The organism is Prevotella jejuni, assembly GCF_900187995.1.
Classification (GTDB): Bacteria; Bacteroidota; Bacteroidia; order Bacteroidales; family Bacteroidaceae; genus Prevotella; species Prevotella jejuni.
Map to the genome: position 1 here is coordinate 1 of NZ_FZNZ01000006.1, position 115343 is coordinate 115343.

A 115343-nucleotide genomic window follows, 5' to 3' on the forward strand; every position below is an offset into this window, starting at 1 on the left:
TTACTGTCTCCATTCAAAGAGCATATCAAGTCTATTACAACTGACAATGGTACAGAATTCGCTTGTCATGAAATGATAGCCAAAAGCCTTGGTGTTACCATATATTTTGCTGACCCATACGCTTCATGGCAGAAAGGCGCTATAGAAAATGCTAACGGACTAATTAGGCAATACGTGCCAAAAAAAGAAACCTTTGAGCATATCAGCCAGCAACAAATAACTAAGTATTCAAAGAAAATTAACATGAGACCAAGAAAGAAATTAGATTTTAAAACACCACAGGACTGCTTTTACGAACTAATTAAGTAAATTTGCACTTGCTTGTTGAATTCACGAATCAACTGGTTATCAAGTCATTCTTAAAAGGTGCTTAATTGGACTTCAAAAGGGCGTTAGTAACACGCTAAAAGAGCATCTATTGCACGGTAATCAGGCGTCTTTTAGAAGCCAGAAGAGTATGTGTCAGTTTTGAACTGCGTAAAAATATTTACAGACACCGATGTTATGGTAATAATTTGTATGTATAGGCAGAAAGACATGCTAATGAACAGACACAGTATCAATTTGCCTTTTCAGCATCTTATCTTGTAGTTTATCTTCCGATGTAAGACCATGTGATTTTGGACAGGCATACCTTGCAAGTGCATTAGCCTTTATTCTATTTCCAATCTACGCATTTAACGGAAGTACCATAGAATTGACAAACAATCTCCATTGCTCCACACACTGATGGTGCCTCCTTGCCTACCAGTGCTTTGTTTTGATATCCCTCCGTACTCTCCATTTCTCTGTGTGACATTTCGTCAGAGACCTAAAGTTTAGGCTGATCATTATCACTCCAAAAGTCTGAAGCCCTTAATTTTGTCTCTATAATAATAAGGTATAGCAGTTTATAAAACTAATTCAACTATAATCTGAGGCATAAATAAAGTTTAGAATAATACTATATAATTGTTTGATTTACCGCATTATAATGTGATAAAACGTATAAAAACATGCACAAAGATATATGATTTGTGCAATAGAGAGTGCTTTTTTAATCAAAAAACTTGCATACATGGAAAAAAAACAGTTCCTTTGCAAGCGCATTTTGAATTTGGAAATCAATATTAAACAATTTAAAACTTACAATTATGTCAGAAATTGAATCAAAAGTAAAGGCTATTATCGTAGAGAAACTTGGTGTTGACGAGGCTGAGGTAAAACCAGAGGCAAGCTTCACAAACGACCTCGGTGCTGATTCTTTGGATACAGTAGAGCTCATCATGGAGTTCGAGAAGGAGTTCGGTATTTCTATTCCAGACGATAAGGCTGAGAAGATCTCTACAGTAGGCGACGCTATCTCTTACATCGAGGAGAACGCTAAGTAAGGTTTACTCAAGATAAAAGAACCAAGCAAAGCGTCTATTCCTTTGCTTGGCTTTTTTTTACTTTACTTTTTTATTTTATATTTCACACATGGAATTAAAAAGAGTAGTTGTAACAGGTCTTGGTGCTGTTACTCCATTGGGTAACACTCCTGAGGAGACTTGGAAGAATATGCTTGCAGGCAAGAGTGGTGCTGCTCCTATTACATATTTCGATACAAGCTTATTCAAGACAAAGTTTGCTTGCGAGGTAAAAGACCTTAACATCAATGATTATATTGATTGTAAGGAGGCTCGTAAGCTTGATCGTTACACTCAGTTAGCAATGGTTAGTGCCATTCAGGGTGTTAAGGATGCCAACTTTGACATGGAGAAGATTGATAAGAACCGTGTAGGTGTTATCTATGGTGTAGGTATTGGTGGTATCAAGACCTTCGAAGATGAGGTGACTTATTATGCACAGCATCCTGAGAATGGTCCTAAGTTCAATCCATTCTTCATCCCTAAGATGATTGCTGACATTGCTTCAGGCCAGATTAGTATTCAGTTTGGCTTCCACGGTCCAAACTACACTACAACCTCAGCTTGTGCTTCTTCAACCAACGCTTTGGCTGCAGCATTCAACCAGATTCGTCTTGGTAAGGCTGACATCATTGTTAGTGGTGGTGCCGAGGCAGCTATATGCGCTTGCGGTGTAGGTGGTTTCAATGCTATGCACGCCCTTTCAACACGCAATGATGATCCACAGCACGCATCACGTCCATTCTCAGCAAGCCGCGACGGTTTCGTAATGGGTGAGGGTGCTGGCTGTCTTATCCTTGAAGAGTTAGAGCATGCAAAGGCTCGTGGAGCTAAGATTTACGCAGAGATGGTTGGTGAAGGCGAGTCAGCTGACGCCCATCATATCACAGCTTCTCACCCAGAGGGTCTTGGTGCTAAGCTCGTTATGAAGGCAGCACTTGCAGATGCTGGTATGAAGCCAGAGGACATTGACTATATCAACGTTCACGGTACATCAACTCCTGTAGGTGATATTTCAGAGGCAAAGGCCATCAAGGATTTGTTTGGTGAGGCTGCTTACAAGTTGAATATCTCTTCTACAAAGAGTATGACAGGTCACCTTCTTGGTGCAGCTGGTGCTGTAGAGGCTTTAGCTTGCGTAATGGCTGTTAAGGATGACATCATTCCTCCTACCATCAACCATGAAGATGATGACAAGGATCCAGAATTGGATTATAACTTGAACTTTACGTTCAACAAGGCTCAGAAGCGTGAGGTACGTGCTGCGCTCAGCAACACCTTCGGTTTTGGTGGCCACAATGCTTGTGTCATATTCAAGAAGTATGCTGAATAAGATTATCGATAGAATAAAGCTCCCTTTCCGTAAGGAGAAGGAGCTTTATTTGTCTTTGTACCACATCATCGGCATTATCCCCCACGATATCAGTTATTATAAGACAGCTCTCTTACACAAGAGCGTAGCGCGTCGTAACGAGAAGGGCAAGCCAGTAAACAATGAACGGCTTGAGTTCCTTGGTGATGCAATATTGGACGCCATTGTTGGTGACATTGTTTACGAGCATTTCCCTGGGAAGCGCGAAGGTTTCTTAACGAACACCCGTTCTAAATTAGTACAACGCGATACGCTGAATCGTCTGGCAAAGGAGATGGGAATCGGTCAGTTGATACTCTCTAACGGCCACACATCTTCGCATAACAGTTATCTTGGTGGTAATGCTTTCGAAGCACTTGTTGGTGCACTCTATCTTGACCATGGCTATAATGCTTGCATGAAGTTTATGAAACAGCAAGTTCTTGGTAAGCTTATCAATATTGATAAGGTAGCTTATAAGGAGGTAAACTTCAAGTCTAAGCTCATCGAATGGAGCCAGAAGAACAAGGTTAAGATGGAGTTCAAGCTGATTGAAAACCAGAAAGACAAACAGGGCAGTCCTACTTTCCATTTTCAAGTGGTTATGGAGGGCATCCCATGTGGGGAAGGTCATGGTTATTCTAAGAAGGAGAGTCAGCAAGAGGCGTCCAAGCTCACCCTACAACGACTTCGTCGGGAACCTCAGTTCATAGACGAGATATTTGTAGCAAAGGCCAACCGTACAAAGATGGAAGAGGAACCTGTCCTCAATGTTCCAGAGACTTCTCAGGACATGAACTTTATCGTAGGTTCTGAAGTGGATGTCAAGAAACACGAGAATCCTTTCCATACAGAGGTGTTTGATGAGAAGTCATCGGCTGCTGATGAGAAGAAGGTAGAGCAGACGGAGGCTTCGGAGAAGACGAAAGAAGGGGATAACACCGATACTTTCGACCTCTCAGACATTTCTCATTCAAAGGATATTGACCGCGAGGCTATCATTGCTGCGGCTGAAAAAGAGGCCTTTGATGCCTAAAATACTGTTTTAACACAATTAAGAACAAGCGTTTATAGCTGGTTATAAGTAGACTACTATTATTCCGTGGTCATTTACTTATCATCACCTATAAACGCTTGTTTGTTTTCTTTCCCTTGATGGCCTTCATTCGATGGCATACAAGCCTATACAACATCTTACTTCCAATACGTTTACCACAAAGCCTTAACACAATTGATGAGAAGCCTTAACTTGCTTAAAGAAGAGCCTTAACACGATTGTTGAAAAGCCTTAGCTCAATTAATGAAAAGCCTTAGCACGATTGGAGTTTACGAACACTAACGCACATTCGGGGCCTCATCACACATAAAGAGTACCCCTAATTAATCTCCATTATATAACGTTCAAACTTATCATTATCAACGTTTGAGCGGTTCTTAACACGTGTCTTATAAGTGTTAATGGTATGTACAGAATAGTTTAAGAACGATGCAATACGTTCAGAATCAGTAATACCTAATCGGATAAGGGCAAAGATACGCATCTCTGTCGTGAGCTGTCTCTTCTCAACAGGTCTTTGGTCGGGTTCGTCAAAGAGTTTGTTGTAGTTCTCTATGAATTGTGGGAAGAGTTTTAAGAAAGTCTCATCAAAATCAATAAACATTGATTTCCTCTCTTCTCCTAATTCACTTTCTTTCAACGAGGAACGTAGGTCATCAAATCGTTTCATCGATATCTTACGATCGATAGAACGGTAGAGCTTCTCCACTTTATTGATGTATTCCGAATTAATATAGAACGACCTACCAATGTATTCATCTTTGATTTTATTCACCTCCTCCAACTGTTCGTTCTTAGCCTCTAACTGTTGGTTACGCCGTGCGATAATTGCTTGCGCCTTCTTCAGCTTTATCATCTGTTTACGGATGAACCATCCTGCCATCAACAGACCAATAAGAAAGAGGATGAAGACGACTGCTGCGATGGCTATAGCATTGCGTTGCGCCTGCATTATCTTGTATCTATCTTGTTCGATGATGGGCAACACACTACTAACCTCTATCACTCGTTGTCGTGCTCCATAGAAGTTTGCATTCGAAAGCGACTCTCTGACATACTCGGTTGCATGTTGTATGTCACCTTCCCTATAAAGTAGTTTAGCCAAGGTACATAGCGCTGTGGTCTCTCTTACAACCCCTTCGTTATCATAGATAGCAGCCTGTGCAAGATAGTCCATGGCTTGGTCGTCCTCTTTTAGGAAGAGATAAATCCATCCAATACAAGAGGTAACAATCGCCTTATGGTGCAGGTCTACTCTTCTTCCTTGTAGGAACTGCTTGAAAGTATCGAGTGATGCCTCATACTTCCGTTCCTTCATCTGTCTCATTCCTATGGCATAGAGTCGCTCAGCCGACCCCTTAGGGAGATAATGAAGCAAAGAGTCCGTATAAACACCAGCCTGCTTCACATACTGACTCTGGTAAGGTTCGGTGCGGGTATAGTCTGACACGTCATAATAGAGGCGTGATGCCATTGTGAAATAAAGCTTTCTTACGTTGGCGCTTGTCCCGTCGATGTGGATAGAATGTAGTTCGTTAAAGGCCTCAGAATACAGTCCTGCAGACAACAGACAGAAGACTAAGTCGCAGCGTGCCTCTACTTCATAGTTAGGGTTTTGCAGTCTGTGAGCCTCAGCGAGCAGGTGATTGGCATAGACGTAGGCCGAGTCATATTGATAGGATGAATATTCGTTGAAGAGTTGTCGGTTAATATCAAATCTGTCAGCCCTTGGAGTCGTTTTCAAACGTTGTTTCAATCGTTTGATATTCTCAAGTTTTTCATGCTCATATACCTTCTTTTTCTCTAAACTTTGGTCGAGTTGGTATAGTCGCTTCTCCCATTCTCCATTGTTTGCAACGCAAAGCAAGGGAATAAGCAGGAATAGAAATGACAGGTATAACTTCATAAGCGTATTCATCCGAGGTATTGTTTATTGACAATCAGAAGATTTCCTTCCTTCTAATCTACCTGCAAAAATAAAACAATTATTAATAACTACAAAAAAATATCGACCGTAACTTTCTTACGGCCGATACTTTTATCTTTTATAGGAAAGTGTGTTTCCTACTCTTTCCCATGATTAGTTCTGCTATTACCTTACGATGATCTTCTTTCCATTGTGGATATAAAGCCCAGGCTTAAGGTTCTCTTTTGTTGTGGCCACCTTGTTTCCTTGGAGGTCATAGTAGGCACCTTCCGCCTCTGTCCTACCCTTCACACTGTCAATAGCATTGGCTTGGTTAAGGTTATTCAAGTCGTCTGGCGAACTGACCTCACTTGCTGAGAAGAATCTGACAGCCCCCAATGGGATCTTCAACTCAATACTCTTCTTATTTGCATCATCGCTGCCATTCACCTCGTCTCTATAGTCGTGCGTGTCATTTACCCATGCTGTGAGGGTATGAACACCGTTTGTAGCTGTCCAAGTGCTCTTTCCGTTCGTACCACCAGTTGCTGAAAGCGTTATCTTCTGATGTGATTTCAGACCGCCATAGTGCTTATCGTTCCATGTGATAACACTCGTGTTACCATCAATCTGGAACTGTACACCGAGCTTTGTACCTGCTGGTACGTCTCTGTCACCAGCGTTGACAATCGTCGCAGTGAAGCGTACTTCATCACCAGGGTTAATGGTTTTCTTGTCGAAGGCAACCTTTGTTACAACGAGGTCATAGCCTCCTGTCACAGGAGTATAGTCGCCATCGTCCTCATTCTCAGCTACATTAAATTTCTTCTCACGATTGTTGTTGTCTCTTGTTAACTCATCTGTCAGTCGGTTACGATAGTCGGCTTCTGCCTTTACCACGTGTCCACCGGCTACTGCCTTCCATGCTGTCTGTGTCGTAAGGATAATAGTCTGCTTTGCCTTCAACCCTTTTTTATAACTTGTTGTGACGAAGCTCTCCTGTCCATCGACAGTCACCTTCACGCCAAGATTGACCCCTGTAGGAATGTCAACATTACTTACGTTCGTAAGAGCAAACTTAAAGGTAACAGCATCTCCCTCCTTCAGTGAGGTGCTACCATCGGTATTCTCCCATCGTAAACCCTGTAGATCGACGTCATACCCTTTGATTCCTTCTAACGGATTGACGATTCCTCCCTGCTGACTGGTGTCTGCCTCTGGGAAATCAGGAACTTTATACGTAGCGTCACTTAGGTATTCATAACCGATAGCTGCCGCACGTGCCTTGTTATTATCTGTCCATACAGGCCATGTCTGGTTGTTCTTAATCTTGTCTTCGCCGACGTTTGCAATCTTAATACCATTGCTAAACTTCACACCATCAACGTCCAAACGGATAGCACCAGTAGAGTGTTCCCATGTAGAATACTTTGTTGTCTGTCCTGCAAGGGATGCACCAAGAATCTCTGTGTTCTTAAATTCAATGCCTGATGGGCCTGACATGACACGGATAGCATCGAAAGGTGAATCATAGATCTTGGTGTTGTTGAAGACTACATTGCGTACACCACCTTTGATATCAATGGCAGCTAAGTCTTCATGCCAGCTGTCATCGTTGGTACCACAACGCACGAGTATGTTGTTGTCAAAGCTAATCTTCTGTGTGTTCGTGTACTTTGGACCAGAGAATACATCATTCAGATGAATACCTGAAGCCATGAACATGTCAGCAAGATAGTTGTTATAGATTTTATGACCATCACCGCCATAGAGGGCAATACCGCCTGCACGCCAGATAAGTTCAATGGTATTGTAAGCGAAGATGTTGTTCTTTTCGTCTACCGCCCCCATCGTATGATCGTTCCACATTGCCAAACCGTCATCGCCATTGTTGCGAACACTACAGTTATAAACCGTTGCATTAGATGTTCCTTGGCAGAAGTTCACTCCGTCAGCAAAGTTATTACGGATACGACAGTCTACTATCTTCAGTCCATTGCTATAGTCCACAGCACCATTATAGTCGCCTATCCAGAAGCCACACTCAAAGTGGTCTTCCCATACATGATGGATAACACTACCGTCTTTGAAGACATCCATGAAGCATTTATACACTGCTTGCTGGTTGTGTCGACTCCTTAGATTGGAGTTAAGGTATAGGTTACAGATTTCAACATTACTACAATAGCCATCTCTACCATGTGAGCCATTACCGCCCGAAATACCTCCTCCGAATGGATTAGGGTTCGTAAACTTAAGGTTAGTGTACCACATACCAGCGCCAGTAATTGTTACGTCGGAGGCAAAGATATACCAGATGCTACTCAATTCGAAGGTTCCTGCAGGGATATAAAGTATCTTTGACCCTGCATCTGCATCTTTCAATGCTTCTTCAAAAGCCTTGAGATAATCATTCCCTTTGACATACTTGCGGTATTTGGCGTCTGTTACGTTCACCGCACCAGCAGGACATTCTATCTCTTCAGGTACAACCTCGGTCTCAATGAAGTCTACTCCATAGTCATAACCATTGGCACCAGAACTCTGGATACGGATTCTATCACCTGCTCGGAGTGCCTTATTCAGAAGGAAGTGGGTCTCATCAAAGGCAAAACAAGCTGTTCCACCGTCACTTTTATCAGCTGGATTACCACCAGCAAAGTACTGATACATATAATAAGACGTCAGATTGACTGTCTGCACCTTCTTATCATTTACATAGACATCCAACGAACCATTCAGTCCCATCCCGTCAGGAGAATCAGGCATAGTAAAGCGTAATGTGACGCCATTAGCGTCTCCTCTCATTGTCCATTCGGCGTAAGCACCATTCGTTGGGAGGTCAACATACGACTGACGGGAAGCCTGCGAAGCAATGTTCTTACGGTCCCATGTAGGCGAGGTCTTCAATGTTGCGCCTCCTCCCAGTGCTGCAGTCTCTGAGTCGTAACGTGTGTAAGGCATCAAAGCACCCACTCGTCCTTTGGCATCAGCCGATGGTATCTTCCACTCGTCGGCCTTTGATGCCTTTGACACCATTGTATAAGACAATAGAAGTGTCAGTGCGATTAATAACTTTTTCTTCATCATATCACTTAATTTAGTTCTTGTTTAATAAGGTCTTAAGGTTAGACTTTACAATCACAAAAATAGAGTTTTCATACTATAATATGAAGTTAAAAAAGCCAATTCTAAGTGTTTACGCATCACGAAGAGTCTATACTACTGATAATCAACGTATTAAACGAATATTAATTGAACTTAATACAAAGATTATCTTACGTAAGAAAGACACTTAACAAGGATTTTTACCTTCATTCTCATCAAATAACAAGCTTATATTATAGGGTGTACACACTTTTCAAAACATCTCTGTAAATCAGCACCTTATAATGTTAAGCAACATTATCTACCCTTCGTTTTCTTTATATTTGTCATTGACAATCATCTAAACCGCTTGCCATCCATGTATTTTTTAGTAATTTCGCTAACCGAAAACAAGTCTATCAGCTTCGTTTTCGACTATAGAAACAGATTGTTTGGTTTCTTATTCAGTGGAATGAAGAGCTTCATATAATAATAATACGGATTAGGTTTAGTTTATTTAGGAGTGTGAACTTCGTTATAATATTTGGTATATATATTTGTTATTTGGGTAATTTAAGTAATATAGAATTAATTAAACTCATTTTATAAGTTAATTCAAGAGTGTGGAGTCTGTCGTGAGATAGGCTCTATATTTTTTATCCTCTCCACTACTGTTCGGCTTTCTCTTCACTCCTAACAAGCCTCATCTGATACGTCATTCGACCTTCTTTTTATTCTTATTCATTGCTCAACACGATAGTCATAGACACTTGATAAGCTATTCAAAAATGTGCACAAACGATTTCTTTTCATGAAGAGAAATATTTTTTTTCACGAGTGGAAATATTTTTTTTCATGAAAATAATTATTTTTTTTCATGAAAATAATTCCGTAGTAGACCGCTGTGGGATGAATATCAACGTCAACAGAAAGACGTAAAATCGACTGTTTTTTTGATTGAAAAGGCTCAATTACATGCTAAACAGGGCTGAAAACTGTAATATTAGAGTTATATCATTATAATTAAAGGGCAACAGATAAGAACTGATTTTCAGTCATTTGCATTTTCACATCACCCTTTTATGTTTATACAATTGGTAGTTTTCTTTACTTATTGGAATTTGATAGCTAACTTTGCCAATAGAGAATGAAATTATAAAACAACTATTCAATAACTAAAAACAAGATTCACTATGAGAACAATCACAGGTAATTTGTTCGCTATTGGACTACTCTTTTCTACGGCAATGGCGTTCACGGGATGTTCTACAGTTGATGACGGAAGTTACACAGCACCGATAACACTGAGCGAGAAGATTAGTGGTAAGTGGGTGGTTAACTCTGTTATGCAGACTGATGAAGCGAATGCTCGCACAAAGACATTGACTGATTTGCTCGACTTTGACACGTTTGTCATCAATCTAAACCAAGATGAAGCTGGCAACCCATCGACCTTCACGGTGGAAGGAAGTGCACCGATGCTGTTGCCAACAAGTGGTACATGGAAGATGGACTATAACTTCACTAAGAGCGACAACACGCCAAGTCGACTCCTTCTCAACGATGGAAAGGCTGAGACAGCACTCACTGTAACGGCCGTACCGGGTAATACGAAGACGTTGGAATACCGTTTGACACGTAAGACAAATGGGCAGCCTTTTGTCTCCTACACTTACAATCTGACTCAGGCAGTAAAGTAAATACGGAGATTGGAGGTTATCTGTTCTTGTGCTTTTGAGCTGACAGCTATTACAAAAGATAGACTTTTGTAGGCCCAAGCACTAAGTTACATCGACTCGACATAACTTCCTGTCTCACCTAAAATAACAGAATCAATATGAAGAAGATATTATTTGCATTGATGTGCTTGTTCCCCTTGGCATTGTTTGCTGATGGTGTAGAACTACCGAAGGCACCAAAGTGCTGGACAGTTCCGGCTGTCTTCACGGCTGATGAAGAGGTTACTTTCTACTACGATATGACCGATGTAGGATTTCAAGAGGGTGTCGACCTCTATCTATGGGCATGGCAACCGACTGAACCAGACGCTGGTCATGGTGGTAATTCATCTGACTTTGCGAAGCTGGAGTACCTCGGTAATAACATTTACAAGAAGACTATGGTACCGACACAATACTTCAACAGTGATGTGTCTAAGTTTGAAGATGATGCATGGCCAGGCTTTTGGCAGCGTCTGAAGACGAAGGATGGTAGTATGTGGTCGGGTGTTTTCGCAGCTCCTGACAGCCGTTCTGAATTCAAGGAGTTTAAGAAATCGGGTGATGGAATCCGTTTCTTCAGTGGCAAGAAAGATAAGGGTTTCACCGATAAGTTCACCTTAGACGAGCCTTTGACGGTAGTCTTCAATCCTGATGTCTATAAGTTAGGTGAGAAGACATTGACAGAATTGGCAAAAGATGCCGACTTCGTTGAGTTTGCTGCACACTCAGGTTTGAACGATTGGACCGTACAACAGACTTTGGATGTATGGCGTCCTGCAGTGTTGGCAAAGACAGGTTTGAAGAAACTTTCTAATGGTTTGTACGTTTGGAATGTAGGTGTTCCAAGTGAATACTATGCTTATAACCCACAAGATGCAGGTCAGGCAGACAAGCCAACCATCCTTGCTGACCCCGATGAAAAGGCAGCTTTTCAGCTTGAAAATATGACTTATCTTATCATAAAGGTCATTAAGGATGCTGCAGGAGCTAATCAGTGGGGTGTGAATAGTGGTGACCAAAAGCAGAAGGCTGGTACGGCTACTCCTTATCCAGACCCTGTTTTCTCTTATTTCCCAACACGTCTAAGCAGTAAGGATATCCTTACGTTGACGCGTGAATACAATGAGCGTACGGCTGGTGACTTGAAATATACTATCGTGGCAGGTACAAAGACGATTACTGGTACTATGCCTGGCGTGCGTGATAAGCGTGAGGTAACACTCGACTTGAACAAGGAGTTGCAGGGTGTGGAAGCTTCTGAGCTGAAGGTAACAGTAAAGGATCAGCACGATAAGACGGTTGTCACATCAACAATACCGCTCGTTGTGGCTGATTAATAACGGAAGAGGAGAGAATGATTCCTCGTCTTATTCAATCCATAAAAGCATTAAAATCTATGAAACTAACAATAAAAAATAAACTATCGGGACTCATCCTCTTTGCGTTGATGATGTTCTGTAGTCAGGTATCAGCACAGGACTTCACTGCTACTGGTACGGTATCTGATAGCGGTCATGAGCCACTTATTGGCGCTTCGGTAAGTGTTGTAGGCGGTAAGGTGGGTGCTATCACTGATATTGATGGTAATTTCACTATTCAGTGTAGGCCAGGTGATATGCTTGAAGTTACTTATGTGGGCTATACAAGTCGTAAAGTGCAAGCAGGAAAAGGCCTGAAAATCGTGATGGAAGAGGATGCCAAGACACTTGATGAGGTGACTATCGTGGGCGTTGGATATGGTAAGATGCGCAAGAGCGACCTTACGGGTGCCATAGCCTCAGTCAATTCAAAGGATATGAAACAGGGTGTTATCACCTCTACTGAGCAGTTGTTGCAGGGTAAGGTGGCTGGTCTTTCTATCGTACAAAGCTCTGGAGCTGTTGAGTCAGGTGCTTCTATCCGTCTTCGTGGTGGTACGTCTTTGTCGGCAAGTAATGGTCCGTTGGTTGTTGTAGATGGTATTCCAGGTGTTGATATCAACTCTGTTCAACCTTCAGAGATTGTCAGTATGGATATTCTCAAGGATGCCTCTGCTGCGGCTATCTATGGTTCTCGTGGTGCAAATGGTGTTATCATCATCACTACCAATCGTCAAGGTTCAGACACAGAAGTAAATACTATTCAGTATAATGGCTATGTTGCCTTAGCTTCTGCAGCCAAAACACTCGACTTACTATCGGAAAATCAGTGGCGTAGTTATGTTCGTTCAACAGGTAATATGAGTGCTTTAGACTTCGGAGCAAGCACCGACTGGCAGAAAGAACTTATGCGTACGGCTATCTCTCATGGGCATAATATCAACTTCTCATCGTCAAAGAAGAACCATGGATACCGTGCCAGCTTCACTTATAACAACAATCAAGGAGTCATAAAGAACAATACTATGAACCGACTTGCTGGTTCTCTCTCTGCTTATCAGACTGGAATGAATGGTCGTTTACGTTTGGATGAGGGCATCAACACCAACTTTGACAGTTGGCATCCAGTCGATAACCGTATCTTTGAACGTATGACTAACCTTCAACCAACCTTCCCTGTCTATAATCAAGACGGCAGCTATGCTCAATTTAATGGTACAAACACAGAGAATCCAGTTGAGTTAAACAACAACAGAACCGAAGACCGCAAGCGTCATCGCTTCTTAGGCTACTTGAAGGCAGAGCTTTCTCTCCTCGAAGGATTGGTTGCTACGGTGAATACATCATACGAATTTAACTCTGTTAAGTCGGGCTTATACAAGCCTACTTACGCTCGAATGGAAGGACAGAGTGAGCATGGATGGGGTCAAAGAATCTATGATGACTATACAAATAAGCAGTTAGAACTTTACTTAACATACGATAAAAAGTTCGTAGACATCCACCATTTGAATCTTATGGGTGGTTATTCTTACCTCGATAACACCTATGAAGGCTTCAGTTCAACACGCTCAGGCTTCGATTCTGATGCTTTCGGATATAACAACTTAGGTGCAGGAACAGACCACAGACAGGGAGATGTGGGTTCTTATAAGGGTGAATCAAAGCTCATTTCGTTCTTTGGTCGTGTGAACTATAGCCTGATGGACCGCTATATGCTTACTGCTACGCTGCGTAATGATGGTTCTTCTCGCTTCGGTCAGCACCATAAGTGGGGCGTATTCCCTTCTCTTTCTTTGGCTTGGCGTATCTCTGAAGAGCCTTTCATGGCTTCAACACGAGAGTGGCTCGACAACTTAAAGCTTCGTGCAGGCTTCGGTGTGACTGGTAATCAGAATGGTATTGGCGAATATAAGTCGCTCTCTATCCTCTCTGCAGCAGGTTCTGCCTACTACGATGGGACTACGGGAACATGGAAGAACTCCTACACACAGATTCAAAACCCTAATCCTAACCTTAAATGGGAGTCAACAGCACAGTGGAACCTTGGTGTTGATTTCTCTCTATACAATAGATTGAATGGTACGTTAGAACTTTACTATAAGAAGACTTCCGACCTCCTTTGGACTTATCCAGTGCCACAACCTCCATACCTTGTGGGTACGATGTTGGCGAATGTTGGTGACTTAGTAAACAAGGGATTTGAGCTTACTTTGGGTTATAAAGCAGTCCGTACGAAGGATTGGACACTTGATGCTAACCTCTCTCTTGCCTACAACCATCAGGAGATTACGAAGCTTTCTAACGACCAATATCAGGCAGTAGGACTTCAAGCAGGTCCATTGCACAGTGTTCGTGGTATGTCAAACACGTACGCACAGGTCATCAAAGAGGGCTTTCCAGCAGGTGCCTTCTGGGGTCCTCATTGCACAGGAATCTCAGACGACGGCAAGTATATGCTTGAGAAAGACGAGAATGGAAAGGTTAAGGAAGGCTATTTAGGCTCCGCAATGCCTAAGTGGAACCTTGGTCTTTCACTCAATGCAACATGGCGTGACTTCGATGCAAGCGTAGCTGCTTATGGTATGTTCGGACAGAAAGTACTGAATGTTAGCCGCATGGTGATGTATGATCCAACACGCTTCCCATCACAGAACACCCTCGACGACTTCATGAAGAGTGGTATTACAGATAATCCAACTTTCTCTGATTACTTCATAGAGAATGGTGATTTCTTCCGTCTTCAGTCTATCACTTTGGGTTATTCTGTTCCGATGAATGCAGTGAAGAAGATGGGTCTTAGTCGTCTACGTTTCTATGTGACAGGCGAGAACCTCTTCTGTATTACAGGTTATAAGGGTATCGATCCAGAAGTAAGTGTACCAGACAACGTACTGAACTCACCTGGTATTGACTTCTTCAACAGTTATCCACGACCACGCACTTTCTCATTGGGAGTGAACATTGGCTTCTAATCTTACCGTAATCTTCAACATTAATAAGAACATAATTATTATGAAACGATTGAATATTAGCATATCAAATATCCTACCTGGACGGAAGACTTGGTTAGGAGTAGGACTGCTCTTAGCAATGGCTTCCTGTACAGACCTTAACGAACAACTCTACGATAAGGTGTCGCAGGATGACTATGGCAAGACTTCTTCTGAGGTAGCAACCATCGTTGGAGGTGCTTACGCTACTCTCCGAGGCTATGGTTCTGGTACTCCTGAGGGCGCAGGTATCATCTGTTATCCTACTTGTGAGTATGTATTTTTCACACAGGAGTGCTCAAGTGATGAGGCATGTATCCCAACCCGTGGTACAGACTGGTATGATGGCGGTCGCTATCAGCAGTTCCAACGCCACAACTGGGATGCTAAGAACTCTGGTATCCTCTCTGTTTGGCGATATAACTTCACTGGTGTTTCTAAGGTGAATGCCATTATCTATCAGGTAGAACAGAGTGGACTGACCACAGAGGATAAGCAGAAAGTGGAGGCAGAGTTGCGTGGCTTGCGTGCTTACTACTATTACAACCTGCTCGACTGCTTTGGGAATGTACCAGTAGTGACCGACTTCACACAGAAAGAACTCCCAACGAATACTCCGCGTAAGGATGTCTTTGCCTTCATTGAGAAGGAACTCAAGGAGATTATCCCACTCTTGCCTTCTGGCATTACCTACGGTCGTTTTACCCAGAACGTAGCCAATACGCTCTTGGCACGACTCTATCTTAATGCCGAGGTGTTTACTGGTACGGCTCGTTGGCAGGATTGTCTTGATGCTTGTAATAAGGTTCAAGGCTATTCGCTGACGCCTAATTATAAGGCAAGTTTCGCTATTCAGAACGAAAAGTCGCCTGAAATCATCTTCTCTATACCGTATGATCATAAGCAGGGAACAGTGGGTAACTACCTTGCAAGTATGACCTACCACTATAATCAGAAGTTGGCTTTCGACCCAGCTGGCGTTTATCAGTGGTGTGGTAACGGTATCTGTGCTCAACCGGGGCTCTATTCTTCGTTCGACGCAAGGGATGTACGCCGCCAGAGTCTGCTCATCGGTCAGCAATACAGTGCTAAGGATGGTTCTGAAGTACTGATGGATGATGGCTCACCGTTGAACTACACAGAGGAAATAGACAACTTTACCGATGCTGCTAAGAATGCTGGTGCACGTCTGAACAAGTATGAATGGAGTGCTAATGACTCTTGGGAGCGTGACAACGACTGGGTACTAATGCGCTATGCGGAGATTTTGATGATGCAAGCAGAGTGTAACTTCCGTTTAGGTTACACCCCTACAGCACTCACTTATATCAATCAGATCCGTAAGCGAGCAGGCCTTGACGACCTCACAACGCTCACCCTCGACGACCTTGACAACGAATGGAAGCATGAGTTTGTATTTGAGAATCTACGTCGAACAACCAACATCCGCTTCGGAACTTACTTCAAACCGTGGTGGGAAAAGCCTGCCGATCCTGCCGACAAGCACACGGGTATCTATCCAATTCCACAAGAGGAGTTGAGTAAAAATCCTAACTTAAAGCAGAATCCAGGCTATGAGAATTAATCTTTGATGGGTTTTGTGTTATGAAGATGCCCAATGGTACGGTAGGGACTGATGGTCCATACAGTTGCCATTGGGTATTGAGGGCTTTAATCAGTAGGACTTTGACGGATTGAAAAAGACCGCTAAGTGACACAAGAACAGCCTCCTCCATGATGGAACAACCCACGTAATATCACATTAATAACATGACTTTCCTCTATAGGGTAGCTGTCTGACGCGAATTATTTTCATGAAAAAAAATATTTCTCATCGTGAAAAAAAATATTTCCTTTCATGAAAAAAAATATTTTTCTTCATGAAAATAATTCAAGCGAGATGACGTTTTACACTGTCGAAGTGCTTTTTTACGGTATTTAAAGTTTATCTTTGTACTTACGAAAGGGCATCTTTTGCACAGCGGTAGCACGTAGCGTGGCAGCATCAATAGGACAGATAAGACTCAGTCAGTACCTACTTCGAGAACGAGAAAGCCAGCTAAGAGAATAAAAGACATGATGAAGTTGAAATCAGTATTTACTTTTGCAGCTGTCTCAGGATTGCTTTTTGCGTCTTGTGCAGACAGCTATGAGGGTGCACCTAAGAAGACTGAAGGCAGTCAACAGGCTACGCAAATCGTGCCTGTTGCCGTTACGAAGTCAAACACCATGCAGGTGTATGCACATTATATGCCTTGGTTTGAGACGACCACATCCAACCCTAAGAACGAAGGAAAGTGGGGTTACCACTGGGCAATGAAGAACTGTGACCCGAACAAGACCGATGCTAACGGCAAAAGACAGATAGCTTCACACTATTATCCACAGACGGGTCCTTACGCAAGTGGCGATGAGGCTGTGTTGGATTATCAGTGTTTACTGATGAAATATGCCGGCTTAGACGGTGTAATGGTCGATTGGTATGGCATTAATAGTGATAATTCTATCGCCTTACATAAGTCGAATACTGAAGCACTCTTCCGTGCTTTGAAACGTGCAGGGCTCAAGATGAGTGTCGTTTATGAGGACAGAACACTCGAAGGGGTGACGGATAAGGTTGGAACAGTACGTCAGGACCTCCGCTATTTAGCTGAGAACTTCTTTAAGGACGATAGTTATGTGAAGGTTGAGAGTCGTCCATTGTTATTAGACTTCGGTCCTATTCAGATGGAATCGCCAAAAGACTGGTATCGTAGTTTCTCTATCCTCACCACAAAACCAATGTTCCTTGTACTGGAAGGAAAGATGGGCAGCGTTAATAATGCTACCTATTCTGACAATGCACAAGGTGTTTATACGTGGGTAAATCCTAATCCTAACTATGCTATAGCAAAGGATTATAAGTGCTTTGTAGGCGGTGCTATGCCCGGTTTCTGGGACTATTACAAAGAAGGTGAGGGCGGTACAGGTTATCAAACATACAGTGCTGAGAACGGAGCGTTGTTCCAGCGACAGCTTGATGCAGCCCGACAGGCAGGTTTGAAGTATCTGCAAATAAGCACATGGAACGACTATGGCGAGGGAACAACTATCGAACCAACATTAGAGTATGGGTATAAATACCTCCTTATGTTGCAGAAGTTCACTGGCGTAAGCTATCAGCAAGCCGACTTAGAACTTATCTATCGCTGGTATCAAGCACGTGTTGCACAACCTAATAATGCGAAGGTAAAGGAGGCTTATAATGCCCTTGTACAGTTGAAGACGGCTGAGGCAAAGGCATTGTTAGATGCTGTTAATGGTAAGAATTAATATTATTAAAATCTCAATAAATGAAAACAGAACGTTTTAAAAATCTCTTTTTAATGCTGTGCTTTGCACTCCTTCCAATGGCAATGATGGCAAAGCAGGAAGCTACGGTAAGTTCACCTTCGGGCAATCTGACACTGACTGCAGGTGTTGACAATGCTGGACGACCTTATTATTCTTTGCGTCGTGGTGGGGAGGTAATCCTTCTCCCTTCAGCTTTGGGCATGAAACTGAAAGATGGAAGTCTTGATAGTGACTTTCGTGTTGTGGCTTTTGCAAGAGCTACAAAGGACGAAACGTGGCGCCAGCCATGGGGAGAAGAAGTCGATGTGCGCAATCATTATAACGAACTTACTATGAAGTTGGCACAGAAGAAAGGGCTGCAGCGACAACTGAATATCGTCTTCCGTGTCTTTGACGATGGTATGGGCTTCCGTTATGTATTCCCTGAACAAAAGCAGTTGAAGGACTTTGTCATCACAGATGAGGCTACAGAATTCTGCTTTAAGGGCGATCCAGAGGCATGGACATTGCCTTATGATGCTGGTTACTATGAGGGACTGTGGACAAAGGACCACTTAAGTAAGAAGGGAAAGGTATGCACTCCTGTTACTATCGAGGCGAAACCAGACCTTTATATGATGCTTCATGAGGCAAATTTGACAGACTATTCTTCGCTGAATGTTAAGCCTGTAGAGACAAAAGATGGTAGCGTAAGATTGAAGGCTGAGTTAGTTCCATGGTCAAATGGCGACTTGGTGCGTGCAAAAGCTCCTTTCGTCAGTCCTTGGCGTATGTTGTCAGTGGAGAATAAGGTAGGTGGTTTGATTACAAACCGTGTCATGTTGAACCTCAACGACCCTTGTAAGATTAAGGATACATCATGGATTACAACAGGAAAGTATGTTGGTGTATGGTGGTGTTACCACATGCAGACAGCCACTTGGGCTCCGGGTCCTAAGCATGGTGCCACAACCGAGAATACAAAACGCTACATCGACTTTGCTGCACAGCATGGTTTCAAGGGCGTATTGGTTGAAGGTTGGAACTATGGATGGGAAAACGACTGGGGTAAGGAAGGTGATAAATTCAACTTCACAAAGGCTTATCCTGATTATGACTTTGAGGGATTGCAGAAGTATGCACTGTCAAAAGGTGTCTCACTCATCGCTCACAACGAGACAGGTGGTGCTGCAAAGAACTATGAGAACCAGTTGGAAGAAGCCTTCTCTCTCTATGAGAAGATGGGCATCAAGGCTGTTAAGACGGGTTATGTCAATAATCTAATGGACGATAAGGAGCACCAGCACTCTCAATATGGTGTGCGTCACTATCGCAAGGTGATAGAGGCTGCAGCCCGCCACCACATTATGGTGGTTAATCATGAGCCTGCTATGCCAACCGGTTTACAGCGCACTTATCCAAACCTTATCGCCAGTGAGGGTGTAAGAGGACAAGAGTGGAATGCTTGGGATGGCAATGGTGGCAACCCACCTTACCACCTCTGTGTGCTTCCCTTTACTCGTCAATTAGCTGGACCGATAGACTTTACACCAGGTATCTTTAACCTTGAAGGTAGGGTTTATCCTAATACGCATCCGCACACAACACTTGCTAAGCAGTTAGCTGAGTATGTTGTTATTTATACTCCATGGCAGATGGCAGCCGACGAAATCGAAAACTACAAGGATCAGCCAGCCTTTGCTTTCATCGAGGCAATGCCTTCTAACTGGCAAAAGACTGTGATTCCTATGGCGGAGATAGGTAAGTATATCGTTACTGCACGTAAGGATCGCGATAGTGAGAACTGGTTTGTTGGAGGTATGAGTGACGAGAATGCACGTGATATCAAGTTGAAACTCGACTTCCTTTCACCGGGTACAAGCTACAAGGCTATCATCTATAAGGATGGTCCTGATGCTGAATACGATAAGAATCCTTACTCTATGACGATCGAACAGCAGGTGGTTAATAGCGAAACTGTACTCAACTTGCACTTAGCTAAGAGTGGTGGTTTTGCTATCCAGTTGGTTTGTTTGAAGTAAGAAAATACTTTCCAAGATGATTATCAAGCCTTGATGACAAGATTGTTTAGGCTTGGTAATCATCTTTTTTTGTACTATTGGACAAATGCCTACCCTTATGAAGTGGGTCATTAACGCCTTACGATATCTCTTATCATGCCAATAATGATTCTTCATAACCCTTTTCTATTACTTTGTTGATATCCCGCACATATGGTGCGGATGGTTAGCACGGGTGGTGCGGGGCGTTAGCACCAATGGTGCGGAGGGTTAATCAGGATGCAATATGTTGTTAGTATAGTTATTGTATAGCATAGAAAGAGTAGGAAAGAATCCTATTTTAAGTTGTTCTTTTTTACTTTCAAAACTTGTGTTATCAGATTTTTTTTGTTAGTTTTGCACTGTATAATGCGCACATAGATTAGATAGTAAAACACTACTGGTTAGGTGATTGATAATGATTTTATTGATGTTGTTTGTTGTAATGGGAAACAACTTTGTATTACATCTATATCATCTTTGCAGCCGTAAAAACATAGAAACATGAAAATTAATAAGTTAATCTTTACTTTAGGTATGATGACTATTGCCATAACTGCACATAGTCAGACCTCAACGATATCGGGTGTATTACTCGATTCTTTGACCCACGAGGGCGAACCATACGCCACTATCAGAGTCTACAAAGGTAAGAAAAGCGAGACACCGGTGGCTATGTCGGTGACAGCAGAGGACGGAAAGTTCTCTCAAAAGGTAACAGGACAGGGCAGCTATATTGTTTCCTTTATTTCAATGGGTCGTAAAGAGATTGTGCGTAGGGTACAACTCACGGAAGCTGGAGGTATTATCGACCTCGGAAACCTCCTTGTACAAGACGATACAAAGCAGTTGAAGGGTGTCGAGGTTGTAGCACAGAAGCCGCTTGTAAAGATGGAAACCGACAAGATGACCTATGATGTTCAGAGCGACAATGATGTCAAGACGAACACCGTACTTGATATGTTGCGTAAGGTTCCGATGGTAACAGTAGACGGACAGGACAACATCACCGTCAATGGACAAGGTTCCTTCAAGGTCTATGTGGACGGAAAACCTAACGTAATGTTCTCTTCTAATCCCTCACAGATATTCAAGGCGATGCCTGCTTCGGCTGTGAAGTCAATCGAGGTAGTCACAAACCCTGGTGCAAAATATGATGCAGAGGGTGTCGGTGGTGTGCTGAATATCGTTATGAATAATGCTGACGGAAAGGCTAAAACGAAGTTGAACGGATACAACGGTAGTATTGCTGCCACCATAAGCAACAAGGGATATCGTGGTTCAACCTTCTTGAGTGGACAGCAAGGAAAGCTCACTTACAGTGCTAACCTGATGGTTTCAAAGGGTAAGGCAGACGGAACAGAAACAGAGATGCGCCGTACTTCATCTGATGGGTCACGTATGGACTATTGGCAGAGGGGTAATACGAATTTTAACTTTACGATGAGTAATGTTAGCTTAGGCTATGAACTCGACTCTATGAGTAATATTGGTGCTACCTTCGGGTTGACTGGTAACACGATAAAAAACGATGGTCACCCTACGACAACCTTCTCTGGTGGAAGCTACGGAACTGGTTTCACGTATGGCAATCAGATGATGATGGAGAATAAGAGTACGTCGTTTAACGGAAGTGTTGACTATCAGCGCTTCTTCAATAAGGAACATACAAGTAGCTTGACATTGAGTTACCTCTTCACTACTTCCCCTGCTGAGAGTAATAACCGACGCACTTATGACGCGCTTCCAGCAGGTGTTACGATTCCTTTATCCGACCTTTATTCAACAGCAAAGACACGTGGAACGGAGCATACTGTGCAGGTTGACTTTACGACTCCATTAGGAAAAGGACAGACATTGAGTACTGGTTTGAAGTTTATCTCTCATCGCAACTCGTCTGATTCTAAGTTCTATGACATCACAGGAGGCACTGAAGTCTATAATGCAGCTAACAGTGTGAACTACAAGAATACACAGAGTATCTTGGCTGAGTATGCTGAGTATAGTGCAACGATGGGTAAGTTGGGTGCAAAGGCAGGCTTACGTTATGAACATACGTGGGAGAAGGTGAACTTTATTGTTGGTTCTGGTGCCGACTTTAAGAAGAATTATGGAAGTCTTGTTCCCTCTGCCAGCCTCAGTTATAATATCTCTGGAGGAGTTAATTTAGGCTTGAATTATAACATGCGCATCAGCCGTCCGGGTATTAGTTACCTCAACCCATACATCGATCGGTCTAATCCTACGGTCTTGAGTTATGGTAATCCGAACCTATCGGTTGAGAAGAGCCACAACGTTAGCTTAGTATTCAATTACTTCACACCAAAGTTTATGATGAATATGACGCTTGGTGAGGCTTTTGCCAACAACCAGATTGAGCAATATTCATTTATGAATGGAACAGTGCTGAATACAACTTATGGTAATATCGTGCGTAGTCGTTGGACCAACTTCAGTATGTTTATGAACTATGCAGTCACCCCTAAGACACGTATCATGCTCAATGGAGGAGTTGACTATGGAGATATTCGTTCAGAGCAGTTGGGCGAACACAACTTTGGATGGCAAGCAAGCGCATTCTTGGGCGTACAGCAAACCTTCCCATGGAAGCTGAATTGGAGTATATTTATGGGTGGACTGACAAAGAAACGTTCATTGCAGGGATATAGTGGGGGCTTTAATATGTTCACGTCAACCCTTTCAAAGAGTTTTATCAAGGACAAACTCAATCTTAGTTTGATGTATTTCGTACCGCTGACAGGAAAGATGCACATCAAACAATACAGCCATGGTGCTAATTTCGAGAACCACATGAATATCACGATACCAGCGCAACACGTGGCATTAACCATCACTTGGAACTTTGGAAACACTAAAAAGCAGTTCCAAACACATGAGAGTAAGATTTCAAATGACTTCCAAGAGAAGAAGAATGACCAACAAATGAATGGTGTTGGAATGGGTGCTGGCACTGGTATGTAGTCCTATTTCCGAATTATTTTCATGAAAATAAATATTTCTTATCATGAAGAAAAATATTTCTTGTCGTGAAAATAATTATTTTCGTTCATGAAAAGAATTCGTAGTTGTGGTCTTTCTGTAGGATAAACATCCGTAGAATGTTGTTTTCCCACATGTTTATCCTACGTAAAAAGAGCATAAAAAAGAAGCGATATCAAGGTGTTTTTGATATCGCTTTTTCCTTTCCTTGTGTCTTATAAATAGTTGTAAATAAGTATGTTGGTTGTCACACAAGTTTGTGTCACACAAGTTTGTGTGACACAAACTTGTGTGATTGCTATTTTATTACTATATTTGCAGTTGTAAGACAAGCTAAAACTGTAATCGTTATGTGCAAGAAATTTGTTTATGGAGTAGCTGTTTCCGATTATAACTTCATAGGAAGAGAAGTGGAAACAAAGCGATTGATGAATAATTTCAGAGGTGGTATCAATACCATTCTGATGTCTCCTCGTCGACTGGGAAAGACTTCCTTGGTGATGCGTGTGTGTGAAAAGCTGAAGTCAGAAGCTATTATAACGATTTATTTAGACATCTTTGGATGTAAGAGCGAGTATGACTTTTACAACCGTTTGGCATCAGAAATACTGAAGCAGACGGCATCAAAGCAGAGTATGTGGCTCGAGGAGGCAAAGGAGTTCTTGTATAGACTAACGCCAAAGATATCATTTAGTCCCGAACCGAACAGTGATTTTGCTATTTCTTTGGGTATAACTCCGAAGACACATACGCCAGAAGAAGTGCTTGAGATGGCTGAAAAGATTGCTATAAAGAAAGGAAAGCAGATTGTTGTCTGTATTGATGAGTTTCAACAGATAGGTGAGATGACCGATAGCAAGCATGTACAGGCACGATTAAGGAGCGTATGGCAACATCAGAAGCACGTATCTTACTGTCTTTTCGGTAGTAAGCATCACTTAATGAGTAGCATCTTTCTACACCGCAGTATGCCTTTCTATCAATTTGGTGACTTGATAGTACTCGACAAGATACCATCGGCTGAGTGGGTGGAGTATATTGTCAGTCATTTTGCAGATGGTAAGAGGACTATCAGTTCAGCCCTTGCGGAGGAGATATGCAGCTTCACCGACAACTATTCAGCCTATGTTCAGCAGTTATCTTGGCTCGTTTATACACAGAAGGAAGAAGGAGAGACAGTGGATGAGAGCGATATCAAACAGGCAACAGACGACCTCTTAGCGACAAATGAGGTACTCTTTATGCAGATGGTTGAACCCCTCTCGGAGTATCAACTTAACTTTCTGCGTGCCTTATGCTCTGGTGTAACGAAAGACTTTGGACTTGCAAAGATACGAGAGAAATATCAGTTGGGTAGTTACTCGAATATCAACCGATTGCAGAAAGCACTCCTTGAGCGTGATTTGATAGAAAAGCGTGGGACGGAGTTGGCTATTACTGACCCTGTTTTTGCCAAGTGGTTTCAACGGAAAATGATGTTTTAAGAATCAGAAAAGGCATAAAATAAAAGGCGTCAAGTCAATAGTTTTTATCGTATTACATACTTTTCTTATACGAAGAAACTATTGACTTGACGCCTTTAATCGACTTTATTATAGTCTTATTTCTTATCCATAGTGTAGCATTATTCTGTTATCATTTTACGTGATATGCGTAGGAGGATGGCGAAGAGGATAACTGCAGTGATGAAACCAGCGATGGCATCAATGAGATAATGCGCTTGAATATAAACAGTGGCACAGCAAAGCAGAAGATAGAAAGGTGCAAGGATCGCTAAAAGTTTATAGTTGCGGTCGTGCCAAAGGAGCAACATACAGATGGTGCTGACACCAACGTGTGAGCTTGGGAAGGCTGCAGTAGGACGCTCACCAGCTGCCTTAGCATCCTCAACGAGGTGATAGAAGATGCCATCAGTATATCCGGGACTTGGTAAACACTCCTGATGATGGTTGAAGTAGTCGTGAACATTAGGGAAGATACCCGCTGTCACGTTCTGTAAACCTATCGCCTTATAGTAGAAGGTAGGACCCGTTACAGGCACGAAGATGAAGATGACGTAATAAATAAAGAAGGAAGAGAGGATGATAAAGGTAGCTCTGTTAAACTCCTTATAGTACCAGCCGAAGTAATAAACAGCCGTTGCGGCTATCATTGGATAGTAGGCAGCATAGCCCATGTCGAACAACTCGCTAAAGATAGGACCCGGCAAAGCCTTTGAGAAGAGCAGAGCTGGCTGACAACCAAAGAGGTCTTGCTCCCATTGCGCAAAGAGATGGTCGAGGTTGGGCAGGTGTCTATTGATTTCAAAGGTGTCAGGATACCACCAAGCAAGTAGTCCTAACTGTACGCCAACACGTAGGAAACGAGTCGCCCTACAGGGAGCTAAGCGATAAACCACCCACATAGCAGCTGTCAAAGCGACGATGCGTAGACGCCCGAAGATCATTGCCTGCGGGTTGTTTATGGTGGTGTACATAAAGAATATGACGATGAGTGTCAACACCAAGTAAGCCATTACCACCCATTCGTATGCCATAAGACCCTTTACGGGCTTCTTTTCTAATTTAAATAAGTCTATGATAAATTGTTTCATTGTTTGTTGTTATTGGGCTTATTAGGCCTATTAGCCTTATTAGCCTAATTGGGCCAATAAGGCTAATAATAATTAGCTATCCTATAGCCAGCCTTCTTTTTTATACCATTCAATAGTCTCTTTCACACCTCGTTTGAGGTCATATTCAGGCTTATAGCCTAACTCTTCAATCGCAGGGCGGATGTTACAACGCCAGTTACGCTGCTTTAGAATCTGGTATTTGTCGTTGTTTAAAGCCGAAATCTTACCTGTCGCATGTCCGATAAGGTCGCCAAAGAATGTGACAACACGTAATACCCATATCGGAGCTGTGATGCGAATCCACCAAGGACGACCTAACTCCTCGTGGATAAGGTCGCTGAAAGTAGTACTCTGGTAGACCTTTCCATCGCTTAGGAAGTAGGCACTGCCTATCTTTCCGTGGTCAAGTGCAAGAAAGGTAGCCTGCACCACGTCCTTAACATATACGAAGGTGATATCCTGCTGCTTATAACCAACAGCAAAGTCGCTATGCCCCTTGATGCTCTTTGCCATTAGGAAGTAATCCTTCTCACGTGGTCCATACACGCCAGTTGGGCGCAAGATGATATAAGGGAAGGACGAAGGCAACAGCTGTTCAGCCTCTAACTTACTCTTACCGTAAGCCGTGTTAGGCTGTGGAGTGTCTGTTGGCTCAATCTCCTTATAAGGTTGTTGCTCTCTGATAGCACCGAAGATGCTAAGGCTTGAGAGGAAAACGAAACGCTCCAAGGGCTGATTAAGTTCCTGCAGCGCCTGTACGAAGTTGCGCGTACCATCACGATTGACGCGGAAGAAATCCTCCTTATTCAGGCATTTTGTTACACCAGCGGCATGAACAACATAGTCGAACTGATGTCCAGAGAGCTGTTCTTTTAGTTTATCGACAGATGAGAAGTCTAATTCTATGAAATGAATCCGCTCATCCTGGAGGTATTCTCGTGAGGAAGTACGGCGTACTACCGCCCAAGTTTCCATACCCCTGCGCAGTGCTTCCTCCACGATAAAGGAGCCAATGAAGCCCGATGCGCCTGTTATAAGTATCTTTTTCATTAAAAATTTCGTTGCAAACGTTTGCAAAGATACAAACTTTTTCGTTACTTTGTGGAAAATAACAAAACTCAAGTTTCGGTTTTTAGATGTTTTGTATGTAATGAACAGCATTGCAACTAAGTATCAAACCGTTTTGTCTCGGTCTACCGGACATATGCTACGGCTATTTCGGACGACTTGTCCGAAGCCTCCGGACAATAATGTTCGATGGCTTTTAGGATTGCTTAGGATAACCTTTACTTGAGTTCAAAACAACTAATTCCACTATGAGGAAAGAAAAGAAAAGCAGCAAGCGATTGACTAAGAAGCAGCTTGCAGAGAAACTCATGAGTTTCTTTCAGACACAACCCGACGAGACATTTAGCTTTAAACAGATATTTCATGCACTCAAGCTGACCACTCATCCAGCCAAAATGTTGGCGATAGATGTGATGGAGGAATTGGCGTGGGACGACTTTCTTTCAAAGGTTGGAGAGAGTGCTTACACGTTGAATACCAAGGGACAGGTGCAAGAGGGTACCTTTATCCGTAAGGCGAATGGTAAGAATACATTCCTTCCAGAGGATGGCGGTACACCAGTCTTTGTCTCTGAGCGTAATTCTATGGCGGCTTTGAATGGCGACCAAGTGAGAGTTCAGTTCATGGCACGCCGTCAGAATCATATAAAAGAGGCAATGGTCATCGCGATACTGCAACGGAAGAAAGACACCTTCGTTGGAAGGTTGCGGGTCGAGAAGGACATTGCCTTTCTTGTAACTCAGGAGAATCTCTTTATTCATGACATTCTTATCCCTAAGAAGAAACTCAAAGGTGGGAAGACAGATGACCGTGCTTTGGTGAAGATTACCAAGTGGCCTGATGCTGACCATAAGAACCTTGTGGGCGAAGTGGTGGACGTCTTGGGTGAAGCTGGTGACAATGATGTAGAAATGAACACCATCCTTGCACAGTATGGATTGCCTTATAAGTATCCGAAACGTGTCGAGGACGCTGCCGAGAAGATAAGTGCTGAGATTACAGCACAGGACTATGCGGAGCGTGAAGACTTCCGTGACGTATGGACTTGTACGATAGATCCACGCGACGCAAAGGACTTTGACGATGCACTTTCTATCCGAAAGTTAGAGAGTGGACTGTGGGAAGTGGGCGTACATATCGCTGACGTGTCGCATTATGTTAAGGAAGGAGATATTATTGATCGTGAAGCGCAACAGCGTGCGACGTCAGTTTATCTTGTAGACCGCACTATCCCGATGCTTCCAGAGCGACTTTGTAACTTTATCTGTTCGCTCCGTCCAGACGAAGAGAAGCTTGCTTTCAGTTGTATATTCAACCTTGACGATGAAGCAAATGTAAAGGCTTACCGCATTGTGCACACGGTTATCAAGTCAAATCGTCGTTATGCCTACGAAGAGGCACAGCAGATATTGGAAGACAATGGTGTTGTTGACGGTACGGGTGAGCCTGCACCAGACCCAGGAAAGGCAGGATATAAAGGCGAGAATGCCGAACAAATCATTACACTCGACCGTCTTGCAAAGTTGATTCGTGGTCGTCGTATGAAGGCAGGAAGCGTTAAGTTCGATTCAGAAGAACTCCACTTCGACATTGATGAGAAGGGTAAGCCAATCCGTTGTTACTTTAAGCGTTCAAAGGATGCCAACAAGTTGATTGAAGAGTTTATGCTCTTGGCTAATAAGACAGTAGCAGAAAGCGTCGGAATCGTGAAGAAAGGCAAGAAAGCAAAGACCCTTCCTTATCGTGTTCATGACAATCCTGACCCGCAGAAGTTCGAGAACTTGCGCGAGTTTACAGCCAAGTTCGGTTATAAACTCAAGTCTGCAAGCACCAAGGGTGCCACTGCTCGGGCATTGAACAAGCTGATGGACGAGGTACAAGGCAAACGTGAAGAGAAGGTGATACAGACGATTGCACTCCGTTCAATGATGAAGGCGAAGTATACTACGCATAACATTGGTCACTTCGGACTTGCTTTTGATTATTACACCCACTTTACCTCGCCTATTCGTCGATATCCCGACACGATGGTTCATCGCTTGATAACACGCTACCAGAACGGTGGTCGCTCGGCTAATAAGGAACATTACGAGGAGCTTTGTGAGCATTGTTCAGACATGGAGCTCGTTGCGCAGAATGCAGAACGCGACTCTATCAAGTATAAGATGGTTGAGTTTATGAGCGAGCATATCGGTGAATGCTATGATGCACACATATCTGGTATTCAGAGTTTCGGTATCTATGCGGAGATAGATGAGAACCATTGCGAGGGTATGATACCAATGCGTGACCTCGACGATGACTACTACGATTTCGATGAGAAGAACTATTGTCTTGTTGGTCGTCGTCGTCACCATGTCTACCAGCTTGGTGATCCTATCCGCATACAGGTGGCTAAGGCCGATTTAGAGCGTAGACAACTCGACTTCGCACTTGATGATGGTCGCCCATTAAAGGCAAAGCAGACTGCTGCTGAGTATGCTGTAAATAGGAAGAACGACCGAAAGAGCAGCAAGCGAGGTAGCAAGAGCCGCAGAAGAAAGTAGTTATCAAGGTGAGACGAAAGATATTCTTTTCACACAAAGAGGAACTATGGAACTCATGGAGTCATAGTGGAGGAATCGTACTGGGCGTAGTGTTCGGTACGATTTTCCTTGTTTGGTGCTCTAAGGAGCGGTCTGGTTGGGCAACAGCGGGTGTGATATTATATCTTGTCGGGATGCTTTTCAGTTATATCACGTCGACTGTCTATCATGCCCTCTCTGCCCATTCTGTATGGAAAGAACGGTTGCGAAAGTGGGACCATGCAGCCATCTATTGGCACATAGCAGGTTCTTATTCTCCCATAACACTGATAGCCTTGCGCAATCAAGGTGCTTGGGGCTGGGGTTTATTTGTCTTTGTATGGCTCTGTGCAATACTTGGCACCATCTCATCCTTCCGTAAACTGCGTGACCATAGTAACTTAGAAACGTTGACATTCATCGGTATGGGACTATCAGTATTGGTTGCTTTCAAGCCATTAGTAACCTCTTTAGCAACACAGTCGCTTGTCTGGATTATAGCAGAAGGAGTCATGTACATTACCGGTGCACTGTTTTATTCGCTCAACAAGCGTAAGTATATGCACACAGTATTCCACTTCTTTGTCCTTGCAGGTAGTCTCTGTCACATCATTGCCGTATGGGGCATCCTAATGGAATACATATAATTTGCACTCATACAAACACTAAAAGAAATGTTCAAACGTAGTTTTTTGCTCTCTATAATACTCATTCTTGCAGTCGTGAATACGCAGGCGCAGGAACGACAATACACTCGTCTGAAAGGTTATTATCGTGTCTATCAGACCACAAACTCCATGCTTAGCTATTTTATTGACGGTATGATGGAGTTTTATATACCGCTTTCTGACAATGCTACTGAGGCTTCAGAAGGGAAGAAAGGATCGCCTTTTGTTGAACGAAAGTTTCTTGGTGAACGTCGTCGTAAGGCTCCGAAAGCCAATGGTGACGATACCTTTGTACAGATATCACTCCCCAATCTGGAACGGCAGACGCTCCTTAAGAGTATTGACAGTGAAGAGTATTCCACTCGTAACAATGGGGATGTATACCGATGGGCTGATAAATGCGGTAAGATAAGTAAGGAAAAGCGGAAGATTAATGGGAAGACAGAGGTTGTGACAACCCTTGAGATGGACGAGCTTGTCGGACAACCAAAGCACGAAATAGATATGAGTCAGCTGCGTATGTATGGTATCGTGGCTCGTATGACACAGTATGATGAAAGCGAGAGTTACCTCTCTAACAATCTTCTCCTTGCCTCCCAGAAGCATCAAACCTTCTTTGCTCACTACCGTGGAGAGGACGATGACGAGCGAATTGACGTATGGAGTGAGTTCTATGTGTCGGACCGTATAACCATTACAGAAAGCGAACTCAAACGTATTAAGAAGGAGAAGAACAGTGTTTGGACCTTCTCTATCCCTGCTGTTGTCCCACCATTAGACAAGGAAGTGGCTGAGGCTTGGACCAAGATGGTGGAGTATTGAGCAAGAGAGGATGTTAAGGAGTTAAGGAGTGAAAGGGAGTGAGAGGAGTTAAGACAAATGTTCTATAGTTAACTTAGCGATTGTTTTTAGTGCTGGTTATGGGATAATGCACAATTATCTACAACCAAGTGCAAAGCAGAAACGGTAATATTGGATTGAAGAATGAAGAAAGGTATCTTTATATTCTTGGCATGTTTAGTGTTAGTAAGCTGTGGACAGCAACGGAGCAACATCTCTTTTCCAGAGGAGAAGTTCACTGTCGACTTGCGACTCCCTACTACTCCCGTGAAGGATCAAGGGTCGAGTTCGCTCTGCTGGGTCTATGGCATGCTTGCAACCCTTGAGACAGAGCATATCATGCGGGGTGATTCTATAAACCTAAGTCCCGACTTTGTGGCACGTATGTACCTTAGTGAACAGGTTGCTCGACGTCGGTTTCTGCCCCACAAGATGCTTCAGAAGGAGCAAGACATTACAACTCGTGGTATGAGCACCATGGCACTCGACCTCATACAGACATACGGTTTGCAACATTATGATGCCTATCATCATAGGCCTGATATGGACTATAACGTTCTCTGTCGTAAGTTGGATTATGGCAAGAACACGGAAGATTTGTTAGATAAATATATCGGACCGCTACCGAAGCAGGTCTTTATGTTAGGCGCACTATACACTCCCTTGGAGTTTGCCCATAGTGTATGCACAGATGATGAATACTTAGCTATGACGAGCTTCACGCATCATCCATACGGACAACGCTTCCCTTTGGAAGTACCAGACAACTATTTCCATAACAGCTTCCTAAATGTTCCACTCGACACGATGATGAATCGCATCGTACAAAGCCTACGTTCTGGACACCCAGTGTGCTGGGAAGGCGACATTTCAGAGCCTGGTTTCTTATTTGGAAATGGCTTTGCTGTGTTGAAACATGAAGACAAAAAGGTGACTGCTGAGCGTCGACAAGCTTCTTTTGAGGCACATCGTACGACGGATGATCACGTTATGGAAATCGTTGGATTGGCCCACGACCAGCACGGCCGTCGCTTCTTCCTCTGCAAGAATAGCTGGGGAACAGCCAATCGCTACCATGGTTTTATGTTCTTAAGTGAGAACTATGTGCGCATGAAGACCATTGCCGTGGTGCTTCGAGCTATTTAATACAAAAACAATACAAGGTGATAGGGACTGAACATTCAGCCCCTATTTTTGTTTCTATACCCACGAGAGCAGCCCTACTAAGCCTTAACAGCCACAGAATAAGCCTAATGCGTCCTAAGTATCAACTCACCTCCTGTCTGCATCACAGGGACCTCAACCTCCGAAGAATACTCCTTATAATTATACTCTCCATATGGTAGACGATACAAGCTAAGCTTACTGTTCTGCTCAACTGCACATGAGATCTGCACTGTCTGACTATGTGTATTCTTCAGTTTCACGGGTTGGTAAAAGCTTAAATAGCCTCTTGCTTGATTAAAATCCTCCGGTATTTGATTCTCCATACCATACCAGACTTTATTACAAATGGCAAAGCTATCCTTCTCGTTAATAGTCCCATTCGTTTCTATCCTTACCTTCACAAGCTGCTTGCGAGGGATGAATATGTTCTGCTCATACACCTGTCCTTTCTGTAAACGACCTGGCACTATATAATACGAATAGAAGATCTCTTTCTTACTCAACGGATGTACTGCTGTGATATCAGTAGGTAATAGATACACTTTATCATCCAACTTACTCAAATCCAACGTCATCTGTAGAGAGTACAAGGTGCCTACATCAGCTGAATCAGTGGTCAAAGACTTTATTTCTTTGTCGTTTAAGTTGAAAAACATTATGTAGTCACCATCCTTATCCGTCGTTGCCTTGGCCTTATGATATACCTTAGTAGAAAAAATACCAGACATAATCATATAATCCAACTTTATTTCTATGTTAGGAATTGGCTGTCCGTCTGGTGTTTTAGCAACCCCTTTAATAATCAAACTCTTAGGATCTGGCCTATCAATAAAGTCGTCCTCTTCACAATGACAGCTTGCCAATAGCAACATAACTACTGGTAAAGCGAGTAGATACAATAATCGTTTCTTCATAAGCATACCATTAATAGTTTTAAGTTAAGTAATATTCAGATATCAACCCTTCGGTTCACACCCTCCTTCTACATAGATTTTAGTCTTTTACAAAAGTATGAATTATTTTGAAATAAACAACTAAATCGACCCTAAAAAATTGTTTTTAAGGCTCTTATATACCCTAAAGCACACTGAAAACAAGCATCTAAACGAGCCATCCCCACAACGTTAAGCAAGCGAACAATGCGATGCCTCTAAATTCTTTTCATGAAGAGAAAGATTTATTTTCACGACAAGAAATATTTTTTTTCATGAAGAAAAAGATTTTTTTTCATGAAAATAATTCGAAGAGGGGAACTATTATCTGCTACAAACAGGAGCCGATTGTTTTACAAAACACCTACTCCATATACTAAAAAGAGCCGTTAGATGAAACAAAGAGTTGCCGTGTTAGAAGGGTAATCGCTTCCTTCTTATTTTATAAATATCATCCGTCTAAACTCCAAAGAAGCCTATTTGAGAGGTAGGATATCCTTTATACTTACAATAATAACATATAGAACAAGCATTAACCATTTCTCGCCAATACGACTGATAACCCACCATATAGGACAAGTTAAATAGGAAAGATTGATGTTCTTACCAGTCATTACAATAAAACTTTGGGTTATAAAAAATAAGAAAAGAACATCAGTTATGACATTACTGATACTCTCTATTTGTTAAACTCAATTCTAAGAGCCCCTGTAACTATCTGTTTCTTATTATTTGGAAAGTATGAAACATAAAGCTACTTTCTTGTAGTAATGGAAAACTTAATATACCTTTGTAATCGAAAACAAGGCTTAATTACTATGACCTACACCCTACTCTACCTATTTACCGACATTTCAATCTCATAGAGCATACGGAAAGTAAAGGCTTTATAGGTGAACGGTTCATAAAGAAAGGATAAATGATGGACAGACTAAAAAACATTGACAATGCTATTAACATCATGCTTTCAGAAATGGAAACAGGATGGACTAACCCAGACACCTTGCCCCTCAAACAACGCCTCATGCGTTCGTTGATAAATGTTCGACAGCCCGACAAACCTTCACAAGACCTTATCGACGCACAAGACAAGGAGCTGGCAGCACAAAGAGAAGAGAAAGGTGTCGTGGAGATAAGGCAGGAAGGGATACATCTATGGCAAGGGGATATAACCAGACTAAAGGTAGATGCTATCGTGAATGCGGCTAACAGTAGGCTACTTGGCTGTTTTAAGCCTTTACATGCTTGTATTGATAACGTCATACACTCGGCTGCTGGCATCCAACTTCGGTGTTACTGCAACGATATAATGCAAGCACAAGGACACAAAGAGGCCACGGGACAAGCAAAGATAACACCTGGCTTCAACCTTCCGGCACGTTATGTCATCCATACTGTAGGTCCTATCATCCCCAACGGAAAACCAACTAAGGAACAGGAAGAGCTCCTTGCCTCTTGCTATCGCTCATCGCTCAAGCTCGCAGAAGACTACTCCTTGGAAAGTATTGCCTTCTGTTGTATCTCTACAGGAGCATTTCGATTTCCACAAGAGTTAGCTGCCAAGATAGCTGTAAAGACTGTTAAGGAATACCCAAGGCGGCATGTGAAGACCATCATCTTCAATGTATTCAAAGATACTGATTATGCCCTATACCAACAGCTTATCTGAATGTATTGTCGAACTACAGCTCCTTATTGACAAGGCTGACTATTAACTGGTTGGTGAAGGAGCTGGCCATTCAACCGATACAGGGCTGGCGTATGCCGGAAAATAGTTTTAGAAGGAGTGACAACCATGGATAGAACGCTATGTCTTCAGGGGCCTCTACACCTCTTCTTTCTATCTCTTTAAGGCGGAAGAGGAACGCTGACCGTATTAGGTAGAGCATATTTAGTACTTATGTTTCAGACCGATAGCAACAGAATTAACCCACATTTTGCAAGAAACAGTTGGGCAGAAAGACTACTTTGTAGTGTCCTAATGCCTCTCTCATACGCTTCGACCGTGTTTAGTCTCAACTTTCTTTACACAAGGTAGGGCATTCCTTCGCTTTTAAAGAATACCTACAAACCGTTTTGAAAACCCTCTTAACATCATAAAAACACTCTATAGAAAAGACCTTACAGGCGCTTATAGATTACATAAATACAGTCAACTACGAATTATTTTCATGAAAAGAAATTGTAGAGAAACAAGCTTTACGATGGATGGAGGACAACTTTAATAGCTGTACAGCGCATGAGTTGTAAAAGAAAAGGGGGCTAAAAGCCCCCAAAATATGCTGATGTAGGTTGTTAGATACTTACTTTAAGAGTAATTGACGGGCAAACTCCCAAATAACAATACCGGTTGTCACACTAACATTCAGTGAGTGTTTGGTACCGAATTGAGGTATTTCAAGGCAACCGTCGCTCATGTCTACGACACTTTGTTTTACACCTTTTACCTCGTTGCCCATGATGATGGCGTAGTGGGTGTTGGGTGTTGAGTGTTGGGTGTTGATGGTATGTTGAGTGTTAGATGATGAAGTGTTGGGTGATGAATGATAATAATTAGAGGGCTGGGGAATGGGTGATGGGGGTTGAGTGATGGGTGTTGATGAGGTGTTGAGTGATGCGTTGTTAGATGATGAGTGATGAAGATTAGAATGTTGGGTGTTAAGCTCCTGCAGCTTTGTTGAGCCTTCTACCTGTTCGACACTATATACAAACACGCCTTTACGATGGAGTTCTTCGACAGCATCTTCAGTACGTTCAAAGTAACGCCAGTCTACTGAGTCCTCTCCACCAAGTGCTGTTTTATGAATCTCAGCATTAGGAGGTGTGGCCGTGATACCGCATAGATAGACAGCCTCAACACGGAAAGCATCGGCCGAACGGAAGACACTTCCCACATTATATAACGACCGCACATCGTCTAAGACAACGATGAGTGGTAACTTATCAGCCTCCTTAAACTCCTCAACAGAGAGCCGATTCATTTCGATTGTACGTAGTTTTCTCATAATCAATATGAAAGATGCCCACACTGCAGAACCCACTAATAGGCCCTCCCCCTACCCTTCTCCCATACAGAAGAGCGTGGATAGCGAGATAGTCCGATATAGTGGAGCGTTCTTTTAAGCGCCTTATAAATTAGAATATTAGCCTGTATATGTTTTTTATCAGCCCTCCCTTCCCGTCAGAGGGGTTGGAGATGACTTCTTTTACTGCAAGCTAAAGCCTACTGCATACGCCTTAATCTTTGTCACCATAGAGAGTAGTCCATTGCTGCGGGTTGGTGATAGATGTTGGCGAAGGCCTATCTTATCAATGAAATAGAGGTCGGCATCAATAATCTCTTGTGGTGTATGATTGCTCAATACACGTATGAGAAGAGCGATGATACCCTTTGTGATGAGTGCATCGGAGTCGGCTGTAAAGACGAGTTTACCCTCTACATTATCACACTGTAGCCATACTCTACTCTGGCAACCATCTATGAGGTTCTGTTCATTCTTGTATTTTTCGTCTAATGGTTCAAGCTCATTACCCAAATCAATGAGCATTTGGTATTTGTCCATCCAGTCGGTAAAGTCCTCGAACTCACCAATTACTGCATCTTGCGCTTCGTTTATTGTCATTGTACTATCAGTTTATCTAATTCAGAGAACATTGTTATCACCTCTGAAATACGTATTCTACATTAATTTACTACCAGCTTAAATAGTTTGTCATTCGGGCGCACCTTGTCGGGAACAGGGATAGAAACACGCCAGCCTTGTTCGGCTTTATCAACAGGATTAAGCTCGTATCGAATCTCTTCAGCATTGAGGAACATAGCGCCAGTACTGTTACCTGTGATAAGCAACTTCTCCCCCTTTACGAAAGTATTAGCCTCAACGGCCACCTCAGCCACGCCGAGACGTGAGAAATACTTTATCACCTTGCCAATAAGAACCTTCTTCTCAGTAGCCTTGTTACCATAGTCTTTGGTCCATTCGCCCATCTTCTGTCCTTGATAATAGCCATCCCAGAAGCCACGATTGAAGACTGTTGAGAGCCGTTCGTCCCACTTGTCCTTCTTTTCTTCGGTAAAGCTACCATCAAGAACACTCTCAATAGCCTCTTTATAACAGCTAACAACGGTGTGGACGTACTCTGGTCCGCGTGCACGTCCCTCTATTTTAAACACACGAACACCTGCGTCCATCATCTTGTCAATGAAGCGTACGCTCTTTAAGTCCTTTGGACTCATTATATACTTATTGTCAATCTCTAACTGATTGCCCGTCTCGTTGTCTGTAACCGTGTAACTTCGGCGGCATATCTGGGTGCAGGCACCACGATTGGCAGAGCGGTTAGAGTCGTGAAGACTCATATAACACTTACCCGAAATGGCCATACAAAAAGCACCATGACAGAACATCTCAATACGAACAGGCTGTCCCTTTGGTCCGCAGATATTCTGTTTGATAATCTGTTCGTGTATCTCCTTCACTTGATCCATATTCAGTTCGCGAGCCAATACAGCAACATCAGCAAACTGAGCGTAGAACTTCAGGGCGTCAATATTAGAGATATTCAGCTGTGTTGAGAGGTGAACCTCAACCCCCACTTGACGGCAATACATCATTACAGCAACGTCACTGGCGATGACAGCGGTGATATTTGCAGCCTTAGCAGCATCGATAATCTCATGCATTGTCTCAATATCCTCGCCATAGATGACAGTGTTTACAGTCAGATAAGTCTGTATTCCCTTTTCATTACAGGTCTCGGCAATTTCCTTGAGGTCGTCGATAGTGAAGTGATTAGCCGAATGTGAACGCATATTCAGCTTCCCTATACCGAAGTAAACAGAGTTAGCTCCAGCGTTGATGGCAGCTGCAAGCGACTCACGAGAGCCCACAGGTGCCATTATCTCATAATCATTTGTATTTTTGTTCATTGTTTTATTGTCATTACCAGGCAGTTATCAAGCAGTCAGGCTATCTGTAACCTTTCGTAGACTAAACCCTATGCTTTAGCTGACCTGTAGCTATCCTTTATTTGTTAAGACAGTGTCTATTCAGTTTGCAAAGGTACGGAAAATATCCGATAAAGGCCGTAAAGGACTTTGTAAGTTTTGCAAAAAAGAACGTGTCAGGCGTTGTTAAGCATCAAATAGTCAGATGGTTCTTCGGTTGTATGCGATAAATTTAGTAACTTTGCATGCTAAATTTTTCGAGATAACAGCATAATGAAGAAACTATATATTGAGACATACGGGTGCCAAATGAACGTGGCAGACTCAGAGGTGGTGGCTTCTGTCATGAAAATGGCAGGCTATGACGTATGCGAAAAAGAGGAGGAAGCAGACGCAATCTTCCTTAACACCTGTTCTGTACGTGAGAACGCAGAGAACAAGATATACAACCGTTTGGAGGCATTGCACGCTGAGCAAAAGAAAGGTCGTGACCTTATCTTAGGCGTGTTGGGCTGTATGGCAGAGCGAGTAAGGAACGATTTGATCCAAAACCACCATGCCAACCTTGTTTGTGGGCCTGATTCGTACCTTAACCTACCTGATATGATAGCGCAGTGTGAGAACGGCACGAATGCTATGGATATCGAACTCTCTACTACGGAGACCTATCGTGATGTTATCCCACAGCGTATTGGTGGCAATAGGGTGTCGGGCTTCGTTAGTATCATGCGTGGTTGCAATAACTTCTGTCACTATTGTATCGTGCCTTTTACCCGTGGTCGGGAGCGTTCAAGAGATGTGGAAAGCATCTTGAAGGAGGTTAAAGATTTACATGATAAAGGCTTTAAGGAGGTAACACTATTAGGTCAGAATGTCAACTCATACGGCTTGTTGCCTAATGGTAAGCGTCCTGAGAATGGCGTTTCATTTGCAGAACTGTTGCATAAGGTGGCACAAAGCGTTCCAGACATGCGTGTACGCTTCACGACCTCCAACCCAGAAGATATGACAGAGGACATTATTGAGGCGGTAGCTACCGAACCTAACCTCTGTAACCATATCCATTTCCCTGCCCAAAGTGGTAGTAATAGTGTGTTGAAGGTGATGAATCGCAAATATACTCGTGAGGATTACCTTGAGAAAGTGGCTGCTATTCGTAGGCTTATACCAGACTGTGGCCTGACAACTGACATCTTCATTGGATATCACAACGAGTCAGAAGAAGACTTCCAGCAAACGCTTTCATTAATGCGAGAGGTAGGCTTCGATTCAGCCTTTATGTTTAAGTACTCTGAACGACCAGGTACTTACGCAGCAAAGCACCTCCCCGACAATGTTCCTGAGGAAGAGAAGATACGCCGTTTGAATGAGTTAATTCGCCTTCAGACCGAGATCTCTGCCGAACAGAACAAGAAAGACGAGGGCAAAGAGTTTGATATTCTTATCGAGCGCTTTGGTAAACGAAGTCGTGAACAGCTAATGGGACGTACGCCACAGAACAAGGCTGTAGTCATGCCAAAGGGCAATCACCATATTGGTGAGACCGTCCGTGTACGCATAACAGGCTCAACAAGTGCCACACTCTTTGGAGAAGAAGTGTAAATATACTATATGTATGGATATAAAACCGCAAATCTTTTTTGCGGTTTTACTATTTATAGCTATATTTGCAGAACTGATAAACAGATAAGAAGATTAGTTGATGAAGGAATTTATACACGTTTTACGCAGGTTCGTACCGCCCTATAAGAAGTATCTTGTGCTGTCAATCATTTTCAATATATTGTCAGCTTTTCTCAACATATTCTCCTTTGCAACCCTTATCCCACTCCTTCAAATACTCTTTAAGGTAGATGCAGGAACGGGTGCGATGCGTGCAATGTCATGGAGTGAAGGCTCTTTTAAGGAGGTGTTATCGAACAATGCGGATTATTACACGCAGATATACATCACCAGTTGGGGCCCAACAACGGTCTTATTGGCCATTGGTTTAATTCTTGCCTTTATGACTTTCCTAAAGACAGGAGCCTATTTCCTTTCTTCTGCCTCAATCATTCCTATAAGAACAGGCGTAGTACGTGACATACGTAACCAACTCTATGAGAAGATAACATCCCTTTCTTTAGGCTTCTTCAGCGAGGAAAGAAAGGGAGACATCATCGCCCGTATGAGTGGTGATGTCCAAGAGGTTGACAACTCCATCATGTCATCTATCGACATGCTCTTTAAGAACCCTGTTCTTATTATCATTTATTTCATCACACTACTTGTTATTTCTTGGCAGTTGACGCTCTTCACGCTCATCTTCGTACCTATCTTCGGTTGGTTCATGGGCTTTGTTGGTAGAAAGCTAAAGCAGAACAGTATGACAGCCCAGAAGCTATGGAGTGACACAATGAGCCAAGTAGAAGAGACCTTAGGCGGATTAAGAGTCATCAAAGCCTTTTGTGCTGAGGGAATGATGAATGAACGCTTCGATAAGATAAACTCAGAATACCGCAACGACATCATGCGCGTGAACATTCGTCAGCAATTAGCCCACCCGATGAGTGAGTTCCTTGGAACAGTCATGATTGTTGTTGTACTATGGTTTGGCGGTACTCTCGTATTAGGACAATATCCGATTATCAGCGGACCAACCTTCATCTATTATCTTGTTATCCTCTACAGCATTCTCAATCCATTAAAGGAATTCTCCCGTGCAGGCTATAACATCCCTAAAGGACTTGCCTCTATGGAGCGTATTGATAAGATTCTAAAGGCAGAAGTAAAGATAAATGACCCTGAAAAACCAGTCCATATCGATAATTTCGAACATGAGATTGAATTCCGTCATGTCAGCTTTGCCTATACTGATGGTAAAGATGACGAGGAAAACCCAGAGCTCCATTGGGTGTTAAAGGATATCAACCTCGTTATTCCAAAGGGTAAGACCGTAGCCTTAGTAGGCCAGAGTGGTAGCGGAAAGTCTACCTTACTCGACCTTATCCCACGTTACTACGATGTACAAGAAGGTGAAATTCTCATTGACGGAATAAACATCAAGGATTTAGGAGTGCATGATCTCCGCCAACTTATAGGTAATGTAAACCAAGAGGCAATCCTCTTCAACGATAGTTTCAAGAACAACATCTCTTTTGGAGTCAGCTCAACTGACGAGGCGATAGCCGAAGCGGCGAAGATAGCCAACGCCCATGAGTTTATCATGCATAGTGAGAGAGGATACGACACAAACATCGGCGACCGTGGAGGACGCCTTTCTGGTGGACAGCGTCAGCGTGTGAGTATTGCGCGTGCTATCCTTAAGAACCCACCTATCCTTATCCTTGACGAAGCGACATCAGCCCTCGATACAGAGAGCGAACGCCTTGTACAGGATGCTCTCTATAAGCTTATGAAGACGCGAACGACCATAGCTGTGGCCCACCGCCTATCTACCATTAAGAATAGCGACGAGATTTGCGTGCTGCATGAAGGTGAGATTGTAGAGCGGGGAACGCACGATGAGCTTATGGACATCGAAGGTTACTATAAGAAACTACATGACATGCAAGAGATATAAAGGTCCAAAAGGATTGAAAGATATGAAGAGATTATTAACAACAACATTTGGTTCGCCAATAGCATTAGTGCTCAACTTGCTATTGGCGTATGCCATTTTCTTTGTAGCACGATTGACATACTTTTTTGTCAATTACAGTTATTTCATAGACGGACTTAGTGCTTCTTCACTCTGGATGTGGGTGAGAGGAAGTCTTCTCTTTGATACAACAGCCATTCTTTATACGCATATTCTCTACATCGTAATGATGCTCTTGCCACTATGGAGGAAGGAGAACCAAGCCTATCACAGGCTTTGTAAGTGGGTATTCATGGTTGTTAATGCGCTTTCACTTGCCATTAACCTTGCCGACTCGGTGTATTTCCCTTTCACATTGCGCCGCACAACAACCAGTGTGTTCCGTGAGTTCGATAATGAAAACAACATTGCTGGCATCTTGTTACACAATGCTATCACACACTGGTACCTTATCATTATCTTTATTCTTATTCTTTGGCTTGCCAATAAGCTGTATGTTATGCCACATACCGACCACAGTCACTATAAAAGTCTGCGTCAACGCTTAGTCTATGGAGCACAACTTTTCGTATGTCTTGCCGTAGCTGCCGTCCTTACCGTGGCTGGTTGTCGAGGTGGACTACAGTCAGGTGTGCGTCCGATAACCATCAGTAACGCCAACCAGTACGTAGAACGTCCTACTGACTGTGCCTTGGTGCTTAATACCCCCTTTGCGTTAATCCGCACGATAGGCAAGTCCGACTTTGTTGTCCCAGATTATTTCCCATCCTTGGCAGCTGCCACAGAGGTCTACAACCCTATTATGTGGATGGCTTATAAGGCTCCAAGACCAGGCTCAAACGAACGTCTTCCTAACAAGAAGAACATCGTCATCCTCATTGTCGAGAGTTTCGGACGTGAATATATAGGAGGGTTTAATCGTGATTTCTTCGGTGGTAAATACAAGGGTTACACCCCGAATGTAGACAAACTCATCGATAAGAGCCTCGTCTACCGCTTCTCTTACTGTAATGGACGTAAAAGTATTGACGGCATGCCATCCATCCTCTGCAGTATTCCTCGCTTCGGAGAACCCTTCATCCTGACCCCAGCTTCAATGAACAACTACACTGGTATGCCTGGACTCCTTAGTAAGTGGGGCTATCAAACGGCCTTCTTTCATGGTGCTAATCGTGGTTCTATGGGGTTCCTTGCATTTGCTAATAAGATTGGATTTCAGCACTACTATGGTCGACAAGACTATGACGAAGATCCTCGCTTTGGTGGGGATAAGGACTTCGATGGCAACTGGGGCATCTGGGACGAACCTTTCCTGCAGTATTACTGTGCGAAGATGGGCGAAATGAAGCAGCCTTTCATGACGGCTCTCTTTACTGTCTCAAGTCACGACCCATTTGTTGTTCCAGAGAAATATAAGAACATCTATAAGGAGGAACATCTCCCTATCCAAAAGTGTATCCGCTATACCGACATGGCGATAGGCAAGTTCTTCGAGTCTGCCAGCAAGCAACCTTGGTTTAAGAATACTATCTTTGTCCTCACAAGCGACCATACTAACCAGAGCGACCATGAGCAGTATAAGACCGACATAGGCGGCTTCTGTTCACCTATTATTATATATGACCCATCCGGAGAGATAAAGCCAGGACGTGTAGATGGCGTGGCGCAGCAGATTGATATTATGCCAACACTACTCTGCCACATTGGCTATAACGCAACACCATACCTCGCTTTCGGTAAAGACCTACTACATACACCGGCGAAGGATACTTGGGCTGTCAACTATCTGAACGGTATCTATCAATACGTTAAGTATGGTTATGTACTCCAATGGGACGGTAAACAGACTAAAGCTATCTATCGAGTAACCGACGCACTGATGAAGCACAATCTTCTCGGACACGTGCCTGAGCAAGCAAAGATGGAACGAGAACTGAAAGCTATCATCTATCAGTATATGTATCGTATGGTACACGATAAGATGTACCCAACGATTAATAACCCTGAAGATCAATGAAAAGAGCCCTCAACAAGACCCTTTACATCATCGCCTACGGCTTCTGGTATCTGGTAGCCCTGCTGCCTTTTCCTGTGCTGTATCTACTCTCCGATGGCCTTTATTTACTAATATCACGAGTGGTGAGGTATCGCCACAAGGTGATATGGAAGAACCTTAAGAACAGCTTCCCAGAGAAGACTGACAACGAGTTACGCCTGATAGAACGAGGATTCTACCATTGGTTCTGTGATTACATTGTTGAGACACTGAAGCTGATAACAATGAGCAAGGAACAGCTAATGAAGCGCATGACCTTTACAGGGACTGAAGAGTTAAACAGAATTCTGTCTGAAGGAAAGTCGGCAGGCGTCTATTTAGGCCATTTAGGCAACTGGGAATGGATTACCTCCCTCCCCTATTGGGTGGACAATGCCCTCTGCTGTCAGCTTTACCACCCATTAGAAAACGAATACTTCGACCGCCTCTTCAAGTATGTTCGCGAACGACAAGGTGCGCTTTGTATCCCTATGCAGGAGTCACTACGTAAGATTATACAATTTGGACGCAATGGTAAGCCCCTTGTTGTGGGTTATATCTCTGACCAAACACCCTTCTGGTGGAGCATACATCACTGGATTCAGTTCATGAATCAGGAGACTCCTGTGCTCACAGGGGCTGAACGTATCGTGAAGCACACACGCCAGGTCTTTGTTTATGGCGACATGACACGCACGAGCCGTGGGCATTATAACTGTGAGTTCCGCATCATCCGAGAAGAAACAAAGGGACTGCCCGACTACGAGATAACCGATCTTTACTTCCAAGAGTTGGAGAAGTCGATCCGTCGTCAGCCTGAAATCTATCTTTGGAGTCATAACAGATGGAAGCGTACACGGGCTTACTTTGAAGAAAACTTTGAAGAGGTGGATGGCAAAGTACGATTGAAAGAAGGTAAGAAATGATTTACATAACTTCGTAGAACATAACAGAACCACATCTCTCCACAATCGACTAAAGGGGCGGGAGGGCTCGGAACCATAGAAAACCATAACGGAAAGAATGCAATTCTACTGGTCGTCTCACATCATAAACATAAAAGATAAACCATCCACATGACACAAGCTGTATTGAAAGACACAATGGTTAATACACATAAAACAGTGGGTGATGGGTGTTGGATATTAGGTGTTGAATTGAAAAACACCGTATTTAATCCCCCTAAAACGGCTCTTTTACAGCTGTTTAGACCGCCTTCCCTCTTCCACTCTTACGTGTCTGAATATTCTAACAGCGTGTCAAGTGCGAATTATTTTCATGAAAAAAAATATTTTTCTTCATGAAAATAATTATTTCTTTTCATGAAAATAAATATTTCTTATCGTGAAGAAAAATGATTATAAACTATAAGGAAGCCTATTCGTGAGGCTTTTTACAAGTAGAGATGACGGCGAAAACGATGCCTGTCGATGCTCCACTCTTATCGAAAGAACCCTATCTTAAACCCGAAATAAGTCAAAAGAAATAATGTATAAGAACTTATCATATCTCATAAAGCATTCCGCTATAATCCTTGTCATCCTATTCTTCGTGCGCATTTGCTTTGCCATTGCGTTCGTCCCGATGAGTATTATCAGTAGTAACCTAACTGTTCTACCTCGCTTACTATTTAATAGCTTGCGTTTTGATGTGCAAGTAGTATGCTACGTGTTGATACTCCCAACGGTTCTAACTTTCGTCTTTGCAGCCCTTAGAAAACCATGGACAGAACGTGTGTTAAGTCGTTTTCGTAGACTTTATTTCTCTATTGTCTGCGCACTTCTGTTGGCTATTAGCGGTATTGATATGGGCTTTTACGCCAATTTCAATAGCCATATCAACCTCACATTCTTCGATTTCTTCAACGAAGGACCAATGAGTTTGATTCAAACAATATGGGAAGAATATCACTGTGTCTACGAGGCTATCGCCTTTCTTCTTATCCTTCTACCAATCCTTCTACTTATCCGTAGAATAGAGTTGGACAAGTCGTCCGCTCGTAACGCTCTCCATTCGGCAAGCAGGCAGCAACCTTCACGCCTCAAAGTCATTAAACTGTCGGCTACCATCCTATTGTATATAGTCTTTTTAGTCATCGGTCTGCGTGGGTCGGTATGGCGCTTCCCTCTACAGATAGAAGACACGTTTGTGTCAAATCAGAAACCTCTGAACGACCTTGTTCCGAACGCTATTTACATGTTGAAAAAGGCTTATAAGGAGAAAAACAACGCTTTCAAGATAGCAAAGACAGACGACTTACTGCATGAATATAAGTTCAAGAGTCTGCAGGAAGCCCTGGATGTCTATACAGATGGGAAGGTGAAGATGGCGAAAAACGACACGCTAACAGCGCTGCAGCATGCTCTCTTCGAAGAAGTAGGCGACAGTCTGAAACAGCCTCAACCAAATATTGTAATCATATATAGCGAGAGTTGGAGCAATTATCTGTTCAATCTCCAACAGAAGGATGCGGAGATGTACTTCGGATTAGAGCGTCATTTCAAGGACGACCTACTCTTCCGTAACTTCCAATCAGTACAGAATGGTACGGTAGCATCGCTTGAGAACCTCTATGTCTCTACCCCTTTCCCACGCTTCTTTGCCTCGGCTTATCGATTTAAGACTCTCCCTACGTCGATAGCCCTACCTTTCAAAGCCAGCAATTACACAACAACATTCATGTCGGGAATGGACGCTGCATGGGAAAACTGTGCCGAAGCGTTGGTTCATCAACAGTTTGATGCTATCTATGATAAGTTCTCTCTCTTAAAAGACTATCCTCATGCGACTTATAATAGCATAGGTGTTTACGACGAATACCTCTTCCAAGCGTTGTTAGACAGACTGCAGAAACCATCAAAGAAACGGCAGATGATTGCAGTGATGACAACAACCAATCATCCACCCTTTGAGTTCCCAAAAGACTTAAAACTCCCCCCTCTACCAGAGTCATTCTATGCTAAGAAGTGCTTTGCAGAGCATAATCGTAAGGTATTGGATAAGTATCTCACAGGATTTCGCTATTATAATAAGGTGTTAAACGAGTTTCTCAACCGCTTCAAGGCCTCTGCTGCGGCAAAGAATACGATACTCATTATCACAGGCGACCATAACGTGCGTTCTATCCTTGATTATGATGCTGTTGACAAACGGTATGAACACTCCGTACCGCTCTATATCTATCTGCCAACCTACCTACGGAAGGAGGCTTACAACAAGCTAACTAATCGTTGGGGAAGCCATGACGATATCTTAGCGACGCTGGCTCCCTTTGCTTTCCATGATACTAAGTATTTCAAGATGGGCCATAATCTCTTAGATACCACCGTGCCAGACAGTACTTATTACAGTGCTAACGTTGACCAGATAGAGTCTGTTCCTACCTATAGAAAGGAAGCTGAGCGACTTACAGCAGCCCGCAACCTACTGCGTCAAGTGTATTTTGGCTTGTATTGGAGGACTGAACAGTAACTAAACAATAGTGGATATAAGCATAGAAACGTACAACTAATATCTCTTTTTCAGCTTCTCATGGGCAGAGATACGATTTTTTTCTGTACTTTTGCACCATGTTAACTGAAAGAGAGAACATTATATTCTTTATTATAAAACAGATAACATAAGCGAAGATATAGCACTATTTCCTTTGTAATAGCTAAGTGTTATGTACATCGGGTGGTATTGTTAGATATTTTTAATAGCCTCGTCTTTGGATGAGGAATAGTCTGGTTAACACTACAATAATAAGTATGGACAATACAGTTAAGCCTCTTTTCTCGATTTTAATACCTACTTGGAATAATCTGTCATTCCTTAAATTGTGCATTGAAAGTATAAGAAAGAACTCTTGTTATGAGCATGAAATACTCGTTCATATCAATGATGGAAGTGACGGAACACGTGAGTGGGTAGAGCAACAAGGACTGAAGTACACGGCTTCCGATGAGAATGTAGGTGTTTGCTTTGCCTTGAATAGGTTGCGCCCATTGGTATCAACAGACTATATCCTATATATGAACGATGACATGTATGTGTGTCCTGAGTGGGATAAAGCCTTATTTGAGGAGATACAGCAGCTGCCTGATAATATATTCTTCTTCTCTTCAACACTCATTCAGCCACGTCCTTTCTATGATAAGAGCGTGATTGCACCTGCTAACTATGGTGAGAGTGTTGACGACTTTGATGAGTCTCGATTGCTGAAGGAGTATGCTACGTTGCCACACGGGGATTGGAAAGGTTCGACATGGCCACCAAATATCGTCCATCGTGACGTGTGGGACCTTGTAGGAGGCTATAGTATTGAGTTCAGCCCAGGTATGTATTCTGACCCAGACTTCTCTGCTAAGCTATGGAAAGCAGGTGTTCGTCTGTTCAAAGGAATAGACCGTAGCCGCGTTTATCACTTCGAAGCACGTTCTACTCATCGCATAGTAAAGAACGATGGAAGCACACAGTTCCTTCGTAAATGGGGTATAACCTCATCTTCCTTCTTACGTGATATCCTTCAGAGAGGCGAACCTTATAATGAAGTTAAGGATATGTCGGCTCGCTTAAAGGCCGACCTTTTCCGCAGTAAGATAAAGAAAGTGCTTACTGTTCTGCGTGATGTTCGTATTAAGAACATCTGGGAAGATTGATAACTTACGCTTAACAAGAAATCTTAGAATCAGTTGGTTAAATAGCCAAACAGTATCTGTATGCTATTTATAAAACCTATTCATCTTCTGAATAACAGCTTGTAAGTCCTTTGGTTTGAGCGGATAATTCGGTATGACGTGCATCTTTGGGTCCATTATCTTTAGGTTTCCTGCTCCTTGCTTCTCAATGATTGTACCGTCAGAACGGATAAAAGCATAATAGAGTTCATGCCCTACAAGATGCCAGTCACGTGGGGAAGAGTCATCAAGATATGTCCCCATTGAATAATCTGAAGGCGGATTAGTCACACCTAACACACTGTGCATCAATGTTGGGGAAATATCATAATGAGTTGTTCGATAGTTTCTTTTACCTGGTTTACAGCCGGGATAATAATAAATGAGCGGCGTTCCAACTTGAAATAACGAATAATTAGAGGCATGACCCCAGTAGTTATTATGGTTCTCATTGAACTCCTGCCCGTGATCACCAGTTATGATGACCACTGTATTGCGTAGTAAGTCTTTCTCTCGGAGCTTGTTTAGGGTCAAACCGATGAGCGAGTCAGCTTCAGCAACGGAATTCTTATAGAGATTAAAGAATGGTGTTGGGTCGGTATCATTGTTAAGTTTCATGTAGTCCACGTACTCCCAGCATGGTTTGAACCGATATTGCTTACTCTTAGGGAGGTCCATATTGTGGGCAATATCGTAGAACACAAAGGCAAAGAAAGGTTTCTTACCATCGTATTTATCAATATCAGCAATGAAGTTATGCGTGATGCGGTTGTCACGCTCAATCGTTGTCTTACCCGGAGTACTTACGTTTAGACCCTTCACATCATGGAACAGCATCTTAGCAAAGGGTGGATACTCTAATGTAGCACTTGGATAAGTTTGCACATGATACCCTTCTTTAAGCAACTGCTTAATGAGTAAGGGCTGCATACAGCTTGATTCGAAGCTTTTCCAGTAGTATGCAGATATCCCAGTGAACATTCCAAAGATGCCACCACTGGTTGCGTTGCTCGAACTAAGGTGCTTAGTGAATGTCTCTGCATGGTCAGCAAACGCACAGATATTTGGTGTACACTCACGTGTAAGAGTACGTGGATTCCAAGAGTCAATACATAGGATGACGATATTATACTTCTCATTAGGTTTACCAAGATGGTCAATACGACTCGTCTTAAGCGGTTCTAATGGATAACGCAATTTGTTCACGCCTCCTTTCAGTTGTATTTGATTAATCTTCTCAATGCTTATGAGTCCTAATTTCTCCAGTAGTTTGTTAGCGCGAAGTGGGAAATAATAAGGTAAAACGTCAGTCGACTCAATGATAGAACTCCGCATCGTTGCCCCTCCATAGATATGTATTCCTTGTGAGAGAAGTACAAAACTAAGTAGTGTTAACAATATGTTTCGATTGAGATGCCTAATTATAAGGCGCTTAGAAATAAACTTTGCAATGAAAGCCAGTCCTATACTAAGTAATACAAAGCTTAAGGCAAGACCAATGGCCTTCATATATGCCCACACACTAAACACAAAGATCTCTGATGCACCAGGCCCTGTTAGCATTTCCAACACAAGCCCATTGATATGAAAATGGTAGATTCCATAAACATAACTATTCACTACAGCAATGATAAACAGTAAGGCATAGACTATTGAAAGAATAGTTCTTGTAATCCATTGACGGCAACCAACAGCAGCCAAGGGCACTTGCAGGATAAGAAAAGGAACAAGCGTAAACAATGCAGCATGCGTAATACATGACGAAACAAAGTAGATCCAACCCACACAATCCATCACTTCCGTACTCTGCCCATTAAAGATATAGGAGAAGAAAATGATGGCCAATGTAAGAGTCGACAGGACATAATAAACGAATCCTTGCTTGATATTATCTTTTCTCTCGGTTGTCATAAATTCTTTTTATCAGTTGTATCACAGCTCAAAGCCGTATAAAGGGTAATAAATGATGATACCTACAAAGATATATAATAATTTTCTAAATAAGAGTATAGCTTTCTCTTTTCTTATGAAAAAAGCCTTTACAGCCCGAAATAACTATGAGAGAACACTATTGAGTCGGTAGGCTTTTCATAAATAATAGGTTATTAATGGCATATATATCATTCTTTATTGTTACTTTTGTGCTGTTATTCGCATATAAAGCAAGCTAACGAATTTGATATGAAAGAAAGAATAAAACAATTCCTTACCCTCCCCTTTCTCTCCGACCGCCGTGTTCTCTTAGGTATATGGACCCTACTATCATTAGTAGGTATGCTGAAATTGCATCGTAGTCACAATAACTTCCTTATATTTAAGGGTGTTTACTGGCACACAGTGAACGGAACATCACTTTATGCAGCCTATCCGTCAGAGTATAGCGACGTCAATCATTACGGTCCTCTATTCTCTTTAATCATAGCCCCCTTTGCCCTTTTACCCGAATGGGCTGGTATGCTATTGTGGTTACTATTCTTATCTGGTTGGTTGTTTGCGGCCATCTATTGGTCAGGACTGCGTAAATCACAGCAAGTCTACATCTATTGGTTCTGCGGATTCACATTGTTAACAGCCCTATTCATGCAGCAGTTCAACATAGCAATTGCTGCTATTATCCTCTCATCATTCTTTCTTATTGAGAAGGAGCACGAAGGATGGGCAGCTTTCTTCATCGTCTTAGGTACGTTGGTGAAGCTTTATGGCATTGTAGGATTAGCCTTCTTTTTCTTTTCACGGCATAAGCTACGACTGATACTATGGTTAACAGTGTGGTCGGTAATACTTTTCTTAGCACCAATGGCCATCAGTTCGCCTGATTATATCATCGGACAATACCACGAGTGGTTCACTTGTCTTGTGGAGAAGAACACACATAACCTCAATTCCTTTGCTCAAAACATCTCATTATTAGGCTTGGTTCGTCGTACAACAGGGCATGCGGACTATTCAGACCTGTGGCTTATCATCCCTGGAATGGTACTCTTTGCCCTTCCTTACCTACGTTTCTCACAGTATAAGAACCTTGCCTTCCGTGAGACCATACTTGCCTCTGTACTCTTGTTTGTTATCCTCTTTAGTACAGGTAGCGAAGCCAGCGGCTACGTGATAGCCTTGTTAGGCGTTTGTATATGGTACACCGCAGCTCCATGGAAGCGTGGTAAGTGGGCGATAGCACTAATGGTATTTGTCTTCATCCTATCTGGTATGGGTAATTGCGACCTCATTCCAAAGACGATAAGACATGATTATATACAGACCTACGCGCTCCGTGCACTTCCTATCAGCATTGTTTGGCTGTGGCTTTGTTACGAGTTATGCACAAAGGACTATACCCCAATAGAAAAGGTTAACGCTCATGAATAAGAAGATAATAGGTTATGATGCCAAACGAATAGTAAGGAATGGCACTGGATTAGGCAGCTATGGGCGTACACTCATCAACGACCTTGCTCCGTTAATGCCTGACACAAACTTACGACTCTATGCTCCTGATGCTGGACGTGACGACCTTCGTAATCAGGTGGAACTGCGAGATAACGTGCAGTTCTGCTACCCCAACCACCTTCGCTTCCGTCTGCAGCGTGACTGGTGGCGTGTGAAAGGGGTAGTAAAGGACCTAAAAGCAGATGGAGTAGAACTTTATCACGGTCTTTCAGGCGAACTCCCTTCTGGCTTGGCAGCAGCCGGCATCCCCAGTGTAGTTACTGTTCACGACCTTATCTTCCTACGTCATCCAGAGTTCTACCCCCCTATTGACGTTTTCTTCTACAAGCGTAAGTTCTATCAAACACTACGCGAGGCAAGCCGTATCATTGCGATTAGCGAATGTACGAAGCGTGACATCTTATATTATGGTGACTTCCCAGAAGACAAGATAGACCTTGTCTATCAAAGCTGTAGCACCCGTTTCAGTCAGTCGGTCAGTCCTTCACTGATTGAAGAGGCCCGTCGTAAATATCAACTCCCACAACGTTATATATTAAATGTAGGGACGGTAGAAGTGCGAAAGAATATCCTCTTGGGTATTCAAACTATGGAAAAACTACCTTCCGACCTCCATCTTGTCATCGTAGGCAGGCTGACGAAATATCAGAAGAAGCTCGATGCAGAAATCAGACGATTAGGGATTGGCAACCGAATCCATTTCTTACAGGGTGTTCCCAACGACCTTCTTGCAGCTATCTACAATCAGGCTGAAGCCTTCATCTATCCTTCTCGCTATGAAGGATTTGGTATTCCTATCATCGAAGCCATACAGAGTGGACTCCCAGTAGTGGCTGCCACGGGTAGTTGCTTAGAGGAAGCAGGTGGTCCAGACTGCCTTTATGTGGGTCCAGACGACGTCGACGGCAATGCAGCTGCAATCCTTTCAGCGATAGAGCATCGCCAGGAAATGGTCGTTAAGAGCCAACACTACGTAAAACGATTTGAGAATCAAGATGTAGCCTCACAGATTCTTGAGGTATATAATAAGGTGTAAAGTATTATCCCCAAGCACCTTCCTTTCCAGAAAGTGCTTGGGGATAACTCTTTTCTTATTCTTTTCTATTAATGTCCTACCGCTCATCTAATACCGTGGTATAAGTCAACACCTATCCTGTGAATACTCAACAACCACCTTACTAACCATCATCACCCAACACTTAACACCCATCACCCATCTACCTCTTTCTTTTCACGAACACAAGACGTAATAAAACAAAGTTGATAGGCACGACTATCACCATCACAAGGACAGGCGACAGCCATTTGCTAACACCTAACCAAAGGAAGAGTTGGAGCAGTCCTATCTCCAAAAGGTAGTTGAGAACATGACTGCCTACAAAGCCTGCTACATTACGCTTTGACGGCTTTCCCTTAAAAGTAAAGTAGGTTGTCAGTCCGTAGTTACAAAGAAGTCCTACACCATAGCCAGCTGTATAGGCTATAGTAGTGTTCGTAAAGAGCAAACAAAGACAATAGACTCCATAGTGAATAAGCGAACACACCGTTCCTGTTATACCAAAACGGAACAGTCGCCAGAAGTCTTTTTGCCATCGCTGCCAAAGCTCTTTGATGCGTGTCGACATATAGAATGAACCTTAATCGAGTATCTGACTGATGTTATAAAGCGGACGCTGCTTCACTTCTTCATATATCTTCGCAATATAAACACCTACTACACCAATTGAAATCATCAGTATAGCACCCACGAGCCAGATGCTCAGAATGAGCGAAGCCCAGCCTGCCACCTCCGTATGGTTTATGAAAGCATGGATGACATAGATACCTATACACAGGCTGATAAGCAAGAAAGCGATACCAAGATAGATGACATAGTAGACTGGTTTGACGGAGAATGACGTGATGCCGTCTAATGCCAAGCCAAGCATCTTACGTAGTGTGTACTTCGAAGTACCAGCTGTACGCTCGCTGATGCGGTCGTCGACAGTCGTTGACTTGAGTCCGATAGATGGGATGAGACCCCGCAGATAGAGGTTGCGCTCCTTATAATGAGAGAGTATCTCTAAGGATTGACGACTCATCAGACGGAAGTCAGCATGATTAAAGATACTGTTCACGCCCATTCTCTCCTGTAGATGATAGAACGCTTGGGCTGACATACGTTTCAACACAGGGTCGGCTTTGCGCGAAACCTTCACTCCATAGACTATCTCGTTACCTTCCTCAAAAGCCTCAACCATCTGTGGAATACATTTCTTATAGTCGTCTTGCAAGTCGGCATCGAGTGTGATAACAGCGTCAACCCAGTCTTTTGCTGTCATCATACCAGCCATGATAGCATTCTGATGACCCACGTTATGGGCGAGGTTAATGCCCTTTATGCGTGGATACTGGCTGTGGAGCTGCTGGATAATCTCCCATGTCCGGTCACGACTACCGTCATTGACAAACACAATCATCGAGTCATCGGAAATCTTCCCTTGACTGATAAGTTCGTCGAAAAGCTCCATGAGCCGTGCTGCCGACTGTTCTAAAACCTCTTCCTCATTGTAACAAGGAGAGACCGTTGCAAGTTTTATCATATCTTTATAGCGCCTATTGCTTCTGTCTATGCACAAAATTGGTATAGGTAATAAACTCTTGTTTGTCTGCCTTCATCGCTTTGATGAAGCGGTCGAGCCGTCCTACTAATTCCTGTCCACTGTGGTTTTTGATGATGAAAGGCATCTTGAACTCTGGATGCGACTTGAGTTCATAAAATTCCCATGGATGGAAATAGGTCACAAAATAGCCATCGTGACGTAATACCTGCCGAACTAAGCGAAGATAGAACCACTCTGGGAAATTGTGTAATGACAACCAGAAGAGTGGGATGCGTAGGTGAGGACTGACACTGGCAGGTATCTGCATCACCTTACCTTGCATAAACCATGTGCGTGGAGTAGTGAGGTGCATGTATCGACCCGGTATGAAAGCAGGATTAAGAGAGGAGTTATAAAGATAGCCAGCCTTCTCTATATCGTCCTCTGACACAGGGAACATACGTGGCTGACGATAGCCCTCAACCTTCAAACCCGTCACCTCCTCGATGATTTCCTTCGACCGAAAGACATCCTCTGGTTTGGGTTGCCAGTGGTCAACACCATGACAAGCCACCTCGTGTCCTTCGTTTTTTATGCGCTCCATGACCTCTGGTGCCAGTCTTGCAAAGTTGCCAGTGCAAAAGAAGGTAGCACAGACGTTATTCGCTTTCAGTATGTCGAGGATACGATTCGTACCCACCACAGACACCTTCATGCCCTCTTCAAGTGAGAAGTCTACGCCGTATTCGCGTGGCACATCAAACTCTTCCGTATCGAAACTTAGTAATATCATTTCTCTTCCGTCTCTTTGTTTATCCTATTTTCCACTATCGAAAGAAAGCAATCCTGCACAGTCCTATTCAGCTGACGACTTATCGTTTCAAGTCTTCTGATAGTGTTTTCATATACAGCAGAAAACTTTCTTCTGTGGAAACTATTGCAAAGTTACAATAAATCTCTGATATTCTTTCAATAAGAAGACATTGATTTTGGTGCTTATTAACCATCGATAAGAAGGTTGAGGAGGACTGATAATCTACATTAACAATGCTTCTTCCATAGTAACCTCTTGTCTTCACTGATTTATTTTCACGAGTGGAAGAATTTATTTTCATGAAAAAAAATATTTCTCTTCACGAAAATAAATATTTTTTTTCATGAAAATAATTCGCAGGAGAAAGTGAGGAGGCAGATGAGAAGAACTGATAACGAGGATAAAACAGAATTTTAGGGCTTAGAAACAGTACTTTTCTCCTTGCATGAACAGCAATTTTTAGTATCAAAATCACTAATAATGAGTAGTCAGAAGTCATCTTTTTTAGAGAATAATTAAAAGTGATTAAGTACTGAAAATATTCCATTCTGGATAACTTCTTCTCGTTTTTTTTCCTTAACTTTGTCGCTAATTAAAACTACTAAATAAGATAACTAATTGAGAGAGTGGTACTTATTAGTAAATAAGTAAATGTGATAAAGTAGTCAGAGTAGAATAAAAAAGAAAACTATACATAATAAGTAATGGATATAACAAAGCGCAATGGAGAGATAGAAGTCTATGATAACAACAAGATTTCGATAGCCATTAAAAAGAGTTTCATCAGTACTGGGAAGGAAGTCTCAGATAGTGAGATAGCCGGAATGGTAAGCGAAGTAGAGCAGTTCATCAAAGAGAACCCTGAACTGCGCACTGTGGAGGATATCCAGAACCGTGTAGAGAAGTGTCTTATGGCACATGGTCATTACGATGAAGCGAAGAATTATATTCTCTTCCGCTATCAGCGTAATGAGCAGCGACAAGCTATTAATTACATTGTGTGGACTGCTGACGATCGTGAGTTGGCTGATGTGTTGCACAGTGTAGCCCGAGAATACCGCGAGCGTTCTTATAGTATGGTGACTCTTCAGGAGAAGTTCTCAAGTTTCACTAAGCCTGGTATGTCACAGAAAGACTCAATTGATGCACTTATCAAGGCTGCTGTAGAATTGACAACACCAGAGGCTCCAGCATGGGAGATGATTTCAGCACGTATTCTTTCTTATCGTTCTGAAAAGAAAATCACCCGTTTGGAGGAAGAATTGGGACTCAAGACCTTCTATCGTAAGGTTAAATATATGACCGAAGAAGGACTTTATGGTGATTATATTCTTCAGAACTATAGTGAAGAAGAAATCAACGAGGCTGCTACTTTCATTGATCCTGAACGTAATAAACTCCTTAATTATTCAGGTCTTGATCTACTTCTAAAGCGTTATGTTATAAAGAATTACTCTGGTAAAGTAATTGAGCGTGTACAGGAAATGTTCCTTGGAATTGCACTTCATCTTGCTATGCCAGAGAAGGAAGACCGTCTTATGTGGGTACGTCGCATCTATGATTTGCTTAGTAAGTTGGAAGTAACGATGGCAACCCCTACCCTCTCTAACTCTCGTAAGCCAAGTCATCAGCTTTCAAGTTGCTTCATTGACACCGTACCAGACAGTTTGGATGGTATCTATCGTAGCTTGGACAACTTCTCACAGGTGAGCAAGTTTGGCGGTGGTATGGGTATGTACTTCGGTAAGGTACGTGCTACAGGTGGCAATATCCGTGGTTTCAAGGGCGTAGCAGGTGGTGTTATCCGTTGGATGAGACTTGTTAATGACACAGCCGTAGCCGTCGACCAGTTAGGAATGCGCCAAGGTGCAGTAGCCGTTTACTTAGATGTATGGCACAAAGACTTACCTGAGTTCCTTCAACTACGTACCAATAACGGTGACGATCGTATGAAGGCTCACGACATCTTCCCAGCTATCTGCTATCCAGACCTGTTTTGGAAGATGGCCGAAGAAGACATTAATCAGAGCTGGTCGCTCTTCTGTCCGAACGAAATCATGCGTATTAAAGGCTATTGTCTTGAGGACTGTTATGGCGAGGAGTGGGAACGCAAGTATCTTGACTGTGTCAACGACCAGCGTCTATCACGTCGTGTCATTAGTATTAAGGACATTATCAGATTGGTTCTCCGTTCTGCTGTTGAGACTGGAACACCATTTACATTCAACCGTGACACGGTCAACAGAGCTAATCCTAACGCCCATAAGGGTATGATTTACTGCTCTAATCTCTGTACAGAGATTGCTCAGAATATGGCTCCAATAGAGACTGTTTCAAAGGAAGTAGAGACGAAAGACGGCGATACTATCGTTGTTACAACTACTCGTCCAGGTGAGTTTGTTGTATGTAACTTGGCAAGTCTGTCTCTTGGTAGGCTCCCATTGGAGGACGAGGAACAGATGCAAGAGAAGGTGGCAACGGTTGTTCGTGCACTTGACAACGTTATCAACCTTAATTTCTATCCTGTTCCTTACGCACAGATAACCAACCAGCGTTATCGTTCTATTGGTTTGGGTATCAGTGGTTATCACCATGCTTTGGCTAAGCGTCGCATTAAGTGGGAAAGTGAAGAGCATCTGCAGTTTATGGATAAGGTGTTCGAGACTATCAACCGAGCAGCTATTCTTGCCAGCTCAAACCTTGCTAAGGAGAAAGGAAGCTATCAGTTCTTTGAAGGAAGTGACTGGCAAACGGGCGCTTACTTTGATAAGCGTGGGTATGACAGTGCTGAATGGCAGGACGTTCGTAAGACTGTTGCCTTGCAGGGTATGCGCAATGCTTATCTACTTGCAGTCGCTCCAACCAGTAGTACAAGTATTATTGCGGGTACAACAGCTGGTTTAGACCCAATCATGAAACGTTTCTTCTTAGAAGAGAAGAAGGGAAGTATGCTGCCACGTGTCGCTCCTGAACTTTCAGACGAGACTTACTGGATGTATAAGAGTGCTTATCTTATCAATCAGAAGTGGAGTGTACGTGCTTCTGGTGTACGTCAGCGTCATATCGATCAGGCACAGAGTATGAACCTCTATATCACCAATGACTTCACAATGCGCCAAATACTCGACCTTTACTTACTTGCTTGGAAAGAGGGTGTTAAGACTATCTATTATGTGCGTAGTAAGTCATTAGAGGTGGAAGAGTGCGAGAGCTGTTCTTCTTAAGAATAGGAATAAGAACCTTTGCAATAGCTAAAAGGGCTAAGGAAGATATAGGATAAAAAACATAAAAACAATAAAGAAAACGTATAAATGATGGACAATCAATTAAAACGTAATACCTTATTCAACCCTTCAGGCGATACAGACTTGCGCTTGAGACGAATGATTGGGGGAAACACTACTAATCTGAATGACTTCAATAACATGAAGTATTCATGGGTAAGTGACTGGTATAGACAGGCAATGAATAACTTTTGGATTCCAGAAGAAATCAATCTTTCACAGGACTTTAAGGATTATCCACGTCTTGAAAAGGCTGAACGCACAGCATACGACAAGATTCTTAGTTTCCTTGTCTTCCTTGATTCGCTTCAAAGTAACAATCTTCCAACAGTCAGTGAATACATCACTGCTAACGAGGTAAATCTTTGTTTGCATATTCAAGCGTTCCAAGAGTGTATTCATAGTCAGAGTTATAGCTACATGCTCGACACTATCTGCAGTCCTGAAGAGCGTAACGATATCCTCTATCAATGGAAGACAGATGAGCACCTCTTAAACCGTAATAAGTTTATTGGCGACTGTTACAATGAGTTCCATGAGAAGAGAGATAAGTTCAGCTTGATGAAGACGCTCATTGCTAACTTTATCCTTGAAGGTATCTACTTCTATAGTGGGTTCATGTTCTTCTATAATCTAAGTCGAAACGGCAAGATGTCGGGATCAGCTCAGGAAATTCGTTATATCAATAGGGATGAGAATACGCACTTGTGGTTGTTCCGCAGTATTATTCTTGAGCTGAAGAAAGAGGAGCCTGATATGTTTACTCCTGAGAAGGTAAAGGTGTATGAGGATATGATGCGTGAAGGTGTTCGTCAGGAAATAGCATGGGGTCAGTATGTTATCGGCAATGATGTGCAGGGTCTTAACGAACAGATGGTGTCTGATTACATCCGTTATCTGGGCAATCTCCGCTGGTCTGGTCTTGGTTTTGGCTTCCTTTATGATGACAACCAGAAGGAACCTGAGAACATGAAGTGGGTTGGACAGTATTCTAACGCTAATATGGTAAAGACCGACTTCTTTGAGGCTAAGAGTACAGCATACGCTAAGAGCACTGCTTTAGTGGACGACTTATAAAGCGTTATCACTATCAGATAGTTCACAACTAAGAATTATAATTGTTTATTTCGGGTATTATGAAAGGAAATCATCCTTACCATAATATTAAGAATTGAAGCTTATTATAATTCTTAATTGTGAACTTTTATTTTATATCTATCTAACTGTTAGAATGGAAGATACCAAGGGACTGTTATCAACCTTTGGTTGTCTAATACTTTATTAAACACATATTCTCTCTGTCTTCTTCACCTTTTATATTATCGTTAAGCCTTAACAAAATTAATGCTTAGCTAACCGTGATTACACAGAGTTATCACTGTGTACCGATAAGAATTCTTTTCAAGCAAAACAAAAGTTGCTGTCATTACTGTCATCAAAACTTATCACTTAACTTATTAATAGTCAGTAGTATTACACGAAATATTAAAAATAACAGCAATTAAATATAAAAAATAATCTTGTATAAGTTGTTATAAAATCTTGTGTTAGGTAGTCTTTATCATTCCATATATCGGAGAAGAAAATAAAAGTTTTTAGAATGGATTTTAAAACACACATAACTAACATAGAGAAGAAATCAGTATCGCATAAAAACATATAACTTCTTCGTCAATAACTGTTGATAACTATGTGGAAAACTATGTTGATAACTACTTTATAAGTCTATGGATATCCACACAGCAATAGGAGAAGAAGGTTCTTTGTGGATATCCACAGGGTTATTAATACAGTTTTATAGAAGTTTTACACAACTTTCATATCAAAAAAGATATAAACTTATTATCTTTGCATCAACTGTGGATAATGTTGATAACTCAGTATAGTACCTGAATATCAAACGGTAGACATGGGAATAACTTGTTAATAAAGTAACCTCTAAGTTTGATAAGTTTCCAGGCAAGAAAACGGCTGAAAAGTTCTGCACTAATCCACAAGCCATCATACTAAAACATTCTTTTTTCTTTTAGAGAGAAATAAAGAATAATATTAAAGTTGAACGGATAAAACGGAGAATATGAAAAAGTTGAAGATTTATATAGTTTGTCTCTTTGCGATGATTGCCGTCAGTGCCACCGCACAGTGTACATTCCGTAACACGGCTTTTAGTAGTGGGGAGTACCTAACATACAACCTTTATTATAACTGGAAGTTTATATGGGTAAAGGCAGGTACGGCCTCTTGGTACACAGTCTCCTCTACTTATAAGGGTACTCCGGCTTATCGTGCTTCGTTGACAACACGTGGTAATGGTAAGCTTGATGACTACTTTATATTGAGAGATACGTTGCTTGCATACAACTCAAAGCAGATGGAGCCGCTATATTTCCGTAAGGGAGCAAGGGAAGGAAAACGCTATACGGTGGATGAGGTGTTCTACTCTTATCCAAATGGTAGATGTAAGATACGTCAGCATAGGATTAATCATGAAGGAAAACATCAATGGATGGAAAATACTCATGATGATTGTTCTTTCGATATGATGAGTATCTTCCTTCGTGCACGTAGTTTTAACCCAGAGAACTGGAAGAAGGGTGAGGTAGTGAAGTTCCCTATCGTGGATGGTAATAGCCGTCATACTGCTCGTATTGTCTATGGTGGTAAGGAGAACATTAAAGCTGATAATGATCATAAGTATCGTTGTTTGCGTCTCACCTATTATGAATATGAGGATGATAAATGGCGTGAAATAGCTAATTTCTATGTAACGGATGATAGCAACCATATCCCTGTTCGTCTTGATATGCGTCTGAAGTTCGGATCAGCCAAGGCGTTCCTTGTTTCAATGAAGGGTATTAACAGTCCAATTACTTCAGAGGTGAAATAAGCAAGACTTATGTAGATTCTTATCTTATATATATAAAGGATAGGTTCTTATAAAGGTTTATATAGAATCCTACCTCCTACTTATAGGGATATAACGTAATACATGCGTTATATCCCTATAATCGTAGGATAGAGAAGAGATGGACTTTATGAGTAATCTACCTTATTTCCTCTTCTTCTCGGTTATATCGAATTTATTATGTAATTTTGCAGCTAATAAGCAACATAGAGTAAATAGGAAGGAGACATCCTTTAGCCTTGTTTGCTTCATGTAAGTACAAAAGAAATAAACGTTTATTTAAGATATGGCATTAAAATGTGGTATAGTAGGACTGCCAAACGTAGGTAAGTCCACACTTTTCAACTGCTTGAGCAGTGCCAAAGCACAAGCAGCTAATTTCCCTTTCTGCACTATTGAGCCGAACCTCGGCGTTATCACCGTTCCAGACGAGCGTTTGAATAAGCTCGCTGAGATTGTTCATCCAGGACGAATCGTACCTGCTACCTGTGAGATTGTCGACATTGCAGGACTCGTTAAGGGTGCTTCAAAGGGTGAAGGATTGGGTAACAAGTTCCTTGGCAATATCCGTGAGTGTGATGCTATCATTCATGTAATCCGCTGTTTCGAGGACGATAACGTGGTACGTGAGGGTGGTATGGCAGTCAACCCGATTGAAGATAAGGAGATTATCGATACAGAGTTGCAGCTCAAAGACCTTGAAACCATCGAGGCACAGCTTGCTAAACAGCAGAAGGTTGCTGCTGCAGGCAATAAAGATGCTAAGGTAATGGTATCTGTCTTGGAGGCTTATAAGGAAGTGTTAGAGCAGGGTAAGAATGCTCGTAGCGTTGAGTTTGAAAGCAAGGAAGAACAGCAAGCAGCCCACGACCTCTTCCTCTTGACAACAAAACCTGTACTTTACGTTTGCAATGTAGACGAATCAAGTGCGAAGACAGGTAATGAATACAGTCAGATGATTGAGAAGATTGCTGCTGAAGAAGGTGCTGAAGCAATGATTATCGCTGCTAAGACAGAGGAAGATATCGCTTCTTTGGAGAGCTATGAGGATAAGAAAATGTTTCTTGACGAGCTTGGCTTGGAAGAAAGTGGTGTGAGCCGACTCATTAAAAAAGCATATCATCTGCTCAATCTCCAGACCTTCATCACCGCTGGTGAGATGGAAGTAAAGGCATGGACCTTTCATAAGGGATGGAAAGCACCGCAGTGTGCGGGTGTTATCCATACCGACTTTGAAAAGGGATTCATCCGTGCAGAGGTCATCAAGTACGACGATTACATTAAATATGGTTCTGAGGCAGCTATTCGTGAGGCTGGTAAACTTGGCATCGAAGGTAAGGAATACGTTGTACAAGACGGTGACATCATGCACTTTAGATTTAATGTATAGCCCCTATTTAACCCCTCTCTACTCAGAGAGGGGATAATTATTGGTGCTATCTTCACTTTTAATAGCATAACTATGAACAATCTACTTTATATTGCATGGCAGCCAAGTGAAGTGATTTTCCATCTTGGTTCTCTTCCTATTCGTTGGTATGGAATGTGTTGGTTAGTAGGTCTTGCCTTGGGATATTTTATGATGCAGTGGCTTTTTAAGCGTCATAAATTCCCTCCATCACAGTTTGATCCACTCTTCCTCTATGTCTTCTTTGGCGTACTGATTGGTGCCCGCTTGGGTCATTGTCTCTTTTATGAGCCAGAGGAGTTCCTCACTTCTTGGAAAGGAATCATGACTATCTTTATTCCTATCCGTGAAATGGCTGACGGTTCATGGAAGTATGTGGGTTATCAAGGACTTGCATCCCATGGTGGAGTGGCTGGATTATTGATTGCCCTCTTCCTTTATATTCGCAGGACGAAGATGAATACGTGGGTAGTACTTGACTTTTTCGGTATCGTATCAGGTATCACAGCTTGTTTTATTCGCCTTGGAAACCTGATGAATTCAGAGATTATTGGTAAGGTAACAGACGTTCCTTGGGCTTTTATCTTCTATAATGTAGACGATAAACCACGCCATCCAGGACAGCTCTATGAGGCAATAGCCTACTTAATTATCTTCCTTTTAATTTATTTCATATATAGGAAATATCCTAAGAAAGTGGGTACAGGACTTTATTTCGGACTCTGCCTTACACTTATCTTCACCTTCCGTTTCTTTATAGAATACACGAAGGAGATACAAGAAGCATTTGAGGCAGGTCTGCCAATCGATATGGGACAGATACTAAGTATTCCTCTTATTGCCCTCGGTGTATGGTCAATTCTACGCTCAAGAGGCAAAGAAGGAAAACTACCATAACCCGCTTTCGACTACGAATTACGCTAATTGCACGAATATTCCTTATCAATGAGTATTCGTGCAATTCGTTTTATGAATATTAATTAGTTGAGGCTTGTAAACTATTTTTATACAGTTCAAAACCAATACATGCTCTTTTAGCTTCTAAAAGACGCCCTTTTTGCTTGCAGAAGGTGCCCTTTAAGACCCTTACTAACGCCCTTTTGAAGTCTAATTAAGCACCTTTTACTTTACTGTTGATAACTAATTGATTTGCTGTTGATTACATACTTGATTTTTGTATGTGGTTTTGCTGTTAGTTATAGATGTTTTACTCGAAATTATGTAATGATTTTTCAAACCCTTATCTGTAGATTTTCGAAGTCCTAAAATGAAATGATTTTGAATGTTAGAGGATGATAAGAGGACAGATAGTTGACTGTCTTAGCTATGTTTTTGTTTAATGAGTAACTTCGATTTTTCCGTTAAAGCAATACGAAAAGCGTCCACACATTTAACGGAAGAACCTATTTATTTCTGTAAGTAGATATTAAAAAGACGATGAAAAGCAATGGAATATTTGGGCTTTCCTCCTTATTTTTGTAATTTTGTAAGTCTAAGGATAAAATAAGAAAAGACTTAATAAGGAAGTAAAAGATATGGCAAAAGACGATAAGGGACTTACCCCAATGATGAAACAGTTCTTCTCAATGAAGGCGCAACATCCTGGTGCATTGATGCTCTTTAGGTGTGGTGACTTCTATGAGACGTATGGTGAAGATGCTGTAGAGTCAGCAAGAATACTCGGTATAACCCTTACTCGTCGTAATAATGGGGGTAGTGGCGACTCGATAGAGATGGCTGGTTTTCCACATCATGCCCTTGATACTTATCTTCCTAAACTTATCCGTGCTGGAAAGCGTGTAGCTATCTGCGACCAATTAGAAGACCCAAAGAAGAAACGTGAGGCTATCAAAGGCAAGAAGGGTCTGTCGGCAATGGACAAGATGGTGAAGCGTGGTATCACAGAACTTGTTACTCCGGGTGTTGCCATGAGTGACAACGTACTGAACTATAAGGAAAACAACTTCCTTGCAGCGGTACATTTCGGTAAAGGGTCATGTGGTGTTAGTTTCTTAGACATATCTACAGGAGAGTTCCTAACAGGTGAAGGTACCTTTGACTACGTCGAAAAGTTATTAGGAAACTTCCAACCTAAGGAGGTACTCTTCGATCGTTCGAAGAAACAAGATTTCGAACGCTACTTCGGTACACGCCTTTGTACGTTCGAGATGGACGATTGGGTGTTTACTGATCAGACGGCACGACAGAAGCTACTAAAGCATTTTGGAACAAAGAACCTCAAAGGATTCGGTGTCGATCATCTGAATAATGGCGTCGTTGCAGCAGGTGCTATTCTACAGTATTTAGAGATAACACAGCACACACAAATCAATCATATCACTTCACTGGCACGTATTGAAGAAGACAAATACGTGCGTATGGACCGCTTCACTATCCGTTCTTTGGAGCTGATTGCCCCAATGAATGAAGATGGTTCGTCGCTTTTGAATGTCATAGACAATACGGTTACGCCGATGGGTGGACGTATGTTGCGCCGTTGGATGGTCTTCCCACTGAAAGACGAAAAGCCTATCAATGAGCGTTTAGATGTGGTTGATTATCTCTTCCGAGAGCCAGATTTCCGCGAATGTATCAATGAACAGTTCCATCGCATTGGTGACTTAGAGCGTATTATCTCAAAGGTAGCTGTCGGTAGAGTGTCACCTCGTGAGGTAGTACAGCTGAAGAATGCTCTTATGGCTATCCAACCCGTTAAGACTGCTTGCCTTTATGCAAAGAGTGATACACTGAAGAGGATTGGAGAACAGCTGAATCTCTGTGAGTCTTTACGTGATAGAATAGAGAAAGAGATACAGCCTGACCCTCCACAGTTGGTTGCGAAAGGTAATGTGATAGCCTTGGGTTATAACCAGGAGCTTGATGACTTGCGTTCTATTCGTGATAATGGAAAACAGTATCTATTAGAGATTCAAGAGAAGGAAGTAGAACAGACGGGTATTACCTCACTAAAGATAGGATTTAATAACGTGTTCGGTTATTACTTGGAGGTGCGCAATACGTTTAAAGATAAGGTGCCTGAGAATTGGATTCGTAAGCAGACACTGGCGCAGGCAGAGCGTTATATTACCCCTGAACTTAAGGAATACGAGGAGAAGATACTTGGTGCCGATGAGAAGATATTGGCTTTGGAGACTCAGCTTTATATGGAGTTGATACAGGATATGCAGGAGTTTATTCCGCAGATACAGATTAATGCCAATCTTATTGCCCATCTCGATTGTCTGCTTTCCTTTATGAAGGTATCGCAGATGCAGCGTTATGTGCGCCCAGTAGTGGACGATTCGGAGGTTATAGATATCCTACAAGGACGCCATCCAGTGATTGAAACACAGCTGCCGATAGGTGAACAATATGTACCTAATGATGTACTGCTTGATACGGAACACCAGCAGATCATGATGATTACGGGTCCGAATATGGCAGGTAAGTCTGCTTTGTTGCGACAAACAGCCCTTATTGTACTGTTAGCACAGATTGGTTGCTTCGTTCCTGCTGAACGAGCTCGCATCGGAATGGTGGATAAAATCTTCACACGTGTGGGTGCTTCGGATAACATTTCATTAGGAGAATCAACCTTCATGGTTGAGATGACGGAGGCTTCAAACATCCTTAATAACGTCACTCCACGCTCTCTTGTACTCTTTGATGAGTTAGGACGTGGTACAAGTACGTATGATGGTATTAGCATTGCATGGGCGATTGTAGAGTATCTGCACGAACATTCGCGTGCACAAGCACGTACCCTCTTTGCTACACACTACCATGAATTGAACGAGATGGAGAAGAATTTCCCTCGTATCAAGAACTTTAATGTCTCTGTTAAGGAAGTGGATGGAAAGATAATCTTCGTTCGTAAGTTAGAGAAAGGTGGTAGTGAGCATTCCTTTGGTATTCATGTAGCAGAGATAGCGGGTATGCCTCGTTCTATTGTTAAGCGTGCAAACATTATACTTAAGGAGCTTGAAAAGGATAATTCACAAGTAGGTAGTGTCGGTAAGGCTGCCGTTGAGCGTCTTGACCAAAGCAGAGAAGGTGTTCAACTCTCCTTCTTCCAACTCGATGATCCCGTCCTCACACAGATTCGTGACGAAATCCTCGGTCTTGATGTCAACAATCTTACACCTGTTGAAGCCCTTAATAAGCTGAATGATATTAAGAAGATACTGAAAGGGTAAGGCTTAATCAATCTATCAAATACCTGTCAATTCTTGCAAGTTCTTCAAGAACTTGCAAGAATTGGCAGAAATTATACATAGAAATATTATCAAATAGTACTTATACAAGTCTTGTTTTAGAATCAAATAGTTCTCCCTTAATGTAGCTGAATTTTACCTTATTAATAGGTATTTTCTTTAAAAACTGCTGCGAAACAAGCCCATCAAGATCAGATTTTGCCGTCGTATGGCTGACAGAGAAGCGATTTTCTACTTCTTTTACGGTCATTATCATTTTTGGGTTATCACGATACAAAGATAAAATAATAGCTTGTCTCTCATTTATGGAGCCTAACTTAAGCAGATTGATGCTATTTTGTCGCTGGTATATTTTTCGTTGAATATAATCTTGTAGTTTTTTGAAGGCAAGTGAAAGTACTTTCAGATGATAAGTTACGAAATAACCTAAGTCATAATCATCAGTCTCAACATATAAGTAAGCTTTTTCATATTGTCGTTTTGAAGCATAGATAATACGAGAGATAGATAAGTATTCTGTTAGCCAGTAGCCATTTTTGAGCATATACCAATAGAATAATGCTCTTGCTGTTCTGCCATTTCCGTCTACAAAGGGATGAAGATAAGCTAAGAGGAAGTGGATGATGATGGCTTTGATAATAGGATGTATAAAAACGTCCTTTGCTTCATTGTTGGCAAATTCACAAATTCTGTTTATGAAGTCAGGTATCTCTTTATAAGAAGGAGGTGTGTGTACTATCTCATTTGTGATACCATCAATAACAACGATATCGTTATTCTGACGAAATTTTCCTTCATTGGTACTATCATTCAATGTCTTTGCTGTCATCTTAGAATGGATTTTCAAGAGTAGTTCCATACTCATTTTATCATCCTTATGCTCAGCAATAAAGCGTATTCCCTCATAATTATTTACAATCATCTGTTCTGATTTGTTATGAGGTGATATACTTTTTCTTAGCATCTCTTTGGCAACTCTACGGGTGGTAGCTGCTCCTTCCATCTGACTGGATGATATAGCTTCTTCCATTAGTGAGGATATGAGATACCGCTCTCTGTCTTCTGAAGGAATAATAGCTGAATTTTCCCAAGAACCTCCAAAGTTCATGTCAAAATAATGACATAGCTTTTGCATATTATTGGTAATGGATAGTGTGAAAGGACAGTCATCCCATATTTTTATCTGTTGCATGAGACGGTTAAGTTTAGCAGCTGCCCAAATGTGTTCAGATGAAAGATCAGCTGGATGAGACTTGTATTTTACTTCAGTCCAATACAAGTAATCATCATTGATATTGCGTATCAATGGAGTAACGTCTGTTCGTGCAGATAATTTTGTTGCTTTTTGTATAAGTTTGGTATCTAACTTGGGAGGTTGTTCTATCATAATTCTTTTTTGCAAATATAATACTTTTCTCTTATATTAAACGGTTAATAGTGAAGATTTAACATAAATTCTTGCAAGTTCTTCAAGAATTTGCAAGAATTGGTAGGTTCAATTAATGGTTGAAAGAATAGGTTGATAAGAGGAAAAAGAGCATAAAAGACAAGGTAACAAAGTGAACAACTCAGATTAGTTCCTTTGTTACCTTGTCTTTTTATCATGTCATAGAAATAAGATTGTGCTTTTTTCTAATCCAACTTAGTTATTCTGATAATTCTCATAGCTGTACAATACTGTGAAGTAATATTGAACTAATGTATATGCAAGAACATTTTTAATTCTATTTTGCTGTCACTTTTAACATTTAAGACTATTTGCTTAGTTTCCAGATATATATGTATTTTATAATATTGACAGATGTGACAGGAAAAATGATTATAGTCTAAAGCTAAGAGTTATTTCTCATGCCGCTTAATGTTGTTGCTGTCTCATCTTTTGTGTGCTACTCTGTAGTTTTTACTTATTCTCTTTCCTACTTTGCGCGCTGTGATTCTGTATCACGGTTGTCATGATAGGTACGATGAACCTGTTTGCCACCAAATGACCATGTAGCACGAAGTCCGATATATCGAGAATGATTATCAAATTGGTTCGTATTAGTATAATCCTTATAAAATATGGTGTTTCGATTGATATTCTGATGGAAAGGATCGCCAATGGTAAAACTTATTTTTAAACGGTCGTCTAAACAACTATATTTAAGGTTCATCTGCAGATAAGCATAAGATTTACTTTGAGTTTGTGCAAAGTATTCTCTGAACCAGTGGTGATAGTTAACTTCGGCAATAAGTGTCTTCTGATGGTTGAGCATGAAAGAGAGCGAACCTTCAGCCCGTTTGCCCCATCCATGTACCTGTAACACGTCCGTCTGATAATCAGAATGGGAATCATAGTAATATACTTCTCCTCCTATGTTAAGGTTCAACCATGTCAGGACATTGCGGTTATAATTAGCATAGATACCTGTCTTTTCATGGCGCAGGCCGTCATAGGGACCGGTTACCTGACTTCCGTTTGCGAGGAATGTGGTTCTCCAGCCTGTCTCCCCTTTGCCATGACTGCTGTAGAGAACGGCATAAAGTCCTTTCCCATTGCTGTAGTTTATCTCCATGTTGCGAGTATAGGCAGCTGCGAGATAAGGGTTTCCTGTCATGTAATCAGTGGTGGATGTATAGATACGGAAAGGATTGAGGTCGTTGAAATCGGGTCGTTCTATCCCCCAGTTGGCAGCAAATGCCATATTCTGATTCCCTTTCAATTGCCAGTTCAGGTGCAGCGTGGGATAGAAGCGTCCGTAATGACTGCGACTGATTTGTCTTTGTGTAAGCTGGTTGCTTTCCGTCCATGTATGTTCGTAGCGTAGTCCAGCTTGTATCTGGATTTTTTCTGTGAGCAGTTTCTTTGCCGATAAATAGGCAGCGAGGGTTCGTTCCTTATACAAGAATTCATTACTTTCATCTGCATTGTATCTCCACTGTCCGTTGGCAAGGTTCTCCAGCATCAGACTTGTTTTATTGCGGATGGCTGAGAAAGATACCCCAGTCTCCATATAGAGATGCTTGAAGGGAAGGGAAAAATCAAGTTTTAAGGCATTTATCTTGTAATTTGCCTTGCTTTTATTGCGTAGTGATTCAGTCATTCCGTTTGTTACCGATACGTTTTCGCTTTGTGTGGGAGCATTGCTGTTGAAGAAATTATAGTTCACATTGAGTGTCTTCTCCAATGAGTCGAGCTTGTATTCTGCATACAGTGTCGTACTTATGTTGTTGTTCCAGACAGCAGGGGCATGGGCTGTCGTAAATGTCGTGTCCCTGTTGATTGAGACAAACGTGTGATCGGGAGAGGTGTGATCGGTATAGAATGATGTCATAACACCCAGTTCCAACCGCCGGGTGGCATGATATTTCACGATGGCATCTGCATTATACGACGGCCAGGGGGCTATGGTCCGCTTTCTTGTACTGCGCTGATGACCGTCTTTGAAGTCATAGACACAGTAAGACTCGTTGATTACTTTATCCAAAGACATTCCCAGACCTGTGGACAGCTCAAATTTCCTGCCGGCATAGTTGAGGTTTATATCCTGGAAATACCGCCCACGGTACTGCCGCTGCACCTCCTCGCTGATACTCCCACTCCACCCTTTCGACTTGTCACGCTTCATGACGATGTTGATGTATCCCGCATTGGCTTCTGCCTTATATTTTGCTGGTGGAATAGTTATCACCTCTATACGCTCAATATCTTCTGCCTTCAAGCTGCGGAGTTTTGCCTTTACAGCATCGGCAGTCATTTCAAGGATATGTCCATCAAGCATGATATGGGTAATGCCCTTACCTACGATGCTGACACTTTCGTCACTGACATTTAGCATTGGTACACGCCCCATCACTTCTATACCATTCATCCCCTTGGAGAAAGGGTCATTACTGACGAGATATTGCAGTCGGTCAACATCATTTTTAATAACTCGGCGCATACCTTTTACTGTCACGGACTTCAGTGTATATGGGTCAGTCTTCATACGGATAGTACCGATATTGCCGACATTAATCAGCTTATAGTAGGTAGCGAATCCAACGAAAGAAACTCGTAGTAAGACCTTCCGTTGACTACATGGTATGACAAAGTCTCCCCCGTTATTGGTCACTCCGCCATTGATGAAACTGGAATCCGATGGATTCAACAAAGCTACATTGGCAAACGGTACAGGCTGGTTGTGCTGATCAACAATGTGTCCAATGACCTTTGTAGGTACTTTCTGTGTACATTCTACGAAGATAAGGCTATCACTGACGGTCATGCGCATGGGATAGAAACCCAATACTTCCCTTATTGCTTCGGGAATGGTGCGGTTACGTAGTTTTACAGTGACTGTAAAGTCTTCTAATTCATTATAAATGAAGTTGATTGTGTACCTTTGGCTGGCATTGTCAATATCAGTCAGCACATGTGGTAGGGATGTCTTATTATAGTTTCGGGTAATATGCTGCGCCTGTACACCACAGACAATCAGTAGCAGTATACCAAGAAAGAGATGCTTTCTCATAGTGTTTTATTCTATGGTGATTGTACTGTCAGCCAAAGTTAGCTGTACTTTCTCAAACATGTTTAGTGTCTTTACTGCGTGTTCCACACTTTGGTCTCTGTTCCAAAGAAAGCGTAAACGCAGCTGTCCTGCTTCGGGGTTACGACAGACAGTCTTTGTCCCATAGTAATCTGATATTTCCTGGACAATGTCCTGTAACATAACATTATCAAACTGTTTGGGAGGAAGTATCTCCCCGACTTTCTTTTCTTTCAGCTTGCTGTATGTGGCAGTTGTGCGTGTAGAGCCTTTTTCCCTTAATGTTTTTGTATGAGCTATGTTGTTTGTGACCGTAACAGCTGAATCCGTTGCCAACTGTTTTCTACTACCTTTGACAATGCTAACCGCAGCTACGGCAATTCCCGATACAGTGAGAATACCGATGACTACTGCAGCAATCTGTCTGTAATAACGGTGTACAGGTTTGGAGGTAGATTTCTTTTCCATCAACTTGTGCCATTCCTCTTCTATGATTTCATCTGTCAGTTTATCGGAAGTCCGTCTATACTCGTATGCACTGGTAGTGTCTGATATAAGCTGATACGTTTGCCTCAACTCATCATCACGCAACAGTTCATTAAGCTGTTCATCAGTATATTGGTCAGGATGCTCCATCATGTCAAGCAACCTTTCCATCTGTCCGTAATTATCTTTCTTCATTTCTGGTTAGGATTAAATAGTTCTTTCATCTTCTTAATTGCCTGTGCTAAGTGCTTGTATACGGCAGCTTCACTGATGCCAGTTTGTTCTGCAATGGCTTTATAAGATAGTCTCTGATCAAAGCGTAGACGGAAGACTGTGCGCGTCTGTGATGTCAGCTTACTATCTGCAAATGCCAATAATGCCATGTATCGATCAGTCTGGTGCTGTACGTGCGATAAGTCAGGTTCTGTTTCTGTTGTTAACAGCTTATTAATACGCTCTCTCATCTGTTTCTGTCTGATGATATCTAAACACTGATTGCGTACACTTACAAGCAGATAGCCACTTGTTCCTTTCTTAGGCAGGTGAGTATTGTCACGGAATAATCGTGCAAACACCTCACTCACGGCATCTTTTGCCTCATCAGAATCGTGCAGCATTGCTACTGCCAGTCTGAACATTGCACCGTAGTGCATTCGGAACAGGTGCTCAATGGTTTCTTCTTTTAACATAGATATCTATTCGTTTTTATCTGTTCTCATCTTTATAACGAATGAAAGTGGATTTTCCCAACCCCTTAATACAATAAATTGTCTTTAAAGTTGGAAAAGACCTTATTAATTGCTTGTTTTAAGCTCCTAAGCTTTTACTGAAAAGCTCTTAAGTTTTTGCTGAAAAGCTCCTAAGCTTTTACTAAAAAGCTCCAGACAACCCAGCGAATAAGTCCTATCGTACCCAACCGCTGGGTGTAAAATATCTATTTGTTGGGTATAACAATTCTTTAATTGCTGCTATAGTTCATTGGATTTAAGGGAAGAATAAAAGGTTTAAAAAACAGAGTAACATAGGAACAAGCAATAAGTTCTTATGTTACCCTGTACTTTGTTTATATGTTACTCTGTCTTTATTCTTCTTTACTCTGTCTCTTTTTTAAGTTCATCAATCTGTTGGATAATATCGGAATTAATGCGTTGCATACGAAGATATAACCATATACTGATGGCTACTCCGACGATTAAGCCTATTCCACCACCAACCAGCATACCATTGGACATGCATGTATGGTCTCCTCCATTCGCAGCACCTGACCCATAGTATGTCTCGATAAAGAACCAAGGAGTCCATATAATCATTATGATTGTGCCACATAAGAAGGACTTTTTGCGTAATTTCTTCATCCTTTGCATTTGTAAGGAAGCCGCTATGAGGTCGCCATTCAGGAACTCCTTCTTATTAACATGGTTGATATAAGCATCGAAACAAACACTGAAAGTCATAACGAGTACGGTAAATCCGTAGAACCACCACGACATGTTAAACAGTATCCGAACTTCATTGTAACCGTAATAAATAAATAGTAACACTAAGAATGACACCCATGTATACTTCTTCATAAACGACATCTTATTGAGCATTGACTGTCTGATAAGCTTATCGTTGACGAGTGTTTGATTGTCAAGTTTATTCTTGAGGATATCCAATTGCTGACGCATTTCCTCAAACTCTGTATGCTTTGTTTCCATTGTAGTTTTCTTTTTAATGTGATTGTTAAGCTTTGTAGGGTATTGGGCTAATTGGACCAATTGGCCTAATAGGGCTAATAAGACCAATAAGACTAATCCCATTCATTAATGGTTACTCCCCTACTCCTTTGTTGTTTCACTCGTTTTCTTCAGTCTCTCTTTGATTCTGAATAGTCTTACGGAGACATTCTTCGTACTGATACCGACGATTTCGCCAATCTCTTCATAGCTCATATTCTCCAACCAAAGGAGGATGATGGCTCGATCGAAAGGACCTAACTGGCTGATACGGCGGTTAAGTTGCTGTATCTGTCGGCTGTCATCATCACTATCCGTAAAGGGATTGATGTTCATCGTAAGTGGAATCGTTTTCCGTTTCCGTTTCTTTCGGTCACAAGAGATGCAGGTGTTTAGACTGATACGATAGAGCCACGTGCGCACATCGCTTTCTCCTCGGAAGTTCTGCAGACCCTTCCAAAGGTTTATCAACACCTCTTGAAAGAGGTCGTTCACCTCGTCTTCATCCTTTGAGAACATATAGCACACGGTGTAGATGGTGCTTTTGTGTTCTCTCACGATTCGTGAGAAGTCTTGTTCATTTTGTAGGTTGTCCATCTGTTGATAGGTTGATTTTTGCTCATTAGACGCACGTAGTAAATGAAAAACTACACAATTGGGATAAAATTTTTTATTTATCGTGTGCAAAAGTATTGTTTTATGAGGATAAATACAAGTCTTTGCAGGCTTTATTTAGGGTTTTTCCGTTAAATGCGTAGATGGTTAATAGAATGAGATTAATCCACATACATGGTATGATTTCCTCCAATAAGATGGTTTTATAAATGGGGATAAACTACATAATAAACGTAATTAAGTGTGATGTCTATCTGTTTTCTACAAACAACTTATTCCTATTAGCCTAATTAGGCTATTTGGTCCAATTGGGCTAATTAGGCTAATAACTTATTATTCTGTCATATTTTTTCTTATCATAATTTTGAATACATGCTCTTTTGGCTTCTAAAAGACGCCTAATTGACTTGCAATAGGTGCCCTTTTGAAGTCTAACTAACGCCCTTTTGAAGTCCAATTAAGCACCTTTTATTTTGCTACTTTATAACTGATTGACTTACTGTTGATTACAAACCTGCTTTTTATACGTGTTTTTGCCGTTACTTATAGATGTTTTCTTCGAAATTATGTAATGATTTTTCAAACCCTTGTCTGCATATTTTCGAAGTCTAAAAAGAAATGATTTTCAATGTCAGAGGATGCTAATAGGACAGATACTTGACAGTCTTAGCCATTTTTTGTATAGTGAGTAACTTCCGTTCTTCCGTTAAAGCAATATGAAATGCGTCCATACATTTAACGAAAGAAACTGATTTAATGCTTTAAAAGTTTTGATGTTCCGATATTAATATCTATCTTTGCCACAGATAGGAACGTCTGAAAGAATTAGAAGTAGTTTCCGGCGTATTCGCTGGAGTTTGATACGAAGTATCGTTTTATTGTTAACGAAGGTTCACAATAAAAGTAATTCCCTTACAGCGTTCCTATTTTTTTGTTTAAAACAAACGCACTATGGCTACCAGAATAATAAACGGAAGGGAATATACAAAGGCTGATTTTGAGAATAAACTGTGCCATTTAAGCGATGCACAGGAACTTGCAGCGATGCTGAATGAGCTGAAGTTACCTTGGTATTATTCTGACTTTCGTGGTAAACAACTAAGTTTTTTAGCTGATACCAATAATGTCCAACGACGTTGTAAGACTTTCCGACTTCGCAAGAAGCACGGTGGCTATCGCGAGATTACGGCTCCGAAAGGTGGTCTTCGTGGTATATTAAATGCACTTAATATATTACTTCAGACCTATGATGAGCCTACTCCTTGGGCGTATGGATTCGTTTGTGGTCGTTCTGTGGTTGATAATGCACGTCCACATGTGGGAAAACGTTATATTCTGAACCTTGATTTAAAGGATTTCTTCCCCACTATTACACGCCAGCAGGTGGCTGACTGTCTGACGGCAGAGCCTTTTGGCTTCTCATCATTGGCTGCAAAACTCATCTCTGGGTTGGCTACTGTGCGCACAAAGAACAATGAAGAAGTTTTAGCACAGGGCTTTGCAACATCGCCAACACTATCGAACTTTATTTGTCGGGAGATGGATAAGGAGATAGCGAGCATAGCTACTGCACAAGGCATCACCTTTACCCGCTATGCTGATGACCTCACTTTCAGTGCTGACACAGACATCCTTCGTCCACAGGGAGAGCTTGTACAACAGGTAAAGGCTATTGTTGAGCGTTATGGTTTCCGACTGAATGAAGAGAAAACCCACTTGCAACGTCGTGGAAGACGGCAGGAGGTAACGGGCTTGATGGTAACGGAGAAAGTGAATGTAAGCCGCCGTTATGTGCGTGAAATCCGTTCCTTGCTGTATATCTGGGAGCGTTACGGTTATGAAGATGCCTGTCAGGCAGCGTGGAAGAGCTACAGGCAGCAGCATGGAAAGACAAAGGGACATCAGCATTGTGTACCTCTTAATGCTGTTCTAAGGGGTAAACTGAACTACATGAAGATGGTGCGTGGAGCCGATGACCCACTCTATCAGCGTTTTGTTAGTCGTTATACTTCTTTGCAACAACGAAGTAAGGGAGATATAAAAGAGGTGGCATATAAGGCTTATATGGGTAAGTATCTTTCTATATCGGCTAAAGATAGAACGACAAGTGCTAATGTTTTGCCAAATGACAACACATCATCACGTCAGCTCGGAGCTACAAGCAGCAATCCTTATGACCCAAGAAAAAAGAGCAAACGCATTCTTAACTTTATAGTGATGGTGATTATATTGGTTGCTATTATACTCATCAAATTGTTTTTAAAATCACTTCTGTAAGCAGTAAAAAGTAAGTTAATAAGTAGCGTAATTCTCATCTTTCGTCATGTAGATGACTGCCTTTTGCGAATTATTTTCATGAAAAGAAATATTTATTTTCATGAAGAAAAATATTTATTTACGTGAAAAAAAATAATTATTGTCATGAAAATAATTCGCTGTTTACTTAATCTTATCAACTGGTAGTATTACTTCTCCCAATGAAATCATGGCATTGAAGAGGCTTATATACTGATAGTTAGGAATGTCAGAGACCATGATTTCACGCTCTTGAAGCAGTCCACAGTCGAGCAGTCGTTGGCGCATCGTACCGCAAAGGAGTGGCGTAGAGGGTGTAAACCATTGTTCGCCATCATAGAGTGCAATGTTGGTATAGGAAGTATCTGTAAGGTGATTGTCACGAACAATAAGTATTTCGTCACAGTCACCTTGCTGTTTTTTTAGTTCGTTAAGTGCCGAGCGGTCAGTACTCTTGTAGGGATAGCTGATATTGTTGTCGTAGACAAGGTGTAAAGAGTTGATTTCCTTACATATATAAGGAGTACAGGTGATATCGTGGATGCCCTCTTTATCATAGACAAAGCGTAGCTTTGAACATTCCATCGGTAAGCTAACAGACTTTAGAAGGTCAGCTATATGCAGCGGTTCTGTCAGTCCTAACATCTCTTTGCGAGTGCGGTTCATCCGCTGTTCGTGGTAGGCAAGATTGCAGGCACAGCCGTCTATTACCCTTATTGTCTCAATATATTGGCACATAAACCTTTTCTATCACCTCTTTATATTCGTCATCATTATTGCTTTGAGCCGTAATACCGCCCCCAGCCTTGTAGTGAAGCTGTCCGTCTTTATCCTGATCAATAAAGCGAATCATCACTGCACTGTCTAATTGTCCTTTACTATAACAGCCCATCACACCCGTATAAAAGTCTCTTTCGTAGGCCTCAGCCTCATCGATTATCTCCATTGTACGAGGCTTAGGGGCACCTGTAATGGAGCCAGCAGGGAGCAAATGGAAGAGAAGTGTACCGATGTTCTCACGATAGTCTGCAGGAAGTTGTCCTGTAATCTCCGAACTTGTCTGTAGGATTTCACCCTTGTTTGTCGTCAGATGGTCAACATAGCGATAGCGTTTCACCTGCACTTGCTCTGCTATGATACTCAAGTCGTTGCGGATAAGGTCGACGATGGTAGCGTGTTCGGCTGCTTCTTTCTTATTTTCCATCAGTTCCTTCTCAGCTTCAGGACGTGTTGCATCAATCGTACCCTTCATTGGGAAGGAACTGATAAGTCCTTCTCTATTGATACGAACGAATATTTCTGGAGAGAAACAAACGAACTTTTCTTTCATCCAACAGCGATATAACGCCTTTGAACGCATGAAGATATCGTGCAAAGAAAGGTTGGTATGCACAGGAATCTTGCATGTCAAGTTGGCTAAATAGCTGTCGCCTTCACGCTCTCTTTGCTTGACAAGGTTGATACGCTGTTCATAGTCATCTCTTGTGAGTGGTTCTGTATGCCATTCCACAGCCTCATTGCTGTAGCTTTCGCCCTCAGGGATATTAGAAAGGCTTGGGAAAGCAAAAAGCAATTCATGTGGATTGATGTCCGTAGACTCCTCTATGTATGCACCATCGGCTTTATAATTGATGATAAAGATAAAGTCTTTACCTTCCTTAGCTAATGTGTTCATCCGCTGAATGGCACGTTCACGGTCGTATAGTATCATATTCTTTTATCGCAAGCAGATGGGATACTCTATCCCTTTGTTTATCTTTCTCCAATCTTGAAAATATCCTTTGGCTCAAATACTCCTGACTTCTCTGTTTTCGCAAGTTCAACCATACAATGCGCAACGACTTCTGTTTTCATAGGTCGTTGGCTCTGTAAGAGTCCTATTTTATTGAAGAATTGCAGTATAGAAACAGACAGTTTCTCAGAGCTTCTTGTAGTATTCTTACGAATTAAAACAGGTGGACGAAGGATGGAGATATGTTGGAAAGGAAGCTGTTTGATAGCTTCTTCTAATTCACCTTTTATCCTTGTATAGAAGAAATGTGAGTTAGCATTAGCCATAGCAGCCGATACTAAGACAAAAGAAGGTACTCCCTGCTCTGCTGCTATCTTAGCGAAATTGTATTGATAGGTATAGTCTATCTTGTATTGATTCTCCTTTGAGCCAGCCGCTTTGCGCGTTGTACCCATGCAAGAGAATACGACATCGCCTTGTACGGAGAGTCTCCACTTATCCGACTGGTCGAAGTCTACGATATGTGTTGTTACCTTTTCGTTATTTATGCCTGGGTCTCTTCTGACGAAGATAGCTATTTGTTCGATAGTATCATCATTGATAAGCTCTTGGACAAGGTCTTTACCTATTGCGCCAGTAGCTCCTAATATTATTGCTCTCATTGAGGGTGTTGGGTGATGGGTGTTAAATGTTGGGTGGTTATGATATGTGGGGAGTGGGTGTTGGAGGTGAGAATTACATGATTATTACGGCTTAATAATAATCTTGAGGTGGTAAACCTCTGGTGTAATACGCTGTTCGATGTGATACCTATCAGGGTAAATCAACTCTAAACGGCGGTACATATTCTCCAATCCAATACCCTTTCCACTCTTGTCAGTGTCGTTCTTTGGATAGTTACTGTTCTCACAGAGAAAAACTATCTTGCCGTTATCTTCTGTGATAGATATGTGGATAAACGATGGTTTATTGGCACTTATACCATGCTTAAAGGCATTCTCAATAGGTGTTAGGAATACCAATGGCGCTATGAGTAGTTGTGTGTTATGGATGATGAATTGGCTCTTTATCTCTACATTACTACCCGACCGTAGCGTCATCAGGTTGATATAGTTCTTGATAAAGGCTATCTCACCATTCAGACTCACCTCCTTAGGCTGTGTCTCATAGAGTGCGTAGCGTAGGAGTTCAGACAGTTGACCGATTGCCTTTTGGGCATTATTCGGACTTGTCTGAGTGAGTGAGGCTATGTTATTGAGCGTATTGAAGAGGAAGTGTGGGTTTAGCTGGTTCTTAAGCCATGCCAATTCGGCTTCCGTCATCTTTTGTTTCTCCTCTCTTAGTTGCCTTCTGAGCGTACTATGGCGGATATAATAACGCACGAAGATTGCCGCAACGACCATTGCATAGTTGAGAATCATCCACATCACACCAAACTGATAGAAGCCTATTCGTATAGGTGCGTTCGGTAAATCAGCATTATAAATGCTGAAGATATGATGATTCCAAAGAACGATAAACAGCAGATTGATTACCCAGAATGCCCAGTGCTTTATCTTATTCTTTGCTTCAAAGAGATAAGGAACCAGCACATAGAAATTCGCCATGAAGACAATCAGTAACAAGAAAAGTACGAAGGCATTGACACACATGGACTCCTTGGCGGCTTTGACATCATGTTCAAGTAGCATAATGACCAATGACCAGATAGATACAAGGAGCGCATAAATGCCTACCTGTGCGCCAAGAACGGACAGGTTGTAGCGACTCAGGCAATACTTCTTTATATCCTCCAATACCTTCATGCTGCAAAGATAGTCTTTTATAAGGAAAGAAGCAAGCAGAATCTATACTACATTTTTACTTTTTCTTGTTTTAACACAGAAATGTAATTATCGGTAAATCAGTGCTTTATAAGGGTAGATTGTCTCGCTTGTTAGGCAAATAAGTCTAATTGGTACATTCTTTCAAGGTGATTAATCGCCTTTTTATGCCTAATTATCTAAACTCTATTTGCTATTTACCCCTAATCATTAAGCACCAAATCTATCCTCTCCTCTTATCAAAAGTATGATTTATTGTAGAGGAGTTAGCCCTCCGCACCATTGGTGCTTACGGTCCGCACGTATGGTGCTAAGCATGAACACCACGCGTGCGGAGTATTAAGAGCACAGTAGGAAACGACAAGGAAGAGGTGTTCCTGCCGTTGGGATGATAACGAAAGACACCGATGTTGAATTACATCTATTGAGTCCTAATCGCCGATTTAAGCCTTATTCTGATCTGCCTTGATTAAAGCAAGCAATCGCTCGACTGCTTCCTCCTCTGGGATATTGTGCTCAACGCATACCTGTTTGCGGTAGAGGCTCACCTTCTTTGGACCTGCACCCACGTATCCATAGTCTGCATCAGCCATCTCACCGGGACCATTCACGATACAGCCCATGATACCTACCTTCAGTCCTGTCATTCCCTTGGTAGCTTCTTTGATGCGAGCAATCGTCGTACGAAGGTCGTAGAGTGTACGTCCACAGCCCGGGCAAGAGATGTATTCAGTCTTCACCATGCGCAATCTACCTGCTTGAAGAATACCGAAAGCCGTTTGCTCAACATCCTCTTGTGAGAGGTTGCCATTGTTCATCAGCCAGATACCATCGGTAAGTCCGTCCATCATGAGTGCACCCATATCTGCTGCCGATTCCAATTGGAACTTCTCTTTAGCCGTAGTTGTCTCAGCCTGTTGGCTGTTACTGCTTTCTTCCTTCTCTTCGGTAGTTGAATGCTGATACATCTGGGCGAAGATGATAGGGTTCTTTACCCCTGCTATCATCAGTTGATGCGCCAATGCACGTTGGTCGCCAAGGCGGTTCTGATGGCTTGTCATACATACCACAACCACCTCTGGATGTGTTTTCAGACAAGCAAGGAACTCCTCAGAAGGTGTACCAAACTTCAAGACGAGGAACTTAACATCACTGTTTATCGCACTGATGAAAGGCATTCCCGTCACAGGGAAGATTGGATAGACGTTTTCTAAGGACTGCTTACCACTGTTGGCAAGGTCCATATAGGCGTCATAATCAAGGATATACTTCTGTTTCTTACCTAATTTCTCAGGCAATTCACCCTGTACATAGATATAGTCGGGCTTTGGTAGTTCTGGTGATGATACCTCGGCAGTTGCTTGGTCAGCCTTTCGAGTGGCAATAACAACAGGGACATTCTCGCCACCGATGTTGCCTGCAGCCACTGTCTCACGTCGATTAGGATGGAGATAATCAAAGCCATCATACTGTTCGGCAGGGATGAGAAGATGTTTCTCGTGTCGACGGATATACCATGTAAGGTGTTTAGCCACTGGAATCTCGCACTCTGGATCTTCACTCAGTGATACACGGATCGTGTCACCGATACCATCAGCGAGCAAAGCACCAATACCTACGGCACTCTTAATGCGTCCGTCTTCACCTTCACCAGCCTCGGTAACACCAAGGTGGAGCGGATAGTGCATACCTTCCTTGTCCATCTCAGCCACAAGAAGGCGTACGGAACGAACCATAACAACCGTGTTTGAGGATTTGATAGAGATGACAATGTCATGGAAGTCATACTTACGGAAGATGCGGAGGAACTCCATACAGCTCTCTACAATACCTTCTGGTGTATCGCCATAACGGTTGCGAATACGGTCAGAGAGGCTACCATGGTTGACACCAATACGTACAGCGGTGTGGTTCTCCTTACATATATTGATGAAAGGAATCAGTCTGTCCTCAATCTTCTGTAGCTCCTGAGCATATTCCTCATCGGTATACTCTAACTTTTTGAACGTACGAGCGGGGTCGACATAGTTACCCGGATTGATACGAACCTTCTCTGCATAGAGTGCAGCTACGTCTGCTACATTCGCATTGAAGTGAACATCCGCACAGAGCGGAGCCATATAATTGTCTGCACGTAGTTGTGCATTGATATTCTTTAAGTTCTCTGCCTCGCGCTTACCTTGCGTTGTAAGGCGTACAAGCTCTCCTCCTGCATCAATAATACGCTTAGCTTGTGCAACACTTCCTTCGGTATCATCGGTGGAAGTAGTTGTCATTGATTGTACGCGTACAGGGTTCTCTCCACCAATGTTGAGTGCACCAACATGCGTGACAGAGGTTTTCCTTCTTTCAAAGTTGAATAAATCTATCATGTTCTATTTGGATAATGGGGTACCTCCCCAAGCCCTTTTGGGATGATGAACAACCTCCCTAAGCCCCTCTGAGAGAGGGGTTATAGTAAGAGGTAATAAGTGGTAACGACCTTTACCCTAATTGTTTCCCGTTGTTACTCCGCCTTTTGGAGGGGTTAGGGACGGTCTTAGCACTTAAACTTATAATCCTTTAGTTCAGCTAACTCCTTGTTAGCCTTCTCTATCTTCTTTCCTAATGAAGCCTTCCAGTTGTCAATCTTCTTTGCAATAGCCTCATCACCGAGTGCTATCATCTCAGCTGCAAGGATGGCAGCATTCTGTGCTCCATTGACGCCAACAGTAGCAACTGGAATGCCAGGAGGCATCTGAACGATAGAAAGTAAGGCATCAAGACCATCGAGCATACCCTTAATTGGCACGCCAATGACTGGAAGTGGTGTTGAAGCAGCGATAACTCCAGGCAAAGCAGCAGCCATACCAGCCGCAGCAATGATAACTTTTACGCCACGACCTTTTGCTTCCTTGGCAAAAGTCTCTACTGCGTCAGGTGTACGATGAGCAGAGAGTGCATTCACTTCAAAAGGAATCTCTTGCTCTTCCAACCACTTACAAGCTTTTTCCATTACGGGTAAATCGCTTGTTGAACCCATGATAATACTAACTAATGGCTTCATATTCTTTATGTATTAAGTTTATTTTCTTTGTTTGTTTTATGTGTATTTATTCTTAAGACAGATGTAATTTTCTGTCAGTTTATTCTTTATTCTTTGGCAATCAGTGGACTTTTCTACTGCTATTGATTCTATACAACGATGATTGTAATGAATGAACAGATGATACCTAAGAAGAAACCCGATGCCACTTGCTCCAATGAATGTTGCCTGAGAATCATTCTACTGCTACCTACAAAGCCCGAAACGATGAGCGTAAGACAAAGCCACCACATCGGATTGAAGTTGAATAGCAGTGAAAAAGCTATTAAAGAGCCTGTCACACCACCGATAGCTGCCGTATGTGTTGATATCTTCCACCATACGTTGATGATAGCACATAGAATCTGAATAATCAATGCTACCATAAGTATGGACGTCAGCATGTGAGGCAGGTGTAGGATGTTCATGATATAAAAGCACGTGAAGTAGCAAAGAATAGAAATCACATAAGGAACCATTCTTCGCTCTCGTTGCCCTAACTGAATCAATGTCCAGCCGTGGTATTGGCGGTAAAGGTGGATGAGTAAGGTTGGAATAAGGACCGTAAAAGCATAAACCAAAAAGACATACGACAGCTTTGCCTGCCATGGGAACATACTTAGATAGCTAAAAGTAAAGATAGCTAAAATGCCCACAACGGGTAAATAGAATGGTGTGAGAACCATACTCACAACCCTTGCTGTTAATATAATGTTCTTTTCGTTCATACTTTAACACCTAACACCTAACATCCAACACCTAATTACATCACTCCTTCCTCAGTCTTGCCACAGGTAATCCGAGTTGTTCGCGGTACTTAGCAACGGTGCGGCGGGCTATTGGGAAGCCTTTTTCTTTCATCACTTTAGCAAGTGCATCATCGCTGAGAGGCTTGCGTTTGTCCTCTTTGTCGATTACTTCCTTGAGTGCCAACTTGATTTTACGAGTAGACATTTCCTCGCCATCTTCCGTTGTATAGCTATCAGTAAAGAAGAAACGCAGTGGGAAAGTACCCCAACGTGTCTGTGCATACTTGATGTTGCTCACACGTGATATGGTAGAGATGTCTAAGCCTGTACGGTCGGCAATATCTTTAAGAATCATTGGTTTGAGGTCAGCCTCATCTCCATCTTGGAAGAACTTCCGCTGAATATCGATGATAGCCTTCATCGTCACTTGTAAGGTATGGCGTCTTTGCTTTACCGCTTCGATAAATCCTTGTGCCTTTTCCACCTTCTCTTTGGCATAAAGCAACGCCTCTTTCTCCTGTCGGTTCATACCGGCTTTGTTGTTGCGGTAGGTCTCCATCATATCGTTGAAGGCCTGCGAAACGTGCAACTCTGGTAGATTGCCGTGGTTTAAGCTGAAAGTAACCGTACCATCATCCTCTGTGTCGATGATAAAGTCAGGTGTTATCTGTTGCAGGTTACGTCCTTGTGTCTCACCCATTGACGACCCCGGCTTTGGATTCAACTTACGAATCTCACGCTGAAGTGCCTCTACTTGAAGGTCAGACAGCGACAGTGCGCTTTGAATCTTATCCCAATGCTTCTTTTTGAAAGCATCGAAATGATGCGAAAGGATATTGTAGATGTATTTATACAGATGACTATCTTTCTCCCACTCACCGTTCTCAACCTTTCGGTCTATCTGTAACAAGAGACATTCTTGCAAGTCTCTTGCACCGATACCAGCTGGGTCAAAGTCCTGCAGAATCTTCAGTACCTCCTCTAATTCCTTAGTAGACGCGTCAATCCCATAGTAGATAGCCAACTCATCGCTGATACTATCAAGATCTTTTCGCAATAGTCCGTCATCATCTAAACTACCGATAAGATACTCCAAGATACTCTTCTGCCTTTCCGTAAGCTCTCTTTCACCCACCTGCTCATTGAGTTTATCAATGAAGGAAGTTGTGTCTCCATACACAATCTCCTCATATTCAGCATTATTTCGTTGCTGTCTTGAATCGTATGTAGGAAGATCATCATCCGAACGCATACGCTCCAGTGCCGAGTCGAGCGCATCTTGTCGTTCTTCTCGTTCCTGAAGTGTGTCGAAATCATCGTCTTCTGAATGCTCTACAGTATCGTTGTCGTCAATGCTATCAGTCTCCTCTCCTCCTGCTTCTAAGGCAGGATTATCATCGAGTTCAGCATTAACACTTTCCTCTAATTCTGTCAGTGGCATCTCCAACAACTTTACTTGCAGCATCTGCTGTTGTGAGAGACGCTGCACTTGTTGCTGTTTCTGGTTTTGAATCTGTACTTGTTCCTGTGCCATTGTTTACCTGAATTGTGCTACAAAAGTACTAAAAAAACAAGTATAATCAAGTGAAATATTCCTTTAATTGTGCTGCCAAGGCAGAAAGTTTCTCTGGGTTATCATTTCCATAGCGGTTCCATACCTCCTGACAGGGCATTAATAAGGGCGATATCAGAAGGTCGTCACGGTTCAGATAGGGGTCGCAGAGTTGGAACACATCCATTACCTCCACAACCATTTGTGGCTTTATCTTCATCAGTTTGGCCAGTTCTATCACTTCAGGTGTCTCCGCTGCCATTGTAATAGGAGTAAGACGGAAATAGAGGTCGAGAATCATAATGAGCATAAAAGGCTTCAACTCCGTAGCCCCTTCCACTGGTAGGAAGTCATGTTCAAAGGTTTCGCGTACCTTCACACCATCGTAGAACTCCCTTGACTGGCCGAATCCTTTCATTGAGCGCAGTTTCTTCACGTCTTTATTCAGCCTTCGTGTGTTCTTACCATAGGTCTCCCAAATCAAGTTAATGATGGGCATGTCACGATGACGTAGCTTAAAGAGCTGTTCATAGAGGTTCTTTGGTGGTATATGTAGTTCCAAGCTGAGGTCTACCAACGCACGTGAATACATCGGTTTCATTCCCTCTGGCTTTTTAAGATAAAGCTGTAGGAGTAGTAGCCAGTAGTCGTCAGACCATAAAGGATGTGTTGCCATAAGCGTAAAATATCCACTCTTGCTCCTCTCTTTCGAGTAGAGAAGGAGGAGAAATACTTGTCTAAAGGGTATCTATATTTGTCTTTCGCAAAGATACTCCTTTTTTATTATAATGGCAAAAGATAGTGGCAGAAAGTTAATGAGTTAACGGATTGACGAGTTGACAAGTGATGTCTATCTGTCTTCTACAATCAATGTATTCCCTATTAGCCTAATTAGGCTAATAAGTCCAATAAGCCCAATAGGGCTAATAGCCTGTTACTTTGTCATAACTTTTCACATCATGATTTTGAATACATGCTCTTTTGGCTTGCAGAAGACGCCCTTTTGGCTTGCAGAAGACGCCCTTTAAGCCCCTTACTAACGCCCTTTTGAAGTCCAATTAAGCACCTTTTACTTTATACTTGGTAACTAATTGACTCTCTGTTGATTGCAAACTTACTTCTTATATGTGTTTTTGCCGTTAGTTATAGATGTTTTCTTTGAAATTATGTAATGATTTTTCAAATCCTTACCTACCTATTTTCGAAGTCTAAAAAGAAATGATTTCCAATGTCAGAGGATGATAAGAGGACAGAAAGTTGACTGTCTTAGCCATGGTTTTTATTTAATGAGTAACTTCGATTCTTCCGTTAAAGCAATACGAAAAGTATTCACACATTTAACGGAAGAATCGAAAATAGGTGCGTTAAGTTGCTGTGTATGCAGTCCTACCGACCTGTTTCTACTTCTTTCCTCCACCCACTAAGTCATCATTCTGAATGCTTCGTACAGCCTTCTTGACGCTTGCTTTTAACTTACCAAAGCTCCATGAAAATCCGATATTAAAGTATCGAGGGTACATAACGGAGCGTTCATAACCAGTATAATCGCCTCGAACGATATTATATGTAGTTGCTTTATCTTTGCTGAAAGGCGAATTTGCTGATAAAGATACTGTCAGCTTGTCCTTGAAAAAGAGACGTGTCAAGGTGAAATTATAGTAGAACCAACGTCCCTCGATAGCATACGGATTGTAAATCCTGTTGCCATATTCACCTCCAATACTGGTTGTCAACGTTAAGTCCCAAGGTAGTTTCTGCTCCCAATTAAAGTAGATATCACCACCGCATCCGCTGTTCTTGGTAGAAGGTGTGGGCAAGGTGATTCGGGCATAACGCATGGAAGCGTTGAGTGTAAACGATGTTCCGGTGAAAGGAGTCCATTCTGTGTAAGATGAAATACCGAACACTTTACTCTTCAGTACGTTCTGATAAGTAGAAACATCTTTACGATTTTGTTCATACAAGATACGACCTATACCATTGTTGGTAAATGAATAATAGGGACTTAATTGCAAAGTAAATTTTGAAGTAACCAACATATACACAAGTTGTAGCTTTTGGTTACGACTGCTTCCTAAGTTTGCGTTACCGAAAGAGACTGCCGTTGGTGTGCTAATGATGGCTGGATTGAGATAGCCGATGCCGGGTCTGTTGATGCTGGTATTATAGCTAAACTTCAGTGTTTGACTATCACTAATCTTGTATTGTAGGCTTGCTGATGGTACCCAGTCATTGAGATTAGCATGGTAATCGGCATTACTACCATCGGGATAGGATGCTTTCATGCGAGTAAACTCATATCTCAAACCTGCACGAGCAGCCCATTTGCCAGCGGTGAAGATATATGAGAGGTAGGCAGCAGCCACTTGTGCGTTATGCTTGAACTTACTTTCCATGTCAGGGGTAGTTCCTTGATAGTCCATTAATGACGTACTGTTGTTGTTACGAAGGATATATTTTGTTCCGCTTTCTATCTTGTGGTATTTTCCAAAGGGGCGTACATAGTCAATTTGGAAAGTATGTTCTGTGAAGCGTTCACGGGTGTTCTGGTCGTAACTTGTATAGTTGACAGGGAAGTTAACCATGTTGTTATACATCTGACGGAAGATGGTGTGTGGTCGTGTAGCTGCCAACATATAAGAAAAAGTAAGGATTTCTCCATCTAAATGAGTCTTATGTTGATAATCCAAACGTCCTCCAATATTAAGATAAGAGTAGCCCGGAGTAGTCATATTATTGTCGAATTTGTAAATCAACTGGCTGTTCTTATCCCATCGTTCATTTGTGTTTTGTGCGTTGGCATCGGCTTTATAGCCAAGAAAAGTGGTCGATGCGGTCAGCAAGTTGAGTGAGTCAATCTCGTAACTTGCACTGATATTACCGAAATGTAATATCGCTGCAGTGCTATTAGTCCCATATTCACGTTTTTGTTCGCCCGTCTTTACGTAGTTGTAAACCTCCTCTCTATAGTTTTCTGTTCGTTTTCTGCTTTGGTTCCTGTAGTTATAATTGACGGTTGTCGTGAGCTTTCCCACCTTTGTTGTTAGATAAGTACCAAGCCTTGTAGAGCCGTGAGTGTCGACATCAGAGTTTACATTGCCTGATATTCCTTGTAGTTTAGTATTGCTCATCATGACAATATTGAGGATAGCCGTAGTTCCTTCAGCATCATACTTGGCACCGGGGTCAGTGATAACCTCAATCCTTTTGATCGTAGAAGCAGGTATTGCCTTGAGAATATCCTTAAGGTTCTGCCCTGAAAGACTTGGGTCAGGATGTCCGTTCCTATACACCTTAAAACTTGTAGAGCCTTGAACCCTGATGTTTTCTTGTCCGTCAACGGTGACAAGGGGTATTTTCTTGAGTATTTCTAAGGTCGTCTTTGTCTGTGCAGTCTTGTCATGCTGCACATCATAGGTTAGCTTGTCAATATCATTCTTGATAAGCTGACGCCTTTGTGCTACGACGACTTCCTCCAACTTCTGTGTCTTTGTGGAGTCTGTTTTAGTTGTATTCTGGGCTGATAGGGCTGTTGCAGAGCTGCAAACTGTGAGTAATAGTATTAATTTATTCCACATATTCAAAGCGTTAAGTTCATAGTTATCAATATGATGCAAATATATGTTTTTTCTTAATAAGTTGCAATTCATTTCAAAAATATTTTTACTTTCTTGTCTTTATGTCTCATAATTGACTCCTTTTTAGTGCTCTATTTCTATTAATATGCAAGAAGATTACAATGCAGAAAAGCTCATAGTGTTCGGTTAGAAAGTAGATGGTCAAACGGAATGAATCCTCTTTTAATGTGTTGATTAATAGGGTTTTGATAATACTTTTTCCATATCTGTATGTCAATAGAGCCTTACCAATGGTTTAATGTAACAACAAATCCCCCTCTTTCTACCCTTAACGACTGACGTATTGAGGCTTAGCACAAGTGGTGTTGAGGCTTCGCACCAATGGTGCGGACGCTTCGCACGTGTGGTGCGGAGGAGTGAAAGTCATGCGATATGCAGTTGAGAGAAGAGCAGTTTATTGTTATAAAGGACTTATTCTGCCCTGAGTAAACAAAGAATATTATATTTTTTCGTTCTATAATTCCCAACGAAACGAAGTGTTTTACGGAAACTTTTTGTAAATTTGCACATTAGTTATAATAGAAAATAAGAATGGAATACAACTTCATAGACATTGAGAAGAAATGGCAACAGAAGTGGGTTGAGAATAAGACCTACAAAGTTGTTGAGGACGAGAACAAGCAGAAGTTCTATGTACTTAATATGTTCCCTTATCCATCAGGAGCCGGATTGCACGTTGGACACCCATTGGGTTATATTGCAAGTGACATCTATGCACGCTATAAGCGACTGAAGGGTTTCAACGTGTTGAACCCTATGGGATATGATGCTTACGGACTTCCTGCTGAGCAGTATGCCATTCAGACGGGTCAGCATCCACAGCTGACAACCGACACGAACATTGCTCGTTACCGTGAGCAGTTGGATAAGATAGGTTTCAGTTTCGACTGGGATCGTGAGGTACGCACCTGTGACCCACGTTATTATCACTGGACACAGTGGGCTTTCGAGCGTATGTTCGAGTCTTATTATGACTATACACAACAGAAGGCATTGCCTATCAAGGACCTTGTTCGCCACTTTGAGGAAGAAGGAACACTGAATCTTAACGTTGCACAGAGCGAGGAACTGATTTTCTCAGCACGTGACTGGTCGAGCATGGACGAGCAGGAACAGCAGGAGAAGCTCATGAACTATCGTATTGCTTACCTCGGTGAGACGATGGTAAACTGGTGTCCGGGACTCGGAACGGTGCTTGCTAATGACGAGGTTGTCAATGGTGTGAGCGAGCGTGGAGGCTATCCTGTCGTACAGAAGTTGATGAAGCAGTGGTGCCTTCGTGTGTCAGCCTATTCACAAAGACTGCTTGATGGTTTGGAGACGGTTAACTGGTCTGACTCTATCAAGGAGACACAGAAGAACTGGATTGGCCGCTCTGAGGGTACAGAGGTTGAATTCAAATACCTTACACCAACTGGTGAGGGTCAGAAAGAGGGTAAGTTCACGATCTTTACAACGCGTGCTGATACGATGTTTGGTGTTAGCTTCATGGTATTGGCACCAGAGTCAGAACTCGTTGCAGAGCTCACTTCAGAGGCTCAGAAGGCTGAGGTAGAGGAGTATTTGGCGTATGTACAGAAGCGCACAGAGTTAGAACGTATGTCTGACCGTAAGGTGACAGGTGTCTTCTCAGGCTCATATGGTATCAATCCATTCACTGGCGAGCAGATTCCTATTTGGATTTCAGAGTATGTTTTGGCTGGATATGGAACAGGAGCGATTATGGCTGTGCCTGCTCACGACAGTCGTGACTATGCCTTTGCAAAGCATTTTAACCTCCCAATCATCCCATTGATTGAGGGTGCTGACGTCTCTGAAGAGAGCTTTGATGCAAAGGAAGGAATCGTAACCAACTCTCCTGCTGCAGGAAAAGAGAGCATGGACGGTTTCTCTCTCAATGGTCTTACGGTGAAGGAGGCTATTGCCAAGACAAAGCAGTTTGTTACTGAGAAAGGTATCGGACGTGTGAAGGTTAACTATCGTCTGCGTGATGCCATCTTCTCGCGCCAGCGTTACTGGGGTGAACCATTCCCAGTCTATTACAAGCAGGGAATGCCTTACATGATACCAGAGGAGTGTTTGCCACTTGAATTGCCTGAAATCGACAAGTACGAACCAACAGAAAGCGGCGAACCACCATTGGGTCGTGCGAAGGTTTGGGCTTGGAACGAGGCTGAGCGTAAGGTAGTTGAGAAGTCATTGGTTGACGATAAGACTGTATTCCCATTGGAGTTGAATACAATGCCGGGCTTCGCAGGTAGCTCAGCATACTATCTTCGTTACATGGATCCACACAATGACGAGGCACTTGTGGGCAAAAAGGCAGACGAGTATTGGCAGAATGTAGACCTTTATGTCGGTGGTACCGAGCATGCAACAGGTCACTTGATTTACAGTCGTTTCTGGAATAAGTTCCTCTTCGACTGTGGTTGCAGCTGTAAAGAGGAGCCATACGAGAAGTTGGTGAACCAAGGAATGATTCAAGGACGCTCTAACTTCGTTTATCGTATCAATTCTGACGACCACTCAAAGGCACCAGTCTTTGTCAGCTTGGGCCAGAAAGACAAGTATGAAACTACTCCTATCCACGTTGATGTGAACATTGTTCATGCTGATGTATTGGATGTTGAGGCTTTCAAGGCATGGCGTCCAGAGTATAACAATGCTGAATTCATCTTCGAAGATGGTACATCATCATCTGATCTCATCACCACCCAACACCCAACACCCGCCACCTACAAATGTGGTTGGGCGGTTGAAAAAATGTCAAAGTCTATGTTCAACGTTGTCAATCCAGATGTGATTGTTGAGCAGTATGGCGCAGACACACTCCGTCTTTACGAAATGTTCCTCGGTCCTGTAGAGGCAAGTAAGCCTTGGGACACGAACGGTATCGATGGTTGTTTCCGTTTCTTGAAGAAGTTCTGGAAGCTTTATCAGCAGGAACTCAACGATGATGAGCCTTCAAAGGATTCATTGAAGAGCGTTCACAAGCTTATCAAGAAGGTGACAGGCGATATTGAGCAGTTCTCTTACAACACAGCTGTTTCAGCGTTTATGATTTGTGTTAACGAACTCGGACAGCAGAAGTGTGCTAACCGTGAACTATTGAAGAAGATGGTTATCGTCATCGCTCCATTCGCACCTCACATGGCAGAAGAGCTGTGGGAGCAGTTGGGTGGTGAGACAAAGAGTGTCTTCGATGCTGAATGGCCAGTATGGGACGAGTCTTATCTCGTAGAGAATGAGGTGCAGCTGACTGTATCTTTCAATGGTAAGGCACGTTTCCAGATGACTTTCCCAGCTGATGCAACGAAGGAAGATATTGAGAAGAAGGCTTTAGAAGACGAACGAAGCCAGCACTATATCGACGGTAAGACAATCGTAAAGATCATCGTTGTGCCGAAGAAGATTATCAATATCGTTTGCAAATAACTATTCAATAAACCATAGAAGAGGCTGTATGGAAACAGTGCTGTTGGCTTGTTTCTCTATAAGCGGGAGCCATCTACGAAAGTGAGGTGCGTTTGTGAAGAACCGCTACAGCTGTGTTTCGATACATCCTCTTCATTATAACCATTCTAAGAGCCTATGACCATTGATCAACAACTCATCCGATCCGAAGCCAAAGATTATTTTTTCTTGACCGTTGGCTTACTTATCTATGCAGCAGCCTTTACCATCTTCCTCATGCCTTATGAGATTGTTACGGGCGGAGTGACGGGTATGTCGGCTGTTATCTACTATGCTACAGGCTTTAAGATACAAAACACTTATATCATCATCAATGTCTCCTTGCTGATTGTTGCACTGAAGATATTGGGCTTTAAGTTCTTGATGAAGACCATCTATGCCATCTTTGCTCTTTATTTCCTATTGATTTTTGCACAGGACTTGATGCCGAAAGATGCCACAGGGCACTTTGTCAAGATGCTTGGTGAGGACCAGGCTTTTATGTCATTGATAATAGGTTGCTGTCTAACGGGTACGGGATTGGCTATTGTCTTCCTAAATAATGGAAGTACGGGAGGTACGGATATCATTGCTGCCTGCGTCAATAAGTATCATGATATCTCGTTAGGACAAGTCTTAATGGGCGTCGATATTCTGATTGTGGGTAGCTGTCTCTTCTTCCCACAGTTTGGTGATATCATGGAGCGCCTACATAAGATGGTCTTTGGATACTGTACGATGTTCATCGAATGTTTTATGTTAGACCACGTGATGAACATGAGACGCGAGTCAGTACAGTTCATGATTTTCTCTTGGAAACATGAGGAAATAGCCAAGGCTATCGTCGATGAGACCGAACACGCCCTGACCATCCTTGACGGACACGGCTGGTATACGGGCAATGATATGAAGGTTATCTGCTTGTTGGCAAAGCGTAACGAGAGTAAAACTATATTCCGTATCATCAAGATGGTTGACCCAACCGCCTTTGTAAGCCAGAGTTCGGTGATTGGTGTCTATGGTGAAGGTTTCGATCAGATAAAGATTAAGGCTAAAAAGGAAATGAAAAAGCAGGAAAAGAAGTTGGCTGAAGCCATGAAAAAGCCTGCGAATGAACAGAAATAAATAGACAGTAGAGCTGTGTTCTAGCTGCTAATTAGTAGGGACGCATGGCTCGTGTGTCCACTGAAAATAAACTTTTAAGGACATACGAACCGTGCGTTCTTGTTGTTAGAGTAAGACTTGGGACTTTCAAATATAGCTCTTTTAGCATTCTAAAAATGTTTTATAAAGATGAAAATAGTATTTGCAACGAATAATAAACATAAGCTCGAAGAGATAAAGGACATCCTTGGAAAGGACTTTGAAATCGTTTCTTTGGCTGAGATTGGTTGTCATGAGGATATCCTTGAGACTGGGGCAACACTGGAGGAGAATGCACGTCAGAAGTCTTCTTACGTCGTTGAACACTACGGTCAGAACTGTTTTGCTGACGATACTGGACTTGAGGTGGAGGCGCTCGGTGGTGAACCCGGTGTACATTCAGCTCGTTATGCAGAGGGAACTGACCACGATAGCGAGGCGAATATGTGTAAGCTATTGGCAAACTTAGAAGGGAAAGCCAATCGTAAAGCCTGCTTTCGCACCATTATCTCACTCATCATTGATGGTGTAGAACATCAGTTTGAGGGTAAGGTAGAGGGTAGAATCGCTACCGAGAAGCATGGAACGGAGGGCTTCGGATATGACCCTATCTTCATTCCAGAGGGTTATGACAAGAGTTTTGCAGAGTTAGGTGAGGAGATAAAGAACCAGATTTCCCATCGTGCAAGGGCTGTAAAGAAGTTAGCAGAGTACTTATCTTCATCTTACTAAAGTATTCGTCTACATGCTATCGATACTCCTTCCTGTTTATAAATGTAGCTGTGTGGCTTTGGTAACAGAGCTCCAACGGCAATGTATGGAGTGTGGTATTGCGTATGAGATTATCGTGGCGGACGATGGGACAATGGCTGATAAAACGAATCAGTACATTGTTGAGCGTAACAAAGGCATTGTTCAGTTAGAGGGCGTGCGGTATATTATAAGGCAGGAGAATGTCGGTCGGTCAGCCATACGCAACTTTCTTTTCTCACAATCAAAGGGTGATCGTATCCTCTTCATAGATGGTGACTTATCCCTTGATAACCCCGATTTCATTCGTAGATATATGCAAGCAGAAGGCGATGTAGTCGTTGGTGGCATCAGAATAGGTGGCAATCCAGAACAATGGAAAGGGAATCTTAGATATAAATATGAGTGTGCTTTCGAACGAAAGCATAGTTTGAGTGATAGACAGAAGAGACCTTTTCAAAGTTTCCGCACTACCAATTTTATAGTAAAAAGAGCTGTTTTTGTACAATATCCATTTGACGAGAAGCTCACTCATTATGGTTATGAAGATGTATTGTGGGGTAAGACTCTTGAAGAGAACGGGGTTCAGATAATCCATATTAATAATCCCATAACCCTAACCGACTATGAAAATAACACATTGTTTATAGATAAGACAGAGGAGTCTTTACGAACTCTTTATGAGTACCAGATGCTACTGAAAGGATATTCTAAGTTGTTAGAAGCGAGAGATAGGGTGGTTCTATCTCATCTACTGAAGGTTGTTCTAATAATTAATAAATTGTTTGGCAAGAAGGTAAAGAAACTTTTACAAGGCAATAAACCAAGTATTTTTCTGTTTAATGTATATAAGCTCATGTATTATATAAGCCTTGAGCAGCAAACAAGATAATATTCATTTCGACAAGAATCCACTATGACAATAAAACGAATTATTCTATCTTTTATCATTCTTATATTCTCTCTCTCAGCTATTGCAGGAGGTATCGGGACATGGAAATCTTACCTTTCTTATGCCAATATACAATGGGTTGAGCAAGGAGGCAATCGGTTATATGTACTTGCATCTAATGCCCTTTACACCTATAATAAGACTGATCAAAGTATTCAGGCATACGATAGACAGAACGGGCTAAGCTCTATTGATATCCGATACATTGGTTGGAATGAAGTCGCCAAGCGCCTTGTTATTGTCTATGAAGACGGTAATATCGATCTACTGGACGCTAAGGGGAATGTAACGAACGTACCCGACTATTATTTAAAAGCTTTGACTGCCGACAAAACGGTCTATAATATTGATATGAATGGGGCTTATTGCTATCTTTCAACAGGTTTCGGACTTGTCAAACTGAATGTTGCTAAGGCAGAAATAAGCGACAGTTACAACCTCTCCTTTCCCGTTAATTACAGTTATATAGATGGTTCTTACATCTATGCCGCAAGCCAGTCTAATGGGCTATATCGTGCTCTGTTAACGGCAAACTTGCTCGATAAGAACAACTGGACACGAGTTGGTGGCTATGTGGAAAGACCGAAGACGATGGATGCAAACCTCCTTAATCAAGCGAAAACATTGAATCCTGGAGGTCCAAAGTATAATGGTTTTACCTATATCCAATACCTTAATAACCGCTTATATAGCGTCCCTGGTATGTTTAAATCAGGTTATGGAGATTCTAATACACCTGGTGCTGTGCAGATTCTACACGATGGCGAGTGGACGAATTATCAAGAGAATCTATCGTTAAAAACGGGCTATGACTATCTTGATAATAATGTTCTTGCAGTCAATCCACGCAACGCAAACCATGTATTTGTTGGTGGAAGGACAGGCTTATACGAGTTCCTTGATGGGCAGTTAAAGGCTTATTACAACAAAGACAACAGTTTGTTGCAAGGCGCAATGGACCGAGGACGAGAGTTAGGAAACAATTATGTGCTTATTAATGGACTTTGTTTCGATAATAAAGGCAACCTTTGGATATTGAACAGTCAAACCTCCAGAGAGAATCTCTTGCGTCTTTCGGCTGATGGACAGATGACTTCTTTCAGTAAGCCAGCCCTTATGAAGAATGGAGTAGGGGGCTCTGTCCTAACAAGTATGGTCTTCGATAACCGCAATAACTTATGGTTCTGTAATGATCACTGGGACTATCCGGCTTTGTTCTGTTACCAACCTGCAACCGACAAGTTGCTTTCTTTCACTCGATTTGTCAATGAGGATGGTTCGAGCTTAGACTTAGTACCCCATAGTGTGACGCCTTTGTCGAATGGAGATGTATGGGTTACGACTACAATAGGACCACTTCTCTTGTCTCGATCGGCTATTGATAACCCTGAAACAGCTGTTTTTACGCAGGTGAAAGTGCCTCGTAACGATGGTACCAATCTTGCCGATTACCTTCTGTCAGGCATTGATGTCACCTGTATGGCTATTGATGGAGGAGGCAGAAAATGGTTTGGAACAAAGGCGAATGGTGTTTATCTTATTAGTGCCGATAACATGACACAGGTGAAACATATCCTTTCTTCAAATAGTCTGCTTCTATCGGATAATATCCTTTCTATCGCTATCAACAACGCAACAGGCGAAGTATTCTTCGGCACGGACAAGGGTTTATGCTCTTATATGAGCGATGCGACGACACCATCCGACCAACCGAGTGAGGACAAAACATACGCTTATCCAAATCCAGTTAGGCCTGGTTATACAGGCTCAATCACCATTGTTGGACTCTCAATGAACGCTGATGTAAAGATTGTCACTACAAATGGCGTACTCGTTGCAGCAGGTATTAGCAATGGTGGTAGCTTTGTTTGGGATGGCAAAGACAAGTCTGGTAAACCCGTTGCATCAGGTGTTTACATGGTTGAAAGTGCTGATGAGGATGGTAACAATGGCGTTGTTTGTAAGGTGGCGATTGTTAGATAGAGAGGAAGTATTAGTGAATTTATAATAATCTTACTATAAGGACACTTATAATGGAGGTTTGTCAATAGAGCAAATGAAGGTAGAGAGGGAACGTTGGATAGACATGCTACGAGGTTTCTGTATGTTGGCAATATTATTGGATCATACTGAAATCTATTATACAGGAGGTAATCTTATTCCTTATGATTGGTATGTTTCGAATGTTCTAATCGTCTTTTTCTTTCTGTCAGGATACCTAATGTACAAGCAGCAAGGCTTTTCTATGAAGCGTAAGATGGTTTCATTAGGACATAGTTTACTTCTTCCTTATTTTCTATTTACTATAGTTTTGGCACTTCCGAAAGCCTTAGTACATGGTCATAGTTTAGACTGGGAGAGTTTATTATTACCTATCTTGACAGGACGAGCCTCTTGGTTTATTACTGCTTTGGTAGTTTCTGAAATTGTTTTCAGCCTTTTCTTGTGGATAACTCGTGGAAAAGTAATACCCTTATTCATTCTCTCCTCTTGTGCTTTTGTTGGTTCGATACTTTTAACGAAACAATCCACTGATTATCCTTGGTGTATCAACAATGCCCTGCAAGCAGTTCTTTTCCTTTATATCGGATGGTTTTATCATCTTTGGAAAGAAGTTTTCAACCGTATCAACACACCATTATACACATCATTTCTCTTTATATCCCTTATAATAATAAAAGGTTATGCAACGTGCAAAGGGATGCATACGATGATATACCCATTGAGTATAGATTCTTATTTCCTATTCTTTCTTGATATGTTGACGAGCATTTTCTTACTTGTTAATGTTTGTAAGCAACTGCCAAGGTATAAACCATTAGAGTGGGTTGGAGCACATAGTATTGTTTATTATTTCGTCTGTGGAGGTGTTCCCCTTTGCTTATCTTTAGCACTTGAGAAGGTGGGAGTAGACTATCATGGGGCTTATTATAGCGTACTGATAGCCTATGCTTTGGTCTGCGTAGTGGCAAGCTGTATTGTTGCAATCGTCTATCGCTACTTATCATTTATGATAGGAAAGAGGCATTAGCTCCTTTTTAACGAAGAGATAACGAACAAAAAGCAGTTGAAATCTTTGCTCCCAAAGGCTGAGAAAATCGGTTGTGATGGTGTTTGGTATGCTGAAGGCGAACAGATAAAACGCTTGAAATAAGACAAAAGAAAGCTGAAAATCGCAATCTTCGTATGTATGCTATCTTCTTGGTAACACTTGACAAGGACGGATATGTTGTTGTTTCTCTATTTTTAACGCCATGTTAATGGTTCCTATTGAGTGCTGTCTGTCTTATTCTTTGGCTTCCTAAGCACTCCTTATAGGTCTTTTGATGTCTCTTTCCCCATGTTTACTCAATAGCCGAACAGTGTGATATAAACTTGAACTGATACGCTTTATCGAATTATTTTCATGAAGAGAAAGAATTTTTTTCATGACAAGAAATATTTATTTTCATGAAGAAAAATATTTTTTTTCATGAAAATAAATTCATGAAAAGAAATCTTATGGGTTGTTTACCTTACTTTTATCACACCTAAAAGCCTATTTCGAGGTGTTTGTTGATACTTGTATGCAATATTGATGAGGGTTGAAAGTAACTGATTTACTTGCTTTTATCAATAAAAGAGAGTATCTTTGCAAAATAAAGTAATGACTATTACGGTAATAGCTATTACTAAAAAGGAATGTTTATGAGGTTTTATGATAGAATTAATGAACTAAAACTGCTCTCTGATGTAGAGCTATTGAGCCACCAAGAGGCCCAAATGACGGTGCTGATTGGTCGTAGACGTATTGGCAAGACCGAGCTTACCTTGAAGGGTGGAGAGCGCCTTACGCTGCTTTATTTCTTCGTAGCACGTAAGTCGGAAGCACTGTTGTGTGATGATTTTCGTGCTGTGATAGAAGAGACACTGCAGGTTCCTATTGGACGATATACATCTTTTTCAAAGCTCTTTCATCATGTGATGGAATTGTCTAAGACACGTGCTTTCACTTTAATCATCGATGAGTTTCAGGACTTCGGGCGTGTTAATTCCTCTATATTCAGTGAGTTACAACGTGAGTGGGACTTGAATAAGGGTGGAAGTCACCTTAATTTGATAGTTAGTGGTTCGATTTATTCGATGATGCATAAGCTATTTGAGGATAGTAAGGAGCCACTTTTCTCACGTGCAGGACGCATTATAAATCTGCAGCCTTTTACTACTGACACCTTAAAGGAGATTCTTCGTGACTTTAATCCATCCTATACTGCAGAGGACTTATTGGCACTCTTCACTGTATCGGGTGGGGTAGCATGGTATATCAGTTTACTGATGGATAACAAGCGGACGGTAAGAAAGTCGATATACAGTATGCTTACGGAGGTCAATTCGCCTTTTATCAATGAGGGCAAGAACGTTTTGATAGAGGAGTTTGGGGCTGATTACTCCATTTACTTTTCTATTCTTATTTGTATATCTGAGGGTCAACTTACGCGTAAAGAGATAGAGAATAAGATCGGAATGGAGGCCAGTGGCATTGGAAGCTACCTTGAACGACTGGAGAAGTATTATGGTTTGATAGAACGTCATCAGCCTATTTTCGCAAAGAGTAATTCTCGGAAGGTGCGCTACACACTATGCGATAATTTCCTTACATTGTGGTTTCGTTTCTTCTTCAAGTATCAGGCTTTCGTTGAGAATGGTGCTTTGAAGCAACTTGCACGCCTTATCGAACGTGATATCAACATACTTGAAGGCTTCATGTTAGAAAGGTATTTTGAGCGTAAACTGCGTGAGACAGGTGATTATACACGGATAGGAAAGTACTGGGACCGCAAGGGCGAGAATGAAATAGACCTTATTGCTGTGAACGAAATAGATAAGGTTGCATGGGTGTATGAGGTGAAACGCAATGCTAACAAATATGACGAGGATATCCTTCGGGCTAAGGTAGATAATCTATTGCAGAACTGTTCAGAGTTTCGGAGCTATAAGTTAAGTCTTGGTTGTTTATCTTTGGACGATATGTAGATAATTGGTTTGACCATTACACAGGGATATATATAAGAATTAAAAATGCCCTCGTCGACCCTAAAACTTAATAGAGTAGGGGATAGACGAGGGCGTTTATGGATATTGATAGGTTGTGATAAACCTGCGTTTCGTGCGTTATTATTTCTATTGTCTCTAATGAGCTGTGTTGATGAGGTCGGCAGGTAGAGGGATATCAAGGCTGCGAGCGCGTTCGGCATTACGCCTCTTTATCTTGCGCTGGGCATCAGCCTTCTGCTTTGTTATGGCTCCCGGCTTCTGCTTGTAGAGTGGGAGTAGATGCGGATTCCACGTACCCTGTACGTCACGCTTGGCCTTACACTCGATAGACTTGGGGTAGTAATAGACGGCTTCGGGCTGTCGCTGGGTCGCATAATCACCTGTATCCCATCTACCATTGTCGTTTTCATCGACGATGACACGTAGGTAGTAGACCCCAGGCTTTACGTAGTGGAAGGTCGCTTGATTGTTCTTTGCATACGTCTCCTTCACAGGCTTGTCGCTTTCATTGAGTAGTTGCAATAGGCAATTCTTACCTTCCATGCCCTGTAAGGTCATCATCAACGTGCCATACTCGTCTATTGATGGGATACGGATGCCCTGTTTATACTTTGCAGACACCTTTCCATAGATATCTGTGAAGGCTGCTGAGTCGACCTCAAGACTATATTCATGACCCGGATCCCAGGTGCTGACGAGTTTCATTAACCGTGGTCTACCAGGTTCGGCACCGAAGCTGTATTTCGCTCGATACCACATAGAGTCTATCTTCTCATAGAGATGTATCTTGGAGGTATCGGTCTTTTCAAGTGGAGTAGGGAGCTCGAACGTTGGGTTTTGGTCTGGGTCCATTTGCGAGGAGACATTGTATCTTACCTCTAAAGGTGTGACCGGCATAGCCGTTTGGAAGTCTTTTCCACGTTCTTTGGCCTTCTCCTGCTTCTTAAACCACTTGTCGTACTCTTCTTGTTGACGCTTCAGACGTTTTGCGTAGGGCACCTTTGAGAGTATCTCCAGCGTGTCTGTCTTAGGCACAAGTTTACCCATACTGTCCGTCATGTTATAGGTCATCTGCATTCGCAGCGTGTCTTGATTGACAAGGGCCGTATCACGAAGCCAATAGATGATGGTGTCTTGGTTCAGACTTGGCTCTGTTATGAAGGCGTCTTTAGCATTGAAATTGAGTCCTTTAAGCTGTGGGAGGTCGGCATCACCATAGCTATAAAAGAGCGTGAAATGGTTTGGCTCCTTGCGTTCAGACTTGAGGAAGAAACGGTCAGTCTGCGTAGGTGTAAAGGAATTCAGCACCACATCATCTGGAAGGAAATGGGTGTAAGGCACCTGTTTGATGTCTTTAATATGCAAAGAGTCAATCCAGAGTGTGTCTTGTCGTATATCTGGCTTCCATGAAGGCATAATGACTTCGGGCGTGAAGGCCAATTTCTCGCTCTTTTGATTGTACCTATAGTTACCGTCCATGTCCTGTAAAGCGTAAATGCGGTAGTCTCCCTTGGCAACACCTCGTATGCTGAAGCGACCACGACTATCGGTACGTGAGACGCGAAGCATAGGTAGTTTCTCGAAAGCAGAGTCGTTCTGATTACTGTAAAGACCCACGAGAATACCCTTCACAGGCTCCAGGTTCTCTGCTTCTAACACGTAGCCAGACACCTCAAGGGTATCAATATGATCGCCAGTAGAGAAGCTGTAGGTGTAATTCCCTAATGGATTGCCCTCGTTATTGTCTGAGATAGCATCAGAGAAATCGATGGTGTAGGTGGTGTTTGGCTGTAGCTTGTCTTGCAGACTCACTGTGATATGCTTTCCTGTAGCCTTTATTTCGGGTGCTTCTATCTGTGGAGGCGATACGACAACCTTCTCAGATGCGTTGTCTAACTTGATGAACTCGTTGAAATAGATGTTCACCTTCTTACTGTTTACATCAGTTGCTCGTTCAGAAGGGGAGGCAGCCAACACTCTTGGTGGGGTTTCATCGTACCATCCACCATCTGGTTGTCTCATCTTCGCACAGGACGACAGTGTCAAAAGGAGTATGGTAAAAAGGAAAAGAAGTAAAACCTTTGGTTGGTAGAACACCGCAAGGTAAGGACTAACCTTAGCTGAAAGGCCATCCCTTCCACCCATAACTTCTTGGCAATATCTCTGTTGTTGTTTCTTCATATCGCTGGTTTTACTTGTTTACCCTTTTGCTTTTTACCTCATAAAGGTTGTTTTATCCTTTTTACTCTGTAGTCTTTTGCTGGTTCATACTCAGTAGTTCTTCAAGGTTGTTACGGCTGTTTGAAAGGCGTGGAATCTTATGTTGACCACCGAGCTTACCCTTTATTTTGAGCCAGTCATTGAAGAGATCCTTGCGTGCAACTATTATCTCAAGTGGTTGAAGGGTAATGTTATGAAAACGTTTCGCCTCATAGTCAGAGTTTACCTCTTGTAGTTTGTCATCAAGAACCTTAGCAAACTCGTCAAGTGAAGAGGGTTCTTTCGCAAACTCAATGAGCCACTGATGACGACATTTAGCTTTCGCATCCATATACATTGGGGCTGCTGTGTAGTCAGATAGCTGTGCGCCAGTGGCCTTGCAAGCGGCTTCGAGCCCCTTCTCGGCATTGTCCATGATGAGCTCTTCACCAAAAGCATTGATGAAATACTTGGTTCTTCCGGTGATAACAAACTTATAAGGATTGGTCGAAGTGAACTGTACTGTGTCTCCTATCTCGTATCTCCATAGGCCACAAGCAGTACTAATCAGCATCGCATAGTTGCGCCCTATCTCCACACCCGACAGTGGGACGATATTCGGATGTTCACTTTCAAACTCGTCCATAGGCAAGAACTCGTAGAATACGCCATAGTCGAGCATGAGCGACATACTGCTGTCTGTTGGATCATCCTGTATTCCAAAGAAGCCCTCAGAGGCATTGTATGTCTCCATATAGTTCATCCCTTGCTTGGTAATGAGCTGTTCATACTGCTCACGATAGGGTGTGAAGGCAATGCCACCATGGAAGAACACCTCTAAATTAGGCCATACTTCTTCTAAGTGTTGTTTACCACTCAATTCAAGAACACGTACTATGACAGAGAGCATCCAAGACGGAACACCGGATAGATTGGTCACGTTCTGCTTGAGAGTCTCCTGTGCAATTCGGTCGCGTTTCACCTCGAAATCGCTCAGTAAAGCTGTTGATTTCTTAGGTACACGGCACAGGTTTGCGAGTGGATTGATGTTCTCTATGAGGATAGCACTTAGGTCGCCTACAAGAGAGTTGTATAAGTTGTAGTTTGGAGAATGGCTCCCACCTAAGATAAGACTCTTACCGTTGAAGAGTCTACTCTCTGGGTGATTACTAAGGTAGTAAGCGATAACGTCCTTTCCACCTTGGTAATGAATTGTCTGTAATCCTTCGTGGGAAACAGGAATGAACTTACTCTTATCGTTTGTTGTACCAGACGACTTAGCATACCATCTCACCTGTCCTGGCCATAGAATATTGCGTTCTCCATGGCGCATACGGTCGATGTCACCCTTCAATTCCTCGTATGTGTTGACTGGAATGTTCTGTGTGAAATCTTCGTATGACTTTATCGTTGAGAAGAGATGTTTGCGTCCGTATTCGGTGTCTTTGGCTCGTTCAACGAGGTATTGCATGACTTCCCGCTGGATAGCCTCTCCATCCGTGAGGTAGTGCTCAAGCTCCTTACGCCGTGGATGGAAGTACAACTTGTTTACTATATTAGTAAGACTCATTCAATTTCTCTGGTTGATTAAATTGCAAAATTACGCCAAAAAAGCTAAACGAGTAGCCTTTTTCTATATTTTAACACTGCTTTTAAGCTGCATGATAGGCCCTTCCTTGTATTCTGTGCATGATTAGTAAGGTGACTTTTCATCCTCCTTTATTCTCATCTTTCAGCCCCCCTCTCTAATTTATTTTCATGAAAAAAAATATTTTTCTTCATGAAAAAAAATATTTCTTGTCGTGAAAATAATTCTTTCTTGTCATGAACAAAATTCGATGAAAGGGGTAGGGTAGGGTCTTAATCCTTTTCTTTTGCGACAGTATAGCCTATTTTTTAGCTATCTAATTGGCCTTATCAGTACTCATGGGGATGCTTTATAAGGACGTAATAAAGCCTTTTCTTATGCTTAGTTGATTATTATAGTCTATTATTATACTTATTATAGTCTATAAAAGAAGCATTATTTGATTTTCTATATACTCCTTATACCTCTTTTTGTAAGCCTCCCCCTGCCTTCAGAGGGACAAGGGGAGGCCTTTTCTTTTTAATGTGCTTCTAACCAGTTTTTGCCCCATCCGGCATCAGCTATCAGTGGGACGTTCAGTGGATATGCGTTCTGCATCTCTTCAATGACAATGCGTTCCACCTGTTCGCGCTCTTCTGGGTAGACGGAGAAGTTAAGTTCATCATGTACCTGAAGAATCATCTTTGAGCGGATTCCTTCTTTCTTAAATCGTTCCCAGATGCGTACCATTGCCACTTTGATGATATCTGCCTCCGTTCCCTGTATCGGTGCGTTGATGGCATTACGCTCAGCAAACCCACGTACGGTGGCGTTACGGCTGTTGATATCAGCCAGATAGCGGCGGCGATGGAAGAGTGTTTCAGCATAGCCTTTGGCTCTTGCCACCTCTTTCGCATGTTCCATATAGGCTTGTACCTTTGGGAATGTGCGGAAGTAGTCTTGTATGAGGTCTTTTGCCTCGGTATTTGAGATGTCCATGCGCTGGGCAAGTCCGTAGGTGGTGATACCATAAATAATACCGAAATTGGCTTGTTTTGCCTTCTTTCGCTGTGCGTCAGTGACCTTATCGATGTCCTCATGCCATATCTTTGCAGCCGTTGCACGATGGATGTCATGCCCCTCACGGAAGGCTTCCATCATGTTTTCGTCCTCAGAAAGGTGGGCCATAATGCGTAACTCAATCTGACTATAATCTGCTGAAAAGAACAGACAACCCTCTTCTGGGATGAAACACTTACGTATCTCCTTACCATCATCCGTGCGTACAGGTATATTCTGTAAGTTAGGATCACTCGAAGAGAGTCGCCCTGTGGCTGTAAGTGCCTGATTAAACGATGTGTGGATATGTCTTGTACGTGGGTTTATCAACTTTGGAAGTGCGTCAATATACGTACTGAGAAGTTTCTTCATCCCTCTGTAATTAAGGATATTACGTACGATAGGACTTTTATTTTCAAGACTCTGAAGCACCTCCTCACTCGTCACGTATTGTCCTGTTTTTGTCTTCTTAGGTTTGTCCATAATCTGCAACTTACCAAAGAGGATGTCACCCACTTGTTTTGGACTTGAGATATTGAACTCTTCACCAGCCTCCTTGTATATTTCCTGCTCGTATTCTTTCATACGTTCAGTGAATATCTTTGACGTATCTTGCAGTGCTTCAGTGTCTAAGCAGACGCCGTTTAGTTCCATATCTGCTAATACACGGACCAAGGGCATCTCTATATTCCAGAAGAGTTCTTCGACGCCAAGCTCCTTTAATCGAGGCTCAAGTACGTTTCTCAGTCGCAAGGTGATGTCTGCATCCTCTGCAGCATACTGATAGATGTCAGTAGGAGAGAGGTCGCGCATGTTCTTCTGCTTCTTTCCTTTTGGACCGAGCAGCTCTTCTATGTGTATCGTCTGATAACCAAGAAGGGTCTCAGCCAGATAGTCCATGTTATGATGTAACTCTGGTTGGATGAGGTAGTGGGCAATCATCGTGTCGAACATCTTTCCTTGTATGGTCACTCCATAGTGGGTTAATACTTCATAGTCATACTTGATGTTCTGTCCGATTTTCATGATTTTGTCGCTCTCATATAGTGGTTTAAATATTTGAACGACTTTTAACGCTTCTTCGTAATTGGCTGGTACGGGGACATAAAAGGCCTTGCTTTCCTCAGCTGAGAAGCTTAAACCTACTAATTCGGCGCTAATAGCATCGGTTGAGGTCGTTTCTGTGTCTATACTAACAAACTTCTTTGTAATAAAAAAGTCACATAATCGACGTAATTCGCCCTCATTCTCAATTAGTTGATACTCATGTTGAGTCGTTTTTATGCACTCATATTTCGCAAATTTGGGTTCACTTGACTCATTGGCCGTGTTTTCTGCAAATAAATCAAGCTGATTGTTGTCGGTTTTTGACTTTACTTCACCTTTGTTAAGAAACTTGTTAATAAGTGTCCTAAACTCTAACTCTTCAAATATCGTACGCAATTTAGCCTCGTCGGGTTGCTCTACTTTGAGTTCATCTAAATCGAGTTGCATTGGAACATCAGTTCGAATCGTGGCGAGGAACTTAGACATCTTTATGTCTTCAACGGCATTCTCTACTTTCTCACGTAGTTTACCTTTTATCTCGTCGGTGTGTTGAAGCATGTTGTCAATGCTTCCGAACTGATTAATTAACTTGGCTGCTGTTTTTTCACCGACGCCCGGACAACCTGGAAAGTTGTCGGCTGTGTCGCCCATCAACGCCAAGAGGTCGATGACCTGGGCTGGGGTAGGGATGCCATACTTGTCTCCTACCTCTTTTTCTCCTATTATCTCATAGCCGCCACCATGGCGAGGACGATACATAAAGACGTTAGGACCGATGAGTTGACCATAGTCCTTATCGGGCGTAAGCATAAAAGTCTCGATTCCATCGGAGCCAAAACGTGTTGCTACAGTACCGATGATATCATCAGCCTCAAAGCCATCTACCTGTAGAATAGGGATGTGCATCGCCTCAAGTATCTGCTTGATAAGGGGCACAGAGAGCTTGATGTCCTCTGGTGTCTCCTCTCGTTGTGCCTTATATTCAGGGAAGGCATCATGGCGGAAAGTCTTTCCATGGTCGAAGGCTACACCGATATGCGTTGGACTCTCCTTTGTAAGCACTTCATTAAGTGTGTTACAAAAGCCCATGATAGCGGATGTATTTAGTCCTTTCGAGTTTATACGAGGGTTCCTAAGGAATGCGTAATAGGAACGATAGATGAGCGCGTAGGCATCAATAAGAAAGAGTTTCGACATAACTAATTATTCTGTTTATGCTGTAAAATTACTAATTTTCTTCCATAATCTCCGATAAAATGAGTAAATTTGTATCAAATTTCAAGTCAAAAATGGATACTCTTTCACTCATAAAACAGCCAATTGAGACAGAATTAGCCGATTTCATCGACCTTTTCAATCATGCTCTCGACCATGAGGATGGCTTGTTGCAGACGGTACTTAACCATATTAAGCAACGTGCTGGGAAGCGTATGCGCCCTATTCTAATCCTCCTGATGGCTAAGAACTTTGGTAAGGTCTCTCAAGCAACACAGCATGCAGCTGTGGGATTGGAGCTTTTGCATACAGCATCACTTGTTCATGACGATGTTGTCGACGAAGCTGATGCACGCAGGGGACAGGCAAGTGTGAATGCTGACTATGATAATAAGGTGGCTGTCTTGGTGGGTGATTATGTTCTCTCAACGGCCTTGTTACATGTTAGTTACACGCATGCTGAGATTATCGTACGTCGTTTGGCGGAGTTAGGACGTACGTTGAGTGACGGAGAAATTCTTCAGCTTTCGAATATTCAGAGTAAGGCTATCACGGAGGAGGTCTACTATAAGATTATTGAACGTAAGACGGCTGCGCTTTTTGAAGCATGTGCTGCTATCGGGGCTGAGTCGGCCAATGCCTCTGAAGAGGAGGTTGAAGCTGCAAGACTATTTGGTAAACACCTCGGAATAGTGTTCCAGATTCGTGATGATATCTTTGATTATTATGACTCTGAGGCTGAGATTGGTAAACCAACGGGGAATGATATGGCGGAAGGGAAGCTTACCCTACCTATTATATATGCGTTGAATTCGACAAAAAACGAGGATATGTTGAATTTAGCTCGTAAAGTTAAGTCACGTGAAGTGACACGCGATGAAATCGACAAAATGGTGAGTTTTGCGAAAGAAAACGGGGGTATTGAATATGCAGAACGTCGTATGTGGGACTTCCATGCTGAAGCTCAGACCTTCATTGATAACTATGTGAAGAGTGATAGTATCCGTTCTTCGCTGCAGGCTTACCTTGATTACGTTATTAAAAGGAAGAAGTAATTAGGCTATCGCAATACTAAAAAGTCCCTTTTCATCGTTAATAAGGTTATTTTTTGGGGTGATTTAAATAGTTTCTCTTTATGTCGATGGATTATACATCACATAAAGAGAAATTCTTTTTATGCCTTTTATAGATGTAGCTGTTGTCTAATATTTATAGGACTATTTGTTGATAATATACGTGTTAGGACTTTGTAAGATAAGGAGAATAGCCTTACATAAGGAGACAGATGGTTTAACATCAGTGCTGATCATCATCTTTTACAATATATTCTATTGATTAGTTGATAGTGATATGTGCTTATAATGATATTATCTGACTATCATCTAATTTCAATAATGTTCTTTAGTGAGTTCTATAAGGCTTTTCTGTGTTGTCTTATTTACTCTACATAAGGGGAAAGGAGATGCTTTTTTTATAGTTGTTCTTACTATTTTTGTGTAATTTTCTTGGCCTTTTCTCCTCTTTTACGGACGGTTTTCTATGGTCTTTTTTACGACTTTTTTCGATAATATAAACTATATATAAAAGTATTATAGACTATATTATAAAATATAATCGAATTTCTTCTTCTCTAAAGGTTGGCTTATTTGTCGTTTTCTTTCATGCTTATATACAACAAAGGGGCATGCCTTGTGGATGCCCCTTGATAGTTCTTTTTATTTTACCTTATCCTTGTCTATGCTATTGCTTTGCACAGACAAGATGATAGAAAAGGTTAGAAGAATTTGGTCTCAGTACCGATAATTTCACTTAGTAATAGGTTGGTCAGACGGCTGGTACCCATGCGGAACCAATAGTTGGTGAGCCATTTCTCACCGAGAATTTCCTTAACAATGGTGTAGTAGATGACTGCGTCCATTACTGTATTTATGCCTCCGGCTGGTTTTAAACCAATCTGTATGCCTGTCTTATCGTAATACTCCTTAATAGCCTGGCACATTACATAAACAGACTCAGGCGTTGCACTAATCTTCTCCTTGCCTGTACTTGTCTTTATATAGTCTGCTCCAGCATACATAGAGAGGAGGGAGGCGGTCTTGATAGCGCGTGCATTGCCAAGGTCACCAGTCTCAAGAATAACCTTCATTGGTACGTCTCCGCACACTTGTTTAAGCTCGTTGATGGTGTCGCATACGCCCTCGTAATCACCAGAAAGGAACTTACCTACTGGCATAACGATATCTATATGAGTTGCTCCATCCTTTATTGCGAGTGCTGTTTCAATGGTTTTCACCTCTAAGAAGGTTTGAGAAGACGGGAAGTTACCCGTCACGTTTGTAATGTCAACACCGTCTATTTCAAGGCTGTCTGCCATTAATTTAGTAAAACAAGGGTAGGCGCAGAGGGCTGCAACATGAGGAAGATCAGGGTACTCACTGTCGAAACGGTTCACTTTCTCTACCATTTCGAGTACTTTCTCTTCTGTGTCTGTTGTGCTGAGGGTTGTAAGTTCAACGCTACCCAATAGGAATTTCTTTACTTCGAGATTGTCGTTCTCTGATACTTTCTCAGCTATTATCTTTGTTACAGCTGCCTTTACTTCCTCGTCAATGATGTTAAGGTTGTACTGAGATAAGGCTTGATCGTACTCGCTCTTTTCGACTATCCCAGCGGCTTTTTGTGCCTGGATGTCTTTTGAAACAGTGTCTTTAATTGTTCCCATGATTCTTTTTAATTATATTGTTTACTTTTAGTTCTGTATAGAATGAGGATGGGGTAGAGGTGTACTTGCATTCTTTAACGTGCGTTGTGTCCGTCGCTTAAGTTTAAAGATAGCTTTTGTTGCTATCAAGACCAGCCTTTTCTTTCCCCTAAATCACCCTTATTTTTTGTATTATAGTCTATTTTATCGGCTATAATAGACCTATTTCAACTTAGGATTGTTTTTATGTCTTTCCTTGTCGCGGATGGTTTTCTTGTCGAAACTCTTGCGTAGTTCCTCTGTGAGATTGACATTAGTTTGATTGGCGAGGCATAGAAGTACCCATAGAACGTCAGCCATTTCTTCTCCTAAGTTAGCCTTTTCTCCCTCCTTGAAGCTCTGGTCTCCGTAGGTACGGGACATCACACGTGCCAATTCACCAACCTCTTCTGCGAGGCAGGCCATGTTTGTCAGTTCGCTAAAATAGCGTACGCCGTTCTCTTTTATCCATTTGTCAACGGCTTGTTGTGCTTCTTCTATTGTCATTGTCTATGATTTCTTTATTTATTGGATGAATGTTTTACGTAGCTTCTCTGTGCTTGAAAGGTAACATAGGGTTTGCAGTCTTTGTTGGTAATAACGATAAAAATCATCGAATCCATCGTTGTTTTTGGCTGTTATATTGCCTTCAAAGCACTTTAATCAGTATCTATTAAATGTGTGGGAATGAGGCATCTGCCTTCTATTCCTTATTCTTTGTATCCATACAGATTGTTACAGGACCATCATTGAGGAGCTCTACTTTCATGTCAGCACCGAACTCTCCTGTGCCAATGGGCTTGCCCATAGCTTTGCTTAGGGCGTCACAAAAGTGATTATAGAGCGGTATTGAGATTTCATGAGGGGCTGCGTTAATCCAGCTCGGACGGTTCCCTTTCTTATAACTTGCCATGAGTGTGAACTGTGAGACGACGAGTATTTCACCATTAACATCCATGATGCTGCGGTTCATTACGCCCATTTCATCGTCGAAAATACGTAAACCTATGATCTTCTTTACCAGCCAGTTTATATCTTCTTCAGTATCGTTTTTCCCAATGCCTAATAGGATCAGTAATCCTGTCCCTATTGAAGACTTTACTTGTTCACCGATAGTAACAGACGCTTGGGTGACCCGTTGTATTACAGTTCTCATATCGCAAATGTACAATATTTATTTTAATTAGTTACTGATTGGCATGGAAATAATTATAGACAATGGTTGCTTTACTTGCTCCGATGGTGTTTGTAAGTACTTGAATATCAGTTTCTTTGATTCTTTTTACGGTCTTTAAAGCCTTTAATAATGCATCCTTTGTCTTCGGTCCGATACCTTTTATATCGTCCAACTCGCTGTGCAGTTGTGATTTAGAGCGTTTATCTCTATGGAAAGAGATAGCGAAACGATGCACTTCATCCTGTATCTGTGTAAGAACCTTGAATAGTTCGCCCTTGATGTCGAGTGCTATTGTTTGCTGAGGAAAGCCGAAGAGGAGTTCATTTGTGCGGTGACGGTCGTCTTTCGCCAGTCCGGCAATAGGGATATTCAGGTGGAGCTCGTCTTCAACAACCTCTCTTACCACCTCCATTTGACCCTTTCCACCGTCGGTAATGATGAGGTCGGGTAGTGGAGACCCCTCCTTTTGCATACGGCTGTAACGTCGTCTTACGACCTCCTGCATGGACGCATAGTCGTCAGGACCTACCACTGTCTTGATGTTATATTTGCGATAATCCTTCTTAGAGGGCTTCATCCCTTTATAAACAATACATCCTGCGACAGCGTCCGAACCAGAGATATTAGAGTTATCAAAGCACTCTATGTGGTAAGGGAGCTTCGATAATTTCAGCTTTTCTTGCAGTTCTCGCATCAAACGTGTCTGTTTCTGTTCAGGATTAAGCTTCTCAGTCTGTTTTAATCGGTCGAACTTATACTGTTTAGCATTCATCTCAGAGAGTTCTAATAGATGATGCTTATCACCACGTTGAGGTATGAAGAATTCAGCATCTTTCACCTTAAAGTCAAGTTCAAAAGGTACGATAATCTCTTTTGCAGTACTGTTGAAGCGTTCTCGTATCTCTGGTATAGCCTCGTTAAGCAACTCTTCATCGGTTTCATCGAGCTTTCTCTTGTATTCATAAGTAAAGCTTTGATTGATTGCACCATTAGTTACATGGATATAATTAATAAACGCATTCTTTCTTGAATCATCACTTACGATAGTGAAAACATCAACATCTGTAATCGTGTAACTTACTATTTCGCTCTTTGCAGCGAAGTTATCGAGAGCCAGATAACGTTGTTTACATATCTCTGCATCCTCAAAGCGCAATTCTTCGGCATACTTTTCCATTTCTAGTTTGAGGAGTTTTTGAACATCACGCGTATTTCCCTTCAATACTTCTCGTGCTTGTTTTATAGCTTCTTGATAATCTTCATAACTCTGTTTATTGATACATGGTGCACCACAATTATGTAGATGATATTCTAAGCAAGGTTTGTATTTACCCTGTTCGATACCTTCTTTCGTAATAGGGAAGCGACAAGTACGCGGTTTATATACCTTCTTAATAATATCAAGAATAGCATACATACTACCAATATGGCTATAAGGACCATAAAAAGTACCATAGCGTTTATTGATAGTACGTGTTTTGAAGATACGAGGAAAATACTCATTCGTTACGCAAATACTTGGGTAAGTCTTGCCATCTTTGAGTAACACATTGTATTTCGGCTTGTATTGCTTGATAAGTTGGTTCTCTATTAGAAGTGCATCTTCCTCTGTCTTAACAACAGAATATGAGATGTCATGAATCTTAGAAACCAACACCTTCGTTTTGAAACGGTCTACCTCTTTATGGAAATAAGATGATACTCTCCGTTTAAGGTTCTTCGCTTTACCCACATAGATAATTGTTTTCTCATTATCATAGAACTGATATGTACCCGGTTTCTCTGGCATATTGAGTACAATGTTCTTAAGGTAAGCTATTCGCTTCAAGTTCTCTTCTTTATTCATTTGGCGTAACTCCTTTGTACAAAGGGCTTTTAAGACGATTTGTTTCACGTGGAACATGAATCGTGTTCCACGTTGTTATGAATCCTGCTAAGCGTCAGCGAGGATAATAGGGGACGTTATCTTTGTTTTAGGAAGATAAGTTCTATCTTCTTGGACAACTTCTTAAAGCAAAGAGGAGCGACCCTTAGTGTTGGCTGCTCCTCCTTGATTTGAATTTATCTCATTCTCACCTTTTATATAATTCAGCTTTTCCACCTTATATATATGGGGTAGGAAAGAACGTTTCTCATCACAGTCTGTTTGTTAGAATTGGAGCAAAGAACTAATTTCAATATCCTTATCAAACTGTTCACGGCTGTTAGGAAATTCCGAATGGAGTTCGATGATGAAATTACAATACACCTTTTTAGGATTGAACTTCTTAACCAAGTCACATGCAGCCTTCATCGTTCCACCTGTTGCAAGGAGGTCATCATGGAGCAGAATAACGTCGTTCTCGTCGATAGCATCCTTATGAATTTCTATCGTATCTACGCCATACTCCTTCTGGTAACTCTCTTGAATAGTCTCACAAGGAAGCTTTCCCGGTTTACGACAGAGTACGATACCAGCACCCAAACGGGTCGCTATGGCAGACGACATGACGAAGCCACGACTCTCGATACCCACGATCTTGGTCACACCCTTATCCTTGTATAAGTCGACCATCTCGTCCGTAATCTCCTTGAGAGCCTCTGGCGATTTGAATAGGGTAGTCACATCACGGAAATTAACTCCCTTGATAGGCCAATCTGGGATACATCTCAGGTTGTCTAATAATAGTTTTTTGTTCATTTTCAGATTGTTATATAGTTTTGTTTTATGCAATTGTTTCACGTGAAACGAGGCCTTTCTCTACCTTATCTGAGGCCTCTCTTGTTCACATTTTTGTACTGTTGAGACCCGAAGACATTATCTCCCCATCAAGACAAGGAGCACATTAATATCGCTTGGGCTTACTCCTGGGATGCGACTTGCCTGTGCGAGCGTCTCCGGTTGGATTTGTTCTAACTTCTGTCGGCACTCTGTTGAGAGGTCATGCAGCTCACTATACTTAAAGTGTCCTTTGATTTTTATATCTTCAAGTCGGTGCATCTTCTCAGCGAACACACGTTCACGTTCAATATATCCCTTGTACTTCAGTTTTATTTCTGCAGCTTCGGCAATCTCTTCTTTACGGTTAGGAGAAGCCTCGATAGCCTCCTTCAAACTTGGAACAACAGCCGAAAGATTATCAAAGTTGACCTGTGGACGTGCAACAAGGTCAACTATCTTCGTTGCTCCCTTGATAGGAGAAGTGCCCAACTGAGCCAAGAATCCATTGACAACCTCGGGCTTAACAGAAGTGTTATTACAGAAGTCAAGGATACGATTGATATGCTCCTTCTTCTGTATCCACCAGTCATAACGGTCCTGTTTAGCTATACCTATATTATAAGCACGCTCCGTCAGACGTGCATCTGCATCGTCTTGGCGTAAGAGAATACGGTATTCCGCACGCGAAGTAAACATACGGTAAGGTTCGTCAACGCCCTTTGTCGTGAGGTCATCAATCAACACACCGATATAACTCTCGTCTCTATTCATCACGAAAGGCTCCTTACCCGCACAGAGTAGGGCAGCATTAATACCCGCCACTAAGCCTTGTCCGCCAGCTTCCTCGTATCCTGTCGTACCGTTCACTTGCCCAGCAAAGAACAAACCCTCGATGACTTTCGACTCCAAAGACTGCTTCAGCTGTGTAGGATCAAAGTAATCATACTCGATAGCATAGCCGGGACGATAAATCTTAGCGTCACGCAGCGCAGGAATCTTGTGTATAGCTTCCAACTGAATATCCCAAGGCATACTCGAAGAGAAGCCATTCAGATACATTTCATTCGTGTCAACACCCTCTGGCTCGAGGAAGAGAGGATGGCTATTCTTGTCTGGGAAGGTTACAAGTTTCGTCTCTATCGAAGGACAATAGCGTGGTCCTGTA

The 115343-nt window shown here is 42.1% G+C and carries 78 protein-coding genes (1 of these 78 running past the window's edge); 40 read left to right on the forward strand and 38 right to left on the reverse strand.

The features are described from left to right. A partial coding sequence (locus tag CHB62_RS03005) for an IS30 family transposase (RefSeq protein WP_141240394.1) occupies positions 1-309 on the forward strand: 309 nt, incomplete at its 5' end. Between the two features lie 349 nt (positions 310-658). Here CHB62_RS03005 and CHB62_RS14810 read toward each other — a convergent pair. Further along, positions 659-799 carry a hypothetical protein gene (locus CHB62_RS14810; protein ID WP_167386050.1) on the reverse strand — a complete coding sequence of 47 codons (141 nt, stop codon included), beginning with the start codon at positions 797-799 and terminating at the stop codon, positions 659-661. 334 nt (positions 800-1133) lie between these two features. On the opposite strand from CHB62_RS14810, the gene CHB62_RS03010 reads away from it, so the two are divergent. The 3 genes from CHB62_RS03010 (at position 1134) to rnc (ending at position 3775) form a co-directional block, all read left to right on the forward strand. Continuing rightward, entirely contained in the window at positions 1134-1370 is a 237-nt protein-coding gene (locus CHB62_RS03010; protein WP_004358972.1) for an acyl carrier protein, read from the forward strand. 88 nt (positions 1371-1458) lie between these two features. Next, positions 1459-2721, forward strand: coding sequence for a beta-ketoacyl-ACP synthase II (fabF, locus tag CHB62_RS03015; protein WP_089365714.1), 1263 nt, complete (start codon positions 1459-1461; stop codon positions 2719-2721). After that, a complete protein-coding gene (gene rnc / locus CHB62_RS03020; protein WP_089365649.1) occupies positions 2711-3775 on the forward strand; it encodes a ribonuclease III in 1065 nt (354 codons plus the stop codon). The genes fabF and rnc overlap by 11 nt, the downstream gene beginning before the upstream one ends. A gap of 340 nt (positions 3776-4115) precedes the next feature. On the opposite strand, the gene susR is transcribed toward rnc, so the two are convergent. After that, on the reverse strand, positions 4116-5714 hold the full coding sequence (gene susR / locus CHB62_RS03025; RefSeq protein WP_089365650.1) for a SusR family glycan utilization regulator: 1599 nt from the start codon (positions 5712-5714) through the stop codon (positions 4116-4118). 174 nt (positions 5715-5888) lie between these two features. Then, the gene (locus CHB62_RS03030) at positions 5889-8792 is read right to left on the reverse strand and encodes a right-handed parallel beta-helix repeat-containing protein (RefSeq protein ID WP_089365651.1); all 2904 of its coding nucleotides are present in this window, start codon (positions 8790-8792) and stop codon (positions 5889-5891) included. A 1190-nt stretch (positions 8793-9982) separates the two neighbouring features. On the opposite strand from CHB62_RS03030, the gene CHB62_RS03035 reads away from it, so the two are divergent. From CHB62_RS03035 to CHB62_RS03070, 8 genes are all read left to right on the forward strand, one after another. Then, positions 9983-10489, forward strand: a complete 507-nt coding sequence (locus tag CHB62_RS03035) for a DUF5004 domain-containing protein (RefSeq protein ID WP_009012441.1) — start codon at positions 9983-9985, stop codon at positions 10487-10489. Positions 10490-10626: 137 nt separating this feature from the next. Further along, positions 10627-11847, forward strand: a complete 1221-nt coding sequence (locus tag CHB62_RS03040) for a hypothetical protein (RefSeq protein WP_089365652.1) — start codon at positions 10627-10629, stop codon at positions 11845-11847. 59 nt (positions 11848-11906) lie between these two features. Further along, a complete protein-coding gene (locus CHB62_RS03045) occupies positions 11907-14843 on the forward strand; it encodes a SusC/RagA family TonB-linked outer membrane protein (protein WP_089365653.1) in 2937 nt (978 codons plus the stop codon). A gap of 40 nt (positions 14844-14883) precedes the next feature. Next, the gene (locus CHB62_RS03050) at positions 14884-16446 is read left to right on the forward strand and encodes a RagB/SusD family nutrient uptake outer membrane protein (RefSeq protein ID WP_089365654.1); all 1563 of its coding nucleotides are present in this window, start codon (positions 14884-14886) and stop codon (positions 16444-16446) included. 494 nt (positions 16447-16940) lie between these two features. After that, complete coding sequence (locus tag CHB62_RS03055) at positions 16941-18173, forward strand: glycoside hydrolase family 99 protein (RefSeq protein ID WP_089365715.1); 1233 nt, start codon at positions 16941-16943, stop codon at positions 18171-18173. A gap of 20 nt (positions 18174-18193) precedes the next feature. Further along, entirely contained in the window at positions 18194-20215 is a 2022-nt protein-coding gene (locus CHB62_RS03060) for a glycoside hydrolase family 97 protein (protein ID WP_089365655.1), read from the forward strand. A 522-nt stretch (positions 20216-20737) separates the two neighbouring features. After that, the gene (locus tag CHB62_RS03065; RefSeq protein WP_089365656.1) at positions 20738-23215 is read left to right on the forward strand and encodes a TonB-dependent receptor domain-containing protein; all 2478 of its coding nucleotides are present in this window, start codon (positions 20738-20740) and stop codon (positions 23213-23215) included. A gap of 368 nt (positions 23216-23583) precedes the next feature. Further along, the gene (locus CHB62_RS03070; protein ID WP_089365657.1) at positions 23584-24717 is read left to right on the forward strand and encodes an AAA family ATPase; all 1134 of its coding nucleotides are present in this window, start codon (positions 23584-23586) and stop codon (positions 24715-24717) included. 140 nt (positions 24718-24857) lie between these two features. Here the strand turns inward: CHB62_RS03070 and CHB62_RS03075 are convergent, their stop codons facing one another. Continuing rightward, complete coding sequence (locus CHB62_RS03075; RefSeq protein WP_089365658.1) at positions 24858-25826, reverse strand: phosphatase PAP2 family protein; 969 nt, start codon at positions 25824-25826, stop codon at positions 24858-24860. 81 nt (positions 25827-25907) lie between these two features. Further along, positions 25908-26897 carry an NAD-dependent epimerase/dehydratase family protein gene (locus tag CHB62_RS03080; RefSeq protein ID WP_089365659.1) on the reverse strand — a complete coding sequence of 330 codons (990 nt, stop codon included), beginning with the start codon at positions 26895-26897 and terminating at the stop codon, positions 25908-25910. Between the two features lie 266 nt (positions 26898-27163). Between CHB62_RS03080 and rnr the strand changes: the two genes are divergently transcribed. From rnr to CHB62_RS03100, 4 genes are all read left to right on the forward strand, one after another. Continuing rightward, positions 27164-29461, forward strand: coding sequence for a ribonuclease R (gene rnr, locus CHB62_RS03085; protein ID WP_089365660.1), 2298 nt, complete (start codon positions 27164-27166; stop codon positions 29459-29461). Positions 29462-29469: 8 nt separating this feature from the next. Next, entirely contained in the window at positions 29470-30126 is a 657-nt protein-coding gene (gene trhA / locus CHB62_RS03090; protein WP_089365661.1) for a PAQR family membrane homeostasis protein TrhA, read from the forward strand. A gap of 27 nt (positions 30127-30153) precedes the next feature. Then, complete coding sequence (locus CHB62_RS03095) at positions 30154-30969, forward strand: hypothetical protein (RefSeq protein WP_089365662.1); 816 nt, start codon at positions 30154-30156, stop codon at positions 30967-30969. A 162-nt stretch (positions 30970-31131) separates the two neighbouring features. Beyond that, positions 31132-32133 carry a C1 family peptidase gene (locus tag CHB62_RS03100; RefSeq protein WP_089365663.1) on the forward strand — a complete coding sequence of 334 codons (1002 nt, stop codon included), beginning with the start codon at positions 31132-31134 and terminating at the stop codon, positions 32131-32133. Between the two features lie 104 nt (positions 32134-32237). On the opposite strand, the gene CHB62_RS03105 is transcribed toward CHB62_RS03100, so the two are convergent. Continuing rightward, positions 32238-33068, reverse strand: a complete 831-nt coding sequence (locus CHB62_RS03105) for a hypothetical protein (protein WP_089365716.1) — start codon at positions 33066-33068, stop codon at positions 32238-32240. A gap of 937 nt (positions 33069-34005) precedes the next feature. Between CHB62_RS03105 and CHB62_RS03110 the strand changes: the two genes are divergently transcribed. Further along, entirely contained in the window at positions 34006-34755 is a 750-nt protein-coding gene (locus tag CHB62_RS03110; protein ID WP_206073749.1) for a protein-ADP-ribose hydrolase, read from the forward strand. 634 nt (positions 34756-35389) lie between these two features. Here CHB62_RS03110 and CHB62_RS03115 read toward each other — a convergent pair. The 3 genes from CHB62_RS03115 to CHB62_RS03125 form a co-directional block, all read right to left on the reverse strand. After that, entirely contained in the window at positions 35390-36091 is a 702-nt protein-coding gene (locus tag CHB62_RS03115) for a TrmH family RNA methyltransferase (RefSeq protein WP_089365718.1), read from the reverse strand. 201 nt (positions 36092-36292) lie between these two features. Next, a complete protein-coding gene (locus CHB62_RS03120; RefSeq protein WP_089365664.1) occupies positions 36293-36709 on the reverse strand; it encodes a SufE family protein in 417 nt (138 codons plus the stop codon). A gap of 62 nt (positions 36710-36771) precedes the next feature. Further along, the gene (locus CHB62_RS03125) at positions 36772-38016 is read right to left on the reverse strand and encodes a peptidase U32 family protein (protein ID WP_009012462.1); all 1245 of its coding nucleotides are present in this window, start codon (positions 38014-38016) and stop codon (positions 36772-36774) included. Between the two features lie 291 nt (positions 38017-38307). Here CHB62_RS03125 and miaB point away from each other — a divergent pair, with 291 nt between their 5' ends. From miaB to CHB62_RS03160, 6 genes are all read left to right on the forward strand, one after another. Beyond that, a complete protein-coding gene (gene miaB, locus CHB62_RS03130; RefSeq protein WP_009012463.1) occupies positions 38308-39636 on the forward strand; it encodes a tRNA (N6-isopentenyl adenosine(37)-C2)-methylthiotransferase MiaB in 1329 nt (442 codons plus the stop codon). A gap of 100 nt (positions 39637-39736) precedes the next feature. Beyond that, positions 39737-41596, forward strand: coding sequence for an ABC transporter ATP-binding protein (locus CHB62_RS03135; RefSeq protein ID WP_089365665.1), 1860 nt, complete (start codon positions 39737-39739; stop codon positions 41594-41596). A gap of 22 nt (positions 41597-41618) precedes the next feature. Next, entirely contained in the window at positions 41619-43631 is a 2013-nt protein-coding gene (locus tag CHB62_RS03140; RefSeq protein ID WP_089365719.1) for an LTA synthase family protein, read from the forward strand. After that, positions 43628-44575: a lysophospholipid acyltransferase family protein gene (locus CHB62_RS03145; RefSeq protein ID WP_089365666.1), complete on the forward strand. Its 948-nt coding sequence runs from the start codon at positions 43628-43630 to the stop codon at positions 44573-44575. The genes CHB62_RS03140 and CHB62_RS03145 overlap by 4 nt, the downstream gene beginning before the upstream one ends. Positions 44576-45137: 562 nt before the next feature. Next, positions 45138-47120 carry an LTA synthase family protein gene (locus CHB62_RS03155; RefSeq protein ID WP_089365668.1) on the forward strand — a complete coding sequence of 661 codons (1983 nt, stop codon included), beginning with the start codon at positions 45138-45140 and terminating at the stop codon, positions 47118-47120. 278 nt (positions 47121-47398) lie between these two features. Next, positions 47399-48289 carry a glycosyltransferase family 2 protein gene (locus CHB62_RS03160; RefSeq protein ID WP_089365669.1) on the forward strand — a complete coding sequence of 297 codons (891 nt, stop codon included), beginning with the start codon at positions 47399-47401 and terminating at the stop codon, positions 48287-48289. Between the two features lie 63 nt (positions 48290-48352). Here CHB62_RS03160 and CHB62_RS03165 read toward each other — a convergent pair whose 3' ends face one another. Continuing rightward, positions 48353-50218: a DUF3413 domain-containing protein gene (locus tag CHB62_RS03165; protein WP_089365670.1), complete on the reverse strand. Its 1866-nt coding sequence runs from the start codon at positions 50216-50218 to the stop codon at positions 48353-48355. A gap of 270 nt (positions 50219-50488) precedes the next feature. Here CHB62_RS03165 and CHB62_RS03170 point away from each other — a divergent pair, with 270 nt between their 5' ends. Then, positions 50489-51670 carry a glycosyltransferase family 87 protein gene (locus tag CHB62_RS03170; RefSeq protein WP_089365671.1) on the forward strand — a complete coding sequence of 394 codons (1182 nt, stop codon included), beginning with the start codon at positions 50489-50491 and terminating at the stop codon, positions 51668-51670. Next, positions 51663-52787, forward strand: coding sequence for a glycosyltransferase family 4 protein (locus CHB62_RS03175; RefSeq protein WP_089365672.1), 1125 nt, complete (start codon positions 51663-51665; stop codon positions 52785-52787). The genes CHB62_RS03170 and CHB62_RS03175 overlap by 8 nt, the downstream gene beginning before the upstream one ends. 181 nt (positions 52788-52968) lie before the next feature. On the opposite strand, the gene CHB62_RS03180 is transcribed toward CHB62_RS03175, so the two are convergent. From CHB62_RS03180 to CHB62_RS03190, 3 genes are read right to left on the reverse strand one after another with little or no spacing between them, the layout of a single operon-like run. Next, positions 52969-53376 carry a GtrA family protein gene (locus CHB62_RS03180; protein ID WP_089365673.1) on the reverse strand — a complete coding sequence of 136 codons (408 nt, stop codon included), beginning with the start codon at positions 53374-53376 and terminating at the stop codon, positions 52969-52971. A gap of 12 nt (positions 53377-53388) precedes the next feature. Continuing rightward, complete coding sequence (locus CHB62_RS03185) at positions 53389-54333, reverse strand: glycosyltransferase family 2 protein (RefSeq protein ID WP_089365674.1); 945 nt, start codon at positions 54331-54333, stop codon at positions 53389-53391. 13 nt (positions 54334-54346) lie between these two features. Then, a complete protein-coding gene (locus CHB62_RS03190) occupies positions 54347-55126 on the reverse strand; it encodes a polysaccharide deacetylase family protein (protein ID WP_089365675.1) in 780 nt (259 codons plus the stop codon). Between the two features lie 725 nt (positions 55127-55851). Between CHB62_RS03190 and CHB62_RS03195 the strand changes: the two genes are divergently transcribed. From CHB62_RS03195 to mutS, 6 genes are all read left to right on the forward strand, one after another. Beyond that, positions 55852-58371, forward strand: coding sequence for a ribonucleoside-diphosphate reductase subunit alpha (locus tag CHB62_RS03195; RefSeq protein ID WP_089365676.1), 2520 nt, complete (start codon positions 55852-55854; stop codon positions 58369-58371). A 90-nt stretch (positions 58372-58461) separates the two neighbouring features. Next, positions 58462-59508 (forward strand): ribonucleotide-diphosphate reductase subunit beta, encoded by a 1047-nt coding sequence (locus CHB62_RS03200; protein ID WP_089365720.1) that lies wholly within the window; start codon positions 58462-58464, stop codon positions 59506-59508. A gap of 1000 nt (positions 59509-60508) precedes the next feature. Continuing rightward, positions 60509-61318, forward strand: coding sequence for a DUF3108 domain-containing protein (locus tag CHB62_RS03205; RefSeq protein WP_089365677.1), 810 nt, complete (start codon positions 60509-60511; stop codon positions 61316-61318). Between the two features lie 304 nt (positions 61319-61622). Then, positions 61623-62726 carry a redox-regulated ATPase YchF gene (gene ychF, locus CHB62_RS03210; RefSeq protein WP_009012483.1) on the forward strand — a complete coding sequence of 368 codons (1104 nt, stop codon included), beginning with the start codon at positions 61623-61625 and terminating at the stop codon, positions 62724-62726. 72 nt (positions 62727-62798) lie between these two features. Further along, positions 62799-63641 (forward strand): prolipoprotein diacylglyceryl transferase, encoded by an 843-nt coding sequence (gene lgt / locus CHB62_RS03215; RefSeq protein ID WP_089365678.1) that lies wholly within the window; start codon positions 62799-62801, stop codon positions 63639-63641. 638 nt (positions 63642-64279) lie between these two features. After that, positions 64280-66940, forward strand: coding sequence for a DNA mismatch repair protein MutS (gene mutS / locus CHB62_RS03220; RefSeq protein WP_089365679.1), 2661 nt, complete (start codon positions 64280-64282; stop codon positions 66938-66940). A 100-nt stretch (positions 66941-67040) separates the two neighbouring features. On the opposite strand, the gene CHB62_RS03225 is transcribed toward mutS, so the two are convergent. The 6 genes from CHB62_RS03225 to CHB62_RS03250 form a co-directional block, all read right to left on the reverse strand. Beyond that, positions 67041-68345, reverse strand: a complete 1305-nt coding sequence (locus CHB62_RS03225; RefSeq protein WP_089365680.1) for a Fic family protein — start codon at positions 68343-68345, stop codon at positions 67041-67043. Positions 68346-68874: 529 nt separating this feature from the next. After that, positions 68875-71451 carry an outer membrane beta-barrel family protein gene (locus CHB62_RS03230; RefSeq protein WP_089365681.1) on the reverse strand — a complete coding sequence of 859 codons (2577 nt, stop codon included), beginning with the start codon at positions 71449-71451 and terminating at the stop codon, positions 68875-68877. A gap of 6 nt (positions 71452-71457) precedes the next feature. Beyond that, complete coding sequence (locus CHB62_RS03235) at positions 71458-72150, reverse strand: DUF4974 domain-containing protein (protein ID WP_089365682.1); 693 nt, start codon at positions 72148-72150, stop codon at positions 71458-71460. Then, positions 72147-72644: an RNA polymerase sigma factor gene (locus tag CHB62_RS03240; protein WP_089365683.1), complete on the reverse strand. Its 498-nt coding sequence runs from the start codon at positions 72642-72644 to the stop codon at positions 72147-72149. The genes CHB62_RS03235 and CHB62_RS03240 overlap by 4 nt, the downstream gene beginning before the upstream one ends. Before the next feature lie 402 nt (positions 72645-73046). After that, positions 73047-73655, reverse strand: coding sequence for a hypothetical protein (locus CHB62_RS03245; protein ID WP_089365684.1), 609 nt, complete (start codon positions 73653-73655; stop codon positions 73047-73049). A 120-nt stretch (positions 73656-73775) separates the two neighbouring features. Next, the gene (locus tag CHB62_RS03250; protein ID WP_089365685.1) at positions 73776-74270 is read right to left on the reverse strand and encodes an RNA polymerase sigma factor; all 495 of its coding nucleotides are present in this window, start codon (positions 74268-74270) and stop codon (positions 73776-73778) included. A 969-nt stretch (positions 74271-75239) separates the two neighbouring features. Here CHB62_RS03250 and CHB62_RS03255 point away from each other — a divergent pair. Next, positions 75240-76565: a reverse transcriptase family protein gene (locus CHB62_RS03255; RefSeq protein ID WP_089365686.1), complete on the forward strand. Its 1326-nt coding sequence runs from the start codon at positions 75240-75242 to the stop codon at positions 76563-76565. Between the two features lie 162 nt (positions 76566-76727). On the opposite strand, the gene CHB62_RS03260 is transcribed toward CHB62_RS03255, so the two are convergent. From CHB62_RS03260 to CHB62_RS03305, 10 genes are all read right to left on the reverse strand, one after another. After that, entirely contained in the window at positions 76728-77321 is a 594-nt protein-coding gene (locus CHB62_RS03260) for an aminotransferase class IV (protein WP_089365687.1), read from the reverse strand. Further along, positions 77305-78294, reverse strand: a complete 990-nt coding sequence (locus CHB62_RS03265) for an aminodeoxychorismate synthase component I (protein ID WP_089365688.1) — start codon at positions 78292-78294, stop codon at positions 77305-77307. Before CHB62_RS03265 ends, CHB62_RS03260 begins: the two co-directional genes overlap by 17 nt. Positions 78295-78335: 41 nt before the next feature. Beyond that, complete coding sequence (locus CHB62_RS03270) at positions 78336-78977, reverse strand: NAD(P)H-binding protein (RefSeq protein WP_089365689.1); 642 nt, start codon at positions 78975-78977, stop codon at positions 78336-78338. 84 nt (positions 78978-79061) lie between these two features. After that, entirely contained in the window at positions 79062-80120 is a 1059-nt protein-coding gene (locus CHB62_RS03275; protein WP_089365690.1) for a sensor histidine kinase, read from the reverse strand. A gap of 461 nt (positions 80121-80581) precedes the next feature. Further along, positions 80582-82510 carry a 4-hydroxy-3-methylbut-2-en-1-yl diphosphate synthase gene (locus CHB62_RS03280; protein WP_089365691.1) on the reverse strand — a complete coding sequence of 643 codons (1929 nt, stop codon included), beginning with the start codon at positions 82508-82510 and terminating at the stop codon, positions 80582-80584. A gap of 167 nt (positions 82511-82677) precedes the next feature. Continuing rightward, positions 82678-83184, reverse strand: coding sequence for a 5-(carboxyamino)imidazole ribonucleotide mutase (purE, locus tag CHB62_RS03285; protein ID WP_004358933.1), 507 nt, complete (start codon positions 83182-83184; stop codon positions 82678-82680). 128 nt (positions 83185-83312) lie between these two features. After that, the gene (locus CHB62_RS03290) at positions 83313-83930 is read right to left on the reverse strand and encodes a hypothetical protein (RefSeq protein WP_004358931.1); all 618 of its coding nucleotides are present in this window, start codon (positions 83928-83930) and stop codon (positions 83313-83315) included. A gap of 40 nt (positions 83931-83970) precedes the next feature. After that, entirely contained in the window at positions 83971-85485 is a 1515-nt protein-coding gene (gene rpoN / locus CHB62_RS03295; RefSeq protein WP_089365692.1) for an RNA polymerase factor sigma-54, read from the reverse strand. Positions 85486-85531: 46 nt separating this feature from the next. Continuing rightward, entirely contained in the window at positions 85532-86179 is a 648-nt protein-coding gene (locus CHB62_RS03300) for a hypothetical protein (protein ID WP_089365693.1), read from the reverse strand. A gap of 724 nt (positions 86180-86903) precedes the next feature. Next, positions 86904-89081, reverse strand: coding sequence for an outer membrane beta-barrel family protein (locus CHB62_RS03305; RefSeq protein ID WP_240616204.1), 2178 nt, complete (start codon positions 89079-89081; stop codon positions 86904-86906). 591 nt (positions 89082-89672) lie between these two features. On the opposite strand from CHB62_RS03305, the gene CHB62_RS03310 reads away from it, so the two are divergent. The 7 genes from CHB62_RS03310 to CHB62_RS03340 all read left to right on the forward strand — a co-directional run bounded on the left by CHB62_RS03310 (position 89673) and on the right by CHB62_RS03340 (position 100452). Further along, positions 89673-92576: a leucine--tRNA ligase gene (locus CHB62_RS03310; protein WP_089365695.1), complete on the forward strand. Its 2904-nt coding sequence runs from the start codon at positions 89673-89675 to the stop codon at positions 92574-92576. Between the two features lie 156 nt (positions 92577-92732). Beyond that, a complete protein-coding gene (locus CHB62_RS03315; protein WP_089365696.1) occupies positions 92733-93719 on the forward strand; it encodes a YitT family protein in 987 nt (328 codons plus the stop codon). 168 nt (positions 93720-93887) lie between these two features. Further along, positions 93888-94469 (forward strand): non-canonical purine NTP diphosphatase, encoded by a 582-nt coding sequence (locus CHB62_RS03320; RefSeq protein WP_089365697.1) that lies wholly within the window; start codon positions 93888-93890, stop codon positions 94467-94469. Between the two features lie 13 nt (positions 94470-94482). After that, positions 94483-95379, forward strand: coding sequence for a glycosyltransferase family 2 protein (locus CHB62_RS03325; RefSeq protein ID WP_089365698.1), 897 nt, complete (start codon positions 94483-94485; stop codon positions 95377-95379). Between the two features lie 24 nt (positions 95380-95403). Then, positions 95404-97422 carry a type IX secretion system anionic LPS delivery protein PorZ gene (porZ, locus tag CHB62_RS03330; protein ID WP_089365699.1) on the forward strand — a complete coding sequence of 673 codons (2019 nt, stop codon included), beginning with the start codon at positions 95404-95406 and terminating at the stop codon, positions 97420-97422. Positions 97423-97495: 73 nt separating this feature from the next. Then, the gene (locus CHB62_RS03335) at positions 97496-98470 is read left to right on the forward strand and encodes an acyltransferase family protein (RefSeq protein WP_089365700.1); all 975 of its coding nucleotides are present in this window, start codon (positions 97496-97498) and stop codon (positions 98468-98470) included. A gap of 656 nt (positions 98471-99126) precedes the next feature. Then, the gene (locus CHB62_RS03340; protein WP_089365701.1) at positions 99127-100452 is read left to right on the forward strand and encodes an ATP-binding protein; all 1326 of its coding nucleotides are present in this window, start codon (positions 99127-99129) and stop codon (positions 100450-100452) included. 156 nt (positions 100453-100608) lie between these two features. On the opposite strand, the gene CHB62_RS03345 is transcribed toward CHB62_RS03340, so the two are convergent. From CHB62_RS03345 to polA, 3 genes are all read right to left on the reverse strand, one after another. Continuing rightward, positions 100609-102654 carry an Ig-like domain-containing protein gene (locus CHB62_RS03345; RefSeq protein WP_089365702.1) on the reverse strand — a complete coding sequence of 682 codons (2046 nt, stop codon included), beginning with the start codon at positions 102652-102654 and terminating at the stop codon, positions 100609-100611. A gap of 61 nt (positions 102655-102715) precedes the next feature. Next, the gene (locus CHB62_RS03350; RefSeq protein ID WP_009012512.1) at positions 102716-104242 is read right to left on the reverse strand and encodes a GH3 auxin-responsive promoter family protein; all 1527 of its coding nucleotides are present in this window, start codon (positions 104240-104242) and stop codon (positions 102716-102718) included. A 537-nt stretch (positions 104243-104779) separates the two neighbouring features. After that, positions 104780-107542 (reverse strand): DNA polymerase I, encoded by a 2763-nt coding sequence (gene polA, locus CHB62_RS03355; protein WP_089365703.1) that lies wholly within the window; start codon positions 107540-107542, stop codon positions 104780-104782. Positions 107543-107634: 92 nt separating this feature from the next. Here polA and CHB62_RS03360 point away from each other — a divergent pair, with 92 nt between their 5' ends. Then, a complete protein-coding gene (locus CHB62_RS03360) occupies positions 107635-108615 on the forward strand; it encodes a polyprenyl synthetase family protein (protein WP_089365704.1) in 981 nt (326 codons plus the stop codon). A gap of 719 nt (positions 108616-109334) precedes the next feature. Here CHB62_RS03360 and deoC read toward each other — a convergent pair. From deoC to mnmG, 6 genes are all read right to left on the reverse strand, one after another. Continuing rightward, positions 109335-110282 (reverse strand): deoxyribose-phosphate aldolase, encoded by a 948-nt coding sequence (gene deoC, locus CHB62_RS03365; RefSeq protein WP_089365705.1) that lies wholly within the window; start codon positions 110280-110282, stop codon positions 109335-109337. A 201-nt stretch (positions 110283-110483) separates the two neighbouring features. Next, on the reverse strand, positions 110484-110807 hold the full coding sequence (locus CHB62_RS03370) for a nucleotide pyrophosphohydrolase (RefSeq protein WP_089365706.1): 324 nt from the start codon (positions 110805-110807) through the stop codon (positions 110484-110486). Positions 110808-111003: 196 nt separating this feature from the next. After that, positions 111004-111456: a D-aminoacyl-tRNA deacylase gene (dtd, locus tag CHB62_RS03375; protein ID WP_089365707.1), complete on the reverse strand. Its 453-nt coding sequence runs from the start codon at positions 111454-111456 to the stop codon at positions 111004-111006. Between the two features lie 31 nt (positions 111457-111487). Next, positions 111488-113323: an excinuclease ABC subunit UvrC gene (gene uvrC, locus CHB62_RS03380; protein WP_089365721.1), complete on the reverse strand. Its 1836-nt coding sequence runs from the start codon at positions 113321-113323 to the stop codon at positions 111488-111490. Positions 113324-113626: 303 nt separating this feature from the next. Next, the gene (locus CHB62_RS03385) at positions 113627-114157 is read right to left on the reverse strand and encodes an adenine phosphoribosyltransferase (RefSeq protein ID WP_089365708.1); all 531 of its coding nucleotides are present in this window, start codon (positions 114155-114157) and stop codon (positions 113627-113629) included. Between the two features lie 117 nt (positions 114158-114274). Then, a protein-coding gene (gene mnmG, locus CHB62_RS03390) for a tRNA uridine-5-carboxymethylaminomethyl(34) synthesis enzyme MnmG (protein ID WP_089365709.1) crosses the window boundary here: on the reverse strand, positions 114275-115343 show its 3' portion. 803 nt of this gene lie beyond the right edge of the window; 1069 of the gene's 1872 nt are visible here — the last part of the coding sequence; its start codon lies beyond the right edge, outside the window — the gene reads right to left on this strand; it ends in the stop codon at positions 114275-114277.

Coding starts and splice junctions, on each gene's coding strand:
- CHB62_RS03225 (WP_089365680.1), bottom strand. CDS start 68,345: ATGATAGAACAACCTCCCAAGTTAGATACCAAACTTATACAAAAAGCA.
- CHB62_RS03080 (WP_089365659.1), bottom strand. CDS start 26,897: ATGAAAAAGATACTTATAACAGGCGCATCGGGCTTCATTGGCTCCTTT.
- CHB62_RS03345 (WP_089365702.1), bottom strand. CDS start 102,654: ATGAAGAAACAACAACAGAGATATTGCCAAGAAGTTATGGGTGGAAGG.
- CHB62_RS03050 (WP_089365654.1), top strand. CDS start 14,884: ATGAAACGATTGAATATTAGCATATCAAATATCCTACCTGGACGGAAG.
- CHB62_RS03335 (WP_089365700.1), top strand. CDS start 97,496: ATGAAGGTAGAGAGGGAACGTTGGATAGACATGCTACGAGGTTTCTGT.
- polA (WP_089365703.1), bottom strand. CDS start 107,542: ATGTCGAAACTCTTTCTTATTGATGCCTACGCGCTCATCTATCGTTCC.
- CHB62_RS03170 (WP_089365671.1), top strand. CDS start 50,489: ATGAAAGAAAGAATAAAACAATTCCTTACCCTCCCCTTTCTCTCCGAC.
- CHB62_RS03135 (WP_089365665.1), top strand. CDS start 39,737: ATGAAGGAATTTATACACGTTTTACGCAGGTTCGTACCGCCCTATAAG.
- dtd (WP_089365707.1), bottom strand. CDS start 111,456: ATGAGAACTGTAATACAACGGGTCACCCAAGCGTCTGTTACTATCGGT.
- uvrC (WP_089365721.1), bottom strand. CDS start 113,323: ATGAATAAAGAAGAGAACTTGAAGCGAATAGCTTACCTTAAGAACATT.
- rnc (WP_089365649.1), top strand. CDS start 2,711: ATGCTGAATAAGATTATCGATAGAATAAAGCTCCCTTTCCGTAAGGAG.
- CHB62_RS03070 (WP_089365657.1), top strand. CDS start 23,584: ATGTGCAAGAAATTTGTTTATGGAGTAGCTGTTTCCGATTATAACTTC.
- CHB62_RS03065 (WP_089365656.1), top strand. CDS start 20,738: ATGAAAATTAATAAGTTAATCTTTACTTTAGGTATGATGACTATTGCC.
- purE (WP_004358933.1), bottom strand. CDS start 83,184: ATGAAGCCATTAGTTAGTATTATCATGGGTTCAACAAGCGATTTACCC.
- CHB62_RS03270 (WP_089365689.1), bottom strand. CDS start 78,977: ATGAGAGCAATAATATTAGGAGCTACTGGCGCAATAGGTAAAGACCTT.
- lgt (WP_089365678.1), top strand. CDS start 62,799: ATGAACAATCTACTTTATATTGCATGGCAGCCAAGTGAAGTGATTTTC.
- CHB62_RS03245 (WP_089365684.1), bottom strand. CDS start 73,655: ATGGAAACAAAGCATACAGAGTTTGAGGAAATGCGTCAGCAATTGGAT.
- CHB62_RS03200 (WP_089365720.1), top strand. CDS start 58,462: ATGGACAATCAATTAAAACGTAATACCTTATTCAACCCTTCAGGCGAT.
- CHB62_RS03300 (WP_089365693.1), bottom strand. CDS start 86,179: ATGGCAACACATCCTTTATGGTCTGACGACTACTGGCTACTACTCCTA.
- CHB62_RS03110 (WP_206073749.1), top strand. CDS start 34,006: ATGATGGACAGACTAAAAAACATTGACAATGCTATTAACATCATGCTT.
- CHB62_RS03120 (WP_089365664.1), bottom strand. CDS start 36,709: ATGACAATAAACGAAGCGCAAGATGCAGTAATTGGTGAGTTCGAGGAC.
- CHB62_RS03075 (WP_089365658.1), bottom strand. CDS start 25,826: ATGAAACAATTTATCATAGACTTATTTAAATTAGAAAAGAAGCCCGTA.
- CHB62_RS03385 (WP_089365708.1), bottom strand. CDS start 114,157: ATGAACAAAAAACTATTATTAGACAACCTGAGATGTATCCCAGATTGG.
- CHB62_RS03190 (WP_089365675.1), bottom strand. CDS start 55,126: ATGATATTACTAAGTTTCGATACGGAAGAGTTTGATGTGCCACGCGAA.
- CHB62_RS03280 (WP_089365691.1), bottom strand. CDS start 82,510: ATGATAGATTTATTCAACTTTGAAAGAAGGAAAACCTCTGTCACGCAT.
- CHB62_RS03240 (WP_089365683.1), bottom strand. CDS start 72,644: ATGTTAAAAGAAGAAACCATTGAGCACCTGTTCCGAATGCACTACGGT.
- CHB62_RS03100 (WP_089365663.1), top strand. CDS start 31,132: ATGAAGAAAGGTATCTTTATATTCTTGGCATGTTTAGTGTTAGTAAGC.
- CHB62_RS03310 (WP_089365695.1), top strand. CDS start 89,673: ATGGAATACAACTTCATAGACATTGAGAAGAAATGGCAACAGAAGTGG.
- CHB62_RS03230 (WP_089365681.1), bottom strand. CDS start 71,451: ATGAGAAAGCATCTCTTTCTTGGTATACTGCTACTGATTGTCTGTGGT.
- susR (WP_089365650.1), bottom strand. CDS start 5,714: ATGAATACGCTTATGAAGTTATACCTGTCATTTCTATTCCTGCTTATT.
- CHB62_RS03235 (WP_089365682.1), bottom strand. CDS start 72,150: ATGAAGAAAGATAATTACGGACAGATGGAAAGGTTGCTTGACATGATG.
- CHB62_RS03095 (WP_089365662.1), top strand. CDS start 30,154: ATGTTCAAACGTAGTTTTTTGCTCTCTATAATACTCATTCTTGCAGTC.
- miaB (WP_009012463.1), top strand. CDS start 38,308: ATGAAGAAACTATATATTGAGACATACGGGTGCCAAATGAACGTGGCA.
- CHB62_RS03250 (WP_089365685.1), bottom strand. CDS start 74,270: ATGGACAACCTACAAAATGAACAAGACTTCTCACGAATCGTGAGAGAA.
- CHB62_RS03175 (WP_089365672.1), top strand. CDS start 51,663: ATGAATAAGAAGATAATAGGTTATGATGCCAAACGAATAGTAAGGAAT.
- CHB62_RS03320 (WP_089365697.1), top strand. CDS start 93,888: ATGAAAATAGTATTTGCAACGAATAATAAACATAAGCTCGAAGAGATA.
- CHB62_RS03160 (WP_089365669.1), top strand. CDS start 47,399: ATGGACAATACAGTTAAGCCTCTTTTCTCGATTTTAATACCTACTTGG.
- CHB62_RS03035 (WP_009012441.1), top strand. CDS start 9,983: ATGAGAACAATCACAGGTAATTTGTTCGCTATTGGACTACTCTTTTCT.
- CHB62_RS03315 (WP_089365696.1), top strand. CDS start 92,733: ATGACCATTGATCAACAACTCATCCGATCCGAAGCCAAAGATTATTTT.
- CHB62_RS03185 (WP_089365674.1), bottom strand. CDS start 54,333: ATGATAAAACTTGCAACGGTCTCTCCTTGTTACAATGAGGAAGAGGTT.
- CHB62_RS03010 (WP_004358972.1), top strand. CDS start 1,134: ATGTCAGAAATTGAATCAAAAGTAAAGGCTATTATCGTAGAGAAACTT.
- CHB62_RS03180 (WP_089365673.1), bottom strand. CDS start 53,376: ATGTCGACACGCATCAAAGAGCTTTGGCAGCGATGGCAAAAAGACTTC.
- CHB62_RS03260 (WP_089365687.1), bottom strand. CDS start 77,321: ATGTGCCAATATATTGAGACAATAAGGGTAATAGACGGCTGTGCCTGC.
- CHB62_RS03040 (WP_089365652.1), top strand. CDS start 10,627: ATGAAGAAGATATTATTTGCATTGATGTGCTTGTTCCCCTTGGCATTG.
- CHB62_RS03140 (WP_089365719.1), top strand. CDS start 41,619: ATGAAGAGATTATTAACAACAACATTTGGTTCGCCAATAGCATTAGTG.
- CHB62_RS03030 (WP_089365651.1), bottom strand. CDS start 8,792: ATGATGAAGAAAAAGTTATTAATCGCACTGACACTTCTATTGTCTTAT.
- CHB62_RS03155 (WP_089365668.1), top strand. CDS start 45,138: ATGTATAAGAACTTATCATATCTCATAAAGCATTCCGCTATAATCCTT.
- CHB62_RS03165 (WP_089365670.1), bottom strand. CDS start 50,218: ATGACAACCGAGAGAAAAGATAATATCAAGCAAGGATTCGTTTATTAT.
- CHB62_RS03265 (WP_089365688.1), bottom strand. CDS start 78,294: ATGATACTATACGACCGTGAACGTGCCATTCAGCGGATGAACACATTA.
- CHB62_RS03255 (WP_089365686.1), top strand. CDS start 75,240: ATGGCTACCAGAATAATAAACGGAAGGGAATATACAAAGGCTGATTTT.
- CHB62_RS03290 (WP_004358931.1), bottom strand. CDS start 83,930: ATGAACGAAAAGAACATTATATTAACAGCAAGGGTTGTGAGTATGGTT.
- CHB62_RS03105 (WP_089365716.1), bottom strand. CDS start 33,068: ATGAAGAAACGATTATTGTATCTACTCGCTTTACCAGTAGTTATGTTG.
- CHB62_RS03275 (WP_089365690.1), bottom strand. CDS start 80,120: ATGAAGGTATTGGAGGATATAAAGAAGTATTGCCTGAGTCGCTACAAC.
- CHB62_RS03305 (WP_240616204.1), bottom strand. CDS start 89,081: ATGTGGAATAAATTAATACTATTACTCACAGTTTGCAGCTCTGCAACA.
- CHB62_RS03350 (WP_009012512.1), bottom strand. CDS start 104,242: ATGAGTCTTACTAATATAGTAAACAAGTTGTACTTCCATCCACGGCGT.
- CHB62_RS03205 (WP_089365677.1), top strand. CDS start 60,509: ATGAAAAAGTTGAAGATTTATATAGTTTGTCTCTTTGCGATGATTGCC.
- porZ (WP_089365699.1), top strand. CDS start 95,404: ATGACAATAAAACGAATTATTCTATCTTTTATCATTCTTATATTCTCT.
- CHB62_RS03360 (WP_089365704.1), top strand. CDS start 107,635: ATGGATACTCTTTCACTCATAAAACAGCCAATTGAGACAGAATTAGCC.
- CHB62_RS03055 (WP_089365715.1), top strand. CDS start 16,941: ATGAAGTTGAAATCAGTATTTACTTTTGCAGCTGTCTCAGGATTGCTT.
- rpoN (WP_089365692.1), bottom strand. CDS start 85,485: ATGGCACAGGAACAAGTACAGATTCAAAACCAGAAACAGCAACAAGTG.
- deoC (WP_089365705.1), bottom strand. CDS start 110,282: ATGGGAACAATTAAAGACACTGTTTCAAAAGACATCCAGGCACAAAAA.
- CHB62_RS03115 (WP_089365718.1), bottom strand. CDS start 36,091: ATGAGAAAACTACGTACAATCGAAATGAATCGGCTCTCTGTTGAGGAG.
- CHB62_RS03045 (WP_089365653.1), top strand. CDS start 11,907: ATGAAACTAACAATAAAAAATAAACTATCGGGACTCATCCTCTTTGCG.
- CHB62_RS03340 (WP_089365701.1), top strand. CDS start 99,127: ATGAGGTTTTATGATAGAATTAATGAACTAAAACTGCTCTCTGATGTA.
- rnr (WP_089365660.1), top strand. CDS start 27,164: ATGAGGAAAGAAAAGAAAAGCAGCAAGCGATTGACTAAGAAGCAGCTT.
- ychF (WP_009012483.1), top strand. CDS start 61,623: ATGGCATTAAAATGTGGTATAGTAGGACTGCCAAACGTAGGTAAGTCC.
- CHB62_RS03060 (WP_089365655.1), top strand. CDS start 18,194: ATGAAAACAGAACGTTTTAAAAATCTCTTTTTAATGCTGTGCTTTGCA.
- CHB62_RS14810 (WP_167386050.1), bottom strand. CDS start 799: ATGTCACACAGAGAAATGGAGAGTACGGAGGGATATCAAAACAAAGCA.
- CHB62_RS03370 (WP_089365706.1), bottom strand. CDS start 110,807: ATGACAATAGAAGAAGCACAACAAGCCGTTGACAAATGGATAAAAGAG.
- mutS (WP_089365679.1), top strand. CDS start 64,280: ATGGCAAAAGACGATAAGGGACTTACCCCAATGATGAAACAGTTCTTC.
- CHB62_RS03125 (WP_009012462.1), bottom strand. CDS start 38,016: ATGAACAAAAATACAAATGATTATGAGATAATGGCACCTGTGGGCTCT.
- CHB62_RS03325 (WP_089365698.1), top strand. CDS start 94,483: ATGCTATCGATACTCCTTCCTGTTTATAAATGTAGCTGTGTGGCTTTG.
- CHB62_RS03195 (WP_089365676.1), top strand. CDS start 55,852: ATGGATATAACAAAGCGCAATGGAGAGATAGAAGTCTATGATAACAAC.
- fabF (WP_089365714.1), top strand. CDS start 1,459: ATGGAATTAAAAAGAGTAGTTGTAACAGGTCTTGGTGCTGTTACTCCA.
- CHB62_RS03145 (WP_089365666.1), top strand. CDS start 43,628: ATGAAAAGAGCCCTCAACAAGACCCTTTACATCATCGCCTACGGCTTC.